This is a genomic window from Microbulbifer echini (genome assembly GCF_041447225.1).
GTDB lineage: Bacteria > Pseudomonadota > Gammaproteobacteria > Pseudomonadales > Cellvibrionaceae > Microbulbifer > Microbulbifer echini.
This window is the reverse complement of sequence record NZ_JBGMEL010000015.1, coordinates 1-109,243: the sequence shown is the minus strand read 5'-3', so window position 1 is coordinate 109,243 and position 109,243 is coordinate 1. Positions and strand designations below refer to the sequence as shown.

The following is a 109,243-nucleotide window of genomic DNA, read 5'->3' as shown; positions in this document are numbered from 1 at the left end:
CCGGAGTTATGCACAGCTCTATCCATGGTTTCTGTTGGTAACCACCGGGAAAATAAAAGTGGACAGGGAAATTGAAGATAAGCTGACGGTCGACTTGTGGGTAAGTGGAAGGTTGGCGTAAATTTAAGAGCGGTGAGTAGGTTATCAAAAGCCCCAAAAAGGGGCTTTGCCGGCGGCTGAACTCGGAGGGCTATTCCTGTTGCTCGTAGGCATTGTCTGGAACCAAGTCGTAGTGCATCTCTTTCAAGCTCAGCTCATCGAGGGGCACAAGCGCGGAAGGGAGAGAGAAGCGGCGGATTGGGTGGTTACCACAGCAATCCATTACTTCAATGTCTTCCAGAGTTTCCTGTAGGTTATGTAATAACCCCTTTAGGTATGCGGTACTGGCAGAGGTGAGAGATAGGTATTCGTGTGAGCCACCGAGTTTAACAAAACGGGCTTCACTATCGGCCTCTTCAATTCGAAGCCAGGCCTCACCGTTATCGATATCTGGCTCGCCAAGAATCATAGGGCCGAGAGGGTCTTCATGGATAGGGGTCAGTCTTGTATCTGCTGGAGAAAGCAGTGAGCCTACCCAGACCCAACCTGAAAGACTGATCCGGCTTAGTTGCCATTCACACAACCAAACCGTTTGATCCTCATCGATACGAAACTCCCGATAGTCTCGTTGGCTGAGGTAGTTGTCGAAACTGACCTGGGCGCTGGGATTATCTCTGCGAAAGCTCTGCAGTTGCTGGGTCATTTCATAGTTAACTTCCCAGTGCTTTTTGAGACGCCACTGCATGGGGTATTGCCCCCATTCGACAATATACTCCTCTCGCTCAGAGATGGTTTCTACCACGCGCCAGAAAGCACCATCAATCAGGATACAGGTTTCACCTATTTTACATCCGGGGGCGATGATACTAGATTCCGGGGAAGCGTCGGAGGCACTGACAATATGTTCAGGACGCCCTTCAATTACTTCATACCAGGGGAAACCATGCCGTAGCGGGGGAGGAAAAGCTAGTGCTGGCCGGCCGCCGAGTAAGCGGCGGAAAAGTACCGACTTCTCAATTTCCAGGTCAGAAAGTGTATAACCCTCCTGTTGAGTGATCTGGCCCCAAGTAAAAGCGGCTCGAATTAAATGTTTTTCACGGTCTGAAAAGCTCATGGGTGCAATCATGGGCAAACTAAAACGGAAACCTTACCACTGTGGGAGGGCGGGTGCTAATGCAATTCTGTGACTCTAGCTAGCCAAGGACAGGAATGTCTGAAGTTGGATACACTGTCATGCTCGACGTTATAGGTTAAGGAGAATACTGTCGTGATAGGGTTTAGGGGACTACTTTATGGTGCAGTCATGTTATGGGGCTTGTTGACTACCCCCCTGTTGATCTCGGAGGAAATAACTGACTTACAGGATTGCTACTTGGATGGTTGGGGTCAACCATTACGATGCACACGAATTCCTGTAGGTGAGGGGGATGCCGAAGTGACTCTGGCCGTGTTCGTATCACCGGCTATGAATAAAGTACAACGGGAACCTTTGTATCTCCTTGCTGGGGGGCCGGGCCAAGCGGCGAGTGACTTAGCACCATTTCTGCACAAGTTTCGAAAAATTAATCAAAACCATGCAATCGTCATGGTGGATCGTCGAGGAACTGGGCTCTCCCGCTCATTTGACTGTGGTATTGATCGGGATACACCGATGGATTTGGAGTTTATATCCAAAGCTCTTGAGAAGTGTTATTTGCAGCAGGCGAATTTTGCGAATTCATTGAGTAGCCGGCAGTCTGTTGAAGACCTGGAACGAGTGCGAAAGCACCTCAATCATCAGCGTATATCCCTCTGGGGCGGTTCTTGGGGGACTCGTACAGCACTTCTTTATCAACAATGGTATCCCAATAGTTTAAAAGCCCTGGTGTTGGATGCGGTAGCGCCAATCGATTCAAAAGTATTTTTGAGCGCGACAGCAGCCGAAGACGCATTAAAAATATTGGTGCGTGACTGCCTATCTGATGTGAGCTGTTCTAAATTTGGGAACTGGAGAACTGTACTGGATCAACTATTAAATGATTGGAATAAATCTATAGCGGTCGACTTCCCTGATCCCAATACGGGGAAGCCAATGGCGCATCCGATGTCTCGTTGGGTTTTACAAAATGCGATACGTACTGCACTTTACTCTCCAGAGGCGGCTGCACAAATACCATTTGCTATACAGCAGGCCGGTCTGGGTAATTATTATCCGCTATCGGGAATTCTAGGTTTATTTCCCGATGGCACTTCAGGAATGTCACTTGGTTTAACGCTCTCCATCGCCTGTGCAGAGGAGTTATCCCGGCTTAGCGAGGAGGAAATTGCTGCGGATATCCGGGGTACTTTTGTAGGAGATGCTTTCTTCGGGATATTCGAAAGTGGCTGCGAAGTTTGGCCGGTACCTGATAGAGCTTATGAGCAGCCTGAGTTGCGCAAGCACCCGGTACTTTTGATTTCAGGTGAAGCCGATCCGATTACTCCCCCAGCGTACGCTGAAAAACAGCTTGGGTATTTAGTGAATAAACAGCACTTGGTCGTTAGTAGCGGTGGCCATATCAATTCAATGAGAGGGTGTATACCTCGGTTGATTAAAGAGTTTCTTGAGTCGCCAGAAAAAAAACTCGAGCAGACTTGTATTACTGATATAAATAGGCCTCCTTTTACGGCGGGAATTTATGGGCCCGCAATAGAAGGACCTAAACGAAAGCACTTAGAGGAAAAAGGACTGTGATCAGGGTTGATTCTGTCTATAAGAAATTCGCGGCGAAACCTATATTGCGAAATCTTAGTTTTTCTGCGGCCGATGGCCAGGTCACGGCTTTGCTCGGGGCGAATGGGGCGGGGAAGACCACTTGCTTGCGGATTATTGCTGGTCTGCTGAAAGCGGATCGCGGAAAGGTTTTCGTTGGGGGGCTAGAGCCCAGTCAGCATCCAAAAGATGTACGGCGGCAGCTGGGTATTGTCGGCGATAGGGAGGGACTTTACGAGCGTCTCACCGTTGCAGAGTACCTATCCTTTTTTGCTAGTGCACAGGGACTGGCTGGGACGGAGCTTGAAGAGGCATTATTGGCGGTAAAGGGTGAGCTGGAATTATCGGATCTTTGGAATCGCCGCACAAAGGGGTTTTCCCAGGGGGAGCGAATGAAAGTCTCCCTGGCCCGGGCATTGGTCCACCGCCCTGCACATTTGATTCTTGATGAGCCGACACGGGGGCTGGATGTACTCGCGGCCCGCTTGTTACGCAAAACACTACTGCGCTTGCGCTCGGAAGGGAGCACAATTTTATTTTCCAGCCATATTATGGCGGAGGTTCTTGAACTATCCGATAGCGTTCTGGTGATGGCGGATGGCGCAATAGTTGGCAGCGGAACACCCGATGAGCTTATGGCACAAACCGGCTGCGGCAACCTTGAGGACAGTTTTGTGCGCCTTGCTTATGGAGACTTGAGGGAGGGGAGCCGGCATGAGTATTTTTAGGAATATGCGATCTCGGCAAATGCGGGGGCTGCTTCTTAAGGAGTTTCGAGAGGTCTGGCGTGATCGGCGGGCTTTAGGGATCACACTGGGTTTTACCCTGCTATTTCCTTTGCTGATGATTGGCAGTGGCGCTTTATCTTACAAGGTAATGTCGGAAACCTCCTTTGCCGTAGCTGTTGTCGGCGGAGAACATGCTCCTTTATTGGAGGAGCAGTTACGTGGGGGAGACTTGCGTATTGAGCCACTGCAGGGCGGGGTGCCGCAGGAACTTTTGCAGGGTAAATATGATGTGGTTTTACAAATAGGCAAAAATTTTGCGGAAGATTATCGCGACTTGCTGTCCCCTACGGTGTATTTATATGTGGATAGCGCAGACAAGTCCGGAGGGCGCGGAGCACAGCGGGTTCAAGAGCAGTTGGCGCGGCTTCAGCAAACGATCATGCAGCAGCGGTTAGCGGTTCGAGGTATTGCCGCCCAGACTTTGTCCCCCTGGCAACTTGAGGTGCGGGATGTCAGTACTCCGTCTAGTCGTGGAGTAGCCATTTTGGGGCTGATGGTTCCGGTACTATTGATCATGGGGTTAATGGTATGCAGCACTGCTCCCTCTATTGATACCTCGGCGGGGGAGCGTGAACGCATGAGCGTCGAAATTTTATTGCAGCAACCTTTAAGCGGCTGGCAGGTTGTTGTGGCAAAAGTTTTGGCGGTTACTAGTATTGCTTGGTTTGGTGCACTCCTGTCTCTCGCAGTGTTGACGATATCTTTTAGTTTGCTCCCGTTAGCGGAGATTGGAGTACGCTTTTCTGCAGGTCTCTCTGAGTTGATAGCGATGAGCATAATATTGTTGCCCCTTGCGCTCTTGGTTGCCGTATTGCAAATCTTACTGTCGTTGCGTTCCCGCTCCTTCAAGGATGCTCAGGTTCAGCTGAGTATTTTGCAGGCTCTTCCTGTCACACTGTTAGTTGGATTAAAACTGTCCAATATTGAGCTGGATGCTCCCATTTGGCAGCTGGTCCCACTGATTGGGCAGCAACAGTGGCTGAGCGCGCTCATGGCTGGGGAGCCAATTTCGACACGCCTGGCCCTGGCTGGCTCTGTGGTCACCCTTTCTTTGGTTGGGCTGTGTATATTAGTAGGTGCCCGTGCTTTACGACGTGAAAGCTTACTCGGGGCAACCTAGCTGGTGAACTAAGAGTTGTGATGGCATGAACGATTTCCGCGAAGGGTTGCTGAGCATTAATTTGCAGTCCATTGCTGGTAACTACCTGGACCTGAATAAACGTCTGAGGAGCGGTGCCAAGTGTGGCGCTGTGGTCAAAGCAGATGCTTATGGCCTCGGGATGAGTCAAGTGGTACCAGCGCTCTTTCGGCAGGGGTGCCGTGACTTCTTCGTTGCTACTCAAGCGGAAGGGGAGCGTTTGCGTAAGGAGTTGGGTGATAGTGTCCAGATCGTCATCCTCACAGGGGTCCGCGCTGGTGCAGAGTTGGAGTGCGCAAAGGCGGGGCTGATGCCCACGCTTTTTACTCTGGAGCAGCTGCGCCACTGGGTCGATATTTGTGCTCAAGCAGAAATCGAAGGCCCCTGTGCGGTAAAAATCGATTCGGGGATGACTCGCTTGGGGATGGGCCCGGAGGAATTCGACCTGCTGTTGCGTGACAGGCAGCTATTAGCCTCGGCAGATATCCGTATCCTACTGAGTCATCTAGCCTGCGCAGACGAGCCGCAGCATCCACAAAATGACATTCAGTTGCGTAGCTTTAAGGAGGCGGGTGAAAAGTTACGGGTTCTATGTCCGGAGGTGCAGCTCAGTCTTGCTAACTCATCGGGTATTTTTCTCGGAGAGGATTATCACTTTGATATTGCGCGCCCGGGTTCCGCACTCTACGGCGTTAACCCCATTCCCGGCACCCCCAATCCGATGCGTCCAACAGTGACGTTGAGCCTGCCCATTGTGCAGAAACGTCTGGTTAGTCGCAAACAGTCGGTGGGTTATGGTGCGACCCAGCAGGTGACGGCGGGGAGCTGGCTGGCGGTGGCCCGCGGTGGTTACGCCGACGGTATAATTCGCGCTCAAGGAGGCCGGGGCTGCGGTTGGGCCTGTGGGCGCCAGCTACCGATAATCGGACGTATCTCCATGGATTCCACCACGTTTGATATTTCTGCATTGTCCCACGAGGAGCGAGACTCTCTTCAGTCGATTGAGATCCTCAACAGTAACCTGACGGTGGATGCCGTGGCTGAGCACGCCGGTACAATCGGTTATGAAGTGCTGACAAGCCTGGGGCACCGCTATTTTCGTCGCTACATAAAAAGTTGATCACCTTGCAAGACACTATCGCAAAATATCCACTGGAGCCGTTGCGTCCGGTACTGGAATTATTGGCTGATGGCGAGATGCACTCTGGCGAGTCTCTCGGCGAAGCCTTGGGAGTTAGCCGCGCAGCGGTATGGAAACAAATACAGAAACTAGAACAGTACGGTCTGCAGTTGGAGTCCATCAAGGGGCGCGGATATCGTATGCCTGGTGGGCTGGATCTTCTCTGTGCGAAAAAAATTAACAGCACACTCGATGATAAGGCGGAGGCTCTATTACGCGAACTGATTCTCTTTGATGAAGTGGACTCTACAAATGCACAATTGTTGTCTCTGATGGAAGAGGGCAGTGGGCATGCCATCGCCATACTCTCCGAGCGCCAGAGTGCGGGTCGCGGGCGCCGAGGCCGCCGTTGGATCAGCCCGTATGCGTCCGGTATCAGCCTCTCTGTTGGATGGGAATTTAATGGCGGCGTTCAGTGTCTTGAAGGACTGAGCCTTGCCGTTGGGGTGGCAATTGCTCGGGCTTTGAACCGCTTCTCGGTACCGGATATACGTCTTAAATGGCCTAACGATGTGTGGTGTCGTGGTCGCAAGCTCGCGGGGGTTTTGCTGGAGCTCAAGGGTGATCTTACCGACCGTTGTGCCGTGGTGATCGGTATAGGGTTGAACAGCGGCCTGCGTGATAGTTGCGCGAGTGCGATCGACCAGCCCTGGGCTGACTTGCAGCAGGTTAAGCCTGGGATCCCCCGCAATCAATTGGCGGCGGCTCTTTTAACAGAGTTACTGCCGGTATTAGATAGCTACACAGAACTGGGCTTTGGTGCCTATCGAGATGCTTGGATGCAGCTAGATCAGTTTGCCGGACGAGAGGTCACACTACAGGCCGGTAATCAGACCTGGAAGGGAGTGGCGGCAGGGGTAAGCCGTGGAGGCGCTTTGATTTTGAATATGGATGGTGAATTACGACATTTTCACGGTGGCGAAATCTCTTTACGGGGGCAGCTTTGATTCTCGAATTGGATATAGGTAATACCCGCGGCAAGTGGCGCTTGTTGAGTAAGGGGCAGGTAAAGACCAGGGGTAGTTTTCAAACTGCTGATCTACGTGCCGGAGACCTGCCTAAAGGGTGGGATCTACTTAATCCCAAAAGAGTACGTGTAGTCAATGTGGCGGGCCCGGTCGTTGCCGATACTCTGCAGGGGCATATCCAGGCGTTGTTTTCCTTGGAGGTAGAGTTTTCGCAGGTGTTAGAGGAGTGTGCTGGTGTTGCCTGTGGTTATGAAAACCATCGTCTTCTTGGGGCCGATCGCTGGCTGGCCATGTTGGCGGCGTTTGACCGAGATCGCCGGGCGGCTCTAATTGTGGACTGTGGCAGCGCAGTAACTTTGGATTTATTGGACAATAATGGACGTCACCTGGGGGGGTATATTGTCCCAGGTATCGGCCTGATGCAGCGATCGCTGTATCTCGATACCCATGCGGCTAAAAGTGCGCAGGAAGTTGCCTTCATAGAATCCCTTGAGGCTGGCCGCAATACCGACGAAGCGATTAATCGCGGGTTGCTGCTAATGGTACTGGGGGCTATTGATCGCGCGCTGGAGGAATTGTGCGAATTCTGTGACGGGGAGCCTCTTTTGTGGCTAACCGGCGGTGATGCTCCGCTGCTGTCAGCTCTTTACCAGCAAGATCATCGTCTGGCGCCTGAACTGGTAATGGATGGGCTGGCGTTAAGTAATCCTTGATGAAATAACACACTATGCGCTGGATAGCTCTTTTTTTACTGTTGTTGAATGTTGGAATCTTTGCTTGGTTCGCTTTGGGCTCCGGCGCTCAAGAGGAGGCGGTAAGGGTTACAGAAGAAAAAGTGGGGGTGCAAAACAAGCGTATTATTCTGGTTGGCGAAGTGTCGCCACAGACGCTCCCCCCTTTGACCGACTCCCCTGCGCGGTCGCCTGTCGATCACTCCGCAGAGCAGCTCTGCACCTTATTAGGACCTTTTTCAGAAGAGCATCAGGGGGAAGCGATCGTGCAACGCCTAAAGGCTTTGCAGGCCTCGGCTGAGCTGCGCGATATCGAAATGCAAGGGCCAATGCGTTATTGGGTCTTTTTGCCGCCGTTGAACTCCCGGCGGGAAGCCTTTAACCGATTGCGTGAATTGCAGGCCCAGGGGATAGACAGCTACGTAATTCCAAAGGGAGCGCTCGCTGATGGTATCTCGTTTGGTATTTTTAGTGAGCGCAAGCGGGCCGAGACTCTGACAGATAATCTGGTGGGGCGGGGGGTTCGTGCCCAGCTCCGCGAAGAACCTCAGACACATAGAGAGCGATGGGTGGTCTTAGCCCCTGGCGCCTCAGATTATTTGGCCCCCGAATTTTGGCATCGGTTGCAGCAGGAATATCCAGAGTTGGACCGGCGTCGAAACCTCTGTGCTGAGGTGGCGGGCTGAAGGGCCGCCGGGCGATAGGTCTAGATCCTAACCAATTAATTATTTAAAGCCCGTATTCTTTGAGAGAAGTATTAGGCGACACAAAAATTCTGATTTATCTGCAAAAAGGGTGTTGCGTGTCGGGATAACATCCCATAGAATCCCGCCTCCACTGACAGGGCAGATTTATCGGTCTTGACAGTGTACGGGATAGTGCTGGCGTAGCTCAGTTGGTAGAGCAGCTGACTTGTAATCAGCCGGTCGGGGGTTCGACTCCTCTCGCCAGCTCCATTTTATCCCGGTGTTGTTCAGCATTGGTTTTTGCAGCTAAGTCTGTGAATTTTAAAGAAAAAGTGTTGACAGCGCGGCGGAAGGTGTAGAGAATGCACCCCGCATTGAGGCAGGGGTTCCCGAGTGGCCAAAGGGATCAGACTGTAAATCTGACGCGAAAGCTTCGGTGGTTCGAATCCACCCCCCTGCACCATTTTTTACACCGTAAGGTGTTGCCGGCAAAACAGGTTGTTTTGTCTGGAGGCTCCCGCAAGCGGGCATAGTTCAATGGTAGAACCTCAGCCTTCCAAGCTGATGATGCGGGTTCGATCCCCGCTGCCCGCTCCAGTTTTGGGTTTGGTTGGAAAGTCCTTCGGGTCGGCAGGCCTTGTGGTCGCCTAAGAGGCGATAATTTGCTCATGTAGCTCAGGGGTAGAGCACACCCTTGGTAAGGGTGAGGTCGGCGGTTCAAATCCGCCCATGAGCTCCATTTTTTAATAGCCGCGAGGGTGAAAGCTCTTGCGGTTGTTTGTGTCCGGGGTCGGGCTTTTCCGGGTCGGATGCGCATGTTCTGGACATAGATGATGTCATTGAGGGCTCATCTATATTAGGAGGCTGCAATGGCAAAAGAAAAGTTTGAACGTTCCAAGCCCCACGTGAACGTGGGCACCATCGGTCACGTTGACCACGGTAAAACCACTCTGACCGCTGCTCTGACCCGTGTATGTGCGGAAGTTTGGGGCGGTGACGCAGTTGCTTTCGACGGCATCGATAATGCCCCGGAAGAGCGTGAGCGCGGTATCACCATCGCTACCTCCCACGTTGAGTATGAGTCCCCGACTCGTCACTACGCGCACGTAGACTGCCCGGGACACGCCGACTACGTTAAGAATATGATCACCGGTGCTGCTCAGATGGACGGCGCTATCCTGGTATGTTCCGCAGCTGACGGCCCCATGCCGCAGACTCGTGAGCACATCCTGCTGTCTCGCCAGGTCGGTGTACCGTACATCGTGGTATTCCTGAACAAGGCGGACATGGTAGACGACGAAGAGCTGCTCGAGCTGGTAGAGATGGAAGTTCGTGAGCTTCTCGATCAGTACGAGTTCCCGGGTGACGACACTCCGATCATCGTTGGTTCTGCCCTGATGGCCCTGAACGGCGAAGATGACAACGAAATGGGTACCACCGCTGTTAAGAAGCTGGTTGAGACCCTGGACGAGTACATTCCGGAGCCTGAGCGCGCGGTAGACCTGCCGTTCCTGATGCCGATCGAAGACGTATTCTCCATCTCTGGCCGCGGTACCGTAGTAACCGGTCGTGTAGAGCGTGGCGTGATCAATACTGGCGACGAAGTTGAGATCGTTGGTATCAAGGACACCACCACTACTACCTGTACTGGTGTTGAGATGTTCCGCAAGCTGCTCGACGAAGGTCGTGCTGGTGAGAACATTGGTGCGCTGCTGCGTGGTACTAAGCGTGACGAAGTTGAGCGTGGTCAGGTTCTGGCTAAGCCGGGCTCCATCACCCCGCACACCAAGTTCGAAGCGGAAGTGTACATCCTGTCCAAGGACGAAGGTGGTCGTCACACCCCGTTCTTTAAAGGCTACCGTCCACAGTTCTACTTCCGTACCACCGATGTAACTGGTGCGTGTGAACTGCCTGAAGGTACTGAAATGGTAATGCCGGGCGACAACATTCAAATGGTTGTTACCCTGATCGCTCCGATCGCCATGGAAGACGGTCTGCGCTTCGCTATCCGCGAAGGTGGTCGTACCGTTGGTGCGGGCGTTGTTGCTAAGATCATTGAGTAATCTTTGATCTTCGTGCCGCCGGGATTCACCGGTGGTGCACCAGATGAGAGGGTGAGCTATAGCCCTCTCTATCTTCGAGGGCCAAGGCGCTCGTGATGTACAGGCCAGTAGTTCAATTGGTAGAGCACCGGTCTCCAAAACCGGGTGTTGGGGGTTCGAGTCCCTCCTGGCCTGCCATTTTAAACACTCCACTTGAAATAAGTTTAGGGGTGTCGCAAGACCCTACTTGTCAGTGGGGCTTTTGTGTTTTTGAGCACTAAGGGCTTATCTATAGTGCGCTAAGGGCTTCATATATGAATGCTAAAGCAGAAGCGAAAACCTTTCGTCTTGACGGCCTGAAGTGGCTGCTGATTGTGCTGCTGGTTGGTGGTGCTGTCGCGGGCAATTCTTATTATGCCGAATTCCCTCTGATTTACCGCGTACTGGCAGTGACTGCAATCTGCCTGGCTGCCCTGGTTGTCGCGGTGAATACTGCGAAGGGTAATGCACTCTGGCAGCTGTTGCGCGAAGCGCAAACGGAAGTCAGGCGCGTGGTTTGGCCGACTCGTCAAGAGGCCACCCAGACGACTGTGATTGTGGTGGTTTTTGTGTTGATTATGGCGCTAATTCTCTGGGCGCTGGACTCCGCTTTAGGTTGGGCGGCATCCAAACTCATCGGCTAAAGGTTGATACATGTCAAAGCATTGGTATGTGGTCCAGGCTTACTCGGGTTATGAGAAGCGTGTAGCCAGCTCTTTAAAAGAGCGTATTGAGCTACATGAAATGGATCATCTGTTTGGTGAAGTGCTGGTTCCCACCGAAGAAGTGGTGGAGATGCGAGCAGGACAAAAACGGAAAAGTGAGCGTAAATTTTTCCCCGGCTATGTTCTGGTGGAAATGGAGCTGAACGACGATACTTGGCACTTGGTAAAAGAAACTCCTCGAGTGCTGGGCTTTATTGGCGGTAAGGCAGATAGGCCGGCCCCAATTACCGACCGCGAGGCGCAGGCCATTCTGAATCGTATTGACGATTCCGTTGATAAGCCCAAGCCTAAGACATTGTTCGAACCAGGTGAAATGGTTCGGGTCATTGACGGTCCGTTTAATGATTTCAATGGCGTAGTTGAAGAAGTCAACTATGAGAAGAGTCGCCTGAGAGTGGCGGTGTTGATTTTCGGGCGTTCCACCCCTGTTGAGCTGGAGTTTGGTCAGGTAGAAAAGACCTGATTCCAGTCTGAATTTTTGCCCTCTTTCGCCGCAAGGTGGAAGGGGGTTTTCGCGTCCCCGGAAAATAGATTTTATTGGTCGGGGCGGGGAGCCAGTTCTTATAGCCGTATTGGTTAGCTGCAGCTGGCGTTACCACCCATCTAGAGGAGAGCTGTAATGGCTAAGAAAGTAGAAGCTTACATCAAGCTACAAGTTAAGGCCGGTCAGGCCAACCCGAGTCCACCCGTTGGTCCCGCATTGGGCCAGCACGGTGTGAACATCATGGAATTCTGTAAGGCGTTCAACGCCCAGACTCAGAGCCTAGAGCCTGGTCTGCCGGTGCCAGTTGTGATTTCTGTATACAGTGATCGCTCCTTCACCTTCATCATGAAGTCTCCGCCCGCCGCTGTACTGCTGCGCAAGGCCGCTAAGATCAAAAGTGGCTCTGGTCGCCCGAACACTGAGAAGGTGGGTAAGGTTACCCGCGCTCAGCTGGAAGAGATCGTAGAAATGAAGAAGGCCGATCTGACTGCATCCGATATGGACGCGGCCGTGCGCACTATCGCCGGTTCCGCACGCAGTGCTGGTATCGAAGTGGAGGGTCTCTAAGTGGCTAAGTTGAGCAAGCGTCAGCGCGCTATCGCTGAAAAAGTGGAAACTGGCAAAGCGTATGGCTTCGATGAAGCTGTGGCTCTGCTGAAAGAGTTGTCCAAGGTTAAGTTTGCCGAGACCGTAGACGCCTCTGTGAATCTGGGTATCGATCCACGTAAATCCGACCAGGCTGTTCGTGGTGCAACTACTCTGCCGCACGGCACTGGTAAAGACGTTCGCGTAGCTGTTTTCACCCAGGGTGCAAACGCTGAAGCCGCTAAAGAAGCGGGCGCTGACCTGATCGGTATGGACGAACTGGCTGCCGACGTTAAAGCCGGCAAGATGGACTTCGACGTGGTTATTGCTTCTCCCGATGCAATGCGCGTTGTGGGTCAGCTGGGTCAAATCCTCGGCCCGCGCGGCCTGATGCCGAACCCGAAGACTGGCACCGTAACTCCAGACGTTGCGACTGCGGTTAAAAATGCCAAAGCGGGTCAGGTGCGTTTCCGCGCTGACAAAGGCGGCATCATCCACGGTGGCATTGGTAAAGTTGCTTTCGATGCGAATGCACTGAAAGAAAACCTGGAAGCCCTGGTGGCAGACCTGAAGAAAGCCAAACCGGCTTCTGCGAAAGGTGTATTCCTGAAGAAAATCACCCTGAGCACCACTATGGGCCCAGGTCTGGTTATCGACCAGTCTTCACTGAATATCTAATTATGGCTGTGCAGCCCCTGAGGGCTGTGCGCCGAAATGAACTTTGGGGTCCACCCTATGCTTCGGCAGATGAGTGGGCCGTCAAAGACCGTAGGTGCCCGGTGCGTTGAGGTTTAACGTATCTGGCTTAATCCGAACTTCGGCCAGGTTGGCCAAGAAGAGGTTTGAGCCTACGCAGACGGTGTCGCCCAAACCAGTATTTTGTACTGGATTTGAGCTTTATGCACCGGAACGGATCGGACGTTTAAGTCCGGTTTTTTTCAAATCCAGGAGTGACACTATGGCTATTGGACTCGAAGACAAGAAAGCGATTGTCGCAGATGTCCAGCAAGCTGCTGAGGGTGCCTTGTCGGCGGTAGTTGCGGATTCCCGCGGCGTTACCGTAAATGACATGACCGCCCTGCGCAAAGAGGCTCGCGAGAACGGCGTTTGGTTGAAAGTCGTCCGCAATACTCTGGCGCGTCGCGCTCTGGCAGGAACCGATTACGAATGTCTGACTGACAAATTCGTAGGTCCCAGCATTCTTGCATTTTCTAACGAACACCCAGGTGCCGGTGCGCGCATCCTGAGCCAGTTCGCTAAGGGCAATGACAAGCTGGAACTGAAAGGTGCTGCCTTCGAAGGCGCGATCACCGACGTCGCACTGTTGGCAAGCCTGCCGACATACGACGAGGCGATCGCCAAGCTGATGAGCGTGTTGAAAGAAGCATCTGCTGGCAAGCTGGTCCGCACTATTGCGGCCGTTCGCGACCAAAAAGAGCAGGAAGCTGCGTAATACATTCGCATTGGCGAATCGCGGTTTCAAAACGAAATACGAGCAGTTACTGCTCAAACCAATTCAGGTAATGACTCATGTCTCTGACTAAAGAAGATATCATCAACGCTGTTGCCGAAATGTCTGTTAAGGACGTTGTTGAACTGATCGAAGCAATGGAAGAGAAGTTCGGTGTAACTGCTGCAGCAGCAGTTGTAGCCGGTCCGGCTGCTGCTGAAGCCGCAGAAGAGAAGGATTCTTTCGACGTAATCCTGACTTCCGCTGGCGACAAGAAAGTGAACGTGATCAAAGCTGTTCGCGGCCTCACTGGCCTGGGCTTGAAAGAAGCCAAGGCACTGGTTGACAGCGCTCCGAGCCCGATGAAAGAAGGCGCAACCAAAGACGAAGCTGAAGCCGCTAAGAAAGAGCTGGAAGAAGCTGGCGCAACTGTAGAACTGAAGTAATTCGGTTGTTGCGATTCCCGCTATTGGTCGCCTAAAACGACATATAGCGGTAAGGCTGGTGGACTTTTGTCCGCCGGCCTTTTTGCCGTTTGCGGTACTGAGGTTTTAGCGGTGCCGGCGGGATAAAACCGTGGCAAACCTCATTTAACCATAGCGCAGTTGCGCTGCTCGAAAGCAAGCGGAGAGGTTTCTGAACAGGACAGCCAAGCTGTGTTGTTCAGAGGCTTCTCGCCCGGAGGGGCTCCCGAATGGAGTCCCACGAAGTCTTGTCACTGATCAAGCTGGGGAATTTGAATGGCTTACTCATATACTGAGAAAAAACGTATCCGCAAGGATTTTGGCAAACTGCCTAAGGTCATGGATGTGCCCTTCCTGCTTGCGATACAGCTGGATTCATATCGCAATTTTACACAGGCCGATAAGCGCCCCGACGACCGCTTGGACGTTGGCCTGCAGGCGGCGTTTAAATCTGTATTTCCGATTGTCAGCTATTCCGGCAATGCCGCCCTGGAGTACGTGAGCTATACGCTGGGTAAGCCCGCTTTCGATGTGAAAGAATGCACCCTGCGCGGCGTCACTTACGCCTGTCCGCTGCGCGTACGTGTGCGCCTGATTATTTACGATAAAGAATCTGCGAATAAGTCCATTAAGGACATTAAAGAGCAGGAAGTGTACATGGGCGAGATTCCGCTCATGACCGATAACGGTACCTTCGTCATTAATGGTACCGAGCGTGTAATCGTTTCCCAGCTGCACCGCTCCCCAGGTGTTTTCTTCGATCACGACAAAGGCAAGACCCACTCCTCCGGTAAGCTGTTGTACGCTGCGCGCGTAATCCCCTACCGTGGTTCCTGGTTGGACTTCGAATTCGATCCAAAAGACCTGGTCTTCGTGCGAATCGATCGCCGCCGCAAGCTGCCGGCCACCATTTTGTTGCGTGCTCTGGGTTACAGCTCCCAGGAAATGCTCGAAATGTTCTTCGAGACCAGTAACTTTGAGCTGCAGGAAGACAGTGTCAGCCTGGAGCTGATCCCCTCCCGCCTGCGCGGTGATGTCGCTTCCTTCGATATCAAAGACGGGCAGGGCAAGGTGATTGTGGAAGAGGGGCGTCGTATCACCCCGCGCCACATCCGCCAGCTGGAAAAAGCCGGTGTTGAAAAACTGGAAGCGCCCCTGGAGTACCTGTTTGGTCGTATCCTGGCTCAGGATATTATCGATGAGTCCACCGGTGAGATCGCGGTTGAGTGTAATACGGAAATTACCGCTGAGGTGGTTGCTCAGTTACGTGTACTGAACGTCAAGCACTTCGAGACCCTGTACACCAACGACCTGGACCGCGGACCGTTTATTTCCGATACCCTGCGCGCCGAACCTTCCCGCACTCAGCTGGAAGCGCTGGTTGAGATCTACCGTATGATGCGCCCGGGCGAGCCGCCCACCAAAGAGTCTGCAGAATCCCTGTTTGAAAACCTGTTCTTCACCGATGAGCGCTACGATCTGTCGGCCGTTGGCCGTATGAAGTTCAACCGTCGCCTCGGCCGCGAAGATGAAAAAGGTCAGGGTACTCTGAGCAAAGAAGATATCGTCGATGTACTGAAAACATTGATCGATATCCGCAATGGCCAAGGCATGGTCGATGACATCGACCACCTGGGTAACCGTCGCGTGCGCTCTGTGGGTGAAATGGCAGAAAACCAGTTCCGTGTCGGTCTGGTGCGTGTAGAGCGCGCTGTGAAAGAGCGCCTGTCCATGGCCGAGTCTGAAGGCCTGATGCCGCAGGATCTGATTAATGCCAAGCCGGTGGCCGCCGCAGTGAAGGAATTCTTCGGTTCCTCGCAGCTGTCCCAGTTTATGGATCAGAACAACCCGCTGTCGGAAGTGACTCATAAGCGTCGTGTTTCCGCACTGGGCCCGGGCGGTCTGACCCGTGAGCGCGCCGGCTTTGAAGTCCGTGACGTACACCCGACGCATTACGGTCGTGTTTGCCCGATTGAGACGCCGGAAGGACCGAACATCGGTCTGATTAACTCGCTGGCGACCTATGCCCGTGCCAACCACTACGGCTTCCTCGAGAGCGCCTACCGCAAAGTGGTTGACGGCAAGGTTACCGACGAAATCGAGTACTTATCTGCGATTAATGAAGCCAACTATGTTATCGCCCAGGCCTCCGCGGCGGTTGACGATAACGGCAACTTTGTCGATGACCTGGTGAGCGTGCGTCACCACAATGAATTCGCTTTGAAAAATCCGGGCGAAATCCAGTATATGGATGTCTCCGCCAAGCAGGTGGTATCTGTCGCCGCGGCAATGATTCCGTTCCTCGAGCACGACGATGCCAACCGCGCATTGATGGGCTCGAACATGCAGCGTCAGGCCGTGCCGACTCTGCGCGCTGAGAAGCCGCTGGTGGGTACTGGAATGGAGCGCACTGTAGCGCGCGACTCCGGCGTCTGTGTGGTGGCCAAGCGTGGTGGTGTAATTGAGCGTGTAGATTCCAGCCGGGTAGTGGTTCGTGTAGCGGACGCTGAAGTCGAAGCCGGTGATGCCGGTGTCGATATCTACAACCTGACTAAGTACATCCGCTCAAACCAGAATACCTGTATCAACCAGCGTCCGATCGTGAGTACCGGTGACCGCGTTGCCCGTGGCGATATTCTCGCCGACGGTCCTTCTGTAGACCTGGGCGAGTTGGCGCTGGGACAGAATATGCGCATCGCATTCATGCCCTGGAACGGTTACAACTTTGAGGATTCCATCCTTATTAGTGAACGCGTTGTACAGGAAGATCGCTTCACCACTATCCACATTCAGGAACTGACCTGTATTGCCCGCGACACCAAGTTGGGCAGTGAGGAAATTACTGCGGATATCCCCAACGTCGGTGAGTCTGCGCTGAACAAGCTGGATGAGTCCGGCATTGTGTACATCGGTGCCGAAGTCGGTGCTGGCGATATCCTCGTGGGTAAAGTCACTCCGAAAGGCGAAGCCCAACTGACCCCGGAAGAGAAACTGCTGCGTGCGATCTTTGGTGAAAAGGCGTCCGACGTAAAAGACACCTCCCTGCGTGCGCCAAGTGGCACCCGCGGTACCGTGATCGACGTGCAGGTGTTCACTCGCGACGGCCTGCAGAAAGACCAGCGCTCCATCGATATCGAGAAGGCGCAGCTCGATGAGGTTCGCAAGGACCTGAATGAGGAATACCGCATTGTTGAAGGTGCGACCTTCGAGCGTCTGCAACAAGCACTGCAGGGCCAGAAGGCTGCCGGCGGTAAGGGTATTGGAAAAGGCCAGGAGCTGAACGCTGAGGTACTCGCCGCTCTGCCCCGTGAAGACTGGTTCAAGCTGCGCATGGAAGACGAGAGTCTGAATGAGCAGCTGGAGAAGGCGGAAGCGCAGCTGAAAGAGCGCCGTAAACTGCTCGACGAAGCCTTCGAAGATAAGAAGAAGAAACTGGAGTCCGGTGATGACCTGGCTCCGGGCGTACTCAAAATCGTCAAGGTATACCTGGCGATCAAGCGTCGTATCCAACCGGGTGACAAAATGGCCGGTCGCCACGGTAACAAGGGTGTGATCTCTGTGATCAAGCCGGTTGAGGATATGCCATACGACCAAAACGGCGAGCCGGTAGATATCGTTCTGAACCCGCTGGGTGTTCCCTCGCGGATGAACGTTGGTCAGGTTCTGGAAATGCACTTGGGCATGGCCGCTAAGGGCCTTGGTGTAAAAATCGACAAGATGATCAAAGATCAGCAGGAAATCGCCAAGGTACGCGGCTTCCTGGAAGAGGTGTACAACTCCACTGGTGGCCGTAAAGAAGAGCTGGATACGTTCTCTGACGAGGAAGTGATGGCTATGGCGCACAACCTGCGTCGCGGTGTACCTATGGCGACCCCGGTGTTTGATGGCGCCGATGAAAGCGAGATCAAGCATTTGCTACGCCTCGCTGACATTCCAGATTCCGGCCAGATTACTCTGCACGACGGTCGTACCGGTGATGCTTTCGAGCGTCCGGTAACCGTGGGCTACATGTACATGCTGAAACTGAACCACCTGGTGGACGACAAAATGCACGCGCGTTCTACCGGTTCCTACAGCCTCGTTACTCAGCAGCCGCTGGGTGGTAAGGCGCAGTTCGGTGGTCAGCGCTTCGGGGAGATGGAAGTATGGGCGCTGGAAGCTTACGGCGCCGCCTACACCCTGCAGGAAATGCTCACGGTTAAATCTGACGACGTGGAAGGGCGGACCAAGATGTATAAAAACATCGTCGATTCCGACCACCGTATGGAGCCCGGCATGCCGGAGTCCTTCAACGTACTGGTCAAGGAAATCCGCTCTCTCGGCATGAACTTCGAGCTCGAACACGAGTAAGACCGATTGGTGCAGAAGCCTGTTCGCAGGTGAATTGAGACAAGCGCCGACACCCCTGAAAACACTAGGGTTGTCGGCCTGCCCGGCCCGGCGTAACGGCCGGGTTGACTACCCCCTAGTGGAGGAAAGGCCTTGAAAGATTTATTAAATCTGGTGAAGTCCCAGGAGCACCTGGAAGAGTTTGATGCGATTCGTATCGGTTTGGCTTCGCCGGACATGATCCGCTCCTGGTCCTACGGCGAAGTAAAGAAGCCGGAGACCATCAACTACCGTACCTTCAAGCCTGAACGTGAAGGCTTGTTCTGCGCCAAGATTTTTGGCCCGGTAAAAGATTACGAGTGCCTGTGCGGCAAGTACAAGCGCATGAAGCACCGCGGCATTATCTGTGAGAAGTGTGGCGTTGAAGTGACCAAGGCCAAGGTGCGTCGTGAGCGCATGGGGCACATCGAGCTGGCCAGCCCGGTTGCACACATCTGGTTCCTGAAGTCCCTGCCGTCCCGTATCGGCCTGCTGCTGGATATGACCCTGCGCGATATCGAGCGCGTGCTGTACTTCGAATCTTACGTAGTGACCGAGCCGGGCATGACCACCCTGGAGCGCGGACAGCTGCTCAACGATGAGCAGTACTTCGAAGCGATGGAAGAGTTCGCTGATGAGTTCGAAGCGAAAATGGGCGCCGAGGCGATCCAGGAGCTGATGAGCGACATCGAATTGCCCGCGGAAATCCAGCGCCTGCGCGAAGAGATTCCGGCCACCAACTCCGAAACCAAGATCAAGAAACTGTCCAAGCGCCTGAAGCTGCTGGAAGCCTTCTACAAGTCCGGCAACAACCCGGAGTGGATGGTAATGAAGGCCCTGCCGGTTCTGCCGCCGGATCTGCGTCCGCTGGTACCGCTGGATGGCGGCCGCTTCGCGACCTCCGATCTGAACGACCTCTACCGTCGCGTGATCAACCGTAACAACCGTCTGAAGCGTCTGCTCGAGCTGAACGCGCCGGACATTATCGTGCGCAACGAAAAGCGCATGCTGCAGGAATCTGTGGACGCACTGCTGGATAACGGTCGCCGTGGCCGCGCCATCACCGGCTCTAATAAGCGCCCACTGAAGTCCCTGGCAGACATGATCAAAGGTAAGCAGGGTCGATTCCGTCAGAACCTGCTGGGTAAGCGTGTGGACTACTCCGGTCGTTCCGTGATCGTAGTTGGCCCGACCCTGCGTCTGCACCAGTGTGGACTGCCCAAGAAAATGGCTCTGGAGCTGTTCAAGCCGTTTATCTTCGGCAAGCTCGAGACCCGTGGCCTGGCCACTACCATCAAAGCCGCCAAGAAAATGGTTGAGCGTGAGGAAGCGGTCGTTTGGGATATCCTCGATGAGGTGATCCGCGAGCACCCGGTATTGCTTAACCGTGCGCCGACCCTTCACCGTTTGGGTATTCAGGCGTTCGAGCCGGTGCTGATTGAAGGTAAGGCGATCCAGCTGCACCCGCTGGTATGTGCGGCCTATAACGCCGACTTCGACGGTGACCAAATGGCGGTACACGTGCCGCTGACCATTGAAGCGCAGCTGGAATCCCGCGCGCTGATGATGTCCACCAACAACATCCTGTCGCCTGCTAACGGTGAGCCGATCATCGTACCGTCCCAGGACGTGGTACTGGGTCTCTACTGGATGACCCGTGAGCGTGTGAATGATAAAGGCGAGGGCATGTCCTTCTCCGATATCAAGGAAGTGAGCCGCGCTTTCTACGCCAAGCAGGTGGGTCTACAGGCGAGAATCAAGGTGCGTATCCGCGAGATGATCGTGGGCGAAGATGGTGAGAAGCACGAGACGATCTCGATTCAAGACACTACCGTCGGTCGCGCGCTGCTGTGGAATATCGTACCGGATGGCCTGCCGTTCTCGCTGGTCAACCAACCGATGAAGAAGAAGTCCATCTCCCGTGTGCTGAATGAGTGTTACCGTAAGGTGGGCCTGAAGGCGACCGTAATCTTTGCCGACCAGCTGATGTACACCGGATTCGATTTCTCCACCAAGTCCGGCTCCTCGATCGGTGTGAACGACTTTGAGATTCCCGCAGAGAAGGCGGAATTGATCGATACCGCTGAGGCTGAAGTGAAGGAAATTGAAACCCAGTTTGCTTCCGGCCTGGTAACTCAGGGTGAGAAATACAACAAGGTTATCGACGTTTGGTCCCGTACCAACGATAAGGTAACCCAGGCGATGATGGCTGGTATCAAGAAAGAGGCGGTGATCGATCGCGAGGGTAATGAGACCAAGCAGGACTCCTTTAACTCTGTCTTCATGTATGCCGACTCCGGCGCACGGGGCTCCGAAGCGCAGATTCGTCAGCTCGCCGGTATGCGTGGTCTGATGGCCCGTCCAGATGGCTCCATTATCGAGAATGCCATTACGGCAAACTTCCGTGAAGGTTTGACCGTACAGCAGTACTTCATCTCGACCCACGGTGCTCGTAAAGGTCTGGCGGATACCGCACTGAAAACCGCAAACTCCGGTTACCTGACTCGCCGTCTGGTGGACGTTGCCCAGGACGTGGTAATTACCGAAGTGGATTGTGGCACCGATGATGGCCTGACCATGGCGCCGGTGATCGAGGGTGGTGATGTTATTGAGTCACTCGGTGACCGTATTCTCGGTCGTGTGGTGGCGCGCGATGTATTGAAGCCCGGCAGCGATGAAATCGCCGTTTCCGCCGGCACCATGATTGACGAGAAGTGGGTAGAGCGCATCGAAGCCATGGGTATCGATGAAGTTCTGGTTCGCTCCCCCATCAGCTGTGAAACCGCACACGGCATTTGTGCCCAGTGTTACGGTCGTGACCTGGCCCGTGGCCACCGCGCCAACTCCGGTGAGTCTGTCGGTGTTGTCGCCGCTCAGTCCATCGGTGAGCCGGGCACCCAGCTGACCATGCGTACCTTCCACATTGGTGGTGCAGCAAGTCGTGCTTCTGCAGCCGACAGTATTCAGATCAAACAGTCCGGTACCGTACGTCTGCACAACTTGAAGACTGTGAAGACTGAGGTTGGCACTCTGGTAGCGGTATCCCGCTCCGGGGAACTGGCTATTGCCGACAGCGCTGGCCGTGAACGTGAGCGTTACAAACTACCTTACGGTGCGGTAATCAGCGTTTATGACGGTGCTGAAGTAAACGGTGGCCAGGTTGTGGCTAAGTGGGACCCACACACCCACCCGATCATTACTGAGGTGGCCGGTTGGGTGAAGCTGTCCGGCATGGAAGACGGTCTCTCTATCCGCAAGCAGACCGATGAAATTACCGGCCTGTCCTCTATCGAAGTCATTGATCCGGCTGAGCGCCCGGCCGCGGGTAAAGACCTGCGCCCGGCGGTGACTCTGGTCGATGAAAACGGTGAAGAGCTGACTCTGGCTGATAGTAATGCGCCTGCGCACTACGCACTACCTCCGCGCGCGATTCTGAGCCTGGCCGATGGCAACAAGGTGAATGTGGGTGATGTTATCGCGCGTATTCCACAGGAATCTGGCGGCACCAAGGACATCACCGGTGGTCTGCCGCGTGTTGCCGACCTGTTCGAAGCGCGTAAGCCGAAAGAGCCTTCCATCCTGGCGGAAATCTCCGGTACCGTTTCCTTCGGTAAAGAGACCAAAGGCAAGGTTCGTCTGCAGATTACTCCGCGTGACGGCAAGCCGCTGGCCAACGGTAAGGACCACTACGAGGTTCTGATTCCGAAGCATCGCCAGCTGACCGTGTTCGAAGGTGAAACGGTAGAGAAGGGTGAGGTGATCTCCGATGGCCCGTCCAACCCGCACGACATCCTGCGCCTGAAAGGTGTTGAAGAGCTCGCTCGCTACATCACCAACGAAATCCAGGAAGTTTACCGTCTCCAGGGTGTAGGTATTAACGATAAGCACATCGAGACCATCGTGCGTCAGATGCTGCGTAAGGTTGAAATCACCGAAATGGGTGACTCCGGCTTCATTAAGGGCGACCAGGTTGAATACCAGCGCGTGATCGAAGAGAACGAGCAGCTGCGTGCAGAGAACAAGCAGCCCGCCCAGTTCGAGCGCCTGCTGCTGGGTATCACCAAAGCGTCTCTGGCCACCGAATCCTTCTTATCCGCGGCCTCCTTCCAGGAGACCACCCGTGTTCTGACGGAAGCGGCGGTCACCGGCAAGGAAGATAAGTTGCGCGGTCTGAAGGAAAACGTGGTGGTAGGCCGCCTGATTCCGGCCGGTACCGGCCTTGCCTACCACGCGGAGCGCAAACGCAAGCGCAGCCTGAAACTGGAGGAGAGCTTCGGTGAAGGTCCTTCCGCAGCAGAGGTAGAAGCGGCGCTGACTGAGGCACTTAAGTCCTCTGGCGAATAAGGTATACCTCCACTTCGCCACGAGGGTGGAGTGGAGGATGCCCAGGCACTTAGGTGCCAAAATGATATTGGCGACTGTCTGTGGTGTAAGCACGTACTTCCGTCGCCGATTGACTAGGCGGGTTGTCGCTTATAGAATGCGGCCCCCCGCTTATGTGGGGTGTTTCGTCCGACCTAAGGGTTGGCGCTACACACAGACGATAGGCCCTCACTTTTAGAGGTGGGGGCATTTTATTTTTGGAGTGATTTTTAATGGCAACGATCAACCAGTTGGTTCGTAAGCCGAGAAAACGCAAAGTCGAAAAAAGCGACGTTCCCGCTCTGCAGGCTAGCCCTCAGCGTCGTGGAGTTTGCACTCGTGTGTACACCACTACACCGAAAAAGCCGAACTCCGCACTGCGCAAGGTTTGCCGTGTGCGTTTGACCAACGGTTACGAAGTAACTTCGTACATCGGTGGTGAAGGCCACAATCTGCAAGAGCACAGCGTGGTGCTGATTCGCGGCGGTCGTGTAAAAGACCTGCCGGGTGTGCGCTACCACACTGTACGCGGTGCACTGGACTGTGCCGGCGTAAACGACCGCAAGCAGGGCCGTTCTAAGTACGGTGCCAAGCGTCCTAAAGGTTAATCGCCTTTAACGATTTGCGTTTCGGTTTCCAACCGGAGTAAGGCTGAGCTCGCCGGATTGTAAGGTTTTACGGCGGCGTCTCAGAATAACCCTGAAGAGAGGCAATACCCATGCCAAGAAGACGAGTAGTCGCTAAACGCGAAGTACTACCCGACCCCAAGTTCGGGAACGTCACCCTGGCCAAGTTCATGAACCACGTCATGATCAGCGGCAAGAAATCAGTAGCAGAGCGTATCGTATACGGTGCTCTCGATACTATTTCTGAAAAAATGAACAAAGACCCGATCGAAGTATTTGAAGAGTCTTTGGAAAATATCGCGCCTATGGTGGAAGTAAAGTCCCGCCGTGTTGGTGGTGCGACTTATCAGGTGCCTGTAGAAGTGCGTCCCTCGCGCCGTACGGCTCTGGCAATGCGTTGGCTGGTAGAGTTCTCCCGTAAGCGCGGTGAGAAGTCCATGGCCCAGCGCCTAGCCAATGAAATGATTGATGCAGCCCAGAACAAGGGCGGCGCGGTCAAGAAGCGTGAAGACGTACACCGTATGGCGGAAGCCAACAAGGCGTTCTCTCACTACCGCTTCTAAGTCTGATGATTACCAACATCGGAAATTAATACCGAAAGGCAGCACGGAAATTTCCAGGCTGCCTTTTGCCGTTATATCGAGGATACAACTGTGGCACGTAAAACGCCTATCACACGTTACCGCAATATCGGTATCGTCGCCCACGTAGACGCTGGTAAAACCACCACTACGGAACGCGTACTCTTCTACACCGGCTTGTCCCACAAAATTGGTGAGGTGCACGAAGGTGCCGCCACCATGGATTGGATGGAGCAGGAGCAAGAGCGCGGTATTACCATCACTTCCGCTGCAACCACCTGTTTCTGGTCTGGTATGCAGCAGCAGTTCGATCAGCACCGTGTAAACATCATTGACACTCCGGGACACGTTGACTTCACCATTGAAGTTGAGCGTTCCCTGCGTGTACTCGACGGCGCTGTTGTTGTGCTGTGTGGCTCCTCTGGTGTTCAGCCGCAAACTGAGACCGTTTGGCGCCAGGCGAACAAATACGAAGTACCGCGCATGGTATTCGTCAACAAAATGGACCGCGCCGGAGCAGACTTCCGTAGGGTTGTAAGCCAGCTGAAAGACCGTCTGAACGCGAACGCTGTCCCTCTGCAAATGACTATCGGTGCTGAGGACGAGTTTAAAGGCGTTGTCGACCTGGTGAAGATGAAGGCCATTCTGTGGAATGAAGCCGACCAGGGCATGACGTTCGAATACGCTGACATTCCCGCTGAGATGCAGGATGAGTGTGACGAGATGCGCGAGCACCTGCTGGAGGCTGCGGCCGAAGCCAGCGAAGAGTTGATGGAGAAGTACCTGGAAGAGGGTGAGCTGACTGAAGAAGAGGTCAAGGCAGCTATTCGTCAGCTTACTTTGGCCAACGAGATCGTACCGGTCCTGGGCGGCTCTGCGTTTAAGAACAAGGGTGTACAGGCTGTTCTGGACGCTGTAATTGAATACCTGCCGGCGCCGACTGAAGTTAAGGCGATCGAAGGTACTCTGGACGACGATGAAACTGTTGAGACTCGTGAGGCTGACGACAATGCTCCGTTCGCTGCACTGGCCTTCAAAATTGCCACTGACCCCTTCGTTGGTACTCTAACTTTCTTCCGCGTTTACTCCGGCAAGCTGGAGAGCGGCACTGCGGTGTACAACTCCGTAAAAATGAAGAAAGAGCGTGTTGGTCGTATGGTGCAGATGCACTCTAACGATCGCAAAGAGATTAAAGAGGTTCTGGCGGGCGACATCGCAGCTGCGATCGGTCTGAAAGATGTAACCACTGGTGACACTCTGTGTGCCGAAAACGCCAAGATCGTTCTCGAGCGCATGGAGTTTCCTGAGCCCGTAATTCACGTTGCTGTTGAGCCCAAGTCCAAGCCGGACCAGGAAAAAATGGGTATCGCATTGGGCAAATTGGCCCAGGAAGACCCGTCTTTTCGCGTGAAGACCGACGAAGAAACTGGCCAGACCATCATTGGTGGTATGGGTGAACTACACCTGGACATCATCGTTGACCGCATGCGTCGCGAGTTCAATGTTGAAGCGAACATCGGTAAGCCTCAGGTGGCCTACCGCGAGACCATTCGCAACACCTCTGAGATCGAAGGTAAGTTCGTTCGTCAGTCTGGTGGCCGTGGTCAGTACGGTCACGTATGGGTGAAGTTCGAGCCCGCAGAAGACGAGTCTCAGGAAGGTCTGGAATTCGTTAACGAAATTGTGGGCGGTGCGGTACCGAAGGAATATATTCCGGCGGTGCAGAAAGGTATCGAAGAGCAGATGAAGAACGGTGTTCTGGCTGGCTACCCGCTGCTGGGCCTGAAGGCGACTCTGTACGACGGTTCCTTCCACGATGTGGACTCCAACGAGATGGCGTTTAAAATCGCCGGCTCCATGGCGACCAAGAAACTGTCCAGTCATGGCGGCGCAGTGCTGCTCGAGCCGATGATGAAGGTGGAAGTGGTAACGCCAGAAGAGAACATGGGTGATGTGGTTGGCGACCTCAACCGTCGCCGTGGCCTCATCCAGGGTATGGAAGATAACCCCGCGGGTAAGGTTATTAACGCGGAAGTACCTTTGGCGGAGATGTTCGGTTATGCAACCGATCTTCGCTCTGCTACCCAGGGTCGTGCTACCTACACCATGGAGTTCCTGAAGTACGCCGAAGCGCCGAAAAATGTTGCCGATGAGATCGTGGCAAAGAACAAGGCCTAATTAACTTCTGCACAAAAGGGCTCCGGACGATGTTTGGAGTCCTTTGGCAAACTTTTAGCTAGAGGACATCGAAGATGGCAAAAGAAAAATTTGAACGTTCCAAGCCCCACGTGAATGTGGGCACCATCGGTCACGTTGACCACGGTAAAACCACTCTGACCGCTGCTCTGACCCGCGTATGTGCGGAAGTTTGGGGCGGTGACGCAGTTGCTTTCGACGGCATCGATAATGCCCCGGAAGAGCGTGAGCGCGGTATCACCATCGCTACCTCCCACGTTGAGTATGAGTCCCCGACTCGTCACTACGCGCACGTAGACTGCCCGGGACACGCCGACTACGTTAAGAATATGATCACCGGTGCTGCTCAGATGGACGGCGCTATCCTGGTATGTTCCGCAGCTGACGGCCCCATGCCGCAGACTCGTGAGCACATCCTGCTGTCTCGCCAGGTCGGTGTACCGTACATCGTGGTATTCCTGAACAAGGCGGACATGGTAGACGACGAAGAGCTGCTCGAGCTGGTAGAGATGGAAGTTCGTGAGCTTCTCGATCAGTACGAGTTCCCGGGTGACGACACTCCGATCATCGTTGGTTCTGCCCTGATGGCCCTGAACGGCGAAGATGACAACGAAATGGGTACCACCGCTGTTAAGAAGCTGGTTGAGACCCTGGACGAGTACATTCCGGAGCCTGAGCGCGCGGTAGACCTGCCGTTCCTGATGCCGATCGAAGACGTATTCTCCATCTCTGGCCGCGGTACCGTAGTAACCGGTCGTGTAGAGCGTGGCGTGATCAATACTGGCGACGAAGTTGAGATCGTTGGTATCAAGGACACCACCACTACTACCTGTACTGGTGTTGAGATGTTCCGCAAGCTGCTCGACGAAGGTCGTGCTGGTGAGAACATTGGTGCGCTGCTGCGTGGTACTAAGCGTGACGAAGTTGAGCGTGGTCAGGTTCTGGCTAAGCCGGGCTCCATCACCCCGCACACCAAGTTCGAAGCGGAAGTGTACATCCTGTCCAAGGACGAAGGTGGTCGTCACACCCCGTTCTTTAAAGGCTACCGTCCACAGTTCTACTTCCGTACCACCGATGTAACTGGTGCGTGTGAACTGCCTGAAGGTACTGAAATGGTAATGCCGGGCGACAACATTCAAATGGTTGTTACCCTGATCGCTCCGATCGCCATGGAAGACGGTCTGCGCTTCGCTATCCGCGAAGGTGGTCGTACCGTTGGTGCAGGCGTTGTTGCCAAGATCATTGAGTAATAACTACTCTTGATCTGGGAAAAACCGCAGCGGACGCGCTGCGGTTTTTTTTTGCCTTCCTGTTTCCAGTTGCCGTCTTCCCGCTTCAATTTTCTCGTTGAATGATTCTTTGTGACAGTCTCGTACCCTACTAGGAGTCCTAGAGTTTGGCTCCTCGGTTGTCGATGGTAAATTTTAAGTGATCAAGTGGGGGCTTCTAGCTTGTTGGTTCGGAGAGTGGCATATCAAATCGCACCCACAGTGGGGTTTGCAGGCCGAGTGGTGGCGGGTAAGGGGCGGTGGCCTAAGCGTAAGTAGGGGAGCCTGTTCAAGGGCGCGGTGTGCGAATGATGCACACCGCTGATCAGGGCTTGCGGGCTTTACAGTTCCGGGTTGTTATATCGGGTTGTTTTAACTTGGTTGTTGCTTATGGCCAGTCTTTACTAAGGTCGGCGCTGCGGCACCCCGCAAACAGTTTGTTGAATTGTGGTCCATTCATTTCAACCAATTCTTCGTGATCACCCGCTTCAAAAAAGATGGTTTCGCAGTGGCTCAGCCCGCTATCCAGTAAGGTTGTAATGCCGTAGGCCTGCCCAATCGGGGGGAGGGCACCCAATTCACAGTCCGGGAATACTGAGCCCAATTCATTCTCTGCGACCATCGTGAGACCGTTGCGGCCGGTTTCCATATGCACCGCGCGTAAATCAAGGCTGCTGCTGGCGGGAATCACCGCCATAACGAAGCCCTCTTTATCCCGCAGAAGAATGGCTTTGGCCAGCTGGTCCTCACGCACATGAGCTGCATGCGCGCTCTCCCGGCTAGTGCGGGTATGAGGGTGTTGGATAAGGTGGTAGTCGACCGATTGGTCGTTAAGGTATTGACTCAACCTGGCGGCAATAGTCATAGCGGTGCCCTCGTTTTACCTAAGGTACTTCATTGTAGTTTGCGCAGACTGAAATTTGATCAGGCTGTACAGTTGACAGCCTCTTGCACGCCTCGTAGAATTCGCGCTCCTTTTCGCCCGCCCTCGGGGCTGCGGAAAAGGACGTTCTTTAGTTCACAAGTTGGAGTTTGATTCCATGCAGGGTCAACGTATCCGAATTCGCCTGAAGGCGTTCGACCATAAATTGATCGACGCGTCTACCCAGGAGATCGTAGAGACGGCTAAGCGCACTGGCGCGCAAGTTCGCGGTCCAATCCCGCTGCCGACTCGCAAAGAGAAGTACACCGTACTGATTTCCCCGCACGTTAATAAAGACGCTCGCGACCAGTACGAGATCCGTACTCACAAGCGTTTGCTGGACATCGTTGAACCTACCGAAAAAACCGTCGACGCGCTGATGAAGCTTGATCTGGCGGCCGGTGTTGAGGTCCAAATTAGTCTCGGCTAACACTTTTACTAACTACCGAACCCCGGGCGAAAAAGGTCTGGGTAGTGTAACGCTCTGAAACTGGGCGGCCGCAGTGGGTTAAAGCCCCGTGCACTGAGAGGTTAATAAGATGACTATAGGTATTGTCGGCCGCAAGAGCGGCATGACTCGCGTCTTCACCGAAGATGGCGTGTCCATTCCGGTAACTGTTGTTGAGGTTACTCCGAATCGCGTCACCCAGGTGAAAACTGTGGAAACCGATGGCTATACCGCTGTTCAAGTAGCAGTGGGTAACCGTAAGGCTTCCCGTGTCTCCAAGCCCGAAGCGGGCCACTTCGCCAAAGCCAATGTAGAGGCTGGCACCAATCTTTTCGAACTGCGCACTGACGGTTCTGAAGAGACTTTCGAAATCGGTTCTGAAATCACTGTAAGCAGCTTCGAAGCTGGACAAATAATCGACGTAACCGGCACTTCCAAGGGTAAAGGCTTCCAGGGCGGCATTAAGCGCTGGAACTTCAGCATGCAAGACGCAACCCACGGCAACTCCCTGTCTCACCGCGCTCCCGGTTCTATCGGTCAGTGCCAGACTCCTGGCCGCGTATGGAAAGGCAAGAAGATGGCTGGACATATGGGTGCTGAGCGTGTGACCGTGCAGAACCTGGAAGTAGTTCGTGTCGATGTCGAGCGTAACCTATTGCTGGTTAAAGGCGCTGTACCCGGTGCTCCCGGTGGCAACGTTATCGTTCGTCCGGCAGTAAAAGCCTAAGTCTGAGGGGAATTAGATATGGAACTGAATATCGCTACTCCCGAAGGCGCTAAAGGCACAGTAGCTGTCTCTGAAGTGACTTTCGGACGTGAGTTCAACCAAGATCTGGTACACCAGGCCGTCGTCGCCTATATGGCTGGCGCTCGTCAGGGTACCAAGGCGCAGAAGAATCGTTCTGATGTTTCCGGTGGCGGTAAAAAGCCCTGGCGCCAAAAAGGTACTGGGCGTGCTCGTGCCGGTACTATTCGCAGCCCGCTGTGGCGCTCCGGTGGTGTAACGTTCGCCGCCGACCCGCGCGATCACAGCGTTAAGCTGAACAAAAAGATGTACCGCGCTGCGCTGCGTTGCATCCTGTCTGAGCTGGCTCGCCAAGAGCGACTGGTCGTGGTTGAGTCCTTCGATGTGGACGCTCCCAAAACCAAGCAACTGGTTAGCAAACTGGCTCAGTTTGACCTGTCCGACGCGCTGATCGTGACTGAAGAGGTTAGTGAAAACCTCTACCTTGCCTCACGCAACTTGCACAAGATCGATGTTCGCGATGTACAGGCGATCGATCCCGTAAGCTTGATTCGCTTTGATAAGGTCGTGGTTACCGTTTCTGCGCTCAAGAAAATTGAAGAGGTGCTGGGATGAACCAAGAGCGACTCTACAAAGTATTGCTGGGCCCGGTAATTTCCGAAAAAGCTGCAGGGCTGGCCGATAGCGCCAATCAAGTGGTTTTTAAGGTATCCACCGATGCTGAAAAAGCCGAGATCAAGGCTGCGGTTGAAAAGCTGTTTAACGTTTCCGTTGAACAGGTTCGCACCGTGAACGTAAAGGGCAAAACCAAGCGCACCCGCAACGGCATGGGCCGTCGCAGCGACTGGAAAAAAGCCTACGTTCGCCTGGCTGAAGGCAGCGACATCAACTTTGAAGCTGCTGAGTAAAGGGGACTGTTACAATGGCAATTGTAAAAACAAAACCGACCTCTGCCGGCCGTCGCCACCTAGTTAAGATTGTTAACTCCGATCTACATAAAGGTGCTCCTTACGCTCCATTGCTGGAGAGTAAAAGCAAAAGCGGTGGCCGTAACAACAATGGTCGTATCACTACCCGTCATATCGGTGGTGGTCACAAGCAGCACTATCGTGTAATCGACTTCAAGCGCAACAAAGACGGTATTCCGGCTAAAGTTGAGCGCCTTGAGTACGATCCGAACCGCAGCGCGCACATCGCTTTGGTTTGTTACGCCGATGGTGAGCGTCGTTACATTATTGCACCAAAGGGCCTAAAGGCTGGTGCCACCATTCAGTCCGGCGATGCCGCACCGATTGCTGTGGGCAACACCCTGCCTCTGCGTAATGTTCCGGTAGGTTCTGTAATTCACGGGATTGAGCTGAAGCCTGGTAAAGGTGCTCAGCTGGCTCGTTCTGCTGGTGCCTCTGTGCAGCTGGTAGCTCGCGAAGGTCAGTATGCGACCATTCGTCTGCGCTCTGGTGAAATGCGCAAGGTTCTCGCTGAATGTCGTGCGACCCTGGGTGAAGTAAGCAACTCCGAGCACAGCCTGCGTAAGCTGGGTAAAGCCGGTGCTGCTCGCTGGCGTGGTGTTCGTCCTACCGTTCGCGGTGTGGCGATGAACCCGGTAGATCACCCGCACGGTGGTGGTGAAGGCCGTACCTCTGGTGGCCGTCACCCGGTTACTCCGTGGGGCGTTCCGACCAAGGGTAAGAAAACGCGCAAGAACAAGCGCACCGATAAGATGATTGTACGTCGTCGCGGCAAGTAAGCCGCGCGATGTCTGAGCAGCTAGAGAGGAATCGACAGTGCCACGCTCATTAAAGAAAGGTCCCTTCATTGATCTGCACCTGATCAAGAAGGTGGAGGCGGCGATTCAAGCCAATGATCGTCGACCGATTAAAACCTGGTCCCGCCGTTCCATGATTATGCCGGAAATGGTTGGACTTACGATTGCCGTGCACAACGGTCGTCAACACGTGCCCGTTTTGGTTAACGAAGAAATGGTTGGCCATAAACTGGGCGAGTTCGCTGCCACCCGCACTTACCGCGGCCACGCTGCGGACAAGAAAGCGAAGAAGCGCTAAGCCGAGGTTATAAAGATGGAAGTAGCAGCAAAATTACGCGGCGCACGTCTATCGGCGCAAAAGGCGCGACTGGTAGCTGATCAAGTTCGCGGCAAAGGCGTTGAAGAAGCCCTGGATATTCTTGCTTTTAGCAATAAAAAGGGTGCAGCGATCGTCAAGAAAGTACTGGAGTCGGCCATTGCCAACGCCGAGCACAACGAAGGTGCTGACGTTGACGAGCTGAAGGTGTCCACAATTTTTGTGGACGAAGGTATGACCATGAAGCGCATTAAACCGCGTGCGAAAGGTCGTGCTGATCGCATTCTTAAGCGTACTTGTCACATCACTGTGAAAGTGGCCGAGAAATAAGAGAGCAGGCGAGAAAACCATGGGACAAAAAGTACATCCTACCGGCATTCGTCTGGGTATCGTTAAAAAGCATACCTCTGTTTGGTATGCCGGCAGCGACGAGTACGCAGACAAGCTGTACACGGATCTGAAAGTTCGCGAATTTATTCGCAAAAAACTGGCCCACGCTTCCGTGAGCCGTATCGAAATCGAACGTCCGGCGAATACCGCTCGTGTGACTATTCACACTGCGCGTCCGGGTATCGTGATCGGTAAAAAAGGTGAAGACGTAGAACGTTTGCGCAAAGAAGTTGGCGCGCAAATGGGCGTACCTGTGCACATCGATATCGAAGAAGTGCGCAAGCCTGATATGGACGCGGCTCTGGTTGGCCAGAACGTTGCCCAGCAGCTGGAACGCCGTGTTATGTTCCGTCGCGCTATGAAGCGTGCCGTGCAGAACGCTATGCGTCAGGGCGCCGAAGGTATCAAGATTCAGGTAAGTGGTCGTCTCGGTGGTGCGGAAATCGCACGTACCGAATGGTATCGCGAAGGTCGTGTGCCCTTGCACACCCTGCGTGCCAACATCGACTATGCCGCTGTTGAAGCAAAGACTACCTACGGCATCATCGGTATCAAGGTGTGGATCTTTAAAGGTGAAGTTATCGGTGACGAAGTGCCCGATGAAAAGCCGGTAAAGAGCCGCAAGAAAGCTTCTAAATAAGGGGTACGCAAATGCTGCAACCAAAGCGTACAAAATTCCGCAAGGTACAGAAAGGTCGCAACCGCGGTCTTTCTCAGCGCGGCTCTAAAGTGAGCTTTGGCGAGTTTGGCCTTAAGGCCACCGGTCGCGGTCGCATTACTGCGCGCCAGATCGAAGCGGCTCGTCGCGCAATGACTCGTCACGTTAAGCGTGGCGGTAAAATCTGGATTCGTGTGTTTCCGGACAAGCCAATTACCAATAAACCCCTCGAAGTTCGAATGGGTAAAGGTAAAGGTGGCGTTGAATACTGGGTAGCTCAGATCCAGCCGGGTAAAGTCCTCTATGAAATGGAGGGTGTGACCGAAGAGCTGGCTCGTGAGGCTTTCGCACTTGCTGCGGCCAAGCTACCTGTAAAGACAACTTTCGTTAAGCGTTCGGTGATGTAATGAAGACTGCAGATCTACGCGAAAAGTCAGTTGAAGAGCTGAACCAGGAACTGCTGAACCAGCTAGAAGCTCAATTTAAGCTTCGTATGCAAAAGTCCACCGGTCAGCTGGCTCAGACTCATCTGCTGAAGCAGACTCGTCGCGACATTGCTCGCATAAAGACTGTGTTGACCGAGAAGGCAGGTAATTAATCATGGCTGAAGCAAAACTGAAGCGTACTCTGACCGGAAAGGTTGTGAGTGACAAGATGGATAAAACCATCACCGTTTTGATCGAGCGCCGTGTTAAGCACCCGATCTACGGCAAAATTGTAAACAAGTCCACAAAGCTTAAGGCTCATGATGAGAACAATGATTGCAACATCGGTGATGTTGTAACTATTGAAGAATCTCGTCCGCTGTCCAAGAGCAAATCCTGGGCTTTACAGAAAATTGTAGAGCGTGCGGCGAAGGTATAAGCCCTAGCGCATTGACTGCCGAATTGAAAGGTTTCGGAGAGAGACAATGATTCAAGCGGAATCCTACTTAGAAGTAGCTGACAACAGTGGGGCTCGCCGCGTCATGTGCATCAAGGTGCTGGGCGGCTCCCATCGTCGTTATGCCGGCGTGGGCGACATTATCAAGGTAACCGTTAAGGAAGCCATTCCCCGCGGTAAAGTGAAGAAAGGTCAGGTAATGAACGCTGTTGTGGTTCGCACCAGAAAAGGTGTGCGTCGCGCGGATGGTTCACTGATTAAATTTGACGATAACGCAGCGGTGCTGCTGAACCAGCAACTGGCGCCGGTTGGCACCCGTATTTTTGGTCCGGTAACTCGCGAACTGCGCGGTGAGAAGTTCATGAAGATCATCTCCCTCGCCCCCGAAGTTATCTAGGCCTCGAGCGGAGAAGAGTTATGCGCAAGATCAAGCGTGACGACGAAGTGATCGTTATCGCCGGTCGCGACAAGGGCAAGCGTGGTTCAGTACGTAAAGTACTGAACGACGGTCGTCTGATTGTTTCCGGCATACAGATGATCAAAAAGCACCAAAAGCCAAACCCGCAGATGGGTATTGCAGGTGGCATCGTTGAAAAAGAAGCGGCTATCCAAGCTTCTAACGTAGCCATCTTTAACCCTAACACCCAAAAAGCTGACCGGGTGGGCTTTAAAGTACTGGAAGACGGCACTAAGATTCGCGTCTTCAAATCCAGCGGCGAAGCCATCTAAGGCTCTTGACGCAAAAGCAGGTTGGTAGACATGGCAAAGCTTAAAGAGCTCTACAGTAAGGAACTCGCGCCCAAGCTTAAAGATGAGCTGGGTCTCGAGAATGTGATGGCAGTGCCGCGCATCACCAAAGTCACCATCAACATGGGTGTTGGTGAAGCGATTGGTGATAAGAAGGTACTGGAGCACGCTGTCAGCGATATGACAGCAATTTCAGGTCAAAAACCCATCGTTACTAATGCTCGCAAGTCTATTGCGGGCTTTAAGATTCGCGACGGCTGGCCGATCGGTTGTAAGGTAACTCTGCGCGGTGAGCGTATGTATGAGTTCCTGGAACGTCTGATCGACATCGCGATTCCACGTATCCGTGACTTCCGTGGCATTAGCCCGAAGCAATTCGACGGCCGTGGTAACTTCTCTATGGGTGTAACCGAGCAAATCATCTTCCCGGAAGTTGACTACGACAAAGTAGACAAGATCCGCGGTCTGGATATTTGTATTACAACCACAGCCGCAAACGACGATCAAGGTCGTGCGCTGCTGAAAGCGTTCAACTTCCCTTTTAAGGGTTAAGAGGATTCCATGGCGAAGAAATCCATGATTGCGCGTGAAAATAAGCGCGCTCGAACCGCAGCTAAGTACGCCGAGAAGCGTCAAGAGCTGAAGGCGATCATCGCCAGTGCCACTGCTTCTGAAGAAGAGCAGTGGGAGGCTCAACTCAAGCTGCAAAAAATGCCGCGCGATGCAAGCCCGGTACGTCAGCAACGTCGCTGCCGTATCACTGGTCGCCCCCACGCTGTTTACCGCAAGTTCGGCCTGTGCCGTAACAAGTTGCGCGAAGCCGCAATGCGTGGTGATGTTCCTGGCCTCGTGAAGTCCAGCTGGTAATTACCAGCTGGTTTAAGGCAGATTTGAGGAGTCTCATAAGATGAGTATGCAAGATCCGTTGGCAGATATGCTGACTCGCATCCGTAACGCCCTGGCGCGCGGAAAAGCGGAAGTCACCCTGCCTTCATCCAAACTGAAAGTGGCGGTAGCTAAAGTCCTGAAAGACGAAGGTTACGTTACTGATTTGACTGTAAGTGAAGGTGCCAAGCCGGAGCTGACCGTTGCCCTGAAATACTTCCAGGGCAAGCCGGTTATCGCCGAACTGAACCGCGTATCCCGTCCGGGACTGCGTGCTTACACTGGTAAAAAAGCTCTACCAACCGTACGCGGTGGCCTGGGTATCGCGATCGTTTCCACCTCTAACGGTGTGATGACTGATCGTGCTGCGCGTCAGGCCGGTGTCGGTGGTGAAGTGCTTTGCACCGTATTCTAAGCGGGGGTCACAATGTCTCGAGTAGCAAGTAATCCGGTAGTTCTCCCCGCAGGTGTTACCGTTGACCTGAAAGGTCAAAACATCGCTGTTAAAGGCGGTAGCGGTAACCTGGATATGGTTATTCACAGTGATGTAGAAGTAGGCCAGGCTGATAGCCAGCTGACTTTTGCCGCGCGCAATAACTCCAAGCAGGCCAGGGCACTCGCGGGTACTACCCGTGCACTGGTCAATAACATGGTGATAGGCGTAAGCGCTGGCTTCGAGAAGAAGCTGAAGTTGCTGGGTGTTGGTTATCGTGCGAAAGCCGCCGGTAAAACGGTTAACCTGACCTTGGGCTTCTCCCATCCGATCGATTATCAGTTGCCGGAAGGTGTGACTGCGGAAACGCCATCCCAGACTGAAATCGTACTCAAGAGCAGCAATAAACAGCTGCTGGGCCAAGTGGCCGCTGAGATCCGCGCGTTTCGTCCGCCGGAGCCCTACAAAGGTAAGGGTGTCCGTTATGCCGATGAGCGTGTGTATCGCAAAGAGGCCAAGAAGAAGTAAGTAGGGCATAGATATGAACGTTAAGAAAGCATCTCGCTTGCGTCGTGCACGTCGTGCCCGCGCCAAGATCAGTGAGCTGGGCGCCGTTCGCCTCACCGTGAACCGTACTCCGCGTCACATGTACGCACAGATCCTGTCTGCCGAAGGCAATGCGGTATTGGCATCCGCCTCTACCCTGGACAAGGACCTGCGCGAGAGTAAAACCGGTAACATCGACGCCGCTACCGCGGTTGGCAAATTAATCGCCGAGCGTGCCAAGGCTGCTGGTGTTGAAGTTGTTGCCTTTGATCGCAGCGGCTTTAAGTACCATGGCCGTATCAAGGCCTTGGCTGATGCCGCTCGCGAAGCCGGTCTGAAATTCTAAGGGTTGAGTTATGGCTAGAGAGAAAGACAAAAGCAACGACGAAGGCCTGCAGGAGAAGCTGGTCCAGGTCAACCGCGTTGCCAAGACTGTTAAAGGTGGTCGTATCTTCGCCTTTACCGCACTGACCGTAGTTGGCGACGGCAACGGCCGTGTCGGTTTCGGACGTGGCAAGGCGCGTGAAGTGCCTGTCGCGATTCAGAAGGCGATGGAAGCTGCACGCCGCAACATGATCCAGGTAGATCTGAATGGTGACACCATCCAGTACGCTACCAATGGTCGTCATGGTGGTTCCAAGGTTTACATGCAACCAGCCTCCCAGGGTACCGGTGTAATTGCCGGCGGCGCTATGCGCTCCGTACTGGAAATGGCTGGTGTACACAACGTATTGGCCAAGTGCTACGGCTCCACCAACCCGGTGAACGTAGTGCGCGCAACCTTTAAGGCTCTGGATCAAATGCAGAGCCCGGAAGATGTCGCTGCCAAGCGTGGTAAATCAGTCGAAGAGATTCTGGGCTAATCACAGCTCGGATTTAAGGTTATTGGTGGGTTAAGACCATGGCTAAGAAGACCATTAAAGTCACCCAGACCAAAAGCACCAACGGACGCCTGAAAAGCCATCAGGCGTGCGTTGCGGGTCTGGGCCTGCGCCGCATCGGCCACACAGTGGAAGTGGAAGATACTCCTTCCGTGCGCGGTATGATCAACAAAGTAAACTACCTGATTAAGGTTGAGGGGGAATAACATGCGTTTGAATGACCTGTCTCCCGCACAAGGCCACAAGCACAGCGCCAAGCGCGTTGGCCGTGGTATTGGTAGTGGTTTAGGTAAGACCGGTGGCCGTGGCCACAAAGGTCAAAAGTCACGCTCCGGCGGCAGTGTTCGTCCGGGCTTCGAGGGCGGTCAGATGCCTTTGCAGAAGCGTCTGCCTAAGTACGGTTTCACCGCTCGTGTTTCTCGCTTCACCGCAGAAGTACGTTTGGCAGAGCTGGCCAAGGTAGAAAGTGACGTAATCGATTTGGCAGCGCTGAAGAATGCCGATATCATCGGCGGCCATATCAAACGCGCCAAAGTGTTTCTCTCAGGTGAGCTTAGCAAAGCTGTTACCGTAAAGGGCCTGGGAATCACTAAAGGTGCAAAGGCGGCTATCGAAGCTGCTGGCGGTAAAATAGAAGACTAATCGAGGCGCCAATGGCACGACCAGGATCCGGTGGAAATCCCCTGGGCAACAGCAAGGGATTGGGCGAGCTCTGGGCTCGCCTTCGTTTTCTGTTTCTAGCGATACTTGTTTATCGACTGGGGACACATATTCCGGTGCCCGGCATTGATCCGGAAAAGCTGTCGAATCTGTTTAACCAGAACCAGGGAACGATCCTTGGTCTGTTTAACATGTTCTCAGGCGGCGCCCTGGAAAGGATGAGTATTTTGGCTCTGGGCATCATGCCCTACATCTCCGCATCCATCATTATGCAGTTGATGAGTGCGGTGACTCCCTCTCTGGAGGCTTTGAAGAAGGAAGGGGAGGCCGGAAGACGTAAGATCAACCAGTACACCCGCTATCTGACGGTATTGCTGGCCCTGATACAGGGTATTGGCATGACTTTCGGACTGGCAGGGCAAAATCTGGCTTACTCATCTGAGCCCGCGTTTGGTTTTTACTTTGTGGCGGTAACGTCACTGGTGACCGGTGCTGTATTCATGATGTGGCTTGGTGAGCAAATCACCGAGCGCGGTGTTGGCAACGGCATCTCCATGCTGATTTTTGCCGGTATCGTAGCTGGCTTGCCCGGCGCCATCGGACAGGCCTTTGAGCAGGCACGGCAGGGTGAGTTGCATATTCTTATGCTGCTTATCATCGGTGTGATTGCGTTGGCTGTGGTGTTCTTTGTAGTGGTGATGGAGCGCGGGCAGCGTCGAATTACCATCAACCACGCCAGGCGTCAGGCCGGTCGCTATTCCGCAGCTCCGGCTGCACAGGCGAGCCATCTGCCTCTGAAGGTAAATATGGCCGGTGTTATTCCGGTTATTTTTGCCAGCAGTATCCTGCTGTTTCCGGCTACGCTGGCGCAGTGGTTTGGTCAGGGTGGTGAGGGTATCGGTGCCCAGATCCTGCAGTGGATGGCCTTGCAGCTAGGTCCAGGACAGCCGCTGAACATTATTCTGTTCGCACTGCTGATAGGTTTCTTCTGTTTCTTCTACACGGCGTTGATGTTTAACCCGAATGAAGTTGCGGATAACCTGAAAAAGTCTGGTGCCTATGTACCTGGTATCCGTCCAGGTGAGCAGACAGCTCGCTATATCGATAGCGTACTGACCCGACTCACCCTGGTTGGTGCTGTGTATATCGCACTGGTATCCCTGCTACCGCAGTTCCTGGTGGTTGGGTTTAACGTTCCCTTCTATCTGGGGGGTACCTCGCTGCTGATCGTTGTAGTAGTAGTGATGGACTTTATGGCACAGGTGCAATCGCATTTGTTGTCACACCAGTACGAAGGCTTGATGAAAAAAGCGAACCTGCAAAGCTACGGTCGTCGCTAGTGCGTCACCTGCTCGCAGTTTGATTGAATTGAGGTAAGGTCATGAAAGTACGCGCTTCTGTAAAAAAGATCTGCCGTAACTGCAAAATCGTACGTCGCAAGGGTGTTCTGCGGGTAATCTGCAGCGCTGAGCCGCGTCACAAGCAGCGTCAAGGCTAATAGGGGCCAGCCCCTTACAGGATACGCCCAATGGGGGTATCCTGTAGAAGCTGGAAGAATTCGCCATCTGTTACAGCCCCGTTTCAGGTGGCAATACCTCAGAGAATTTCGATGAGGTCGGAGGTCAGTCCAAAGGGTGGACCTCCAACTAGGGGGCGTTGACTGTCGTCCACAGCCGTTTCGGGAGGCCGAAGCGGTCGTGGGCTATTGCAAATTAGTGTCTAAAAAGCTATTCTTGCGCGCCTTTTTGGTGGCGCCGTCGGTTTTTTAGTCGCTGTCAGCGCCGAAATCAAAGTAGAGTCACATACTTATTTATAGCAGTGGCTCCAATACGTGGAGTACGCCTCTATGGCACGTATTGCTGGTGTCAATGTACCAGACCACAAGCACGCCGTGATCTCCCTGACCCACATTTATGGGGTAGGTCTCACTAAGTCAAAGTCAATTTTGGCAGCGGTTGGTATCGCTGAATCCACCAAAATCCGCGACCTGTCTGAAGAGCAGATCGAAACCATCCGCGGTGAAGTTGCAAAACTCACTGTAGAGGGCGACCTGCGCCGTGAAGTATCCATGAACATCAAGCGTTTGATGGACCTGGGTTGCTATCGCGGTCTGCGTCACCGTCGCAGCTTGCCGCTGCGTGGTCAGCGCACCAAGACCAATGCTCGTACCCGTAAGGGTCCGCGCAAGCCGATTCGCAAGTAAGCCTGATTAAGGCGCGATATCGCGGTTTAACAAGCCCCTTTCCGGTGTAAAGCCGAGGGGATTTGATACAGGATTTAGGATACTGGTATGGCTAAGCCAAAAACTACTGTTCGCAAAAAGGTCAAAAAGACCGTTGTTGACGGTATTGCCCACATCCACGCATCGTTCAATAACACGATCGTGACGATCACTGATCGCCAGGGTAATACTCTCAGCTGGGCCACCGCAGGTGGATCTGGCTTCCGTGGCTCACGTAAGAGCACCCCGTTTGCAGCCCAGGTTGCCGCTGAGCGCGCAGGAACTGCAGCTCAGGACTACGGCCTGAAAAACCTTGACGTAGAAGTAAAGGGCCCCGGCCCCGGTCGCGAATCTGCTGTTCGCGCACTGAACAACTGCGGCTACAAGATCACCAACATCACCGACGTGACGCCAATCCCGCATAATGGTTGTCGTCCGCCCAAGAAACGTCGCGTGTAAGAGGGGGCTGATAAAATGGCACGTTATATTGGACCAAAATGTAAACTGTCCCGTCGTGAAGGGACTGACCTGCAGCTGAAGAGTGGTGTTCGTCCACACGACTCTAAGTGTCGCGCAGAATCCAAGCCCGGTCAGCATGGCGCTGGTCGTGGCCGTCTGTCCGACTACGGTATCCAGCTGCGCGAGAAGCAGAAAGTTCGTCGTATCTACGGCGTACTGGAAAAGCAGTTCCGCAACTACTATAAGGAAGCGGCGCGTCTGAAGGGTGCAACTGGTGAAAACCTGCTGCAACTTCTGGAAAAACGCCTGGACAATGTGGTTTACCGCATGGGTTTCGGATCAACTCGCTCTGAAGCGCGTCAGCTGGTTTCCCACAAAGCGATTCTGGTAAATGGCACTACTGTAAACATTCCTTCTTACCAAGTGAAAGAAGGTGATGTAATTGCAGTTCGTGAGAAAGCCAAGAAGCAGCTGCGTATCCAGAATTCCGTTTCCCTCGCTGCCCAGCGTGGCGATGTCGAGTGGGTAGACATAAACGCGAGCAAACTGGAAGGCACTTTCAAGCGCATTCCAGATCGTGTCGATCTGCCGGCAGAGATCAACGAAAACCTTATCGTGGAACTGTACTCCAAGTAACAATAACTCCACTTTAAGGAATGCAACTGTAAACAGGTATGGCTATGCAGACTGCTGTCAACGAGTTTTTGACACCGCGTCGTATTGACGTCACCGAGTACAATCAGAATCACGCCAAAGTGGTTCTGGAGCCCCTGGAGCGTGGCTTTGGCCACACTCTTGGCAATGCGCTGCGTCGCATCCTGCTGTCCTCCATGCCGGGCTGCGCCGTCACCGAAGTTGAAATCGACGGTGTCGAGCACGAGTACAGCGCGATTGAAGGTGTGCAGGAAGATGTTATTGAAATCCTGCTCAACCTGAAAGAAATCGCGGTTGTTATGCACGGTAAGGATCAGGCGATATTGAGTCTGAGCAAGAAGGGCGCAGGTGCAGTGACTGCTGGAGATATCCAGGTAGATCACGATATCGAGATTGTGAATCCTGAGCACGTGATCGCCAATATCACTGGTGATGTAGAACTCAACTTACGTCTCACCGTAGCGCGTGGCCGTGGTTATCAGCCGGCTGACGCTCGTCGCGACGAGGAAGAGGAAAGCCGCGCAATTGGCCGTCTGCAACTGGACGCATCTTACAGCCCGGTTCGCCGTGTTTCCTACAGCGTCGAAAGTGCGCGTGTAGAGCAGCGTACTGATCTGGATAAGCTGGTTCTGGACCTGGAGACCAATGGTACTCTGGATCCTGAAGAGGCTATTCGCCGTGCAGCCACTATTCTGCAGCAACAGCTCGCAGTATTTGTGGACCTGGAAGGTGAAAAGGATGCACAGCCGAAGGCTGAAGAGCCCGAGGTTGATCCAGTATTGCTACGCCCGGTTGACGACCTGGAGCTAACTGTACGTTCGGCTAACTGTCTGAAAGCAGAAAATATTTACTACATTGGTGATCTGATTCAGCGCACCGAAGTAGAGCTGCTGAAGACTCCGAATCTTGGTAAGAAGTCTCTGACTGAAATCAAGGACGTACTGGCTTCTCGTGGTTTGTCACTGGGTATGCGTCTGGAAAACTGGCCACCGGCCAGTCTTAAAGGCGACAGCAAATTAAGCCCCCTGTAAGCATTTGGTAGTCGCGGCGATGCCGCGACCAGTAGAAAGAACCCGAGCGGTGCCACAGCTTAGCGCGACACCGCTCCAGAACGACCTGCTGAGACAGCAACTGTGGTCGTAAGGAATTGAGTCATGCGTCATCGCTATAGTGGCCGTAAGTTCAGCCGTACCAGCGCTCACCGCAAGGCCATGTTCAAGAACATGAGCGCTTCTCTGGTAGAGCACGAACTGATTAAAACCACATTGCCAAAAGCCAAGGAGCTGCGTCGCGTCGCCGAGCCGCTGATTACCCTGGCCAAGAAAGACAGTGTTGCCAACCGTCGTCTGGCTTTCGCTCGTATCCGTGACAAGGATGCTGTGCGTAAGCTTTTTGATGAGTTGGGTCCCCGTTACGAAGCCCGCCCAGGTGGTTATATCCGTATCCTGAAGTGTGGTTTCCGCGCTGGTGATAAAGCACCTATGGCTTACGTTGAGCTGGTGGATCGTCCACAAGCTGAAGACGAAGCTGCTGAAGCATAAATTGTTTTAGCAATTGTGCTACGGAAGGCCGGTCTTAGACCGGCCTTTTTTGTATATGCGAGAGAGTTTTGTATGTCATTTGAGCAATTGTTAAGTAATTTAAATCCACAAATTGTCGCAAGCCTGCGACGAGCCATTGAGCTGGGAAAGTGGCCTAATGGGGTTGTGCTTACCACTGAGCAGCGTACTCTTTGCGCAGAGGCTGTGGCCAACTGGGAGGCTCGCAATCTGCCGAAGGAGCAGCAAGTTGGTTATGTTGCTCCGAAGACTACAAAAGAGCCCTGTGTGGGTAAAAAAGAGGATGAGCAGCCGCTGAGCTGGGTATAGCATTGCTTTCTAATTTATTTTTAGTGATCCCGGCTGGTTTACAGATATTGGCGTGAATGTCTACAGCTGGGACGTTCTTTCCATTCCTGCCCCCCGCTTTCTCTGCTTATATAGTTACCGATAGATAAATATAAAACTCTCATTTGCTCGGTAACTAATTATGAAAAAATTGATATTGCTTGCCGGCGCAGCAACTCTGGCCGTTGTCGGCATTGACCACTACGACATTGATGTACAGGCCAGCGTGGCGAAGGTGCGTCAGTTTATTACCCCTATTGCGGAAAATAGTAAGTTGGCACAGGATATCGCAGAGCGTATACCCTGGTCACAACTTGAAAATTCCGAGATGAGGGAGTTACTAGACCACCCCCGTGTAAAGGCATACCTAGATCAGGAGCAGGCAAAACAGGCATTGAAAGATTACTTCGCCAATCTTGGTAACCTGTCCAGTAAGCAGGCTTGGGATGCCATTGAGCAGGTAGAAGATGAAAACCGGGTAACTGGTTATGAGGCACTCTCTTTAAAGTTGGCATGGCTGGAAAAAAATAGCCTCAATGAGGCAGAGTTCAAGCAGCGTGCCGAAGAGCTGTTTAATATCTATCGCGAGCAGGCGCAGTCGGTAATCAGTCGCTATGATCCGCATACCGAAGTACCGGGTTTCTCCACTTATAAGGACCTTGAAAGATCCATAGTGGAAGAGGTGCAGCAGATGACCGCTTTTCCGGATGGTATGAGCAAGCATGAGTACCTACGCAAACGTCTGCAAGAAGCACGTGAAACGGTTTACGGTACTTAAATAAATAGCAGTGCTGTTACAAACCAAGTAGCAGCACTGCTTCCTGACTGGCCCTATTTACATGAACAGGCCTATCAGGTCGTAGAACCAATTGCTGTTGTTCTCAAAGTCAGAGACTTCGTCTGTCTCATAGGCGCGAACCATACTGCCGCCATTGTGGTTCACGATATTATTTAGGAAATCCTTCAACTCCAATCCATGTTCGGCAATCTCTCCATAGTGGAGGTCAATAATTGTCGTACAGTGGCTCTCATTCAGGTTGCGAAACATGGGGAAGTAATAACCCCAGTTACTGGTCTGATTCAGCAGTGGAATTAGATTTTCATGGGTATCTTTCTGCCAGCGTTGACGCAATTTACTCAAGCGGGAATCAGCGTTGGGGTCGTTATAGATATCCTCGTAGAAGCGCTCATAGGAATAGGAAGAGAAATTCCCATCCGCGAGGAAATGGGTGATGCCGAGGCGATCAGAAGGGAACTTATTAGATAGTGCCGCGTAAATTGAAGCAAGCTCATTACTGTCAAACCCTGGTGTGAAGGCTTTTATCGCATTGATAGGGTTCTCTTCATTGGGGTCCCCACCTTTTGTGTAAGTGGTCCAGGAATGCAGCACTTCGTTGTGTAACGGCAGCGATGGATACTCGCTAGTATTGTTACTGTCTAGGGGCGCCTGATAAAGTGGGCCAGAATCGTCTATCAAATACCCGTGATCGACATTCATGTCTTCACGAAGCTTTGTGTAATTTAACAGAGCACCAACGCTTCCTGCACTACATCCAGCAGCAAGCATTTGCTTGGGCTTCTGTAAATTATTTTTCACCCACGAAGTAACAGCTTGCACATTGCGTAAGCCATTGTGGTGCCAGATTAAGTCTGGACTCTGACCGCTGCTATCCTCATAGATTTCCGTCTTATCACCAACATAAATATCACCGGTGCAATAGGGAACGTACACCATATTCCATTCACCAGTCTTGAATTGGTTATATGGGTGGTGCGTATAGATAAGTGGAGATACACCCGCTGTAGTGAGGTTATCAAAATTGGTGAAATCCAAAAGATGCACGTTACTCAGGTAGTCATCAGGGATACCATTGGGGTTGCGTGCACCGCGTATGCCTGCCTGGCCAGAGCAGCTCTCGTAATCCCAGCAGGCGCCGCCGCCTTCAAAATAAAAAATGGTATTACTGGTATCAGGCACTCGATAAACAAAGAACTTATAAGGGGAGCCGTTACCACACATAGCGCCACTATTGGCAGGAACATCAATTTTTTGCCAGGTATTGAAATCGCCGGGATCGAAATCATCATTAAAGTTCGGGTCATCCATTGTCAGTGGATACATTCCTTGCGCCTGTTCGGAAGTTACAGGCGCATTGGCGTTGGGCGGGTCAAATAAGTGTTTTAAGGTTGTCCAAAAGTTGTAATCTCCCGGTTCGGCTTGGGCATAGGAGGTAATAAGAAGTGAGCTGGCGATTATAGCTGTTATAAAACCACGGAGAATTTTTATCATTATTAATCCCCTTCAGGTAATTGGTATTTTCTCTCTGGACCAGGCCGTTTTGCAGGCATCGGGGGGTGGTGAATTACAGCCCCGTTATCCGTAAGCCAAGTAGGACACTCGTCCAAATCGCTGTTTTGGTAAAACCCAAAGAGGTTAGTTAATAATGATCTTTCGGTCTAGCTGGAGTTGATAGAAAACTGGCTGGTCAGTCGGGACCGTCCAGTCCAAACCAAATTGGCGAAAATTATTTCTTTAATATTCAAATTATTTTATGAATCGTTGTGTTGTATGAGAAAGGGCGATATTTCTGCGGTGTTTAAGTTTTATTGAGGCTTTCGGCTGACAGAGTTGCTGCCAGAAATGTATTGGTTTCAGAGGGTGAGTGGAGTCTCGTATGTCATCGGAAACTGCTTTTGTAGTTTTTCGAGGAAATACTGTTTTTCTCTCAGGATCTGTCTCGCATCTTCCTGGCTGACTAATAGGAAATTAATTTTATCCTCTGCCTTGAGTTGGCCCAGTCTGTGAATGTCCGATCGAATTACATGTGCGATTCGAGGGTAGCCACCAATGGTTTGTCCCTCTATAAATGAAATTATAGGTTCGCCATCGTTTGGAATTTGGATGCTGCCAGGCTGGAGGCCAGAAGAAATCATGTGTTTTGAAGTCCCACCGAGAGTACCAGAGCTCGGGGTTATCGATGGGAAAAGGCGAATACCCATACGATTACTTTGAGCGGAAATTTGGAAGGTAGACTTGTAGAAATTTTCCACGGTACTTGGGCAAAACCAGTTTTTTTCTGGGCCATCAACGACCCTTAATAGTGGGCGTGCTTGGTAATTCAGGTGAAACTCTTGGTTGAGCTGTGCAGGTTCTGCTATTCGAATAGCCTTGAAAGAAATTTTATCATTGTTTGCGATGGCGCTATTCCCGTGCCCTCCAAATCCGCTAATGAGATGAGTTGCATTACTATTTAAAATTGTTGGAACGCAGATTTTTGCCGAAAAACCAATATAGGCACGAGCACCGTTGATCAATTTTTCGAAATCCAGTATGTCGCCACGTTTTATTTGGAGAACTTTGAAGTTGTCGACGGGTTTATTATTTAAGGAAACTTGGAATCGCGCCCCGGTGATGGCTATGGATATATCATCATCGAATTCAATTCTGGGGCCAATCAGGGTGATTTCCAGCACGGGATTATTTAGTGGGTTGCCCAATAGCAGGTTGGCTATTTTCATAGATAGGAAATCGGCGGCACCTCCTTGGGGAATCCCATAATGCATTAAGCCTGGACGCCCTGTATCTTGGACGCTGGTTTGTAAGCCGGCTCGGATAAAGTGGATACTCATAAAGACGAATCTATGGCGCTTCTACATTGTTCTCGATACGCAATGGCCTCAAATTCCAACTTGTCGATAGAATAGAATTTTATGATATCGAGAGGCTCTGCAATAAAGGGGGAGTTGCTGCTGGGCCGGAATAGCCTGACAGGTGTTTGCCCTATAATCTGCCAGCCACCTGCTGTGGCTTGTGGGTAAATTCCTGTTTGGCTACCACCGATACCAACGGCTCCCACGGGAATTCGTAGTCGAGGCTTTTTCTTGCGGGGGCAGTGCAGCCTGGGGTCCAGCCCACCCAGGTACAGGAAACCCGGTGAAAAACCCAGCATATGCACTAGGTAGCAAGTGGCTGTATGAAGCAGGACTATTTGCTTGGGAGTTAGGCCTGTATGTGTGCTTAACGTATGTATATCCGGGGCAAAGCCCTCTTCATAGCAAACGGGAATTTGAATAATGCGTGAGTCTCTGTCTAACTTTGCGGGGATTTTAAGGTACTTCTGGGTTAATACTCGCAGCTCTTGTGAAAGCGACTCGCTTTCGTGAGTTAGTGGATCAAAACTAATAGTCAGGCATTGGTAGGCGGGGATAAGATCGATAAGGTCGTCGGGGCCCTGTTCCTGGATATATTGTCGTAGCCCAATAATATAGCGACTAAGTTCTTCACTAGGCTCAGCGGAGAAGCGTATATCTAACGCACAATCCCCATTTGCAGTAATGTTAAAGTCGGGCTTCTGCAGGTGGGGTTTGTGCAGGGACAGCGTCACGAGTGTATGCTCAATCCGTGTAGTTGCAGGTAACTAGCTAGTCTCTGCGCAATATTGACTGCTTCTGGATTGTCACCATGCAAGCAAATAGTGTCGACTGAAAACTGAAGGGGAGTACCATGATAGCTTGTGAATCTGCTCCCTCTCGCTAGTGCGACTGCCCGCTCCAGGCAGCTATCTATATCGTGCAGAACGGAGTCCGGCAGGGAACGCGGAACAAGTTGCCCCGTGTTCAAATATTGTCGGTCTATAAAGCCTTCCCGATAAAATAAACGATTTTTCTCGGTGGCGATAGCTTCCATTGCGCCATTGGCAAGTCCGATAATTTTCAGTAAAGGATATTCCCTGGAGAGTAAGGTAATTATCCCCTCCGCCAAATACCGGTTCGTTTCGGCATCGTTATATAAAGCGCCGTGAAGTTTGATATGGTCCAGTTTTGTGTCGAATTTACGTGCAATCTCATGTAGCTGGTTTACTTGCCAGAAGAGGGAGTCTAGTAATTCCATTTGTGAAATAGGTAGGGATTTACGGCCGAAATTGTCCCGATCAGGATAGCTGGGGTGAGCGCCAATCTTTAAATTGTTGAGTAGTGCATTTTCGATAGATCTGGCCATGATTTCGGGAGAGCCTGCATGACCACCGCAAGCTATATTGCAGCGGGATATAAACGGCATGATTCGGGCGTCCTTGTGACAGCTGTGTAAATCATCACCTTCACCCAGATCGCAGTTGATATCAATTTTCACTGTAGCATCCTGCTTATATTTAAGTCGGTTTTATTTCTGAGAAATTACCTGCTGTGTAACTGTTGATTGCTGGGGCAGTGGTCCACTTCCGTAGATATTTTTTTTGAGTTTGATTCATAGCAATTTCCCAGTGGGGAACAGAAACAGGCAGAAATTGAAAGACTCCATCTCTCTCTGTCGAGCTTTTTCCATAGTTCAGAAGTTGCAGTGCCACGGCTTAAGGAATAGAAAGGATACTCTGATTGTGCGGGAACAATAACTTCATTTATTTCCGCTGAAATTTCGAAGCCGTCATCAAGGGGCGGGTGATGAGTGGCAAGCCTTTTATTAAATGTGTCCAGCATTGTTTTATATTCTTCTCGGCAGCAGGCTCTTAGAAAATCATGGGTGCTAGAGTAATCTGTATTTTTGTAGTTGAAGTTAACGGATTTTAGAATTGCAGGTCCGGACCCAGCGTTGTGGAAATTAAAGGTGATTTTGTTTTGATTGCTCTCTTCGTCATAGTTGCCATGGCTAAACTGAATGACTGGCATCGTCATTACTTTGACCTGCTGGTTGGCAGCCCTAGCTTGTAAATAAGTGGCATAAAACGAAGCCAGAGAAATCATAATGGCGCTTATAGCGATAACTAAATTTAAACGGTCGCGATTAAAAAACCTCATATCTTGTCGAACCTATCCAGTAATTTTTCTCAAACAAACCGATAAGAAAGGATGCCGGCTTTTAAGTCGACCTCCTTTCTTGTTCAACTAATTAAGCATCGCTTTTAAAAAGCGCCCGGTATGGGATACATCCATATCTGAGACGTCCTCAGGTGTACCCGCTGCAATAATTTGCCCGCCACCAGAACCGCCTTCAGGACCTAGGTCCACGATCCAGTCTGCGGTTTTTATCACGTCTAAATTGTGCTCGATAACAACAATCGTATTCCCGTGATCGCGCAGGCGGTGCAGAACGTCCAGTAATAATTGAATATCGGCAAAGTGCAAACCGGTTGTGGGTTCGTCGAGGATATATAAGGTTTGCCCGGTATCGCGTTTGGATAGCTCACGGGAGAGTTTCACCCGTTGTGCTTCGCCGCCCGAGAGAGTAGTGGCCGCTTGGCCCAGTTTGATATACGAGAGTCCCACATCTATTAATGTTTGCAGTTTCTTGGCAATCGTGGGGACTGGATCGAAAAATTCCCTGGCATCTTCGACTGTCATATCCAGTACTTCATGGATATTCTTGCCTTTGTAGTGCACCTCTAAGGTCTCGCGGTTATAACGCTTTCCATGGCAGGTATCACAGGGCACATAGATATCCGGTAGGAAGTGCATTTCAACCTTGATCACGCCGTCGCCCTGGCAGGCTTCACAGCGGCCGCCCTTGACGTTAAAGCTGAAACGCCCCGGTTTATAGCCGCGGGAGCGGGCTTCCTGGGTGCCGGCAAAGAGGTCGCGAATTGGCGTAAAAATACCGGTGTAAGTGGCAGGGTTGGATCGGGGCGTGCGCCCGATAGGGCTCTGGTCTATATCTACACATTTATCAAAGTGCTCCATTCCATGCACAGCTTCGTAGGGTGAGGCCTTTAGGGTGGTGGCTTTGTTCAGTGCTGTAGCTGCAAGTGGGTAGAGTGTGGTGTTGATGAGGGTGGACTTGCCGGAGCCGGAAACGCCAGTTACACAGGTGAAGAGACCAACTGGAATTTCCAAGTCTACGTTTTGCAAGTTATTGCCACTGGCCCCTTCGAGTCGCAGCATATAGTCGGGGTTGGCAATATAGCGCTCTTCCGGTATGGCAATTTTCTTTTTGCCAGAGAGGTACTGGCCGGTGAGGGATTTTTTGCACTTGACGATTTTATCCGCGGTACCTGCGGCGACAACTTCACCGCCGTGTACCCCGGCACCGGGGCCGATATCGACAATATAATCGGCGCTGCGAATGGCGTCTTCGTCATGTTCCACCACGATTACAGTGTTGCCGATATCACGCAAGTGGGTGAGGGTATTCAGTAGGCGCTCATTATCACGTTGGTGCAGGCCAATAGAAGGTTCATCGAGGATATACATGACCCCCACTAGGCCAGCGCCGATCTGACTGGCTAGGCGGATACGCTGTGCCTCCCCCCCGGAAAGCGTTTCGGCGCTGCGATTTAGGGTCAGGTAGTTGAGGCCCACATCCACCAGAAAGCGGAAGCGGTCACGCAGCTCCTTAAGAATTTTATCGGCGATTTCTTTCTGCGCGCCTTTAAAGGTCAGTTCGTGATCGAAATAATTGAAGGCGTCGCCCACCGGCAGCTCGGTGATTTGTGCGAGGGTGCGGTTATCCACAAATACATGGCGGGCTTCGCGGCGCAGGCGAGTGCCTTGGCATTCGGGGCACTTTTGTGAGCTCAGGTATTTGGCCAGCTCTTCGCGCACAGATTGGGACTCGGTATCCCGGTAGCGGCGTTGGAAGTTGGGGATAATGCCTTCGAAAGTATGTTGTCGCACAGTGACATCGCCGCGGTCGTTGACGTAACTGAAGTCAATTTCTTCATCGCCGCTGCCTTCCAGGATCACTTTGCGGTGTCCTTTGCGCAGCTTTTTCCACGGCTTGTCGAGGTCGAACCCGTAGTGTTCGGCGAGGGAGTCAAGCATATGGTAGTAGTAGATATTGCGACGATCCCAACCGCGAATGGCGCCCTCAGAGATACTGCTCTCCGGGTCGAGAATCACCTTGTCCTCATCGAAGAACTGCTTTACCCCCAGTCCGTCACAGCTGGGGCAGGCACCAGCGGGATTGTTGAAAGAGAATAGGCGCGGTTCCAGCTCGTCCAGCGAATAGTCACAGACCGGGCAGGCGTGGCGGGCGGAGAAGAGTCGCTCTTCCTGATCGCCATCCATAAAGCTGATAGCGGCGATACCGTCCGTGAGATTCAGGGCAGTTTCGAAGGACTCTGCCAAGCGGAGCTGTAAGTCCTCGCGCACTTTGAAGCGATCAACGACCACCTCCACAGAGTGTTTGCGGCGTTTGTCCAGCTTGGGGGTGTCGTCCAGATCGCAGATAACCCCATCAATACGTGCACGCACAAAGCCATCGCGACGCAGTTGTTCGAACACATGCTGGTGTTCACCTTTGCGGTCTCGAACCACCGGTGCCAGCAGCATCAGTTTGGAGCCCTCCGGTAGGGCCAGTACCTGATCCACCATCTGGCTTACGGTCTGGGCTTGCAGCGGCTCATCGTGCTCTGGACAACGGGGCTCGCCGACGCGGGCGAACAGCAGTCTGAGGTAGTCGTATATCTCGGTAATAGTGCCCACTGTGGAGCGTGGATTGTGAGAGGTGGATTTCTGTTCGATAGAGATCGCCGGCGACAGCCCCTCTACGGTATCCACATCCGGCTTTTCCATCATCGACAGAAACTGGCGGGCATAGGTGGAGAGGGATTCCACATAGCGGCGTTGGCCCTCGGCATAGAGGGTATCAAAGGCCAGGGAAGATTTTCCGGAACCAGACAGTCCGGTAATCACGATCAACTTGTCGCGCGGGATGTCTAGATCGATATTTTTCAAGTTGTGGGTGCGGGCACCCCTTACATAAATCGTGTCCACGCTCTACCTATATTGCTGTTAATACTGGGCCGGGTCTCGGACTTGCTCCGCGCGGGGCGATCACAACTGCGGTGCCGGAAAAACAGGCAAGTATAAACTCGCGACCCAATGTGCCAAAATCGCCTACCGCAAAAAACCAACCGATGAACAGATAATACCGATGATTCCTGTAATTCTTTGCGGTGGCACAGGTTCGCGCCTGTGGCCACTGTCCCGTGAAGCCTACCCAAAGCAGTTTTTGCCGCTGACTGGTGATGAAACCATGCTGCAAGCCACCGCAAGGCGGCTAGAGGGAGTGACACAGCTACAGGCTCCGATTTTAGTGTGCAATGAGGAGCATCGCTTTGCCGCCGCGGAGCAGCTGCGCGAAATCGGTCACGGGGCTCAATCCATCCTGCTGGAACCCTGCGCGCGCAATACGGCACCGGCTATCGCTCTGGCTGCTCTGGCGGCACTGGAATCTGGTGAAGATCCACTTTTGCTGGTGCTGCCGGCCGATCATACGGTGGCAGATGTTGCGGCTTTTCAGCAGGCGGTAAAGCCTGCTCGAACTTTGGCGGAGCAGGGGCATTTGGTGACCTTCGGTATTGTGCCGACGCGGGCCGAGATCGGCTACGGCTATATTCGCCGTGGTGAGGCGCTATCCGCTGATGCCTGGAAAGTAGCGGAGTTTGTTGAGAAGCCGGATGCCAACACTGCGGAGTCCTATCTGGCTCGCGGTGAGTATTCCTGGAATAGCGGCATGTTTCTGTTCCGAGCTTCCCGCTATCTGGAAGAGTTGGGGCAACATCGCGAAGATATTCTCAGTGCCTGCCGAAATGCCTATGAGCGATCGGCGCGGGACCTGGATTTTACCCGGGTGGATAAAACGGCTTTTGCCGCCTGTGCGGATGAGTCGGTGGATTATGCCGTAATGGAACCTACGGAGTCGGCCGCAGTGGTCTCTATGGATGCGGGCTGGAGCGATGTGGGCTCCTGGTTGGGGCTCTGGGAGCTGGCCGAGCGGGATGCCGATAACAACCTGCTACAGGGGGATGTGCTGCTGGAAGACAGTAATGACTGCCTGGTGCGCGCGGAGAGTCGCTTGGTCAGCTTGTTGGGGGTGCGGGATCTGGTGGTGGTGGACACCGACGATGCCCTGCTGATCGCCGATAAGCAGCGGGTGCAGGAGGTAAAGAAACTGGTGGGTAGTCTCAAACGCTCCGGCCGCACCGAGGCCCAGAGGCACCGCAAGGTGTACAGGCCCTGGGGTTACTACGATTCTATTGACGCCGGGCCGCGCTTTCAGGTCAAGCGTATCGTGGTCAAGCCGGGGCAGCAGCTTTCACTGCAGATGCATCATCATCGCGCCGAGCACTGGATAGTGGTGAGTGGCACCGCAAGGGTCACTCGTGGTGATGAGGAGCTTCTGCTTACAGAAAATCAGTCCACGTATATCCCCCTGGGTGTGGCGCACCGCTTGGAGAACCCGGGGACTATCCCGCTGGAGCTTATCGAGGTGCAGTCTGGGAGTTATCTGGGGGAAGACGATATCGTTCGCTTTGATGACGACTATGGCCGCGGCTAGGCGCCGTCGGCGAAAGTTGTGCAGCTTCTGCTACAGCCCGGCGCTCACTCACTGTACAATGCGCGCCCAATTTGACGCTGTTCCGGGAGCTGCATGAATTCCATCGAGCGCCGAGCCCTGGGTGGCCTGGCTTCCCTTTATGTCTTTCGTATGCTCGGCCTGTTTATGGTGCTGCCGGTGCTCACAGTTTATGGTGAGGATTATCGCGACAGCACACCGATGCTGCTGGGGCTGGCGATGGGTGCCTACGGTCTGAGTCAGGCCCTGTTACAAATCCCACTTGGACTTTTGTCCGATCGCTGGGGACGCAAACCTGTTATCTATACCGGTCTGGCACTATTTGCTCTCGGCAGTATCGTCGCTGCGCAGACCGATTCTGTGTACGGCCTGATTGTCGGGCGAATTCTGCAGGGGTGTGGCGCGATTGCTGCGGCAGTGATGGCTCTGGTGGCAGACCTTACTCGGGATGAGAAGCGCGGCATCGCTATGGCGGTGATCGGGGCTTCCATCGGCGTGGCCTTTATGCTGGCGGTCATACTGGGCCCGGCACTTGCGGGTATCGGCGGTCTGCCAGCGATCTTCTGGCTGACGGCGGCGCTGGCTCTGCTGGGTATGCTATTAGTTTGGCGGGTGGTACCGACCCCTCAGGTGGCAAAGCGCCCGGCGGTATTTAGGGGAGGTTTCCGCAAGGTGCTCCGCAGCGGCCTTACCTGGCGCTTGGTTACCGGGGCCTTCTTTTCCCACTTGTTGTTAACGGCGTTGTTTGTGGCCTTGCCACTGGTGCTGATTAATCGTTTGGACTGGCCGGCGGATGAACATTGGAAGCTGTATGGCCCACTGATGCTGGGTACTTTTATCGTAATGTTGCCACTGATGCGCATGGCAGAGCGTGCGGGTAGGGTATCGCTCGCTTTGAATCTCGCGTGCGTAGCCCTGGTAGCGGGCAGTGCAGCGTTGCTGCCGGTGAATGGATCTGTAGCAGTAGTGCTGCTGCTAGGTGTTTTCTTCACAGGCTTTAATTTACTGGAAGCACTGTTGCCCGCACAGCTGACTCGCAAGGCGCCAGAGGATGCGCGCGGTGTGGCCTCGGGTTTGTACGCCACTTTGCAGTTTTTTGGCACCTTTGTCGGCGGCAGCCTGGCTGGATACCTGTATGGAATCGGTGGCGCTAGCGCGGTGGCGGGGCTCGGTTTTGCGGTGCTGATGATTTGGATGTTGCTCTGGTGGGTCCTGCGTGAACGCGCACCGGGCGCTCGAGAGGGTAGTGCTTACTAACAGCCGATGTCTGTTGTATGCTGCTGTACAAAAATACACCGGTCGCTGCTATGGCGGCCGCGCATTCGCACATTTTGGGTGCGAGTAAAACTATATCGTAATTAACTTTTGAATGATTATTGCTCCGGGGAGACCCGGGTCGAGGAGAGGAGAGGGCCATGGCCAGGGGTATCAACAAAGTAATTCTAATTGGCAATCTGGGTAATGATCCGGAAACCAAATATATGCCTAGTGGCGGTGCGGTAACCAATGTCAGTCTGGCCACCAGTGAGAGCTGGAAAGACAAGCAGACCGGCCAGCAGCAGGAACGTACCGAATGGCACCGTGTAGTGTTTTTCAATCGCCTGGCCGAGATTGCCGGTGAATACTTGCGCAAGGGCTCTAAAGTCTACATTGAGGGCTCGTTGCGAACACGTAAATGGCAAGACAAAACCTCTGGCCAGGACCGCTTCACGACGGAAATCGTAGCCAGTGAGATGCAGATGCTCGACGGTCGCGGTGAACAGGGCGCTGGATTTGGCCAGGGTATGGGCGGGGCTGCAATGGGCGCCGCTGGTATGGGTGGTCAGATGGGGCAGTCTGGAGGTCAGGGCGGTTACGAGCAGCAGGGCGGTTTCCAACAAGGTGGATATCCACAGGGGGGCCAGGGGCGTCAGGCACCGAATCCCCCGCAGCAACCAGCCCAGCAGCCGAATCAGGCCTCTGCCGGTGGTTTCGATAACAGCTTTGACGACGATATTCCGTTCTAAAACAGGCGAGTCCTGTGTCAGATCTACATACCGGGTATAAGCCCGATCGGGTTGCGCTCATTCGCGCCGGAAATGAGATTGACGGCGCACTGCAGAAACGTCTGCAGCGCGCCGGTTTTCGCATGCAACAATTTGGCCCAAATGAGCTCGACCAGCTGCGTTCGGCCTCTATCGTTATCAATGCTTCGGCCTGTGCCGATGATCAGGGGATGCCGGAGTCTCTACAGGTAGCCAAGTTGCTGGCTGAGGGAAGTTACCAGCAGATTATTCACCTCTCCTCCTATGCCGTCTTTGCCGGCGGCGAACCGAGAAGATATGACGAAGATGAGGTGGCGGCACCGGAGACACGCAGTGGCCGGCAGTGGTTGGCCTGCGAGGAGGCCCTGGCTGGCTTTGAAAACCTGACTGTTTTGCGTTTTGGTTGGATGGTGGATAGCAACCGCGACGCCCTGCTGGGGCGGGTGTTACGCGGCTTCGTGGCGGGCGAGCCGGTCGCTCTGGACGGGCTCAATAAAGGCAACCCGGTTACCGCCCTGGACATGGCGCGTGTCACTGTGGCGGTGGCGCAGCAGTTGGCCAGCGGTGCTGGGGGACGGGGAGTTTATCACTACGGTAGCTCGGACAGCTGCACCGCCGTGGAATTTGCTCTGGAAGTCGTGGAGCGAGCGCAATCTTTGTACGATGAAGGCCGGTTTGCACAGTTTAGCGCTCTAGAGACTGGGCCGGATCAGCGGGACCGCGGGGTAGTATTAGCCTGTGGCAAGTTGCGTGATGTTTTTGGTATCCAGCAGCATAGCTGGCGCCAGGGGCTTACCCGTCAAGTCGAGCTCTGGCTGGAACGTCTGGATGCGGAGAGGCAGGAATAGTCTTCTTTGTACCTAAATAAAAAGGGCGCCAGATTGGCGCCCTTTTTATTTGTATCACACCTGCGTGTTTTAAATCTTGTCAAATATCAGGCAGGCATTGGTTCCACCGAATCCAAAGCTGTTGGACATGGCGCGTTTAATTTCGCACTCACGGAGCTCCGTAACCAGGTCCATTCCCTCGGCCGCTGGATCGCGGTTATCCACATTGGCAGAGGCGGCAATAAAGTTATTTTGTAGCATCAGTAGGCTGTAGATGGCCTCCTGTACACCGGCGGCTCCCAGGGAGTGCCCAGTTAGGGATTTGGTGGAGGCAAATGCAGGCACCTTGCCGGCAAAGACCTCGCGCATAGCTTTCAGTTCGGCGATATCGCCAACCGGGGTCGAGGTGCCGTGGGTATTGATATAGTCCACGCCGCCCTGGAGTCCCTTGCCATCCATGCCCGCCAGGGCCTGTTGCATACAGCGTACCGCGCCCTCTCCGCTGGGGGCGACCATATCGTATCCATCGGATGTTGCGCCGTAACCGGTAAGCTCGGCGTAGATGGTTGCCCCACGGGCTAGGGCGTGATCCATCTCCTCCAGCACCAGGCAGCCACCGCCACCGGCGATGACAAACCCATCGCGATCGGCATCGTAAGGGCGTGAGGCCTTGCTGGGCTCATCATTGTATTTACTGGAAAGTGCGCCCATCGCATCAAATAGGTGGGTCAGGCTCCAGGCCAGTTCTTCACCGCCGCCGGCAAAGATGACATCCTGTTTACCCATCTGGATTAACTCGGCCCCATGGCCGATACAGTGGGCACTAGTGGCACAGGCGGAAGAAATACTGTAGTTCACGCCTTTGATTTTAAAGGGGGTGGCGAGGCAGGCGGAAACCGTGCTGTTCATCACCTGCGGGACCCGATAGGCGCCGACGCGGCGAACACCTTTTTCTTTGAGGGTATGCGCGGCATCAATAATTTGTTGGGTCGAGGTGCCGCCGGACCCCATCACAATGCCGGTGCGGGGATTGGAGATATCGCTCTCCTCCATACCGGACATTTCGATCGCTTCGCGCATGGCGATATAGGCGTAGGCGGCGGCGTCGCCCATAAAGCGCAGTTGCTTGCGATCGATATGTTCTTTGAAGTCGATATCCACCGGGCCTGCGATCTGGCTGCGTAGGCCTAGCTCCCTGTACTCTTCCTGAAAGCGGATGCCACTGTGACCTGTTCTCAAGGAATCGGTGACGGCTTTTGTGTTGGTTCCGATACAGGATGTGATACCCATTCCGGTAATGACTACCCGACGCATAGTGATCTCCAGCATGACTTGTTGGCAGAGGCCTTTTTGGTTTCTACCAGTATTGGTTTCATAAGGTTAGAAATTATCGGTACGGGTAAACAAGCCTACGCGAAGTTCCTTAGCGGTGTAAATTTCGCGCCCGTCCACAGATACTGTGCCGTCGCCGATCCCCATGACGAGTCTGCGCTCGACAACACGGCTCAGCTGGATGTGGTAGGTCACTTTTTTACTGGTGGGCAGTATTTGACCGGTAAATTTTACCTCGCCACAGCCGAGCGCGCGGCCGTGGCCGGGGTTACCCTTCCAGGCCAGAAAGTAGCCTAGCAGCTGCCACATGGCATCGAGCCCCAGGCAGCCGGGCATTACCGGGTCGCCGGGAAAGTGGCAATCGAAAAACCAGAGGTCGGGCTGGATATCCAGTTCTGCGATCACCTCTCCCTTATCAAAAGCGCCACCCTCTTTCGAGATATGGGTGATGCGATCCAGCATCAGCATATTGGGGGCGGGTAGTTGGGCATTACCCGGACCAAACATCTCACCAGTGGAGCAGGTCAGTAGCTCCTCTCTGTTGTAGCTACTTTTTTGAACAAAATTACTCATCTTTTCCCCGGTTTTGGGTGGTTACGCAACTCATGTTGAGCGTTTTTGTAAGAGCGGGCATTCTAAGGGCTGTGTGTCGCTTGTCCAGTCAGGCAAAATTATTTTTGTGACTGTCGTAGTAATTACCTTCACAACATCTTATATGATCAATTGTGTCGAGCGCTGACACTCTGGACGAATTTGACGTCATCCTTTGTAAGTGAGCCTCTTTTTTAGCTATGTTAGATTCCCGCCGAGCGCGGGGGAGCGCTTGTTTCGAAATTATGGGGGGCGTAATGCTCAAGAAATGTTTATTCCCGGTTGCTGGATACGGCACCCGTTTCCTGCCAGCGACTAAGGCGATGCCGAAAGAAATGTTGCCGTTGGTGAACAAACCGCTGGTGCAATATGGCGTGGAAGAGGCCATTGAGGCGGGCCTGAGCGAAATAGGCTTCGTTACCGGCCGCGGCAAGCGTGCCATCGAGGATCACTTCGACACCAACTACGAGCTCGAACACCAGATTGCCGGGACCGGCAAAGAGCGTTATCTGGATTCCGTTCGGCAAGTGATCGACAGCGCCAGTTTTTCCTATACCCGCCAGGGTGAGATGCGCGGCCTGGGCGATGCCATATTGCAGGGGCGCCGTCTGGTGGGGGATGAGCCATTTGCTGTGGTGTTGGCGGACGACCTGTGCCTGAATGAAGACCTGGGTGTGCTTGGGCAGATGGTGCAGCTGTACAAGCAGTTTCGCTGTAGCATTGTTGCCGTTGAAGAGGTGCCCATGGATCAAATCCACAAATTTGGGGTGATTGCTGGCAATGAAATCAAACCGGGCCTCTATCAAGTAACTGACATGGTGGAAAAACCGGCTGCGGAAGATGCGCCGAGCAACAAGGCGATTATTGGTCGTTACATTCTTACCCCGGATATCTTTGATCTTATTCGCGATACTCCACCGGGAAAAAACGGGGAAGTGCAAATTACCGATGCGTTGCTGACTCAGGCGCGGCAGGGCTGTGTCCTGGCCTATGCCTTTAAAGGACGACGCTTCGATTGTGGATCGGTGGAGGGGTTTATTGAGGCCACCAACCACGTCTATGAAAATGTGTATCTGCCAGAACAGGCGGCCCAGGAGAAAAAATAAGTGTCAGAACTGACCTGCTTTAAAGCCTATGATCTACGGGGCCGTGTGCCCGATGAGCTGAATACCGATGTGGCTTATCGGGTGGGGCGCGCCTTCGCGCAATTCCTGGGAGCGCAGCGTGTGGTGGTTGGCCATGATATTCGCCTGACTAGCGGTGAGCTGACGGATGCCCTCGTGAACGGCTTGCGCGATGCGGGTGCAGATGTATTTCATATTGGTGAATGCGGCACTGAAGAGGTGTACTTTGCCAATTTCCATGGGGATTTTGATGGCGGTATCTGTGTGACTGCCAGCCACAACCCAATGGATTACAACGGCATGAAATTCGTTCGCGCCGGTAGTAGCCCGATTAGCGGTGATACCGGCCTGCTAGATATTAAACGTCTGGCGGAAGAGAACCGCTTTGCTCCAGTAGCAGAGCGCGGTAGCTTGCAGCGCTACGAGCACAGAGCTGCTTTTGTTCAGCATCTGCTTGGCTACATCAATAACAAATCCTTAAAGCCCTTAAAGCTGGTAGTGAATGCGGGCAATGGCGGTGCCGGTGCCCTTGTCGATGTCCTTGCCCCCCATCTGCCGTTTGAATTCGTGCGGGTGCATCACGAGCCTGATGGTAATTTCCCCAACGGAATTCCCAATCCACTCCTGCCGGAAAACCGCACCCCAACGACAGAGGCGGTACGGGAGAGTGGCGCCGATTTTGGTATTGCCTGGGATGGCGATTTCGATCGCTGCTTCTTTTTCGATGAAAATGGCGATTTTATCGAAGGCTACTATGTTGTCGGCCTGCTTGCTGAGGCCTTCCTGCTGAAGAATCCAGGCGCCAAGGTGGTCCACGACCCGCGGCTGCTGTGGAATACAGAGGATATTGTGCGTGCGGCGGGGGGCGAGCCGGTGCAAAGTAAGACCGGTCATGCCTTCATTAAGGAGCGTATGCGCAAAGAGGACGCCATTTACGGTGGCGAAATGAGTGCGCATCACTACTTCCGTGATTTTGCCTACTGCGATAGCGGTATGATTCCCTGGTTATTGGTTGCCGAATTAGTTAGCCGCAGCGGGAAGCCCCTGTCTCAGCTGGTGGGAGAGCGTATGGCCGCTTTTCCTTGTTCAGGCGAGATCAACTCCAAAGTACAGGATGCGGCGGCGCTGTTGAAAGCCGCGGAAGAAAAATATGCTGGGGATGCGCTGAGCGTCGAGCATGTGGATGGCTTGAGTGTGGCCTATGCAGACTGGCGCTTTAATTTACGTATGTCCAATACTGAGCCCGTAGTACGCCTCAATGTGGAGTCCCGCGGGGACGAAGCCTTGATGCGCGAGAAGACGGAAGAGTTGTTAGGGCTAATCCGCTCATAAGCCACAGCCGGTCTCACAGCAGCTTTTGAGCGGTCGATGCCTCGAAATAAAAAGCCCCGCCTGGCGGGGCCTTTTATTGAGGGTTTGGCTCAGTTTAAACCTGTGGCGTCGACCGGGATCAATTAGACACTTCTCTCGATAGCAAAGCTGGCCAGCTGTTGTAAGGCTGTTTTCTGCTCGCCTTCCGGCAGAAACTGCAACTGGGCCTTGGCCTCATCCACAGCCGTCCGGGCGCGTTCCATGGTGTAATCCAGTGCTCCGCAAGCCTCAATGGCCTCGACAATTTCCGCCAGTTTTTCGGCGTTGCGTTGTTCGATCGCTTCTCTCACCAGGGTCGCCTGGGCATTACTACCATTGGCCATGGTATAGATCAGGGGTAGGGTAGGTTTGCCCTCCGCCAGGTCATCACCGACGTTCTTGCCTAGTTCTTCCGAGTTGCCGCGGTAATCCAAGGCATCATCTACCAACTGGAATGCCAGCCCCAGATGGCGGCCATAGAGTTTCAATGCGGTTTGTTCCTTCTCGCAGCAGTCGGCTAAAACGGCGGCGGTTTCGCAGGCGGCCTCAAACAGGGCACCGGTCTTTTTGTGGATAACGGTGAAGTAGTTATCCTCGCTTACCGCAGGGTCGCCGGCATTGACGAGCTGTTGCACCTCGCCCTCGGCAATCGTATTGGTGGTATCGGACAGCAGTGCCATGATCCGCATATCCTGTAGGGCAACCATCATCTGGAAGGCGCGGGAATAGAGGAAATCCCCGACCAGTACGCTGGGTGCATTGCCCCATTTGGCATTGGCGGTGAGGCGGCCGCGGCGCATATCGGATGTATCCACCACGTCATCGTGAAGCAAAGTGGCCGTGTGGATAAACTCAATGATGGTGGCCAGATCTAGGTGTTGATCGCCCTGGTAACCGCAGGCGCGGGCGCACAGTAGCACCAGTAGTGGGCGCAGGCGCTTGCCCCCAGCTTCAACCAGGTAGTGGCCTATATTTTCCACCAGGGGCACGTCCGAGTGCAGTTGGTCGAGAATACGCTGGTTGACCGCGGCAAAATCTTCGGCGGCGACCCGGTGAAAAGGCAGCATGTGAGAGTTCCTTATACGACTAGACAGGCGCCCCCGAGGGGTCGGGCGGCGGAGGGCTGCTATTGTATCAACCCGGCGAATTGATTAGAATCTGCGCCCCGTCGATTGCGGGCTCCGTGGCTTTACAGTCAGCGGCGCCACCGGCGAATAGATGTTTAACAACACGGCGCAAGCTCCCAAAATGCGGAATGGTGACTAAATAGTCCGGCCGCTGCTTCGTGTCGTCCATACCGGAGCATAGAAATATGTACGCTGTTTTTGAGAGCGGTGGCAAGCAACACCGTGTAGAAGAGGGCGAAGTACTTCGCCTGGAAAAGCTGGAAGTAGCTACTGGCGAAACCATCGATTTCGATAAAGTGCTGATGGTCGTTGATGGCGACAAAATTAACATCGGCGCTCCCGTTGTAGACGGCGCTAAAATATCTGCTGAAGTGGTTAGCCACGGCCGCGGCGAGAAGGTGAGAATCATCAAGTTCCGTCGTCGTAAGCACTCCATGAAGCGCCAGGGCCACCGTCAGTGGTACACCGAAGTTAAAATCACTGGCATCAAGGCATAAGAGAGGAGTAACGACTCATGGCACATAAGAAAGCTGGCGGTAGTACGCGAAATGGTCGCGATTCCGAGAGTAAACGCCTGGGCGTTAAGCGCTTTGGCGGCCAGTCTGTAGCAGCAGGCAACATCATCGTTCGTCAGCGTGGCACTAAGTTCCACGCCGGTGTTAACGTTGGTATGGGCAAAGATCACACCCTGTTCGCCACGGCGGACGGCGTTGTGAAGTTCGAAGTGAAGGGCCCCAACAACCGCAAGTTCGTTTCTATCGAAACTGCTTAAGCGGTCATTAGCCCAAGCTTCATAAAAAGCCCCGCTATTGCGGGGCTTTTTTGTTGGAAAAGTCGCGGTTTTATGGCGGCGTGGAGTTGGGATGACAGGTGCCTGCGAGGGGCGGCTTGTCGGCTGGTATGATGATAAGGGTACGCGAGTTTGCGTACCGGTTGAGACAACCGCTGTGGCGGTGGAGTAATTATGAAGTTTGTCGATGAGGCGCCCATCTCTGTGCAGGCAGGTAAGGGCGGTAACGGCTGCCTGAGCTTTCGCCGGGAAAAGTTTGTTGAGAGGGGCGGCCCAGATGGTGGCGATGGCGGCGATGGCGGTTCTGTTTACTTGGAAGCCGATGATGCCCTGAATACCCTGGTGGATTACCGCTACCAGCCCCGCTATGCAGCCGAGAGTGGTCAGGCTGGACGCGGGCGAAATTGTACTGGGGCAAAAGGGGAGGACCTGGTGTTGAAAGTGCCGGTGGGCACGACGGTAATCGATGCGGATACCGGTGAGTCTGTCGGTGATATGACGGAGGCTGGAGAGCGCCTGCTAGTGGCTCAGGGTGGTTTCCACGGGCTGGGTAATACCCGCTTTAAGTCCAGTACCAATCGGGCTCCGCGTCAGACTACCCATGGCACTGAGGGAGATCTGCGCAACCTGAAGCTGGAGCTGAAGGTGCTTGCGGATGTCGGTATGCTGGGGTTGCCCAATGCGGGTAAATCCACCTTTATAAGAGCGGTATCCGCGGCCAAGCCTAAGGTGGCCAACTACCCCTTCACAACTTTGGTGCCCAATCTGGGAGTGGTGCAGGTGCAGAGGCATCGCAGTTTTGTGGTCGCCGATATTCCTGGGTTGATTGAAGGGGCTGCCGAGGGCGCCGGCTTAGGTATTCGTTTTCTCAAGCACTTGACCCGTTGTCGAGTTCTTTTGCACCTGGTAGATCTGGCGCCTTTCGATGGCTCAGACCCGGTGGAAAATGCCCGCGCCATCGAGCGCGAACTGGCTACCTTTAGCGATACTCTGGCCGGGCGTGAGCGCTGGTTGGTGCTGAACAAAACTGACCTGGTGCCCGCTGCAGAGCTGGAAGAGCGCTGCCGGTCTGTTGTGGATGCGCTGGACTGGAAGGGGCCGGTATTTCGTGTGGCGGCGATTCGCGGCGAGGGCACCGATGTACTCAGTGGCCGCTTGATGGATTACTTGGAAGAGCGCCAGCAGCGGGAAGCACGGGACCCCGAGCTCGCCGAGGCGGAGCTGGAGGCGCAGCGCCAGATGCAGCGCGAGGCCCGCGAGCGGATTGAGGGATTGCGCGAAAGTCATCGAGCCAAGCGCAAGGCCGCTAAAGGACTTGTGGATGATGATGAAGATTGGGACGATGACGACCACGATGTCGATATCGAGTACCGTTCCTGAGTCACTAGTCACTTCCCTGCCGGCGGCATACCTGTGCCGCCGCGCTGAATTTTAGTCGGCTCCCAGGGCTTTATCGGCAATAAATAATGATTTGACCAGGTCCCAAGGGGCCAATGTCCAGGGGGGAGTATGGGCTCCATATCGGTGTCCCGCGAAGGGCTGGCGAAAGGTCGGCGCTGGGTAGTTAAGATTGGCAGTGCTTTGCTCACTGATAATGGTCGCGGTGTTAACGGTGCGGCCATATCTGGTTGGGTCGAACAGATTGCCGAACTGCGCCAGCGTGGCATAGAGGTGGTATTGGTTTCCTCTGGCGCTGTCGCTGCGGGTATGGATCGTCTGGGGTGGAGTCGCAGACCGGAGTCTATTCACCAGCTGCAGGCCGCCGCCGCTGTGGGGCAGAGCCACCTGGTGCAGGTCTATGAGCAGGCCTTCGGTCGATTTGATATTCGCAGTGCGCAGATCCTACTTGACCACGACGATCTCTCCAATCGAACTCGCTATCTCAATGCGCGCAGTACATTGCGGACCCTGCTCTCCCTGGGTGCCATACCGATCGTTAACGAAAACGATACGGTCGTCACTGATGAGATTCGCTTTGGGGATAACGACACCCTGGCGGCATTGGTGGCCAATCTTGTGGGGGCGGACGCTCTACTTATTTTAACCGATGCCGATGGGCTCTTTAGTGAGGACCCCTGCGATAACCCCGATGCGGAGCTGATCTCCGAAGCTTCCGCTTTGGACCCTAAATTACTGGAGGTGGCGGGGGATTCCCGTAGTGGGCTCGGGCGGGGCGGTATGATCACCAAAGTACGCGCAGCGCAACTGGCGGCGCGCTCCGGAGCCTGTACCCTGATTGCCGGTGGCGCTAGGGAGAGGGTAATAACGCGAGTGTGGCGGGGGGAGCCTCTTGGCACTTTGCTGCTACCCGAGGCGGACCCTCTCGCAGCACGCAAGCGCTGGTTAGCTGGGCAGTTGCAGGTGCGTGGTAGCCTTATTCTTGACGATGGCGCGGAGCTGGCTCTGCGTGATGGAGGTAAAAGTCTGTTATCGGTAGGGGTGAGGGCGGTGGATGGGCGTTTTCGCCGGGGAGACTTAGTTTCTTGTCGCAATGGCGCGGGGCGGGAGATCGCCCGTGGTCTGGTGAACTATGACAGTAGTGAAAGCGCAAGGATTCTCGGTCAGTCATCGGAGCGCTTTATTGATTTGCTTGGTTACCGCGATGATGATGAGTTGATCCACCGGGATAACCTCATCTTGCTCTAGAGTTCATGTCCATATCGCAGACACAAAAAAAGCCCCGCACGGCGGGGCTTTTTTGTGTCTGCTGCCTAAGAGATTAGGCGGCCAGAGCTTTAACCTGAGCGTTCAGGCGGCTCTTATGACGAGCGGCTTTATTCTTGTGAATAATGCCTTTGTCTGCCATGCGGTCGATAACGGGTACCGCTTCTGCGTATGCAGTTTTTGCTTTTTCAGCATCGCCTGCATCGATGGCCGCAACTACCTTCTTGATGTAGGTGCGCACCATGGAGCGCAGACTGGCGTTATGCATGCGGCGCTTGTCGTTCTGGCGCGCGCGTTTCTTCGCTTGAGGTGAGTTGGCCACCGGTTGCTCCTGTCTGGAATCTGTAAATCTGTAACTAACAGGCCCTGGGGCCCGATCGGGACGCGACATTATCCGCACAGCTGGTTGTTTGTCAACCATCTGCGGGGATGCCCAGTGCTTTGGGCCTCAAACTGAGAGGGTGGTTACTGGATTGGTAGCTGCAAAGTGAACTCTACACCGCTGTTATCTGCGCGGTTGCAGGCCTTCAGGCGACCCCTGTGGAAATCCGCGATCAGCTTGGCAATATGTAGGCCCAGGCCAAGGTGTCCGGCGTTATCGCCGTCCTTGCGTACAGAAACGAGCGAGTCGAACAGTTTGTGGGCGTAGTTGCTCGGCAGAAGCGGGCCCTCGTTACTCACGCTGATCAGGTAGTCACCGCCCTCGATACGGGCTGTAAGGCGAATTTCGCTGTCCTCCGGGGCGAAGCTGCAGGCGTTGTCCACCAGTTTATCTAAAAGTTGTGCCAGTAGTTCCGGAGCCCCGAGGCAGGGGAGCTCGCCGTCGGGCTTGTCCAATCGGAAGCGGTGGTGGGGGTGTGCATCGCTGTAGCACTGAACCATGACATCGAGGAGGTCGGCGAGGTCAAAGGATTCGCGCTCGGCCTGGTGAATACTGGCTTCGAGATTGCTGGCTGCGGCGAGGCTATTAAGAATTCCGGACAGGCGTGCACCGCCGTCCATGGCGCGCTCCGTATAACGGCGGGTGGCTTCATCCAGCTCACAGGCAGAGAGGTTGTCTAGGGAGGAGCGCATCACCGCGAGAGGGGTCCGCAGTTCGTGGGACAACTTGCTGGCGAGGGTGCGCAGGTACTGGTGGTACTGATCCAGCTCCCCCAGCAGGCTGGCAAAGGCGCGGTTGAGGGCGCCCAGCTCATCTGCGGCGGTGGATTGGGGAAAGTTACCGCGCAGTTTGCCGCTGCTGTCTACGGCATTGCGTGCGGCGCGATGCAGTTTGCGAATGCGCCACGATAGCCAGCTGGCATAGCCGAGCAAGAGCAGCAGCGCAGTTGCCGCTGCCGCGCAGCTGATTAGCCACAACCGATGTGCGGCGCCTTCAGTGACCGATTGCATAGCTTCTGCGGATTGAAGAACCAGCACCCGGCCCAGCAGCGGCCTTTCGATAACTTCGTCGGCGCGTGTGATTACTGGCACACTGACCGCGCCGATACGGGACAGGAATGGCCCGCTAAACCACTGCCCTGCGCGATCGCGGCCAATATCACTGGTGAGGGGTAGCGCATTTTTGGGTAATTCTGTTAATGCCTCCCTAGAGAGAAGTTTACGGTAGACCCAGCTGCGCAGCCACGGTCGGGGCTCGTCTTCGGCCGGGGGGATTATCTGCGGTTGACCAGTGCTGGCGAGCAGGAAGCCCTCGCTGTCCACGACCACCAGGCGCAGGCCGGGTTGGGCGAAATGGTCGAGTTCCGCTTGGAGGTCCTTTAGGGGGGCTACCAGGCGCCCAGGCTGTCCATCGGCCGGGAGGGTGCCGGCACTGTGTACTGGTGGGGTGCCTGCGCTGCTGGTGCGGTCCTGGACGCGAATGGAAAGGGCACCGTTGGTCAGTGCGTAGGGGAGGACGAGTTCCAGCTGATAGCCCTCGTGGGAGGTGGTCCAGCGCCCTCGCAGGCGCAGTTCGCGCTGGTAACGCCCTTCACGGGGGTTGTGCCACAGCGCGTCGGCGGGCCCCTGGCTCGCCACTGGCAGCAGGTAATTGCGTCCGCTGGTAAAGATTTCAACCGTATCGCCACCCGCGAGCAGTTTAGTGCGAGGGTCCCGGTAGGCGGGCGTCTTATCGCGCACGGTTAGCAGCAGATATACCTGGTCTGTAAACTGGCCGAGTGTGACCTGGGCCTGGGGCGTGAGTTGCTCATTGAGAAGTTCCCGGGGTTTCAACGCCCATGGGCGCCAATCATCCCCGTAGCCATCCACCACCGGGGAGTGGGGGAGAGGGTTTAGGTACAGCTGGCTTCCCGGTGGACGAGAGTGGCGCATAGGGTCTGGGGCGATCAGCTGGGGCGCGCTGGCGAGGCGTGCGGCAATAGCGGCTGCGGTGGCTTCCAATGCTTGCAGTTGTCCCTGGGCAAGCGCTGCATCTACCTGGCGCAGGTATTGGCAACCGGCCCAGGGCAGGGCCAGAGCGACAAGGCTCACCAGCAGAAGTTGGCGGCGAAGTTTCATGAAGGTGTTCTCAAAATACGGTAAGACAACCGCAGTGCTGAGGAAAAATCACAGTTGCCAGCGGTAACCCATACCGTAGGCCGTACCGATGGCATTGAATTCGCTATCCAGGGATTGGAACTTGCGGCGGATGCGTTTGACGTGGGAAGTAATAGTGTTGTCGTCCAAAACTACCCGCGCGGCCTCCATCAGCTGAGTGCGAGACTTGACGTGTCCGGGTCTTTTGGCCAGGGCGTGAACGATCCAAAATTCAGTCACAGTCAGGTCTACGGACTTTCCGTCCCAATGGCAGTGCAGTCTGGAGATATCCAGCTCCAGCTTGCCCTGGGCGAGGCACTCACCGGCGTCGTCCTGGTTGCGCAGTACGCTAACCCGGCGCAGCAGGGCATTGATACGCGCCTGCATGTGGGGCAGGGAGATATCCTTGGTGAGGTAGTCGTCGGCGCCGAGACGCAGACCGGAAATAATGTCCAGCTCGGAATCCCTCGCGGTGAGGAACAGGATTGGCAGGCTGGGGGCCATGGCACGCAATTCCCTGCACAATTCAAAACCACCCTCGATTTCACTGCCGAGACCGACGTCGATAACCGCGAGGTCAGGTAGGCGCTGGCGAAAGCCTTCCATCGCCTCAATCCTTGCACTGTAGAGGTCGACCCGATAGCCGCTGCGGCGCAATGCATCGCGATAATTCTCGGCGATCGCGCGCTCGTCTTCGACAATGGCAATGGTGGCACTCATGGCTGATTCCGGCTGCTTCCTTTGGTGGCGGAGAATCATGCACGAAATGGTAGTGTATTGGCAAAAAGGCGGGCACAGATGGCCCGCAAGCACAACAGGGTTTCTTTACCGGGGGAGAGTGGGTGTCGGATCGGTAATCCGCACATAGGCACATCAGCGATTTGAAGTCGCCTTGCGCCAGCCGAGAGGATTTGCAGTCCTCCCGGCCATTTTCTCGTGTTTAAAAGTGCCCGGCCATGGATTCCGGCAGGGAGAAGCGAATATTCACCCGGCGCTCCATCGCGTAGGCGTCAACATCTCCGCGGGGGGCCTGGGAGAAAGTGGAGCCCATTGCGCGGCGGCTGATGCGGGAGCTGTCGATCCCCAGGGATACCAGCGCCTGTTCGACACTCAATGCACGTTGGTCTGAAAGTACATTGTTGTAACCATCGCTGCCGCGCGGATCGGCGTGTCCTTCCAGGTGGATTTGCAGGTGTGGATGGCGCTTCAGGAAGTCCGCCATGGCGTCTAGCTGCTGCAGCTGGGTCGTTTGAAGTTCATCTTCTCCGGTGGTGAACAGCATCTGAAATTGCAGTGAATCCAGAGCCACTTGGCTGGCATCGTTCGCGGACAGCTGAGCCGCATCAAGTTGCTGTGCCAGGTTGCTGAGCTCTGCACGGCTCTCTGTCAGTTGTGTTGCCAGCATATCTGCCTCTTCTGCTTGCTTGACCTGCTCGCCGAGCCAGGCTCCACCGAGTGCGCCGGCGATAAACCCGACCGGACCACCCACAGCGGCACCGGCGATGGCGGCTGTGGTAAAGACCGTGGCCTGCTTGGCCTGGGTCAGATTTGATTCGTTGATCTCATTCGCCTGAGTACCAGAGGCGATCAGAGAAGTCAGGGCTGCAACCATCAATGCTTTTTTCATTGCTACTCTCCTTGGAGGCTTTGTTTTGCTCGTCGGGGCCGATGTGTTCGGCCCGTTTGAGTGTTATTTAAAGGCTCCAAGGCGGCACTGGTATGGCGCAGTGATGGCAAACTTCCGCGCAATTGTGGCGAAATGTGGCAACCGGTCGGGCGCCTGTTAAGTCAGGCGGCGGTAGTGCCGGTCGCGGGGTGACACTACACGGACACGGACTCGCTGGGGGCGGGGGCCGCGCATTATCGCGATGTAGAGCACGATCGCCAGTACCAGGGCAATAATCAAAGCGTTAATGGTCATCCTGTCATCTCCCCGCGCCACCGACTCCGTGGGACGCGTAACTAGCTCACAGCTAGTATAGGCTCGCGGACTCCAGGTCGTAGGGGGGGCTGCTACTCGCCTCTCCATGGTTTCTGCGGAATTGCGGTAGACTTGCCGGCCAGCAGGTCTCGACCAAATCCAGGAGTCATAGCGTTGTCCCAGTCACCCCCTACCCAAGAACAACCCGCCGAGAAATCCGGTGCGCCCAGACTCTTGCGCGGCAGCTCGGTGGTGGGGGCTGCGACCATGTTGTCACGGGTGGCCGGCTTGGTCCGGGATATGGCTCTGGCCCGTTTTGCCGGGGCTGGAGACGCCGCCGATGCCTTTTTTGTCGCTTTCAAAATCCCCAATTTTTTCCGCCGCTTATTTGCCGAGGGCGCTTTCGCTCAGGCGTTTGTGCCAGTTCTGGCGGAATACCGCCAAAAGGGCGGTATTGCCGCAGCGCGGCAATTGAACGACCGGGTAGCGGGTGCACTCGGCGGTGTCCTGTTACTGGTGACACTGTTTGGCGTAGTGTGCGCCCCGCTGGTGACGGGCATTTTTGCGTTTGGCTGGTGGTGGGACGGCAGTGAGCGGGAGAAGTTCGATCTTGCCGCGGGTATGTTACAAATTACCTTCCCCTACTTGATGTTGATCTCCCTGGCGGGGTTTACCGGAGCGATCCTCAACAGTTTTGATCGCTTTGCCATACCGGCGCTGACCCCAATCATGTTGAATCTGGTATTGATCGGGGCGGCAACTGTAGGTACAGCTTGGTTTGACCCTGAGATACTGGCCCTGGCCTGGGGGGTGCTTGTAGCCGGTGTAATGCAATTGCTGTTCCAGCTGCCTTTTCTCGCCCGCGAGGGCCTGCTGCCAAAGCCCAAATGGGACTGGAGCGACCCTGGTGTGCGCAAGATACTGCGACTGATGGCGCCGGCGATTTTTGGGGTATCCGTTACCCAGATCAGCCTGGTACTGGATACACTGCTGGCTTCATTTCTGCCCAGTGGCAGCGTCTCCTGGCTGTATTTTTCCGATCGTCTGACCGAGTTACCCCTGGGGGTCTTTGGGGTGGCGGTGGCCACGGTAATATTGCCGAGTCTGTCCCGCCAGCACAGCGATGGCGACCCGCGCCGCTTCCGTCACACCCTCGATTGGGCGCTGCGCAGCGTTACACTTGTCTCTCTGCCGGCGTCGGTGGCCCTAGTTGTGTTGGCGGAGCCTCTGCTGACCACACTCTTCCAGTACGGACAGATGCAGCCGCGGGACATGCAGATGGCCGCCTGGTCCCTGCGGGCCTACGCCCTGGGGTTGTTGGCTTTTATGCTGATCAAGGTACTCGCACCGGGCTATTTCGCGCGTCAGGATACTTATACGCCGGTGAGATTCGGGCTGATTGCGATTTCCGCCAAAATGGTATTGAGTCTGCTCTTTGTGATCCCCCTGAATTACTACCTGCAGCTCGGCCATATGGGATTGGCACTGGCGACTGCCTGTCAGGCGGCGATCAATGCCTGGTTGCTGTACAAGGGGTTGCGTCGGGATGATGTGTTCGTGCCCGAGGCGGGCTGGGGACGCTACCTGCTGCGGCTGGCGGTAGCCAATTTAGCCATGATGGGCGTATTGGTGGGGGTTCTCCATTTTTGGGGTGACTGGGCTATTTGGAGCTGGTTTGAACGCGCCTGGCGTATGGGGGTGTTGGTGGTGGCAGGGGGCCTGACTTACCTCTCGGTCTTATTTGTAATGGGACTGCGACCGCGCCACTTCCGCGCGACTAGTTAATGTTGAATAGGCCTCGGATTGGCGTTTCTCGATTGCAGGCAGTAGCCTCTGTTCGCTCTGTGGGAATCCGCTATACTGTGCGGCTCGATTTTATGAGGATGGGAAGATCGTTTTGGCCCAGGAACGCGAACTAATTCGCGGGTTGCATAACCTGCGCCCCCGCCACCGGGGATGCGTGGCGACGATCGGCTCGTTCGATGGTGTCCACCTCGGTCACCAGGCGATTATTGCTCAGTTACAACAGTGCGCGTTGGAGCAGAGCCTGCCCTCGGTGGCCATTATTTTTGAGCCCCAGCCCCACGAATTTTTTTCTGCCGAGAAAGCACCCGCACGGCTGATGCGTTTCAAAGAAAAGGTAATGGCCCTTTTTAACGCGGGTGTGGAGCGGGTTTTGTGTCTGCAGTTTAACGAGACCCTGCGCGGCCTCAGTGCCGAGGCTTTTATCCAAAGGATACTGCTCGATGGCCTGGGGATCCGCCACCTGGTGGTGGGCGATGATTTTCGCTTTGGCTGTGATCGCAGTGGAGATTTCGGCCTCCTTCGGGAGATCGGCGCTCAGAGTGGCTTTACCGTGGAAGATACGGCGACTCTTCAAGTGGGCGGTGCCAGGGTGAGCAGTACCCGTATCCGCGAGGCACTGCAGAGCGGTGACTTTGATTTGGCCGAAGCACTATTGGGCCGCCCCTACCAAATTACGGGCAGGGTTGCGCCGGGACGCGCCCTTGGCCGTCAACTGGGCGCACCCACCGCCAATGTGCGCCTGCACCGCTACCGTTCTCCGCTGGTGGGTGTTTATACGGTGCGCACCACCGCCACCGATGGTACTGAGCTCGCGAAGGGGCGCCGGGAATTGGACGGCGTGGCCAATGTGGGATTCCGCCCAACCGTGGAAGGCGAGGGTGCGCGGCCCCTTTTGGAGGTCAACCTGTTTGATTTTGATGGCAACTTGTATGGGCGCGAGCTCGCCGTGGAGTTTTGCCATCAATTGCGCAACGAGGAGAAGTTCGCCTCGCTGGATATTCTTAAGGCCCGCATCGCTGAGGATATCGATAATGCCCGGCGGTGGTTTGTGCAAAACCCCCGGCCACACCAATAGACTGAGACGACCTAATTTATTTTTCTACTAGAGCTGAAGTAGACATCCAATGACTGATTATAAAGCGACCCTGAATCTGCCTGAGACCGACTTCCCCATGCGTGGTAATTTGCCACAGCGTGAGCCGGCAATTCTAAAAAAATGGCAGGACAATAAGCTCTACGAAAAAATTCGCGAGGCGCGCGCTGGGCGCGAGCAATTTATCCTGCACGACGGCCCTCCCTATGCGAATGGCGATATTCACATTGGTCACTCAGTTAATAAAATTCTCAAAGACATCATTATCAAGTCGAAAACCCTGAGCGGTTTCGATGCCCCCTATGTGCCCGGTTGGGATTGCCACGGTCTACCTATTGAACACCGAGTAGAGAAAAAAATCGGCAAAGCCGGCACTAAGGTGGACCACAAAACCTTCCGCCAGAAGTGTCGGGAATATGCCGCTAAGCAGGTGGAAGGGCAGAAGAAAGACTTTGTCCGCCTGGGGGTTTTTGGTGAGTGGGATAATCCCTATCGCACTATGGATTATCAGTTCGAGGGTGACATTATTCGCGCCCTCGGCAGTGTAGTGAAAAACGGCCACCTGGCGCGCGGGTTCAAGCCGGTGTACTGGAGTGTGGTGGGCGGCTCCGCCCTGGCGGAAGCGGAAGTGGAATACCAGGACAAGGTGTCCTACTCCATCGACGTCTGCTACCCAGCGAGTGAAGAGGCGGACCTGGCGATTGCAGATGCGGCCGGTGGGCACGCCGGTGAGGGTCCGCTGTCGGTTGTGATCTGGACCACAACGCCCTGGACCCTGCCTTCGAGCCAGGCGGTTTCAGTCAATGCTGATCTGGAATATGTGGTTGTGCAGGCGGGCAATCGCCGCCTTCTGGTCGCGGAGGCGCTCAAGGAGGCAGTATTGGCGCGTGCGGGTTTTGCTGGGGAAGTAGTGGGCCGTATTCGCGGCGTCGCCCTGGAACATTTAAAGGTGCATCATCCTTTCTACGACAAGATGCTGCCCATTGTCCTCGGCGATCATGTTACCACCGATGCCGGTACCGGTTGTGTCCATACTGCGCCCGACCACGGCCCCGACGACTTCCAAGTTGGCAAGCGTTACGGTATCGAAACCCTCAACTACATTGATAACAACGGTGTTTATCGCGACAGCGTGCCGCTGTTTGCCGGCGAACACGTGTACAAAGTGGACGACAAGATTGTCGCGCTGCTTGAGGAGCGCGGCGTACTGCTACACAAGGGCAAGCTGGAGCACAGCTACCCCCACTGCTGGCGGACCAAGACGCCATTGATCTACCGCGCGACTCCGCAGTGGTTTATCAGCATGCAACAAAATGACCTGCTGGAGCAGGCGCAGAAAGCCGCCGATAACGTGTTGTGGATTCCCGGCTGGGGCAAGGCCCGTATCGACTCGATGCTCAATGGCAGCCCGGACTGGTGTATCTCCCGCCAGCGTACTTGGGGCGTGCCCATCGCTCTATTTATGCATAAGGAAACCCACGAACTGCACCCAGATACACCGGCGCTGATGGATAAAGTGGCCGCCATGGTCGACGAGAAAGGTATCGACGTCTGGTTTGACCTGGACGCCCGCGAACTACTCGGGGATGAGGCCGAACAGTATGAAAAAGTTACCGATACCCTCGATGTCTGGTTCGATTCCGGTGTGACTCATTACGCCGTACTGGAGCGCCGCAAAGGGTTGCGCTTCCCCGCAGATTTATATTTGGAGGGTTCCGACCAGCACCGCGGCTGGTTCCAGTCCTCCCTAAAAACCTCCATCGCCATCAATCATTGCGCGCCCTATAAGCAGGTACTAACCCACGGTTTCACCGTGGATGCCCAGGGCCGTAAGATGTCAAAGTCCATCGGTAATACCGTGGCGCCCCTGGACGTGATTAACAAGCTGGGCGCGGATGTGCTGCGCCTGTGGGTGTCAGCCACCGATTTTAGCGGTGAAATGGCGGTCTCCGATGAGATCCTCAAGCGCACCGCGGATTCCTATCGCCGCTTGCGCAATACGGCACGCTTCTTCTTGTCCAATCTGGCCGGTTTTGATCCTGAGCAAGACCTCTTGCCAGAGAATGAATTACTGGCGCTGGATCGTTGGGCGCTGGATAAGGCGGCGCGTTTGCAAGACGAGATTCTGGCCGCCTACGACAGCTATCAATTTCACCAGATTTACCAGAAGCTGCATAACTTCTGCGTAGTGGAAATGGGTGGCTTCTATCTGGACATCATCAAAGACCGCCAGTACACCACCAAGGATGACAGCGTCGCGCGCCGCTCGGCGCAGAGTGCGCTCTACCATATTGTGCAGGCGTTTGTGCGCTGGATAGCGCCGATCCTGAGCTTTACGGCCGAGGAACTGTGGCAATTTATTCCGGGTAACAATGCCGATAGTGTTTTTATTGCCGAGTGGTATCCACTGCCCAGGCTACCCGTAGAATCCGTCAAGGGTGCTGAGTATTGGGCCGTGATTGCTGAGGTGAAAACCGCAGTGAACAAGGTTCTGGAGGAACAGCGCGCAGCCGGTGTGATCGGTGGATCCCTGCAGGCGGCGGTAACCCTTTACGCCAATGATGATCTGCGTGAGAAATTACTGGAGTTGGAGAATGAGTTGCGTTTTGTACTGATTTGCTCTTCGACCTCTGTACAACCTTTAAGTGATGCGGCTGGTGCCGAAAGTACCGAGTTGGAAGGATTAAAAATTGGTGTGAGCAAGGTGGATCATCCCAAGTGCGCCCGCTGTTGGCACTACCGCGCCGATGTGGGAGAAAACAATGATTACCCGGATATTTGCGGCCGCTGCGTCGAGAATGTGACCGGTGCAGGCGAGGTGAGGCACTATGCCTAAGTCCAACCTGTTACTCGGCCACCCCTGGCGCTGGTACTGGCTCGCTCTAGTGGTTGTGGGCCTGGATGTCGCCACTAAAGTGTGGGCCGTGGACGAGTTTATGCGTGGCCCGGCGATGCAAATTATTCCGGGGTTTCTCCAGTTCACCTATGCGGAAAATTACGGCGCCGCTTTTAGCTTTCTGGCCGATGCCGGTGGCTGGCAGCGTTGGTTTTTCGGTGTGATCGCCCTGGGCTTTAGTATTGTCGTCACCATTTGGTTGTGGCGTTTGCCGTCGTTGAAGCGTTGGGAGCCTTGTGCTCTGGCCCTGATCCTGGGTGGTGCCCTCGGCAACCTGTGGGATCGTATCCTGCTGGGCTATGTACGGGATTTTATTTCCGTGTACTACGGTAGCTGGCACTTCCCAGTATTTAATGTGGCGGACATGGGTATCAGTATCGGCGCGGCCATGCTGGTTATAGAGTTGCTTTTTTTTGCGGAAAAAGACGGCGACAAGACAAAAAATAACGCGGAAGTTTAACGAATTATGAGTAATGGCGTTATCGGCGAGCACAGTCGCGTAACCTTGCACTTCAGCCTGAAGATGGATGATGGTACCGAAGTGGACTCCACCTTCAAAGGTGATCCCGCCTCGTTTAGTGTGGGTGATGGCAGTCTTTTACCGGGTTTTGAGAAAGCCCTGTTTGGCCTCAAGGCTGGCGACGAGGCGGAAATTGAAATTCCCCCTGAACTGGGTTTTGGCCAGCGCAATCCTTCTAATATGCAGAAAGTTCGCCGCGACAGCTTCTCTCCGGATATTGAATTGGAGCCGGGCTTGGTCGTGTCCTTCGACAATGGCGGCGGTGAGCTGCCCGGAGTGATCCGCGAGATTGAGGATGACCAAGTGACTGTCGACTTTAATCACCCTCTGGCGGGTCAGACACTGAGCTTCCACGTAAAAATTATCGCGGTGGATTCGATTCAATAGAATCGGCGTTTTCACACATTGAGCAGATAACCGAGAGAGTGTTGAAGTAAAGATGCAAATCCGACTGGCTAATCCCCGCGGCTTCTGTGCCGGTGTCGATCGCGCGATCGATATCGTCAACCGCGCCCTGGATGTCTTTGGCGCACCGATCTATGTGCGCCACGAGGTGGTGCACAATAAGTTTGTGGTGGAGAGCCTGCGCGAACGCGGCGCTGTGTTCGTGGATGAGCTGGAGGAGGTGCCCGATGACGTTATCGTTATTTTCAGTGCACACGGCGTTTCCAAGGCCGTACAGCGGCAAGCAGAAGATCGCCATCTGCGTGTGTTTGACGCCACCTGTCCTCTGGTTACCAAGGTGCATATCGAGGTTAGCAAGTTCAGCAGTGATGGCGCCGAGTGCATATTGATTGGCCACGCCGGGCACCCGGAGGTGGAGGGTACTATGGGCCAGTATGACGGCTCCGTCGGCGGCGCTATCTATTTGGTCGAGGACGAAGACGATGTGGCCAAGCTGCAGGTGAAAGACGTGAACAATCTCGCCTATGTCACCCAGACCACGCTTTCGATGGACGACACCGCGCGTGTGATCGACGCGCTGCGCCAGCGCTTCCCCAATATCCGCGGTCCACGCAAGGACGATATTTGCTACGCCACCCAAAACCGCCAGGATGCAGTTCGCCAGCTCGCCCTGGAGAGTGACTTGGTACTGGTGGTGGGCAGCCCCAACAGCTCCAACTCCAACCGTCTACGCGAATTGGCCGAGCGCTGTGGCGCCGATGCCAAATTGATCGACGGTGCCGCCGATATCGATGCCGGCTGGCTCACCGGTAAAAGCTCCATCGGCATCACCGCCGGCGCCTCGGCACCGGAAGTGCTGGTACAGGAAGTGATTACCAAGCTGCAACAGCTCGGTGCCAGCTTGCCGAAGGAGATGGATGGGCGAGAGGAAAATATCCGTTTTTCTCTGCCTAAGGAGTTGCGCTAAGGCGCCGCTCCTTCTTGTTACTGTTTTTTGATCTCAACCCTCTCCCTCACTTTCTCTTTAGTTTTACTCCCGCCCATCGCCTCTGTGTAACCGCTTGTCAGTAGTGGCCTCAAACATCGACATCTTCACTTTTAATGGCGTCATTAACTGGTATATATACGATATATATAGAAATGTAAGTTAAAGCGAAGACCTGATTAACCGGTGCGCGTCTTTTAGTCGGAGTACCTTAGAATCGACACCAAACTTCAAAGCATGTCAAATACAAGACAGTTTAATTGTACGTTGCATTGATATATGGGTATGGGTTTAGGGCCTGACAGTTTTATAGTTTTCTAAATTTTGAGTAAAGCGGTATGAATAAGCTTGGACGTACTAACGGGTTTACTTTAATTGAGTTGATGGTGGTAATCACTGTGCTGGGGATTGTAACTGCGCTAGCAGTTCCATCTTTTAGCACATTAATAGAAAACAATCGTATGTCAACTATGACTAATGATTTGAATAGTACTTTACAGTTTGCGCGATCTGAAGCCGTGCGCCGTAAAGGAGACGTTCGAGTGAGCGCCGTCGATGGTGATATTGGTAAGGGGCTCCGAGTATGGATTGATGATGGTAGCGGAGATTTTGGCGATGACGATATTGAACTGCGTGTTTTGAGTGTCAACCTTGGTGGTCTTGATCTGTCAGTAACAGTGGACGATGCCTCAAAATCAAATATCGACTTTTCTTTTAATGCTCGGGGGGAGAGAAGCCTGGATGGAACCTTGGTGTTAGGGCTATGTGATAGTCGACAGGGGGATTATGGGCGTAAGTTGGAGTTACTGGCCTCTGGGGCTCTTAGGTTAACAAAAAACATTACCTGCAATAGTGGTGGAGGAATACCTAGTGTTTGATCAGCGTGGAGCAACCCTAATAGAAATTTTAGTTTCTATTCTGGTTTTGGCAATTGGATTACTAGGTTTGGCGGCCACACAAATGATGAGCCTGAAGAATGGTAATGGTTCGCACCATCGCTATATGGCAGCGCTTGCCGCACAGGAAATTATTGAGCGAATGAGAGCCAATCCAGTTGGTTTTAAGTCAGGAGACTATGATGGTAATCATGGATTGAGTGTAGATCTTGCTGGAGAAGACGATGATATTTCCGGGGGAGCGCCGTCCACAGATAATAATAGTTTAACTCCAGATTGCAGTAGCAAATGTACACCTTCAGAGCTATCAGACCTTGATATTTATGAGTGGGAAAACTTACTTTCAAGTAATTTTCCTTCCGCTACAGGGAGTATCAAGAGTGATGCTGGAGAGGTTAAAGTCACGATTACTTGGAAAGAACAGCATACTGGGAAGAGTTATGGTGGTAGTTCTGGAAATCTGGATGACGCTACCTTTGAGATGAGCGTGGAGTTATAGATTATGATTTATTTATCTTTACAGCGCGGCCTTTCATTAATTGAGTTGATGATTGGTATTCTATTAAGTTCTCTTTTGTTACTTGGTGTGCTGCAGATATTTCAAAGTAATAGTGACACCTTGAAGATGCAGAATGGATTCGCCAGGGTGCAGGAGAGCGGGCGTTTTGCGGTAGATATGTTTGGTAGAGAAGTTCGACAAGCCGGTTTTTGGGGCTGTGCAGAAAAGGATGATATAGGAAAGCTGCTAAAAACTGATGATGAATTTCTTAAGAATATAGGTTCTAACGGTATTCTTGGGGTGGAGAGTGCCTCCAGCACAAAAAAAGTCGGGGAAAAGGAAGTGGCACTTGGTACCGATGTGCTCATTCTCAGTGGCGCAGAAGATGCCTGTGGAGGCAAAGGGAAAATGCTGAATGGCGTGAGTGATAGTGATGTAATTGTGACAGAAAATTGTCCCATTGAAGCTGGTGATATTGTGCTGGTGTCGAATTGTCTGTCTGGGAGCGCCTTTACGGTAACCGGGATTACTGTTGATGGAACGTCTAAAAATAAAAAACTGAAGTATGAAAAAGGTCAAATTGCTGAAGGCTGGATTGAGAATGAAAGTGACACTTTTGGTCTGGATAAAAAATATGGTGCGGATTCAAAAATATTGACGCCCTACCAAAGAACGTTTTTTATTTCCGAAGGGGCGCCGGGTAGTAAATCTTTATTCGTCCAGGAGCATGAAGGTAAGCTTCAGGAGCTTGTTCCTGGAGTGGAAGACATGCAGGTAACTTATGGTTTGGATACTACAGACAGTGGAATAGTTGATAAATGGCAAACAGCTGGCGCTGATGACGCTATGGCTAAGGTGGTTGCAGTAAAAATAGAGCTCGTAATCTCGAGTGATAGTGATTCTGGTGCAAATAGCCAAACTATCACGCGCTTGGATGGCACATCCTATGAGCCGGATGCAGATGGTAAATTGAGAAAGTTATATGTAGCCACTATTAAGGTGCGCAATAGGGGGAGTATGTAATGAGATGTTTGAAAAAGGAGCAGGGTGCCGTATTGATGGTTAGCCTGATTATTCTTTTGGTTTTAACTCTCATAGGTATTTCAGGTGCCCGTAGTGTTTTGATGAGTGAACGTATGACCTCTGCTTCGAGGGACGCTAAGGTTGCTTTGGAAGTGGCAGAATCTGTGGCCAGGCTTGGGGAAAAAAAAATAGAAAGCTTGGTTAAAATCAGTGATTTTGGTTCGGCAAATTGGCAGCATAATGAAGGGGAGGGACCTGAGGATATTTTTTCTGAGGACACCTGGAAAGATACTAATTCAACTTCTGAGCAAGTCTCCATGCTGGATCCTGCAGGCAATAAAATATCTGGGCGTATGTATATCGAACGTTTTGGGTTGGCGGCAGGTGAATCTAATGTTGATGACGTGGATTTGAGTTCAGGGAGTACTGGGGGGGATGATACTACGGTCTACGTGTTTAAAATTGTGAGTCGTGGTGTCAGTGTTAGTGGTACGGAGAGAATTGTTGTGACTCTGTATGGTAAGGAATTCTAAGGGGTGGTGTTATGAAGTTAAAAAAACAATATAAGCAAACAGTAATTTTGCGTCCATTGAGCATCGCTTTGTTATTACTGATATCCTCTGAAAATTCTGCTGCGCCAGGTAATTTATCGGATGTGCCGCTCTATTCTCGCGGCTCAGCTGAGCCGAATATTATGTTTTTATTAGATTCTTCTGGATCTATGCAAAAGATAATTTACCCACCCTCTGAATATGATACGGATGCTATTGATAAGCCCAGTTGCTCTTCTCCGCTATCAGATCAAGGGCTTGATGTACGCTTTGCTGTAAGTACTAGTAATGGATCGGTTATATTTTCTGTGGATGGTGGTTCTTCATGGAAAACATGGAATGCAACATCAAATTGCTTTGACGACAAAGAGAAGTACAGAGCTAGGCTTTATGCTAATACTAATGCGAGTAACGGTGCTTATTTTTACACCAATGATAGCAATAATTATGAAGCCGAAGTTATGGGAGACTTTCTTAATTGGTATTTTTCAGAAGAGACAAGTTTGGGATCCTATGTGGCAGATAAATTTCTGGATGAGGATGGAAGCCCGAAAAGGTCAAAAGTGGATATTCGCAGAACGGATGTAATGAAGTCTGCAGCAAAAGATTTAGTTTCTCAGCTTGAAGATGTTCGCATTGGATTGATGCAGTTTAATGGAAATGATGGCGGAAGAATGTTGCAAGGTTTAACTAGCCTTACGAGTGATAACCGTTCATCTATTCTTAATGTGATCGATGAAGTTGGTGCGGAGGGGAATACTCCTCTAGCCGAATCATTTGCTGGTGTTGGCCGTTATTTTATTACTGGATATGAAGGTCAGCAACTTAATTATAAAGATAGTAATGGGGATAGTGAGCAGGATTCGGGTTCGAAAATTTTTGCTGGTTACTCAAGTGGTAGTAAAGAATCTACCATTCTGGATTGGGGAAAGGTAAGTAAACCAGATGCCACTGCTTCTGGTGGCGCCATTCAATATTATTGCCAGAAGAGTTTTATGGTAGCTTTAACTGATGGCGCACCCACTAAGGATAATAGTGTAAGCAATATTTTATATAACTTCGATACAGGTAGTTGTAGTTTAAATCCTGGCGGCTGTACTAATGATAAAATGGATGATGTGATAAAGGCGTTATATGATATTGATTTGCGCCCAGATCTTAAAAACCCAGATAATACCCCGGCCATTAATAATATAACTAGCTACTTGATTGGTTTTGCAAATCAGGGACTGTCTAATTCTAAAGTAATGAAAAATGCTGCTCACCTAGGAGGGGGTGGTGTCTACTCTGCAGATAATGCGTCACAGCTACAGCTAACTTTTAATAAAATTTTTAAAGAAGTTCAGGCTGTTACCGGTAGTTCAAGTTCGGTTGCTTTTAACTCAACCGTGTTGGACAGTGGCTCGGCAATTTTCGCGGCTGAGTTTCATAGTGGAAAATGGAACGGAAATTTATCAGCCTGGTCGTTAGACTCTTCAGGAAAACTTGCCCCCTCTCCTACCTGGCAGGCAGCTTCAATTCTTGATGGTGTTGCAGATGTTGATACCAGAGTAATGCTTACTTATAAGGATAATAAGGGAGTCCCTTTTACTGCTGCGGAGGTGGGAACAACGGATTCTGATCATACCAAGGATCTTACATTTTATAGTTATATCACAAATGCCGTAGATGATGGGAGAGTATCGGATCGAATTGATTTTTTACGTGGCGATCGCTCTAATGAGGGCAATGAGGAAGGTGAGTTTCGGGAGCGTGAAAGTCGCTTAGGGGATATAGTGAATTCCACACCGGCTTACGTGGGTGCACCGAATGCCGGCTGGGCTGATGCGTCTTTCTCCGAAAGTGAATCTTATGCCGCATTTCAGGTTGAAAAGAAAAATCGAACTCCAGTAGTCTATGTCGGTGCTAATGATGGATTTCTGCATGGCTTTAATGCCGCTATAGACGTAGCGAACTCATCCAATGCGGGAGGGGAGTTGATAGCCTATTCACCATCTATCCTGCTTAGTGAAGTCTACGACGAGGGATTGCATCCTCTAAGCTCTCAATACTACGATCATAAATTTTATGTTGATGGTACGCCAACGGTTTCTGATGCTTATATTGATGAAAGTTGGAAAACCGTTTTGGTAGGTGGGTTAAACGCAGGAGGAAAGGGTTATTACGCTCTGAATATTACAGACCCTGAAACCTTTAGTGAAGAAAATGCCGAAAGCATTGTGATGTGGGAATTCTCAGATAAAGACAATGAAAATCAGGGCTATAGTTTTAGTCGACCACAAATAGGACGTATGGCTAATAATGAATGGGCAGCGATTTTTGGTAATGGTTATAACAGTAAGACTGGTGACGCGGGTATATTTATTGTTTATCTAGATGGTTCCGATGCTTCAACCAGTAAGTATACTTATTTGTCAACGGGGAAAGGAAGTGCTTCCAATCAGAATGGTATGTCTACCCCAGCAATCATTGACTCTGATTTGGATGGTATTATTGATAGGATCTATGCAGGGGATCTCCAGGGTAATATGTGGGCTTTTGATGTCTCTAATACTAATTCGAGCATGTGGTCGGTAGAAAAGAATAGTACAACAGGTTTCGCTGAACCTTTATTTACTGCTGCCGGGGAGGCAATAACTGCGCCACCCTTGGTTGTTCGAAATATAAAAGATAATGAATCTCCAGGCTTGTTGGTTTCTTTCGGTACTGGTCAGTATCTGGTTGATACAGATACGGCGGATACAGATGAGGGTGGTTTTTATGCGGTGTCGGATAATGGAACCTATGGTTTAGTAAAAGAAAATCTTGAAAAGCGATCATTAGTCACGGAAACGCTTTCAGATGGCTCCCTTCGTCGCAAAATTGATGATAAGTCTGTCGAGGTAGATTGGACCACCAAGTTCGGTTGGTATATTCCACTACAGGAAGGCGATAATGTTAATGGAGGAGAGCGAGTCATTACTCGGCCATCCGTTCAGGGCTATGTTCTTTTCTTCAATACAATGATTCCCAGTGGGCAGGTGTGTTCAGCAGGTGGTAGTGGTTGGTTGATGTCTGTTGATATCTGGAGTGGAGTAGCTCCAGAGAAAGAAGTTTTTGATGGCGACGGCAGCGGCACAATTGATAGTGACGACTATGGTTATGTAGGAGAGTATATGGCCAGTAGTAGTCCCAATGAGTCCGGGTTTATAGATAATTCCAAAACTGGTAATAAGAGCCAATTAACAGGAAACAGTGCCGGAGGAGTTGATCAGCGAGAAGTGAAAACTTATGGTGGGGGCCGAATTGGACGCTTATCCTGGGAAGAAATAACGCCCTTTTAACTTTGTTAGATTCTATTTCTGCCCAGCTTCGCTGGGCAGTTGCCTATAAAATTTTTTGTACCTTGAATATATGAAAAAACAAATCGGTTTTACTCTTATTGAATTGATGATTGCTGTCGCAATTGTCGGTATCCTAGCCGGAATCGCCTGGCCTGCTTATCAAGAAAATGTGCGGACTGCCAGCAGGGCAGATGCACAAGGGGCCCTGATGGGGCTTGCCCAGGCAATGGAGAAACATTTTACTGAATATGGCACCTATGAAGGTGCGGCATCAGGAGGGGGAGATACCGGTATACCAGATATTTTCCCTTCATCTTCTCCGCTGGATGGGGGAGTAAAAAAATATAACCTTAGGATTACCGCTGCAACTCAGGCTACCTATACTCTTAGAGCTACGCCTATTAATAGTCAGATCGGAAATGGCATAGTGGAGCTTCGCTCAAGTGGGGCTCGTGGGTGGGATCGCGATAATGATAGTAGCATCGATGACCCGAAAGATATGTGCTGGAATAAAAGTTGTTGATTAGCTGGATTGGTGTTTTGGGCAAACTAGATCTTCCCCACTTCCATTTTCTACAATTCCATTGCCATTTTTGTCTTTTGCATAATAGGGGCGTCCAATAGCATTAAGAATTATTATCCAGCCATATTTTGCCTCGCCTGTCGCGGGGCAATAGGAAAAATTGCCACTTTGGGATGGAGTTTTCCCATCTGGCTTAAATGTAATAGAGCCCTTATTGTTAAATGCCATCCACCTAAGAGAGGCATTACTCTTTAAGCTTTCTAGTTTTCGCTCAATTCTTTCACCAGAATCTAACTCACCATCTTTATCCATATCTGCGAATAATAGGGCACCTCTAGACCAGTTGTCGGCACAAACGTCATTCTGCCCTTGCGGGCACAAAGTGTAATGAAGGTTTTCATTATACGCTTTAGTACGCATCAACATTAGCAGTCCAAACAATTCTTGTTGCTTCACTTTACTTTGATAACGCTTTATAAAATCAATAAAAGAGGGGAGCGCTAGTGTGATAACAAGCGCCAGTATAGTGATGCTGATCAGTAACTCTATGAGGGTAAATCCCGTTACTCTCTTCACGGTGCAAACTCCTCGGTTGTGAGTTTGCACTAGCATACTGCTACCCTTCTAAAAGCCAATCACGGGCGATTACGGTACGATCGTTTTATTAGGTCTCCAGCCCCAATTTTTTCAATCGGTAACGCAGAGAACGAAAGCTAATCCCCAGTTTTTGAGCCGCAGCGGTGCGGTTCCAGCGGGTTTTGGTGAGGGCGCTTTCTATTGCCTCTTTTTCGATATCCTGTAGAAACGCATCCAGGGAGTTGTACTGGCTGGGATCAAAGCGGTTGGTATCTTCTAGCTGGTTTTGTGATAAGGGATCCGTTATTGCCGTGGTGGCTAAAGCCTGTCTATCCTGCTGTTGTTCATCTCTTTCCAGCAAAAGGTCTTCACAACAAATTTCCTGTTGATCGCACAGAGTGAAAGCGCGCTCCAGGATATTTTCTAGTTGACGCACATTACCGGGGAAAGGATAGTTTTGCAGAGCTGCCTGGGCATCTGTGGATATTTTGGGTGGTGTGACGCCTGAGTTATTAGCTATGCGTTGCATAATCGCATTGATCAGCAGGGGGATGTCTTCGCTGCGCTCGCGCAGGGGCGGCGTTGAGATTTCGATGACATTGATGCGGTAGTAGAGGTCGCTGCGAAAGCGGCCTTCATGGACTTCCTTGGCCAGATCTTTGTGCGTTGCACTAAGAATACGCACATCAATGGGTATCTCCTGGCTTGCGCCGATAGGCCGAATTCGTTTTTCTTGTATGGCACGTAAGAGTTTTACCTGCATATCGAGAGGCAGGTCGGCCACTTCGTCGAGAAACAGGGTGCCGCCCTGGGCACTTTGTAGTAAGCCGGCTTGATCTTTGTGTGCGCCGGTAAAACTGCCTTTTTTGTGCCCGAAAAATTCACTTTCCATGAGCTCTGCGGGGATGGCGCCACAATTGATGGGCACAAAAGGTTTATCTGCACGAGCCCCCTGGCTGTGGATAGCGCGAGCGGCCAGCTCCTTGCCGGAACCCGATTCACCACTGATATAGACCGGGGCATCACTGCGTGCGACCTTGCGGATTTGTTCGCGCAGCTTGTGCATATTATGTGCTTCGCCCAAAAGCAGCTGCTCAGAGTTTTTTCTCTGTTGGGGATCGCGGTCACGGTTTAGGCGCAGGGCTAGCTGGGCGAGGTTGCGCAGCCGCTCCAGGTCTACGGGCTTGCTAACAAAATCGAAGGCGCCGAGTTTCAAGGCTTTAATGGCGGTATCCATATTGCCGTGGGCGGTGATTACCGCGACGGGTAGATCCCGGTGGATACCGCTACCGATATGCTCCACCAACTGCAGACCATCGCCATCGGGGAGGCGTAAGTCTGTGAGGCAGAAATCATAGCGATTTTCTGTGAGCAGGCGCTTCGCCTCTGCGAGGTTGGCGGCGGTGTGGCAGTCCACATCCATGCGCTGCAGAGTGAGAGTGATTAGTTTGCAGATATCTGGTTCGTCGTCGACAACCAGGGCCAGAGGTAGCATCAATTCTCTGTCTTTTCTTGTTGTTGAGATTATGGGCAAGAGTGCCGTTTTTGATTATGTCAGAAATTCTTTACGAATAATCCACTACATTTTGGGAAAAATTCCTGAGCAGAATCAAGTCACACCGTTTTAGTGCGCGAATTCAACCCGGAAGCAGCTCCTGTCGTCGTCGCTGCGACAGTGGTAGATGTTCGCTTTGTTGGTTTCACAGAGCTCACGGGCAATATATAAGCCGAGGCCACTGCCCTTATTACCGGTGGTAAAGAAGGGTTCAAAAACCTTATTGCGATTCTTCTGTGGAACCCCTGGGCCTTGGTCTTTCACATCCAGTTGGATACAGCCTCGCACTGGATTGTAGTACACACTGATTTCGGCCTGTCGCTTACCGGTGGCGGTCTGTGAGTGATGTAAAGCGTTGTCAGTGAGGTTAGTCACAACCTGAGCCATTTGTGCGGCGTCAAACTTGGCACTAACAGGTTGTTTCGGTAAGTCGAGTTCAACACGGTCCGACTGGTCGGAGCCGGCGTTGTAGTCCTGGATCAGCTGCTGCAGCCAGCCACTCAAGTCGTGTTCCTGGGGATTTCCCGCTTGGCGGCGGGATAGCTGCATTACGTTTTCAATAATCTGGTTTACCCGCTGGCTCTGCCTACAGATGATATCGGTAAGATGATGATCCTCTTCTTGCAGTTGAGAAGACTCGGATAATAGCTGTGCGGCGTGGCTGATGGCGGATAGTGGGTTGCGGATTTCATGGGCGATTGATGCCGTGAGATGCCCGAGAGAGGCGAGCTTTAATTTCTGTGCGGCCTCGGCCAGCGTGCGATTATCTTCCACAAACACCAGGGTACTACTACCGCTTTCATGCTCAAGCTTGGCAAAGTTGAGGTGCAGCTCGCTACCATTTTCTGCTTGCAGAAGGGGAGTACCTGGCCCCCCATTGTTGCGCCATTGGCGAATCGATCGGCGTAAGTCACTCCCGGCTTTGCTATCGGTGTGTAGCTGCTCCCCCAGAAGTCGTCGGGCTGCCTGATTGATCAGCTCCGGTTGACTACTAGGGCCCACTACTAATACCCCGGTACCCATACGTTCGATAATTTGTTGAGCTAACCGCTGAAGGTGTGCCGCCTGTCGGCTCTGCTGGTCAGCGCGCAAATTGGCGCTGCGGATGCGAGCTGATAGGTATTGCAATGCACTCACTGTGGCAAACAGCAATAGGCCCAGGCCACCGGCGGCGACAATGTCTTGGGAAGTCCCCTGACCCGAAATCAAGTTGTACAACTGCAGGCCGATTACTCCGATACTGGCCAGGGCCGCGAAGAAGGCACTCATACGTCGGTCTAAGAGTATGGAGCCGATAGAGCAGTTAATGAGTAATAGGTAGCCGAGCCCGGAATTCAGACCGCCACTGGATTCAATTAACAGGAGAAAAACTAAAATATCGCAGGCCAGGATAATACCGATCTGACCCGTGCCCACTTGGTAGGCCTGCTGGCGTAAGAAAATAAGCCAGCCAAAATTAAGGATGGAATACACCACAATCGTGTATAGAAATAATGCGGGGGCGTAATCTCCCAGGGCACCGGCGCCGATATCCGAATAGAAAACGCCCAATAACACCAAGGCGATAGACAGTCGATAAATTGCGCAGATTCGCAATAGTTCGTGGTGCTGGAAAGAGGGGTGGGTATTGATATCGTTGGGGCTACTCAAGGTGGATTCCCGGTTTGTTGTTGTGGCGGGCCGCTGCCGATAGTATCCGCACAGGTTACAATGGCGGCCTGTCTTGTCCGAGGTTTAACAATGTCTACTTTGCAGCTAGTACTGGCACAAATCAATTCTCTCGTGGGAGATATTCCGGGGAATACCGCCACTGTTATTGAGCTGGCTAACCGAGCTCATCGCGAGCTGGGTGCCGATCTGGTCCTGTTCCCCGAGTTGACTTTGTGCGGCTACTCTCCGGAGGATTTGCTACTGCGTCCAAGCATGCAGACCCGTATTGAAGCGGCGTTGGAGGCGCTAAAAGCAGTTCAGTTGCCCTGCGCAATTCTGGTCGGATATCCTCGCCAGCGTGATGGTAAGTTGTTCAATATGGCGGGCCTGATTGTCGGTGGCGAGTTGGTTGCTGAGTACGCGAAGCAGAAACTGCCGAACTATCAGGTCTTCGATGAGAAGCGCTATTTCACCAAAGGGACACAACCCTGCGTAGTGGAGATCAAGGGCATTCCCGTCGGGGTCAGTATTTGTGAGGATATCTGGCACCCAGAACCCCTGCAGGCGGCCGTTGAAGCCGGGGCCAAATTGATACTGAATATCAATGCCTCTCCCTTCCACCGGGGTAAGGCCGAACAGCGCCAAGCGTTATTGCTACGGCAGGCACGTGCCGTGCAAACACCCATTGTGTATGTGAACTGGTGTGGTGGTCAGGATGAGTTGGTTTTCGATGGCGGTTCCATGGCGGTGGATGCCCAGGGACAGGTGTGTGCCAGGGCGGAGGAATTTGCGGAGCAGCTGCTACCGGTATCGGTTTCCCGACAGAGTGGCGGAGTAACCCTTTTGCCAGGCGAGGTGGCGCCTCCCCTGGAAGACCTTGCTGCGGTTTACCAGGCGCTGGTATTGGGAGTACGGGACTACGTCAATAAGAATGGTTTTAACGGCGTTGTACTCGGGCTTTCCGGAGGGATTGATTCGGCGTTGACCCTGGCGATTGCGGTAGATGCCCTGGGTAAGGATCGGGTGGAGGCGGTGATGATGCCTTTCCGCTACACCTCGGATCTGAGTAAGAATGATGCCGCCGATCAGGCTCAACGCCTTGGGGTTGAATATCGGGAAATTGGTATCGAGCCGGTTTTTGATGCCTTTATGGGGGCGCTGGCAGAGGAGTTTGCCGGCAGGGACAGGGATACGACTGAGGAAAACCTACAGGCGCGCTCTCGCGGTGTCCTACTGATGGCGATTTCTAACAAGAAGGGCGCCATGGTACTGACCACCGGTAACAAGAGCGAAATGGCGGTGGGCTACGCTACTTTATACGGCGATATGGTGGGCGGCTTTAATGCGTTGAAGGATGTCCCCAAGGTGCTGGTGTTTGAGTTGGCTCGCTACCGCAATACGGTATCGGCTGTGATACCTGAGACCGTGATTACTCGGCCACCCAGTGCTGAGCTGGCGCCGGACCAAGCAGATACCGATAGCTTGCCACCCTACGAAGTTTTAGACGGGATTCTGCACCTCTACGTTGACTGGGACTACAGTGCGGAGCAGATTATCAGTCGGGGCTTTGAACGTAGTGTGGTGGAGCGGATTGTGCGCCTGGTGTCGCGCAATGAGTATAAGCGCCGCCAGGCCGCTGTTGGTGTGCGGATATCCGAGCGGGGTTTCGGGCGGGATCGGCGCTATCCGATTACTAATGGCTGGAAGGCCGGCGAATAGGTTCGTGCACAATGTAAAACGGCGCCTTTGGCGCCGTTTTACATTAAAGGTAGGAAATTACATCAGCTCCGGGGGGAGAGGAGCTTCACCGCGATTGTACTCGGGGTTGTATAGCTCGCGGCTGTCGAAGCCCTTTGGATCTGACTTCTCAAAGAGGCCAAGGGTTACTCGGTGCACCATACTGCGACCGCTAGCCCCTTTGAAAAAGGCGTAGTTGAAAGTGCCATCTTTTTTGAAGGCCGGGTGATTTGGGTAGTTATTGCGCAATACATCTAGTGCATTGGACTCCAATTCCGGCATTTCCATCAGGTGATAGCCCTGTACCATAACAGCGAGGGCATCTGGTACGGCCGGGGTTTGCTGGAAGTTTTCCACAACGTAGCGACCGCGGTTCGCTGCAGCGAGGTAGGCGCCGCGTTTAAAATAGTAGTTGGCGACGTGGATTTCGTAGCGGGCTAGCAGGTTGCGCAAGTGAATCATGCGTTTCTGGGCATCCGCAGCGTAGCGGCTCTCCGGATAGCGGGCCATCAGCTGGGAAAAGTAGGCAAAGGATTCGCGTGCCGAGCCCGGATCACGATTGGTCAGGTCGGTGGGCATAAAGCGCTCAAACAGGCCCGCGCCCTCAGTGAAAGAGGAGAGCCCTTTCATGTAATAGGCGTAATCGACGTTGCGATGTTGCGGGTGCAGGCGGATAAAACGGTCTGCGGCAGCAATGGCAGCATCGTTTTCGTAATTGCGATAATAGGCGTAGATCAGCTCCAATTGGGCCTGTTCGGCGTAGTTGCCGAAGGGGAAGTTGTCTTCCAGGGCCCGCAGGTTCTTGATCGCCAGGTCCCACTGGCTGGTGCGCAACTGCCGCTGTGCAGCTTCGTAAAAGGCCTGTTCAGTGCGGTTGCCGGTGGGCAGCCCCTCTTCTGAATCGTCGGTGTTGGCGCAGGCAACCAATATTGCGGACACCAAGGCCAGCAACAGCATTTTCCAGGCTTGCATAGCCCCTCGCTCTATCATTCTCACACTCTACCTTATTAAACTATCCACCAAGATTAATCTGGCGCTCCAGACATTTAACCACAGTCCCGGAGCTGCCCAAAGTATTTGCAATTGTTTAATGAATGACCACCTAAAACTCGATATTGAAGTTCCGGCCAATATGGCTGGTCGAAGATTAGACCAAGCAGCGGCCGAATTAATTCCCGATTATTCCCGTGCACGCCTGCAATCCTGGATCAAGGGCGGCCAGCTCACCTTAAACGGCGCTACCGCTAAGCCCAAGGATAAGCTATTTGGCGGTGAGCAGCTCAGTCTTCGCGCGGAGCTGGAGGTTCAGGGGAGCTGGATTGCTCAACCTCTGGACCTGGAAATCCTCTATGAGGATGAAAGCCTCATAGTGGTCAACAAGCCCGCTGGCTTGGTGGTCCACCCGGCTGCAGGCAATCCGGATGGCACCCTGTTAAACGGCCTGCTCCACCACTGCCCATCCCAGGAGAAAATTCCTCGCGCGGGTATTGTTCACCGCCTCGACAAGGATACCAGTGGCTTGATGGTGGTAGCTAAGACCCTGCCGGCACAAGTGCATCTCGTGGACCAGCTGAAACAGAGAACGGTCAGTCGACAGTACGATGCCCTGGTTCAAGGCTATATCACCAAGGCCGGACGCGTCGAGGCCCCTATTGGCCGGCATCGACAGAACCGCCTGAAAATGGCGGTGTTGGATTTTGGCGGCAAAGAAGCCATAACCCATTACCAGGTTCGGCAGCGTTATCGGGCCCAGACATTACTGCGCTGTAAGCTTGAAACCGGGCGCACACACCAGATACGCGTGCATATGGCCCACATTCGTCATCCTCTGGTGGGTGACCCTCTGTATGGGGGACGAGCGAAATTGCCCGCTGAGGCCACGGGGGAGCTTATCCAGGCCCTGCAGAGCTTCCCTCGCCAAGCGCTACATGCGGCTGAACTGGCCCTTATTCACCCGTCTAGTGGGGAAAAAATGCACTGGTGTGCTCCCATGCCAGCGGATATGCTGGCGCTGCTCGATCTTCTCGACAGGGATCAAGTCGAGTGATCACCGGTGGACAAAGAGCCACTTGAAGCGGCGCGGGTGTCCTGACACCCGCGCCGCAACACCTATGCAAAGCAGAAAACGCATGTCCATTGACCATTACCTGACCCCCTCTTGGCCTGCACCAGCCCGGGTGCATGCGGCAACGACCCTGCGCAGTGGCGGCGCCAGTTCCGGGCCTTTTAGTCAGTTTAATCTTGGCGCTCATGTCGGTGATGAGGAGTCAAGGGTCCAGGCCAACCGGCGACAACTGTTGGAGGAGCAGAAGCTGCCAGCAGAACCCCAGTGGCTGGAGCAGATACACAGCGACAGGGTTATCGAGGCCCAAAGCGATGGGCTGGTCCGCACAGCCGATGCCAGCTTCAGCAGCGATAGCGGGGTTGTGTGTGCGGTTCTTACCGCAGACTGCCTACCGGTGCTTCTTTGCAATAAGGCGGGGACCAAGGTGGCGGCGGCGCATGGGGGATGGCGGGGTTTGGCCGGAGGCATCCTGCGCAACACCATTGCCGAACTGGATTGCGAGCCGCAGGAACTGCTGGTTTGGCTCGGGCCTGCGATTGGCCCTGAGGCTTTTGAGACGGGGGTCGATGTTTTGGAGGTCTTCTTTGAAAATGCTCTGAGTGGCGCGCACACTGAGGCGATAGCCCAGTGTTTTCGTCCCCACAGTGAGAAACCTTTGCACTTTCTCGCCGATATCTACGCCCTGGCTCGGGCCGAGTTAGCCGAGCTCGGTGTGGAGAATATTTATGGCGGTGAGCACTGTACATTCAGCGAAAACGAGCGCTTTTTTTCCTATCGTAGGGAAAAAACCACCGGTCGTATGGCTTCACTGATTTGGTTGGCCGGTAATGAGCAAATAAGCGCCGCTGAGTGACGATTGCTGTCAATCGTTAAATCGCACTGCACTTACTATTTTGTATAGGCCATTTGTGTAATGGGATTAGGTGCGGCCCGCAGTTGGGGCTCTCTCCGCATAATTCAAGATGAGCAGGGTATTAAAGAATACCTTGATAGCGAATAGTTTCGCACGCCAGGGAATTTTGTCGGAAATTCCCACCAATTGATTTAAATCATTGAAAACCTTCCCCTCGCCCCTATTTTAATGGTCATCACTACACTGAAGGCGTGGCGCCCACAGGTTGCTATCGACGCAGTGCTACACAATATCCCCGAGTAGGAGAGGTTGCATTCATGCGTATAGACCGAATGACAAACCCGCTGCAGGCAGCTTTTGCCGATGCGCAATCACTGGCCGTTGGCAAAGACCACAATCAAATATACCCAGAACATTTGTTACTGGCGCTACTCAACCAGAACAATGGCAGCGTCCCCGCATTTTTATCCCAGGCGGGTTTTAACCTAAATGGTTTGCGCAATGATCTGGCTAAGCGACTGGATAATCTGCCCACCATCAGCTCCCCCACCGGCGATGTGGGAATGTCACAGGAGCTGATGCGCTTGATGAATCTCACCGATAAAAAAGCGCAAAAAAATGGTGATAGCTTTATCTCCAGTGAGACCGTCTTGCTTGCGGCGTTTGATTCCGCGGCGGGTGAAATTTCCAAAATACTCAACGCCAATGGCGATCTGAAACAATTAGAGGCGGCAATACAAAAAGTGCGCGGCGACGAAAAAGTTGACGATCCCAATGCGGAAGAGGCGCGCCAAGCACTGGATAAGTACACGCTGGATCTCACTGAACGTGCGATAGCCGGCAAGCTCGATCCGGTGATAGGCCGCGATGATGAAATTCGCCGTACCATCCAGGTGCTTCAGCGTCGCACCAAAAATAATCCGGTGCTGATCGGGGAACCCGGCGTAGGCAAAACAGCGATTGTCGAGGGGCTCGCCCAGCGAATCGTCAATGGCGAAGTGCCTGAAGGTCTTAAGGATAAACGCCTGCTCTCCCTAGATCTGGGGGCCCTGTTGGCGGGAGCCAAATTCCGTGGTGAGTTTGAAGAGCGCCTGAAAGCGGTGCTCAATGAACTGTCCAAGCAGGAAGGCCGGATCATTCTCTTTATTGATGAGCTGCACACCATGGTGGGCGCCGGTAAAGCGGAAGGTGCCATGGATGCCGGCAACATGCTCAAGCCAGCATTGGCGCGCGGTGAGCTGCACTGTGTCGGTGCCACTACTCTGGATGAATATCGCAAGTACATCGAAAAAGACGCGGCCCTGGAGCGTCGCTTCCAAAAAGTATTGGTGGATGAGCCCACAGAGGAAGATACCATTGCGATCTTGCGTGGATTGAAGGAGCGCTACGAGGTCCATCACGGTGTAGATATCACCGACTCGGCAATTATTGCCGCCACTAAATTGTCCCAGCGCTATATCACCGATCGCCAGCTACCCGATAAGGCCATCGACTTGATCGATGAAGCCGCCAGTCGTATCCGCATGGAAATAGATTCCAAGCCTGAGTCCATGGATAAGTTAGAGCGCCGTCTTATCCAGCTAAAAATTGAGCGGGAGGCGGTAAAAAAAGATAAGGGTGATGAGGCCACACAGAAACGATTGGCCAAGTTGGAGGAGGAAATTCACCTGCTGGAAAAAGAATATTCCGACCTCGAAGAAGTGTGGAAAGCGGAGAAATCCCAGCTCGCCGGCAGTCACGACTTAAAGGAAAAGCTGGAGCAGGCCAAACTGGATATGGAATCGGCGCGCCGTGCCGGTGACCTTACGCGCATGTCGGAGTTGCAGTACGGCGTGATTCCCCAGCTGGAACAACAGCTAAAATCTGCTGCCACTGCAGATGTCGGTGAAGAGCCGCGCCTACTGCGCAACCGTGTCACCGATGAAGAAGTGGCCGAAGTCGTTTCCCGATGGACCGGCATTCCCGTTTCCAAAATGCTGGAAGGTGAGCGGGAAAAACTGTTGCGTATGGAGGACGAGTTACACAGGCGTGTGATCGGGCAGGGTGAAGCTGTGGAAGCTGTAGCCAATGCTGTGCGTCGCTCACGCGCGGGTCTCGCCGATCCAAATCGCCCAAATGGTTCCTTCCTTTTCCTTGGGCCCACCGGGGTCGGTAAGACGGAACTGTGCAAGGCGTTGGCGCAATTTCTCTTTGACACCGAAGATGCCATGGTGCGCATCGATATGTCGGAATTTATGGAGAAACACTCGGTGGCCCGTCTGATTGGTGCCCCTCCCGGCTATGTGGGATACGAGGAGGGCGGTTACCTGACCGAAGCCGTGCGACGCAAGCCGTACTCGGTAGTCCTGCTCGATGAGGTGGAGAAGGCGCATCCGGATGTTTTCAATATTCTCCTACAAGTGCTCGACGACGGTCGTCTGACCGATGGCCAGGGGCGCACTGTGGACTTCCGCAATACCGTTGTGGTGATGACGTCGAACCTGGGCTCGGACCTGATCCAGAAGTTTGCCAGTGCCACGAATGGCGATGACCTGGATGCCGAAATTCGTTACCGCCAGATGAAAAATGCGGTAATGGAGGTCGTTGGCACCCACTTCCGTCCAGAGTTTATCAACCGTATTGATGAGGTGGTGGTGTTCCATCCGCTGGACAAGGCGGAAGTGCGTTCTATTGCAGAAATTCAATTGCGCCAGTTGTGTCGTCGCCTCAGCGAACGCGATCTGAAGCTAGAGGTCTCCGAGGCTCTGCTGGATAAGCTCGCAGAGGTGGGTTTTGACCCGGTGTACGGCGCGCGCCCCCTTAAACGCGCTATCCAGATCTGGCTGGAAAATCCGCTGGCGCAAGATGTACTCGCTGGAAAATTTACCCCCGGAACTACCATCCATGCAGATGTGGAAGGTGATCGGGCGGTATTCCGCTGAGCGATTGCTACAGTGTTGGAGTGTTACTGAAATAGATGAATTCCATCTATTTCAGTATCGGCCGCGACACATCCTTGCTCGCGTTAACCTATCTATTAATTTGCCGAATTAATACTTTCAGTGCCAGCAAGAACTGGCGCTGTATATCCCCAGCCGAAAAGTGGCATCCCTTTATCTTCTTCGTTTTCCTGTTGGCGATGACTGAGTGCAATGGCGCGAGCGTTTAGCGGTAGATACCGTATTTTCTTCATAAACTGAACTCTGTAGATTGCTAAGTGCGAACACCGTACTGGGCAAATTTTCTAGCTTGTCGATTTACGGCATTTTCGTGAGTGATTGGGGGTAAATGATCAGTAAACGCATGATGCTAATGCTGCTTGGTTGCCTGATGCTTTTTGGCGGTATATTTGCGTATAAATTTATTGGCAGTTACATGGTGAATCAATTCCTCGATACCATGACCCTACCGGCACCCACAGTGACCTCGGCGAAAGCGGAGCAGCAAAATTGGCGAGAGGATTTAAGTGGGGTTGGCACTGTTCGTGCGGTGAACGGTGTTGAAGTCACCACTGAGGCCGAGGGGGTTGTGAGTGCCATCCATTTTAAATCTGGGCAGTACATACACAAAGGCGACCTTCTCGTGGAAATATTTGCCGAGCCAGAGAAGGCCCAGCTACAGGTTCTCGATGCGGAGCTGCGTTTGGCCAGGCGCAATTATGTGCGAATTAAAACCTTAACCGAGCGCGGAGTAACCACCGAAGCGGATCTGGACACTGCGCGCAGTACTTTGGATCAGGTCGTGGCCAATATCGAAGTACAGCGTGCCAGGGTAGATCAGCGCAGAGTTGTAGCACCATTTAGCGGTGTACTGGGTATTCGTCGCATAGACCTGGGGCAGAATGTCAGTCCTGGGGAGGCGGTGGTTTCCCTGCAGCAGCTGGATCCTATATTTGTCGATTTTTCTCTTCCCGAACAGAAATACGCCATGGTGAAGGCGGGAATGTCGGTCAGCCTGACAACGGATGCTTTTCCCGAAAACATTTATCGCGGAAAAATCACTGCGGTGGACCCAAGGGTAGATAATTCCAGCCGCAATTTTCTTATACAGGCCACATTGAATAATCCAAAGAAACACTTGCGCCCAGGCATGTTTGCCCAGGTTTCGATACAGATTGAAGCGAGCCGCCGTGTATTGGTGGTGCCCCGTACGGCTCTGGTATTTGCACCTTATGGCGTGTCGGTTTTTGTATTGGAAAAGAATGAGAAAGGTAACACCATCACAGCGAATAAGCGCTTTGTGAAAACTGGGGAAGAGCGCGGTGATCTGGTGGAAATTGTACAGGGATTATTACTGGGTGATGAGGTGGCGAGTAGCGGTCTGCTTAAATTGCGCAATGGCGAGCCGGCCATTATCAACAATGAAAACAAGCCGCCGGAGAATCCATCCCCAAACCCTGGGAATAGCTAACTTCCGCAGGGGGGCGTGGTGAACTTCACAGAGATTTTTATTCGCAAGCCGGTATTGGCTTCTGTGGTTAGCCTTTTTATTTTTTTACTAGGCCTGCGTTCAATCACTGAGTTAAATATTCGCCAGTATCCAGAATTGGAAAATGCGGTCATCACTGTGACCACGGTCTATGTAGGTGCCGATTCCGATCTGGTACAGGGTTTTATTACCACGCCCCTGGAACAGGAAATTGCTACGGCTGATGGTATCGATTATATGGTGTCGACCAGCGTGCAGGGGCTTTCCACGATTAATGCCTATGTACGATTTGACTTCGATCCTAATGAGGTGCTCACCCAGGTCGTGGCCAAGGTTAATAAGTTGCGCAGCGACTTGCCTGAGGAATCTGAAGACTCCAGTGTGGAAATGCAGCAGGGCGAGACCACGGCTGCCATGTACCTGTCGTTTTCCTCGGGCATCCTCGCCAATAACCAGATCACCGATTACCTGGTTCGGGTAGTACAGCCCAAACTGGCCACCGTAGCAGGTGTGCAGCGCGCGCGCCTGCTGGGAGATAGCACTTTTGCTATGCGCGCCTGGCTTAAACCTAAGGAAATGGCTGCGCTGGAGGTAACCCCGGAGGATGTGGCCAACGCTCTGCGCGATAATAATGTTTTATCCGCGGTAGGGGCCACCAAGGGCTCGAGAGTGGCGATGGAAATACGTGCAGATACGGACATTTCCCGTCAGGTGGACTTTCGCAATCTGGTGGTGCGCGCCAGCGGCGATCAATTGGTACGCCTCAGGGATGTAGCCGAAATTGAGCTGGGTGCAGAAAATTACGATAGCTCGGTCACCTTTAATGGGCAATCAGCGACGTTTATCGCGATCGAAGTGGCGCCAAATGCAAATTCCCTGGATGTCATTAAGCGTGTTCGGCAAAAGCTGCAGAGTGAAATTTTTCCGCAGCTGCCCGAAGGGATGCAGGGGGAAATCCCCTATGACAGCACTGAATATATCCAGGATTCTATTGCAGAAGTCGTGCGCACAATTATCGAAGCGGTAATCATCGTAATTGTGGTGATCTATCTGTTTTTGGGGTCCCTGCGCAGTGTTCTGATTCCCGCTGTGGCACTTCCCCTGTCCTTGGTGGGTGCAATGTTCCTGATGTTATTGATGGGTTTCTCTATCAATTTACTCACTCTACTCAGCATGGTTTTGGCCATCGGCATAGTGGTGGATGATGCGATCATTGTCTTGGAGAATGTACATCGCCATATCGAAGAGGGGCTCGCTCCCCGCGAAGCGGCTATCGTGGGGGCACGAGAACTGGCCTGGCCAGTAGTGGCCATGACCACTACTTTAATCGCTGTTTATATTCCCATAGGTTTTCTCGGAGGTCTTACCGGCACTTTATTTATCGAATTTGCTTTTTCCCTCGCCGGCGCTGTATTGCTGTCTGGTGTGGTGGCGTTGACCTTGTCTCCGATGATGGCGGCGAGAATTCTAAAACCACGGGATAGCGGGGGAACGCGCTTGGAGGTCTGGTTGGAGCGGCGTTTTGCGGGTTTACAAAAAGGTTTTGAAAAACGTCTGCACAATTCGCTGGAAGAGCGAGAAGTAATTTTATTATTTGGTTTGATTGTCCTGGTAAGTTGCTATTTCCTCTTCATCACCTCACCGCAGGAATTGGAACCGATAGAGGATCGAGGCCTGATACTGACCATTTCCACAGCGGATGCCTACGCCACCCTGGATTATGTCGAACAGTACAGCGGGCAGCTGGTGGACATTGCCGATTTGTACACGGAGGTTGAAAATATTTTTCTGCTCAATGGTGCAGGGACTTTTAGTAGCGGTATCAATAATGCCACCGCGGGTTTTGTGCTGGGGCCTTGGGAAAAACGCGATCGGGATACTGCACAAATGCAGGCGTTGATCAGCAAGGATGTACGCAATATTGCCGGGCTGAAAGTGGCGGTGGTGGTGCCGCCGAGTTTGCCCACTGCCGGCGGGCAACTCCCGGTTGAATTTGTGATTGGGGCAACTGAGCCGATGGAGAACCTCTCGGCAGTTGCCAGTGAAATTATGGCGAAGGCATTACAGAGCCGAAAATTTATTTTTTTGGATTCTGACCTGAAAATTGATAAGCCAAAAATCGTTATTGAAATTGACCGGGAGAAGGCGGCTACGATGGGGGTGGATATGGCGGACCTAGGGCGTGACCTGGGCGCTATGTTATCCGGCGCCTATATTAATCGTTTTTCCCTGGATAACCGCAGTTACAAGGTAATACCACAGGTCGAGCGGATTGACCGCCTGACCTCCGAGCAACTGGCGCAATACTATATTCGCGCAGTTAACGGTGACCTTGTCCCTGTAGCGACTCTGGTGAGGCTGCGTGAAACCGTGGAACCTCAGCAATTGAAACGTTTCCAGCAGCTCAATGCCGTAACGATTTCCGGGGTGCCGCGTCCCGGTATCACCTTAGGGGAGGCACTGGCGGTGCTGGAGACCGCGGCTGAGGAAATACTGCCTGCGGAGTACTCGGTGGACTACTCCGGTCAATCCCGCCAGTTCAAAACTGAGGGCTCTGAATTAGTGGTAACTTTTTTCTTTGCCTTAATCGTGATTTACCTGGTGCTCGCCGCCCAGTTTGAATCTTGGCGCGACCCGCTCATCATGCTGGTCACCGTGCCCATGAGTGTCTGTGGGGCCATGATATTTGTCAGCCTGGGGTTGACCACGCTGAATATTTACACGCAGGTGGGATTGGTGACTTTGATTGGTGTTATTTCCAAGCATGGAATTTTGATCGTGGAATTCGCTAATAAATTACAGCTGGGTGGGTTGGATAAGCGTGCAGCTATCGAAGAGGCTACCTCAATTCGACTGCGCCCCGTACTGATGACCACGGCATCACTAGTGCTGGCGATGGTACCGCTGCTGATTGCTTCGGGCCCTGGAGGCGGGGCCCGTTTTGCTATGGGCCTGGTTGTGGCCTCGGGTATGAGCATAGGAACACTGTTTACGTTATTTGTCGTACCGGCTATGTACTTATATTTGGGGCGCGACTACCAGGCAGTAATAAAAGCGCGAGGGAGATAACGCAGTTCGTTTGGGGGGATGTTTGGCGTCGCTGTTTCAGACGTCGAGGATACCCCTTGTGGTATTGCTTCGGCGGAACTCACTGGGAGTTACTCCCTCGTGCTTTTTAAAGAATCGGGTGAACACGGCCCGTTCAGCAAAGTGCAGTTTTACCGCAATGCTCTCGACGGATTCACTGGAAGACAGAAGTAGCCGTTTCGTTAGGGCTAGGGTGACGCTATCTTTTAGCTCCTGAAAAGTGACCCCCTGCTCTTTTAATCTTCTTTGCAGGGTGCGTCCACTGGTGCGGAAGTGGGCGGCGGCCTGCTTGATGGTGACTTCTTCGCTGAGTATGTGCTTCTCCAGCCACGAGCGCAGGCTGGCGGCCAAATTGTAGCTCGACAAAGTGTTGTGCAGAACGGTTTTGAGAATATTGCGGCTCTGACTACGCAGCAATTTATGGTAGCTGGGGATAGGGAAGTCTAGGGTTTGTGGGCCCAAGATTATAGCGTTGGCATTGCTGTTGAACTCTATTGGACACTGGAATATCCGAGCGTAAATAGAGTCATCTTTAGGTTGGGGGCTACGTAACTTTACACTGCGTACCTCGGTAAATTGGGGATTCAGAGTGCGCAGTAATTCTGCGATACGGGCCATCAACATCTCGGCCAGGAAATGGTTTACCTGTTCACTAAATAATTCCAATCTCCAGTGCAAATTTAGAGTTTCAAACTCTTCTTCCTGCTTAGTTTCGAACCTCAGTAGCGGTGCTAGCGTTTGAGACAAAACAATTTCCGCAGGCCTCAGGATTTCCCGTGGGCGTCGCAGAGAAGGTTGTGCCTCAATAATGGTTTCCTCGAGCCACAAAATAATGGGGAAACGACTAAAGCTGAGCCCCGGTGAAGAAACGGGGGAGAGCGCCACCAGGTTTTCTATAAGGGCATTGAATTCGCTATAACTGAGCCGCTCGCTTTCGCGGGGATTCCAGCTAAACGTAAAAGGCAGGCGCTCAATCAATATCCCGATGGGGATACCGAGGCGCGCAGCAGCAGTTACAAAATAAGGTGCAAAAATTTTAGGCACGCCGGCGTGGCCGGACATATTTTTATTCTGGTCTCTCATGACTCTTTGCCGTCCGGGTGGCGTTGGCTGGATCATAGCAAAGGCGCTTTAAACAACGAAAAGAAAAATGTGAAATATGACGATGCGGTCGCCTCATGTGGCGTACTGGATCATCCTCTGGCGCGTTAAATCCTATTGCGATGCCAGTCTCACCGGATAACGTGCAGAGGTCTGCAGCGTGTTGCGAAACGGATACCTTGAGACTCTGCGGTCAGTAAATTTCCACTTATAAAATTATAAAGGTTGATAACCATGACTCTGTCTAAGCGACTGGGCGCAGGCCTGTCTGTTTTTTTTGCTGCGATGGTAGGTGCTTCTTCAGCGGTAGCGGAGAACTGCTATATCTTGGTCCATGGACACGGCGTTGAGGGGCACACAACCAGTACAGATAATGATGGGAGTTTAGTGCAGCCGGCACTGGATTACTGGAGTGAAACCTATTTTGATGAATATAAAAACAGTAGCTTTATTGATCAGCTGCTAACTAGTGGCGGAAACTATGGCGTGGTGGGGTACAACTCTACCGATGAGGGTGAACTTCCCTATTGGCACGACCAAACTTCGGGAGAAATTGCCCGGCAAATTCTTCAGATCCGCAGTGGGGCTGGGGATAGATTCGAACACGACAAGCAGTGTTCTGCAGAGGATACTTTTTGGATTATTTCCCACAGTCAAGGTGCTGCGCAGATGATGTATATCGCGGGTAACGCGGTTGAAGGATCACCGTACTACAACCGCGCTTACGATCAGTTCGATACCGATACAGAAATGCAGGAAGTTAAGAAGTGCTCGACCACTTGGTATGGCAGCAAAAGCTGTAAAACGGTTACCCAGGAAGTGCAGGTTGCCAGCCTGAGCGATGTGAATGCGGTTACCGTCGATTTCGATAGTGCAATTAGTGGTGTGGCTGCAATTTTTACCACCGGCGGTGCGATCACAGGTACCGAGGGTGTCGACCGGATTTGTAACGGCACTTGGTATGACGAGGTAATCAACGATCTATTCTTTGGTCGAGAGTGTGCCGCCGTGCGCTATATGCAGACGAACGATATTTATACCGTACGCAATTATGTGGGCACTAACTTGGCTGCACCGGTCTATACCATCGGTGGCTATGCGGGTTTCCCAGGTGCGGAAAGTGTTTCCTCAGCACTGCTAAATGGCGAAGATGACGGTTATATCAATCTCGCCTCCCAGATGAACTGTTCCGGCTCCGGCAAGCGCAATCTCTGGTCCAATCTAAAGCAATACGATACTTTTATGGGCATTGCCTACGGCAGCGCAACGTTCTCCTGCGATAACGACAACAAGGGTACGGCTCGCTCTTATAACTTGGCCAGCATCTATACCGACCACGATGCCCAGCGCAATGGCGGTATTATGTCCCCGGATTACGATGGCATACCCGATGGCCTGGACTGCGGTGTGGGTAAAAATAGTGCCGGCCGCATCGCCGCCTGTACCGAGTAGTTTTTAACGGGAGAGAGTTCATGCCTGCCAACAACAAGCGTCGATTAACCATCTTTGCAAGTATCGTCTTTATCACCGCTGCCGTGGTTTATTGGAGCACTGGTGAAGGTGGGGAAGTATCCTCGGCGGTTGTTGCCAAGGCTGAGGCGGGAGGGCTAGCCGCCCGCCAGCCCCAGCGGGCAGAACCCCGACAGGTCGATCCTGTGCAGGAGGTTTCGATCGAGGATGAATCTGTGCAGGTTTGGCAGGAGATCCAAGCTAAGCCGGTCAAGACCGAACTGCACCAATCCCTGCTCTCCGATTTGGCGAAATTTCACCGTTATCCACCGGGTAATCGCTCCATTAAGAGTGTCTCACAAGATCCGATTTCCCAGACCCACGCCCCGGATCAGCGCACGACCTACAGTGACAATGGCGATACGCTGACCCTTTGGACGGATCAGAAATTCTATCGGTATGGGGATGCCGTGCGGATCTATGCCTATCAAACAGACAGCAACGGGGTCAAGGTGCCGGCGGAGCTCACTGCCCTGATGGTGCTGGACGATCAACATGTGGTGGGCTCTTTGACCTTTGAGGATAGCAATGGAGACCGGGTTTACGAAGCGGAAATGGAGGCGGGGATTTACCAGGGAGAGTCACTGCCAACGGGTATCTACAAAATCATTGTAGATACCGATATCGATGGTCTGCGTGATGCCGCTGCGTTCACCTTGTCGGAAGACACCGGCAGCTACACCGGTAATTTGCGTGATTCCGTCACTAGTGAGGGCGATTTACTGGTGGAGGCCGAGGTAGAGGTGCTGCAGCAGGGGCGTTTTTACTTCCGCGGTTCCCTCTACAATGATGAGCAGACACCGATCGGTAGTGCCCAATATCAGGTTGAGCTTTCTCCAGGGCGCCACTGGATTCCCTTAGAGTTTTACGGATTGATGATCCGTGATGCTGAACAGGATGGTCCCTACCTGGTAAAACAGCTCAGCATAGCCAGAGTGACTGTTCCGAGAGCCGACAGGCTGTTTGAGCCGGGTTATTACACCGAGCGTTACAGCCTGGAGCTGTTCAACGATAAGCCCTATAAAGAGCTGTAATGGCAGGGACGTCAGCAGTTATCGCGGATACTTTTTTTCTCATCTGCGATACGCTGCTGGCGCTCGTCCTCGCCCAGCATGCGGTGATTCCCCTGCTCGTCAATTTCGCGCACTCGAGCGTGAGTTGTCAGAGATTTCAGATTTTTCTGCGAGGATTCACAGCGTTGCGCACGGGCTTGAGCTTGTGCACGCGCAATTTCTTCCTCCATTTTTGAAGAGCCTTGGGGTTCTTGTTTATTGGTATTTTGCGGCTCTGGAGAGTGCTTGCTAGCTTCCTGCTTAGCCTGCTCCTCGGTCAGCGCGGCTTGCTGCTCCGACTCCCACTGTTTAAAGCGCTCCGATTTGGGCTTCTTGATGACTTCAACTTCAGCGCTATTGGGCGGTTGTTCACCAAAGTGCACGACGCCGTCTTCATCCACCCACTTGTAGATACCGTTGGCTTGTGTGGCCAGTGCCAGGCCAGAGAATAGCATTGCGAGTGCGATGCGCATTGATTTACCCCTCATCGTTTTAGCTTTCCTTACCCGGCGTATTGTACCGGCATCCTTGGACTTTCCTGTAACTCTCTTAACACTTTTATTCATGTCTATTGACAGTCCAGGTTGTATTGGCAAAATCGACTGCTTCCTCGACGAGTAGTCGTCTCCGCACACCCGCGGCCAGGACGCTAGCTCAGGCGGATCATCCTTCCGCCGCATTTCCGTCGAGAGGCTCTCCCTACCCCTGGAGGCCTGCTAGCCTGCAATTCGGACACTGCGGTGTCGGGTTTGGGCTGGGTGTTTTATTGCAAGCGATGATTTCATCCTAAAAATCGGCATGTAAACACGCAACAGGCTGATATCTGTCACCATTTTCCTTTACAATTGGCGTTCAGCATTCTTGTTGTTCGTTCGGTTAGCGCTTCTTCGGTGATGGCTATCCTACCAACTAGGCAAATTGAGGAGACTCAAGTGGAATTACTTTCCGGCGGCGATATGTTGGTTCGCGCGCTGCAGGATGAAGGGGTAGATCTGATTTTTGGCTACCCAGGCGGTTCGGCACTGCATATCTATGATGCCATCTTCAGGCAGAAGTCCATCAAGCATGTACTGGTACGTCACGAGCAGGGGGCGACCCATGCGGCAGACGGTTATGCCCGTTCCACGGGCAAGGCGGGGGTAGTACTGGTGACCTCCGGCCCAGGGGCTACCAACGCGATTACTGGAATTGCCACAGCTTATATGGACTCGATTCCTATGGTGGTGATCTCGGGCCAGGTGCCCAGGGACAAAATCGGCGAGGATGCTTTTCAGGAAACCGATATGGTGGGTTGTTCACGCCCGATCGTGAAACACAGTTTCCTGGTAAAGAATGCTGAAGAAATTCCCGCGGTGGTTAAGAAGGCCTTCTATATCGCTAATACCGGCCGCCCAGGGCCGGTGGTTATTGATGTGCCCAAGGATGTGACCAATCCCGCAGAGCGGTACCCCTACCATTACCCCGAAAAACTGCGCATGCGCTCCTATACCCCGGCGGGTAAGGGACACAGTGGTCAGATACGCAAAGCGGTTGCACTGCTGCTATCGGCGCGACGACCGGTGATTTACGCCGGCGGCGGCGTCGTACAGGGGGAAGGCTCCGAACTGCTCACGACGCTGGCGCGCCACCTTAACTACCCAGTGACCAATACCCTGATGGGCCTCGGTGCGTTTCCCGGTAGTGATAAGCGCTTCCTCGGGATGCTCGGGATGCACGGCACATTTGAAGCCAACACTGCGATGCATCATGCCGATGTGATTTTGGCGGTGGGGGCGCGTTTCGATGACCGTGTTACGAATACCCCGAACAAATTCTGTCCCGGCGCCAAGATTATTCACATCGATGTTGACCCGGCGTCCATCTCCAAGACGATTGTTGCCGACATACCCATCGTGGGCACCGTCCAGTCGGTGTTGGCAGACATGCTGGAAGCGTTTAAATCCAGTGAGCAGCAGCCAGATCAGTCGGCGATTGTTGACTGGTGGCGGCAGATAGAGGACTGGCGGGAGCGCCACGGCCTCTATACCGCTCCGCGCTATAGAACCGATGGCGCATTAATTATGCCTCAGGAAGTGATTCGTGCGGTTTACGATATTACAGAGGGGGATGCTTACGTCACCTCGGATGTTGGGCAGCATCAGATGTTTGCCGCCCAGTATTACCACTTTGATAAGCCGCGTCGCTGGATCAACTCCGGTGGCCTCGGCACCATGGGCTTTGGCTTACCCGCTGCCCTGGGGGTGAAAATTGCCCACCCCGATAAGGAAGTCGTATGTGTAACCGGGGAGGGCAGCATTCAGATGTGTATACAGGAGTTGTCTACCGCTACCCAATACCATCTACCAGTCAAAATCCTATGCCTTAACAACCAGGCCCTCGGCATGGTGAAGCAGTGGCAGGAGATGCAATACGAAGGGCGCCTATCCAATAGTGTTTACGAAGAATCCCTGCCGGATTTTGTCAAGCTCGCTGAGGCCTACGGACACCTGGGTGTGAAAATTGAACGACGCGAGGATTTACATGCAAAGTTGCAGGAGGCTTTCGCGCAAAAGGATCGCACGGTATTTATCGATGTTTATGTCGACCCCTCTGAGCATGTGTATCCGATGCAGGTCATGCCGAGCGGCTCCATGCGCGATATGTGGCTGAGTAAAACGGAACGGACATAGGGGCTAGGGCGATGCGTAGAATTATTTCGGTTCTGATGGAGAATGAGCCGGGTGCTTTGTCCCGTGTTGTTGGGTTGTTTTCCCAGCGCGGTTACAACATTGAGAGCTTAACTGTCGCGCCTACCGAGGATGCCACTTTGTCGCGGCTAACCCTGGTGACCATTGGTGATGACCACAAAATTGAGCAGATCACTAAAAATCTGAACAAACTCATCGATGTAGTAAAGCTGGTCGACCTCACTGAGGGTTCTCATATTGAACGGGAGCTACTGTTGGTAAAGGTGCGTGCAAACGGCGCCCAGCGCGATGAAGTAAAGCGCAGCGTGGATATTTTTCGCGGGCAGATTGTGGATGTCACTAGCAGTATGTACACGGTGCAAGTTGCAGGTACCGGTGAAAAGCTCGATGCGTTTTTGCAGGCATTAGGAGAGCACACCATCATGGAAGTCGTGCGCTCAGGGGTCTCGGGAATTGCCCGTGGTGAAAAAATATTAAGTGTGTAGATAGCAGGAAACAGGAATTTAGCAATGCAAGTTTATTACGATAAAGATTGTGACCTCTCTTTAATTCGCGGAAAAAATGTTGCCATTATTGGTTATGGTTCTCAGGGACACGCTCACGCCAATAATCTCAAAGACTCGGGTGTGGCTAATGTAGTTGTTGGCCTGAGAAGAGGGTCAAGCTCCTGGAGTAAGGCCGAAAGTGCTGGCCTGCGTGTTGCCGAGGTGGAAAGCGCAGTCAAGGATGCGGATGTGGTTATGATCCTGGCTCCAGATGAGTACCAGGCGAATATATATCGGGAGCAGGTGGCTCCAAATTTAAAATCCGGATCGGCACTCGCTTTCGCTCACGGCTTTAATATCCACTTTGAATTAATTGAGCCGCCGGCCGATGTGGATGTCATTATGATCGCGCCTAAAGGCCCCGGCCATACGGTGCGCTCTACCTATCTAGAGGGTGGCGGCGTGCCAACCCTGATTGCGATTTACCAGGATGCCTCGGGTAAGGCGAAGGATCTCGCCCTTTCTTACGCCAGCGCAAATGGCGGCGGCCGCTCGGGCATTATTGAAACCAACTTCCGCGAAGAGACTGAAACCGACCTGTTTGGCGAGCAGGCGGTACTGTGTGGTGGTGTGTCTGCGCTGGTAACTGCGGGCTTTGAAACACTCGTTGAGGCCGGCTATGCGCCAGAGATGGCTTATTTTGAGTGCCTGCACGAACTTAAGCTGATTGTCGATCTTATGTACCAGGGGGGTATTGCCGACATGCGCTATTCTATTTCCAATACCGCAGAGTACGGCGACTATGTTACCGGGCCGCGAGTCGTTACCGAAGATACCAAGGCTGAAATGAAGCGTGTGCTCAAAGATATTCAGACCGGTAAATTTGCCAAGGACTTTATGCTGGAGTCTCTCGCCGGGCAACCGCGTTTGAAAGCGGAGCGTCGTATCGGGGCGGAACATGAAATTGAACAGGTGGGCGCCAAGCTGCGGGCGATGATGCCCTGGATCAAGGCCAATAAAATTATTGACCGGACCGAAGGCAACGGTTGATCCTTTTTATAAGAAAAACGGCGGGGCTTCCCGCCGTTTTTTTTTGCCCTGTGCGCACATTGGGCAATGGCGTACACTCGCTGGCTGCAAAATGTATTAACGGAGAGTCTATGAGCGTTCAAGGGGATAAGAAGCAGCCCGCGGACCCAGCAAGTGAGTCGAATGAGGAAATTCGTTTACCGATCGACGAGCATATTGAGGAAGAGGTTGCGGAAAACGGCAAGAGAGTACGTGCTCGTGGAGTTTATCTTCTGCCCAACCTGATTACGACGGGTGCTCTCTTTAGTGGCTTCTATGCCATCGTAGCCGGAATGAGTGGCAACTTTGAGGCGGCGGCTATCGCGATATTTGTAGCCATGGTGCTGGATGGTCTGGATGGGCGAGTGGCGCGCTTGACTGATACTCAAAGCGCCTTTGGTGTGCAGTATGACTCCCTCTCGGACATGGTGTCCTTTGGTCTTGCCCCTGCCTTAGTGGCATTTAGTTGGGGTTTGGGCACCTTGGGAAAATTTGGTTGGGCGATCGCATTTTTATATGCGGCCTGTGCCGCCCTGCGCCTGGCCCGTTTCAATACTCAGGTCGATACAGTCGATAAGGGCGTATTTATCGGTCTCGCCAGCCCGACTGCGGCGGCAATAGTCGCCAGTATGGTTTGGGCGGGGCACGATTTGGAGGTCGGTGCAGGTTTGGCAACAATCGCTGCGCTGGTAACTGGAGCGGCTGGGCTCCTGATGGTCTCCAATTTCCATTACACCAGCTTCAAGCGACTGGATTTCAAGGGTAGGGTGCCCTTTGTAATGATGCTTGCAGTTATCCTTATCTTCAGCCTCGTGACTATAGACCCCGCTGGAGTGTTGCTCACGTTGGCCGTACTCTACACACTATCGGGCCCGGCGATGTGGCTATGGGGGCGAGTACATCCGAAACCAGCCAATCAGCCTGGGAAAGCCGATAGTGATAAAGCGAAGGATAAAGAGCTGCACTAATTTAAAAGGATTCCTTTTGGGGTCTGTGTTGCATGACCTTACTTTATAGGTAAGTGGGGATGCGAGCTAACACGGAATTGTGATCGTCGGAAGGTCGGATGCGGCCTTAATATTCCCCTCAAAATAAGAGGGCTGTGCGACAGCTGAAAAAAGTCTTGCACAGAAGCACAGTAATCCGTATAGTTCGCCTCCTCGCTGCTCAGGCAGTAGCGGGAAGGCAGCTCCAAGTGATTGATTTTCTTAAGAAAATTACTTCAAAAAAGAGCTTGCCAAGCACCGAGAGGCCGCTATAATGCACGCCACTCAAGCAAGGACGGAAACGGCCTTGCAGGGATCCGGAAAGCTCTTTGGGCCACACGGATCGCCGAGAAAAAAGCTGAAAAAAACACTTGATTCAGCGACCAGGATGTGTAAAA

107 protein-coding genes and 5 tRNA genes are annotated in these 109,243 nt (G+C 53.2%); 89 read left to right on the top strand and 23 right to left on the bottom strand.

The window, feature by feature from the left end:
* Positions 1-190: 190 nt before the first annotated feature.
* Entirely contained in the window at positions 191-1,153 is a 963-nt protein-coding gene (locus ACCI51_RS15140; RefSeq protein ID WP_371844317.1) for a hypothetical protein, read from the bottom strand.
* A 321-nt stretch (positions 1,154-1,474) separates the two neighbouring features.
* Between ACCI51_RS15140 and ACCI51_RS15135 the strand changes: the two genes are divergently transcribed.
* The 25 genes from ACCI51_RS15135 to tuf (ACCI51_RS15015) all read left to right on the top strand — a co-directional run bounded on the left by ACCI51_RS15135 (position 1,475) and on the right by tuf (ACCI51_RS15015) (position 27,433).
* The gene (locus ACCI51_RS15135; RefSeq protein ID WP_371844315.1) at positions 1,475-2,752 is read left to right on the top strand and encodes an alpha/beta fold hydrolase; all 1,278 of its coding nucleotides are present in this window, start codon (positions 1,475-1,477) and stop codon (positions 2,750-2,752) included.
* Positions 2,749-3,498 carry an ABC transporter ATP-binding protein gene (locus tag ACCI51_RS15130; protein WP_299584063.1) on the top strand — a complete coding sequence of 250 codons (750 nt, stop codon included), beginning with the start codon at positions 2,749-2,751 and terminating at the stop codon, positions 3,496-3,498. Before ACCI51_RS15135 ends, ACCI51_RS15130 begins: the two co-directional genes overlap by 4 nt.
* The gene (locus ACCI51_RS15125; protein WP_371844314.1) at positions 3,485-4,678 is read left to right on the top strand and encodes an ABC transporter permease; all 1,194 of its coding nucleotides are present in this window, start codon (positions 3,485-3,487) and stop codon (positions 4,676-4,678) included. The genes ACCI51_RS15130 and ACCI51_RS15125 overlap by 14 nt, the downstream gene beginning before the upstream one ends.
* Before the next feature lie 25 nt (positions 4,679-4,703).
* The gene (gene alr / locus ACCI51_RS15120) at positions 4,704-5,816 is read left to right on the top strand and encodes an alanine racemase (protein WP_371844313.1); all 1,113 of its coding nucleotides are present in this window, start codon (positions 4,704-4,706) and stop codon (positions 5,814-5,816) included.
* Positions 5,817-5,821: 5 nt separating this feature from the next.
* Positions 5,822-6,823 (top strand): bifunctional biotin--[acetyl-CoA-carboxylase] ligase/biotin operon repressor BirA, encoded by a 1,002-nt coding sequence (gene birA, locus ACCI51_RS15115; RefSeq protein ID WP_371844312.1) that lies wholly within the window; start codon positions 5,822-5,824, stop codon positions 6,821-6,823.
* Positions 6,820-7,557, top strand: a complete 738-nt coding sequence (locus ACCI51_RS15110; RefSeq protein ID WP_299584075.1) for a type III pantothenate kinase — start codon at positions 6,820-6,822, stop codon at positions 7,555-7,557. The genes birA and ACCI51_RS15110 overlap by 4 nt, the downstream gene beginning before the upstream one ends.
* Positions 7,558-7,571: 14 nt before the next feature.
* Complete coding sequence (locus ACCI51_RS15105; protein ID WP_371844310.1) at positions 7,572-8,261, top strand: SPOR domain-containing protein; 690 nt, start codon at positions 7,572-7,574, stop codon at positions 8,259-8,261.
* Between the two features lie 194 nt (positions 8,262-8,455).
* Positions 8,456-8,531 (top strand) — tRNA-Thr (locus ACCI51_RS15100).
* A 109-nt stretch (positions 8,532-8,640) separates the two neighbouring features.
* Positions 8,641-8,724 (top strand) — tRNA-Tyr (locus ACCI51_RS15095).
* Positions 8,725-8,784: 60 nt separating this feature from the next.
* Positions 8,785-8,858, top strand: a tRNA-Gly gene (locus ACCI51_RS15090).
* A gap of 67 nt (positions 8,859-8,925) precedes the next feature.
* Positions 8,926-9,000, top strand: a tRNA-Thr gene (locus tag ACCI51_RS15085).
* A gap of 130 nt (positions 9,001-9,130) precedes the next feature.
* Entirely contained in the window at positions 9,131-10,324 is a 1,194-nt protein-coding gene (tuf, locus tag ACCI51_RS15080) for an elongation factor Tu (RefSeq protein ID WP_299584081.1), read from the top strand.
* A gap of 101 nt (positions 10,325-10,425) precedes the next feature.
* A tRNA-Trp gene (locus ACCI51_RS15075) sits at positions 10,426-10,501 on the top strand.
* A 116-nt stretch (positions 10,502-10,617) separates the two neighbouring features.
* Complete coding sequence (gene secE, locus ACCI51_RS15070; RefSeq protein ID WP_152451114.1) at positions 10,618-10,986, top strand: preprotein translocase subunit SecE; 369 nt, start codon at positions 10,618-10,620, stop codon at positions 10,984-10,986.
* A gap of 10 nt (positions 10,987-10,996) precedes the next feature.
* Positions 10,997-11,530: a transcription termination/antitermination protein NusG gene (gene nusG / locus ACCI51_RS15065; RefSeq protein WP_299584084.1), complete on the top strand. Its 534-nt coding sequence runs from the start codon at positions 10,997-10,999 to the stop codon at positions 11,528-11,530.
* 156 nt (positions 11,531-11,686) lie between these two features.
* Positions 11,687-12,118, top strand: a complete 432-nt coding sequence (gene rplK / locus ACCI51_RS15060) for a 50S ribosomal protein L11 (RefSeq protein WP_143729454.1) — start codon at positions 11,687-11,689, stop codon at positions 12,116-12,118.
* Positions 12,119-12,814 (top strand): 50S ribosomal protein L1, encoded by a 696-nt coding sequence (gene rplA / locus ACCI51_RS15055; RefSeq protein ID WP_299584087.1) that lies wholly within the window; start codon positions 12,119-12,121, stop codon positions 12,812-12,814. It begins immediately after the preceding gene.
* Positions 12,815-13,094: 280 nt separating this feature from the next.
* Positions 13,095-13,589 (top strand): 50S ribosomal protein L10, encoded by a 495-nt coding sequence (gene rplJ / locus ACCI51_RS15050; protein WP_299584090.1) that lies wholly within the window; start codon positions 13,095-13,097, stop codon positions 13,587-13,589.
* Between the two features lie 77 nt (positions 13,590-13,666).
* The gene (gene rplL, locus ACCI51_RS15045; RefSeq protein ID WP_299584093.1) at positions 13,667-14,032 is read left to right on the top strand and encodes a 50S ribosomal protein L7/L12; all 366 of its coding nucleotides are present in this window, start codon (positions 13,667-13,669) and stop codon (positions 14,030-14,032) included.
* Positions 14,033-14,326: 294 nt separating this feature from the next.
* On the top strand, positions 14,327-18,400 hold the full coding sequence (gene rpoB, locus ACCI51_RS15040) for a DNA-directed RNA polymerase subunit beta (protein WP_299584096.1): 4,074 nt from the start codon (positions 14,327-14,329) through the stop codon (positions 18,398-18,400).
* A 132-nt stretch (positions 18,401-18,532) separates the two neighbouring features.
* Positions 18,533-22,762 carry a DNA-directed RNA polymerase subunit beta' gene (gene rpoC, locus ACCI51_RS15035; protein WP_299584099.1) on the top strand — a complete coding sequence of 1,410 codons (4,230 nt, stop codon included), beginning with the start codon at positions 18,533-18,535 and terminating at the stop codon, positions 22,760-22,762.
* 251 nt (positions 22,763-23,013) lie between these two features.
* Entirely contained in the window at positions 23,014-23,388 is a 375-nt protein-coding gene (rpsL, locus tag ACCI51_RS15030) for a 30S ribosomal protein S12 (protein ID WP_067150990.1), read from the top strand.
* Between the two features lie 110 nt (positions 23,389-23,498).
* A complete protein-coding gene (gene rpsG / locus ACCI51_RS15025) occupies positions 23,499-23,969 on the top strand; it encodes a 30S ribosomal protein S7 (RefSeq protein ID WP_299584102.1) in 471 nt (156 codons plus the stop codon).
* Between the two features lie 90 nt (positions 23,970-24,059).
* Entirely contained in the window at positions 24,060-26,165 is a 2,106-nt protein-coding gene (fusA, locus tag ACCI51_RS15020; RefSeq protein WP_299584105.1) for an elongation factor G, read from the top strand.
* A gap of 74 nt (positions 26,166-26,239) precedes the next feature.
* A complete protein-coding gene (gene tuf, locus ACCI51_RS15015) occupies positions 26,240-27,433 on the top strand; it encodes an elongation factor Tu (RefSeq protein WP_299584081.1) in 1,194 nt (397 codons plus the stop codon).
* Positions 27,434-27,839: 406 nt separating this feature from the next.
* On the opposite strand, the gene ACCI51_RS15010 is transcribed toward tuf (ACCI51_RS15015), so the two are convergent.
* Positions 27,840-28,316 (bottom strand): aminoacyl-tRNA deacylase, encoded by a 477-nt coding sequence (locus ACCI51_RS15010; protein WP_299584108.1) that lies wholly within the window; start codon positions 28,314-28,316, stop codon positions 27,840-27,842.
* A 175-nt stretch (positions 28,317-28,491) separates the two neighbouring features.
* On the opposite strand from ACCI51_RS15010, the gene rpsJ reads away from it, so the two are divergent.
* The 30 genes from rpsJ (at position 28,492) to ACCI51_RS14860 (ending at position 43,727) form a co-directional block, all read left to right on the top strand.
* Positions 28,492-28,803, top strand: coding sequence for a 30S ribosomal protein S10 (gene rpsJ, locus ACCI51_RS15005; RefSeq protein WP_010133849.1), 312 nt, complete (start codon positions 28,492-28,494; stop codon positions 28,801-28,803).
* A 109-nt stretch (positions 28,804-28,912) separates the two neighbouring features.
* Positions 28,913-29,548, top strand: a complete 636-nt coding sequence (gene rplC / locus ACCI51_RS15000) for a 50S ribosomal protein L3 (RefSeq protein WP_299584111.1) — start codon at positions 28,913-28,915, stop codon at positions 29,546-29,548.
* 18 nt (positions 29,549-29,566) lie between these two features.
* Positions 29,567-30,181, top strand: coding sequence for a 50S ribosomal protein L4 (gene rplD, locus ACCI51_RS14995; protein ID WP_371844308.1), 615 nt, complete (start codon positions 29,567-29,569; stop codon positions 30,179-30,181).
* Positions 30,178-30,474 (top strand): 50S ribosomal protein L23, encoded by a 297-nt coding sequence (gene rplW, locus ACCI51_RS14990; RefSeq protein WP_299584113.1) that lies wholly within the window; start codon positions 30,178-30,180, stop codon positions 30,472-30,474. The genes rplD and rplW overlap by 4 nt, the downstream gene beginning before the upstream one ends.
* 14 nt (positions 30,475-30,488) lie before the next feature.
* On the top strand, positions 30,489-31,313 hold the full coding sequence (gene rplB / locus ACCI51_RS14985; RefSeq protein ID WP_299584115.1) for a 50S ribosomal protein L2: 825 nt from the start codon (positions 30,489-30,491) through the stop codon (positions 31,311-31,313).
* A gap of 37 nt (positions 31,314-31,350) precedes the next feature.
* Positions 31,351-31,629: a 30S ribosomal protein S19 gene (gene rpsS / locus ACCI51_RS14980; RefSeq protein ID WP_299584118.1), complete on the top strand. Its 279-nt coding sequence runs from the start codon at positions 31,351-31,353 to the stop codon at positions 31,627-31,629.
* Positions 31,630-31,644: 15 nt separating this feature from the next.
* Positions 31,645-31,977, top strand: coding sequence for a 50S ribosomal protein L22 (rplV, locus tag ACCI51_RS14975; RefSeq protein ID WP_020411389.1), 333 nt, complete (start codon positions 31,645-31,647; stop codon positions 31,975-31,977).
* A 19-nt stretch (positions 31,978-31,996) separates the two neighbouring features.
* The gene (gene rpsC / locus ACCI51_RS14970; protein WP_299584121.1) at positions 31,997-32,677 is read left to right on the top strand and encodes a 30S ribosomal protein S3; all 681 of its coding nucleotides are present in this window, start codon (positions 31,997-31,999) and stop codon (positions 32,675-32,677) included.
* Positions 32,678-32,688: 11 nt separating this feature from the next.
* The gene (rplP, locus tag ACCI51_RS14965) at positions 32,689-33,102 is read left to right on the top strand and encodes a 50S ribosomal protein L16 (RefSeq protein ID WP_299584124.1); all 414 of its coding nucleotides are present in this window, start codon (positions 32,689-32,691) and stop codon (positions 33,100-33,102) included.
* Positions 33,102-33,293 (top strand): 50S ribosomal protein L29, encoded by a 192-nt coding sequence (gene rpmC / locus ACCI51_RS14960; protein WP_020411392.1) that lies wholly within the window; start codon positions 33,102-33,104, stop codon positions 33,291-33,293. The genes rplP and rpmC overlap by 1 nt, the downstream gene beginning before the upstream one ends.
* A gap of 2 nt (positions 33,294-33,295) precedes the next feature.
* A complete protein-coding gene (gene rpsQ, locus ACCI51_RS14955; protein ID WP_299584127.1) occupies positions 33,296-33,559 on the top strand; it encodes a 30S ribosomal protein S17 in 264 nt (87 codons plus the stop codon).
* Positions 33,560-33,605: 46 nt separating this feature from the next.
* A complete protein-coding gene (gene rplN, locus ACCI51_RS14950) occupies positions 33,606-33,974 on the top strand; it encodes a 50S ribosomal protein L14 (RefSeq protein ID WP_143729420.1) in 369 nt (122 codons plus the stop codon).
* Between the two features lie 20 nt (positions 33,975-33,994).
* A complete protein-coding gene (gene rplX, locus ACCI51_RS14945) occupies positions 33,995-34,306 on the top strand; it encodes a 50S ribosomal protein L24 (RefSeq protein ID WP_108731661.1) in 312 nt (103 codons plus the stop codon).
* A 30-nt stretch (positions 34,307-34,336) separates the two neighbouring features.
* The gene (rplE, locus tag ACCI51_RS14940; RefSeq protein WP_299584130.1) at positions 34,337-34,876 is read left to right on the top strand and encodes a 50S ribosomal protein L5; all 540 of its coding nucleotides are present in this window, start codon (positions 34,337-34,339) and stop codon (positions 34,874-34,876) included.
* A gap of 9 nt (positions 34,877-34,885) precedes the next feature.
* Positions 34,886-35,191: a 30S ribosomal protein S14 gene (gene rpsN, locus ACCI51_RS14935; protein WP_152451155.1), complete on the top strand. Its 306-nt coding sequence runs from the start codon at positions 34,886-34,888 to the stop codon at positions 35,189-35,191.
* A 40-nt stretch (positions 35,192-35,231) separates the two neighbouring features.
* Complete coding sequence (gene rpsH, locus ACCI51_RS14930) at positions 35,232-35,624, top strand: 30S ribosomal protein S8 (RefSeq protein ID WP_299584133.1); 393 nt, start codon at positions 35,232-35,234, stop codon at positions 35,622-35,624.
* Between the two features lie 12 nt (positions 35,625-35,636).
* Complete coding sequence (gene rplF, locus ACCI51_RS14925) at positions 35,637-36,170, top strand: 50S ribosomal protein L6 (RefSeq protein ID WP_299584136.1); 534 nt, start codon at positions 35,637-35,639, stop codon at positions 36,168-36,170.
* 13 nt (positions 36,171-36,183) lie between these two features.
* Positions 36,184-36,534, top strand: coding sequence for a 50S ribosomal protein L18 (gene rplR / locus ACCI51_RS14920; protein WP_299584140.1), 351 nt, complete (start codon positions 36,184-36,186; stop codon positions 36,532-36,534).
* A gap of 10 nt (positions 36,535-36,544) precedes the next feature.
* Complete coding sequence (rpsE, locus tag ACCI51_RS14915) at positions 36,545-37,051, top strand: 30S ribosomal protein S5 (protein ID WP_073277521.1); 507 nt, start codon at positions 36,545-36,547, stop codon at positions 37,049-37,051.
* 38 nt (positions 37,052-37,089) lie between these two features.
* Positions 37,090-37,275: a 50S ribosomal protein L30 gene (rpmD, locus tag ACCI51_RS14910; RefSeq protein WP_299584143.1), complete on the top strand. Its 186-nt coding sequence runs from the start codon at positions 37,090-37,092 to the stop codon at positions 37,273-37,275.
* A 1-nt stretch (position 37,276) separates the two neighbouring features.
* Positions 37,277-37,711, top strand: a complete 435-nt coding sequence (gene rplO / locus ACCI51_RS14905) for a 50S ribosomal protein L15 (RefSeq protein WP_299584146.1) — start codon at positions 37,277-37,279, stop codon at positions 37,709-37,711.
* A gap of 11 nt (positions 37,712-37,722) precedes the next feature.
* Positions 37,723-39,069 (top strand): preprotein translocase subunit SecY, encoded by a 1,347-nt coding sequence (gene secY, locus ACCI51_RS14900; protein ID WP_143729412.1) that lies wholly within the window; start codon positions 37,723-37,725, stop codon positions 39,067-39,069.
* A gap of 41 nt (positions 39,070-39,110) precedes the next feature.
* Positions 39,111-39,227, top strand: coding sequence for a 50S ribosomal protein L36 (gene rpmJ, locus ACCI51_RS14895; RefSeq protein ID WP_010133825.1), 117 nt, complete (start codon positions 39,111-39,113; stop codon positions 39,225-39,227).
* Positions 39,228-39,575: 348 nt separating this feature from the next.
* Positions 39,576-39,932: a 30S ribosomal protein S13 gene (gene rpsM / locus ACCI51_RS14890; protein WP_020411405.1), complete on the top strand. Its 357-nt coding sequence runs from the start codon at positions 39,576-39,578 to the stop codon at positions 39,930-39,932.
* Between the two features lie 87 nt (positions 39,933-40,019).
* On the top strand, positions 40,020-40,409 hold the full coding sequence (gene rpsK / locus ACCI51_RS14885; RefSeq protein WP_143729411.1) for a 30S ribosomal protein S11: 390 nt from the start codon (positions 40,020-40,022) through the stop codon (positions 40,407-40,409).
* Between the two features lie 15 nt (positions 40,410-40,424).
* A complete protein-coding gene (gene rpsD, locus ACCI51_RS14880) occupies positions 40,425-41,045 on the top strand; it encodes a 30S ribosomal protein S4 (RefSeq protein WP_299584149.1) in 621 nt (206 codons plus the stop codon).
* A gap of 44 nt (positions 41,046-41,089) precedes the next feature.
* Positions 41,090-42,094, top strand: a complete 1,005-nt coding sequence (locus ACCI51_RS14875; RefSeq protein WP_299584152.1) for a DNA-directed RNA polymerase subunit alpha — start codon at positions 41,090-41,092, stop codon at positions 42,092-42,094.
* A gap of 123 nt (positions 42,095-42,217) precedes the next feature.
* Positions 42,218-42,604 carry a 50S ribosomal protein L17 gene (gene rplQ / locus ACCI51_RS14870; protein ID WP_299584155.1) on the top strand — a complete coding sequence of 129 codons (387 nt, stop codon included), beginning with the start codon at positions 42,218-42,220 and terminating at the stop codon, positions 42,602-42,604.
* 72 nt (positions 42,605-42,676) lie between these two features.
* Positions 42,677-42,931 carry a YeaC family protein gene (locus ACCI51_RS14865; RefSeq protein ID WP_299584157.1) on the top strand — a complete coding sequence of 85 codons (255 nt, stop codon included), beginning with the start codon at positions 42,677-42,679 and terminating at the stop codon, positions 42,929-42,931.
* Positions 42,932-43,091: 160 nt separating this feature from the next.
* Positions 43,092-43,727 (top strand): hypothetical protein, encoded by a 636-nt coding sequence (locus tag ACCI51_RS14860; protein ID WP_371844304.1) that lies wholly within the window; start codon positions 43,092-43,094, stop codon positions 43,725-43,727.
* 57 nt (positions 43,728-43,784) lie between these two features.
* On the opposite strand, the gene ACCI51_RS14855 is transcribed toward ACCI51_RS14860, so the two are convergent.
* From ACCI51_RS14855 to uvrA, 6 genes are all read right to left on the bottom strand, one after another.
* Positions 43,785-45,239: a pectin acetylesterase-family hydrolase gene (locus ACCI51_RS14855; RefSeq protein ID WP_371844302.1), complete on the bottom strand. Its 1,455-nt coding sequence runs from the start codon at positions 45,237-45,239 to the stop codon at positions 43,785-43,787.
* Between the two features lie 362 nt (positions 45,240-45,601).
* Positions 45,602-46,579, bottom strand: a complete 978-nt coding sequence (locus ACCI51_RS14850) for a 5-oxoprolinase subunit C family protein (protein WP_371844301.1) — start codon at positions 46,577-46,579, stop codon at positions 45,602-45,604.
* On the bottom strand, positions 46,576-47,334 hold the full coding sequence (gene pxpB / locus ACCI51_RS14845; protein ID WP_371844299.1) for a 5-oxoprolinase subunit PxpB: 759 nt from the start codon (positions 47,332-47,334) through the stop codon (positions 46,576-46,578). The genes ACCI51_RS14850 and pxpB overlap by 4 nt, the downstream gene beginning before the upstream one ends.
* Complete coding sequence (pxpA, locus tag ACCI51_RS14840) at positions 47,331-48,080, bottom strand: 5-oxoprolinase subunit PxpA (protein ID WP_299584172.1); 750 nt, start codon at positions 48,078-48,080, stop codon at positions 47,331-47,333. Before pxpA ends, pxpB begins: the two co-directional genes overlap by 4 nt.
* 44 nt (positions 48,081-48,124) lie before the next feature.
* Positions 48,125-48,742: a hypothetical protein gene (locus tag ACCI51_RS14835; RefSeq protein WP_299584175.1), complete on the bottom strand. Its 618-nt coding sequence runs from the start codon at positions 48,740-48,742 to the stop codon at positions 48,125-48,127.
* 87 nt (positions 48,743-48,829) lie between these two features.
* Positions 48,830-51,655 carry an excinuclease ABC subunit UvrA gene (uvrA, locus tag ACCI51_RS14830; RefSeq protein ID WP_299584178.1) on the bottom strand — a complete coding sequence of 942 codons (2,826 nt, stop codon included), beginning with the start codon at positions 51,653-51,655 and terminating at the stop codon, positions 48,830-48,832.
* Positions 51,656-51,815: 160 nt separating this feature from the next.
* Here uvrA and ACCI51_RS14825 point away from each other — a divergent pair, with 160 nt between their 5' ends.
* The 4 genes from ACCI51_RS14825 to ACCI51_RS14810 all read left to right on the top strand — a co-directional run bounded on the left by ACCI51_RS14825 (position 51,816) and on the right by ACCI51_RS14810 (position 56,112).
* A complete protein-coding gene (locus tag ACCI51_RS14825) occupies positions 51,816-53,222 on the top strand; it encodes a mannose-1-phosphate guanylyltransferase/mannose-6-phosphate isomerase (protein WP_371844297.1) in 1,407 nt (468 codons plus the stop codon).
* A gap of 93 nt (positions 53,223-53,315) precedes the next feature.
* A complete protein-coding gene (locus ACCI51_RS14820) occupies positions 53,316-54,497 on the top strand; it encodes an MFS transporter (RefSeq protein WP_299584183.1) in 1,182 nt (393 codons plus the stop codon).
* Positions 54,498-54,655: 158 nt separating this feature from the next.
* Positions 54,656-55,246 (top strand): single-stranded DNA-binding protein, encoded by a 591-nt coding sequence (gene ssb / locus ACCI51_RS14815; protein ID WP_299584186.1) that lies wholly within the window; start codon positions 54,656-54,658, stop codon positions 55,244-55,246.
* 14 nt (positions 55,247-55,260) lie between these two features.
* Entirely contained in the window at positions 55,261-56,112 is an 852-nt protein-coding gene (locus ACCI51_RS14810) for a sugar nucleotide-binding protein (protein WP_299584190.1), read from the top strand.
* 69 nt (positions 56,113-56,181) lie between these two features.
* On the opposite strand, the gene fabB is transcribed toward ACCI51_RS14810, so the two are convergent.
* Together fabB and fabA are read right to left on the bottom strand one after the other, a co-directional pair.
* Complete coding sequence (gene fabB, locus ACCI51_RS14805) at positions 56,182-57,405, bottom strand: beta-ketoacyl-ACP synthase I (protein ID WP_299584193.1); 1,224 nt, start codon at positions 57,403-57,405, stop codon at positions 56,182-56,184.
* A gap of 66 nt (positions 57,406-57,471) precedes the next feature.
* Entirely contained in the window at positions 57,472-57,996 is a 525-nt protein-coding gene (gene fabA / locus ACCI51_RS14800) for a 3-hydroxyacyl-[acyl-carrier-protein] dehydratase FabA (protein WP_299584196.1), read from the bottom strand.
* Between the two features lie 275 nt (positions 57,997-58,271).
* On the opposite strand from fabA, the gene galU reads away from it, so the two are divergent.
* Positions 58,272-59,120 (top strand): UTP--glucose-1-phosphate uridylyltransferase GalU, encoded by an 849-nt coding sequence (galU, locus tag ACCI51_RS14795; RefSeq protein ID WP_299584199.1) that lies wholly within the window; start codon positions 58,272-58,274, stop codon positions 59,118-59,120.
* The gene (locus tag ACCI51_RS14790) at positions 59,121-60,470 is read left to right on the top strand and encodes a phosphohexomutase domain-containing protein (protein ID WP_299584202.1); all 1,350 of its coding nucleotides are present in this window, start codon (positions 59,121-59,123) and stop codon (positions 60,468-60,470) included. It begins immediately after the preceding gene.
* Positions 60,471-60,592: 122 nt separating this feature from the next.
* On the opposite strand, the gene ispB is transcribed toward ACCI51_RS14790, so the two are convergent.
* Complete coding sequence (gene ispB / locus ACCI51_RS14785) at positions 60,593-61,555, bottom strand: octaprenyl diphosphate synthase (protein WP_299584205.1); 963 nt, start codon at positions 61,553-61,555, stop codon at positions 60,593-60,595.
* 245 nt (positions 61,556-61,800) lie between these two features.
* Here ispB and rplU point away from each other — a divergent pair, with 245 nt between their 5' ends.
* From rplU to proB, 4 genes are all read left to right on the top strand, one after another.
* Entirely contained in the window at positions 61,801-62,112 is a 312-nt protein-coding gene (gene rplU / locus ACCI51_RS14780) for a 50S ribosomal protein L21 (protein WP_299584208.1), read from the top strand.
* 17 nt (positions 62,113-62,129) lie between these two features.
* Entirely contained in the window at positions 62,130-62,387 is a 258-nt protein-coding gene (gene rpmA, locus ACCI51_RS14775) for a 50S ribosomal protein L27 (RefSeq protein WP_073277572.1), read from the top strand.
* 192 nt (positions 62,388-62,579) lie between these two features.
* Positions 62,580-63,785 carry an Obg family GTPase CgtA gene (gene cgtA / locus ACCI51_RS14770; protein WP_371844294.1) on the top strand — a complete coding sequence of 402 codons (1,206 nt, stop codon included), beginning with the start codon at positions 62,580-62,582 and terminating at the stop codon, positions 63,783-63,785.
* Between the two features lie 129 nt (positions 63,786-63,914).
* The gene (gene proB / locus ACCI51_RS14765; protein WP_371844293.1) at positions 63,915-65,051 is read left to right on the top strand and encodes a glutamate 5-kinase; all 1,137 of its coding nucleotides are present in this window, start codon (positions 63,915-63,917) and stop codon (positions 65,049-65,051) included.
* A 73-nt stretch (positions 65,052-65,124) separates the two neighbouring features.
* Here the strand turns inward: proB and rpsT are convergent, their stop codons facing one another.
* The 5 genes from rpsT to ACCI51_RS14740 all read right to left on the bottom strand — a co-directional run bounded on the left by rpsT (position 65,125) and on the right by ACCI51_RS14740 (position 69,507).
* The gene (gene rpsT / locus ACCI51_RS14760; RefSeq protein ID WP_020411431.1) at positions 65,125-65,391 is read right to left on the bottom strand and encodes a 30S ribosomal protein S20; all 267 of its coding nucleotides are present in this window, start codon (positions 65,389-65,391) and stop codon (positions 65,125-65,127) included.
* Between the two features lie 143 nt (positions 65,392-65,534).
* Entirely contained in the window at positions 65,535-67,568 is a 2,034-nt protein-coding gene (locus tag ACCI51_RS14755) for an ATP-binding protein (RefSeq protein WP_371844291.1), read from the bottom strand.
* 48 nt (positions 67,569-67,616) lie between these two features.
* Positions 67,617-68,306, bottom strand: coding sequence for a proteobacterial dedicated sortase system response regulator (gene pdsR / locus ACCI51_RS14750; protein WP_299584219.1), 690 nt, complete (start codon positions 68,304-68,306; stop codon positions 67,617-67,619).
* A gap of 220 nt (positions 68,307-68,526) precedes the next feature.
* Positions 68,527-69,213: an OmpA family protein gene (locus ACCI51_RS14745; RefSeq protein ID WP_371844289.1), complete on the bottom strand. Its 687-nt coding sequence runs from the start codon at positions 69,211-69,213 to the stop codon at positions 68,527-68,529.
* A gap of 156 nt (positions 69,214-69,369) precedes the next feature.
* Positions 69,370-69,507: a hypothetical protein gene (locus ACCI51_RS14740; RefSeq protein ID WP_299584225.1), complete on the bottom strand. Its 138-nt coding sequence runs from the start codon at positions 69,505-69,507 to the stop codon at positions 69,370-69,372.
* Positions 69,508-69,681: 174 nt separating this feature from the next.
* Here ACCI51_RS14740 and murJ point away from each other — a divergent pair, with 174 nt between their 5' ends.
* The 12 genes from murJ (at position 69,682) to ACCI51_RS14680 (ending at position 84,027) form a co-directional block, all read left to right on the top strand.
* On the top strand, positions 69,682-71,292 hold the full coding sequence (gene murJ / locus ACCI51_RS14735) for a murein biosynthesis integral membrane protein MurJ (RefSeq protein WP_371844288.1): 1,611 nt from the start codon (positions 69,682-69,684) through the stop codon (positions 71,290-71,292).
* A 112-nt stretch (positions 71,293-71,404) separates the two neighbouring features.
* Positions 71,405-72,388 carry a bifunctional riboflavin kinase/FAD synthetase gene (gene ribF, locus ACCI51_RS14730; RefSeq protein ID WP_371844286.1) on the top strand — a complete coding sequence of 328 codons (984 nt, stop codon included), beginning with the start codon at positions 71,405-71,407 and terminating at the stop codon, positions 72,386-72,388.
* 49 nt (positions 72,389-72,437) lie between these two features.
* A complete protein-coding gene (gene ileS / locus ACCI51_RS14725) occupies positions 72,438-75,242 on the top strand; it encodes an isoleucine--tRNA ligase (RefSeq protein WP_371844285.1) in 2,805 nt (934 codons plus the stop codon).
* A complete protein-coding gene (lspA, locus tag ACCI51_RS14720) occupies positions 75,235-75,762 on the top strand; it encodes a signal peptidase II (RefSeq protein ID WP_371844284.1) in 528 nt (175 codons plus the stop codon). The genes ileS and lspA overlap by 8 nt, the downstream gene beginning before the upstream one ends.
* Before the next feature lie 6 nt (positions 75,763-75,768).
* Positions 75,769-76,209 (top strand): FKBP-type peptidyl-prolyl cis-trans isomerase, encoded by a 441-nt coding sequence (locus ACCI51_RS14715; RefSeq protein ID WP_299584238.1) that lies wholly within the window; start codon positions 75,769-75,771, stop codon positions 76,207-76,209.
* 52 nt (positions 76,210-76,261) lie between these two features.
* Positions 76,262-77,194: a 4-hydroxy-3-methylbut-2-enyl diphosphate reductase gene (gene ispH / locus ACCI51_RS14710; RefSeq protein ID WP_371844283.1), complete on the top strand. Its 933-nt coding sequence runs from the start codon at positions 76,262-76,264 to the stop codon at positions 77,192-77,194.
* A gap of 356 nt (positions 77,195-77,550) precedes the next feature.
* A complete protein-coding gene (locus ACCI51_RS14705; protein WP_299584244.1) occupies positions 77,551-78,090 on the top strand; it encodes a GspH/FimT family pseudopilin in 540 nt (179 codons plus the stop codon).
* Positions 78,083-78,607, top strand: a complete 525-nt coding sequence (gene pilV / locus ACCI51_RS14700; RefSeq protein ID WP_299584246.1) for a type IV pilus modification protein PilV — start codon at positions 78,083-78,085, stop codon at positions 78,605-78,607. The genes ACCI51_RS14705 and pilV overlap by 8 nt, the downstream gene beginning before the upstream one ends.
* 3 nt (positions 78,608-78,610) lie before the next feature.
* The gene (locus tag ACCI51_RS14695) at positions 78,611-79,630 is read left to right on the top strand and encodes a PilW family protein (RefSeq protein ID WP_371844282.1); all 1,020 of its coding nucleotides are present in this window, start codon (positions 78,611-78,613) and stop codon (positions 79,628-79,630) included.
* Positions 79,631-79,638: 8 nt separating this feature from the next.
* On the top strand, positions 79,639-80,163 hold the full coding sequence (locus tag ACCI51_RS14690; protein WP_371844281.1) for a pilus assembly PilX family protein: 525 nt from the start codon (positions 79,639-79,641) through the stop codon (positions 80,161-80,163).
* A gap of 11 nt (positions 80,164-80,174) precedes the next feature.
* On the top strand, positions 80,175-83,504 hold the full coding sequence (locus ACCI51_RS14685; protein ID WP_371844279.1) for a pilus assembly protein: 3,330 nt from the start codon (positions 80,175-80,177) through the stop codon (positions 83,502-83,504).
* A gap of 70 nt (positions 83,505-83,574) precedes the next feature.
* Entirely contained in the window at positions 83,575-84,027 is a 453-nt protein-coding gene (locus ACCI51_RS14680) for a type IV pilin protein (RefSeq protein WP_371844278.1), read from the top strand.
* On the opposite strand, the gene ACCI51_RS14675 is transcribed toward ACCI51_RS14680, so the two are convergent.
* From ACCI51_RS14675 to ACCI51_RS14665, 3 genes are all read right to left on the bottom strand, one after another.
* Positions 84,028-84,603: a GspH/FimT family pseudopilin gene (locus tag ACCI51_RS14675; RefSeq protein WP_371844277.1), complete on the bottom strand. Its 576-nt coding sequence runs from the start codon at positions 84,601-84,603 to the stop codon at positions 84,028-84,030.
* An 88-nt stretch (positions 84,604-84,691) separates the two neighbouring features.
* Positions 84,692-86,098: a sigma-54-dependent transcriptional regulator gene (locus ACCI51_RS14670; RefSeq protein ID WP_371844318.1), complete on the bottom strand. Its 1,407-nt coding sequence runs from the start codon at positions 86,096-86,098 to the stop codon at positions 84,692-84,694.
* Between the two features lie 129 nt (positions 86,099-86,227).
* The gene (locus ACCI51_RS14665) at positions 86,228-87,808 is read right to left on the bottom strand and encodes an ATP-binding protein (protein ID WP_371844276.1); all 1,581 of its coding nucleotides are present in this window, start codon (positions 87,806-87,808) and stop codon (positions 86,228-86,230) included.
* A 90-nt stretch (positions 87,809-87,898) separates the two neighbouring features.
* Between ACCI51_RS14665 and ACCI51_RS14660 the strand changes: the two genes are divergently transcribed.
* Positions 87,899-89,527 carry an NAD+ synthase gene (locus tag ACCI51_RS14660; protein WP_299584266.1) on the top strand — a complete coding sequence of 543 codons (1,629 nt, stop codon included), beginning with the start codon at positions 87,899-87,901 and terminating at the stop codon, positions 89,525-89,527.
* A 57-nt stretch (positions 89,528-89,584) separates the two neighbouring features.
* Here the strand turns inward: ACCI51_RS14660 and ACCI51_RS14655 are convergent, their stop codons facing one another.
* Positions 89,585-90,517 (bottom strand): outer membrane protein assembly factor BamD, encoded by a 933-nt coding sequence (locus tag ACCI51_RS14655; RefSeq protein ID WP_299584269.1) that lies wholly within the window; start codon positions 90,515-90,517, stop codon positions 89,585-89,587.
* A gap of 118 nt (positions 90,518-90,635) precedes the next feature.
* Between ACCI51_RS14655 and rluD the strand changes: the two genes are divergently transcribed.
* From rluD to clpB, 3 genes are all read left to right on the top strand, one after another.
* Positions 90,636-91,592, top strand: coding sequence for a 23S rRNA pseudouridine(1911/1915/1917) synthase RluD (gene rluD / locus ACCI51_RS14650; protein WP_371844275.1), 957 nt, complete (start codon positions 90,636-90,638; stop codon positions 91,590-91,592).
* Between the two features lie 82 nt (positions 91,593-91,674).
* Entirely contained in the window at positions 91,675-92,463 is a 789-nt protein-coding gene (pgeF, locus tag ACCI51_RS14645; protein WP_371844273.1) for a peptidoglycan editing factor PgeF, read from the top strand.
* Between the two features lie 317 nt (positions 92,464-92,780).
* A complete protein-coding gene (clpB, locus tag ACCI51_RS14640; RefSeq protein ID WP_299584279.1) occupies positions 92,781-95,384 on the top strand; it encodes an ATP-dependent chaperone ClpB in 2,604 nt (867 codons plus the stop codon).
* Positions 95,385-95,479: 95 nt separating this feature from the next.
* On the opposite strand, the gene ACCI51_RS14635 is transcribed toward clpB, so the two are convergent.
* Positions 95,480-95,635 carry a hypothetical protein gene (locus ACCI51_RS14635; RefSeq protein WP_371844271.1) on the bottom strand — a complete coding sequence of 52 codons (156 nt, stop codon included), beginning with the start codon at positions 95,633-95,635 and terminating at the stop codon, positions 95,480-95,482.
* A 95-nt stretch (positions 95,636-95,730) separates the two neighbouring features.
* Here ACCI51_RS14635 and ACCI51_RS14630 point away from each other — a divergent pair, with 95 nt between their 5' ends.
* Positions 95,731-96,852 (top strand): efflux RND transporter periplasmic adaptor subunit, encoded by a 1,122-nt coding sequence (locus ACCI51_RS14630; RefSeq protein WP_299584282.1) that lies wholly within the window; start codon positions 95,731-95,733, stop codon positions 96,850-96,852.
* Positions 96,853-96,870: 18 nt separating this feature from the next.
* Complete coding sequence (locus ACCI51_RS14625; RefSeq protein ID WP_371844269.1) at positions 96,871-99,939, top strand: efflux RND transporter permease subunit; 3,069 nt, start codon at positions 96,871-96,873, stop codon at positions 99,937-99,939.
* A gap of 36 nt (positions 99,940-99,975) precedes the next feature.
* Here ACCI51_RS14625 and ACCI51_RS14620 read toward each other — a convergent pair whose 3' ends face one another.
* Complete coding sequence (locus ACCI51_RS14620; RefSeq protein ID WP_371844268.1) at positions 99,976-101,040, bottom strand: helix-turn-helix domain-containing protein; 1,065 nt, start codon at positions 101,038-101,040, stop codon at positions 99,976-99,978.
* Between the two features lie 252 nt (positions 101,041-101,292).
* Between ACCI51_RS14620 and ACCI51_RS14615 the strand changes: the two genes are divergently transcribed.
* Complete coding sequence (locus tag ACCI51_RS14615) at positions 101,293-102,510, top strand: hypothetical protein (RefSeq protein WP_299584290.1); 1,218 nt, start codon at positions 101,293-101,295, stop codon at positions 102,508-102,510.
* 20 nt (positions 102,511-102,530) lie between these two features.
* Entirely contained in the window at positions 102,531-103,601 is a 1,071-nt protein-coding gene (locus ACCI51_RS14610) for a hypothetical protein (RefSeq protein ID WP_299584293.1), read from the top strand.
* An 11-nt stretch (positions 103,602-103,612) separates the two neighbouring features.
* Here the strand turns inward: ACCI51_RS14610 and ACCI51_RS14605 are convergent, their stop codons facing one another.
* The gene (locus ACCI51_RS14605; protein ID WP_371844267.1) at positions 103,613-104,092 is read right to left on the bottom strand and encodes a DUF4124 domain-containing protein; all 480 of its coding nucleotides are present in this window, start codon (positions 104,090-104,092) and stop codon (positions 103,613-103,615) included.
* 459 nt (positions 104,093-104,551) lie between these two features.
* Between ACCI51_RS14605 and ACCI51_RS14600 the strand changes: the two genes are divergently transcribed.
* From ACCI51_RS14600 to pssA, 4 genes are all read left to right on the top strand, one after another.
* Positions 104,552-106,288: an acetolactate synthase 3 large subunit gene (locus ACCI51_RS14600; protein ID WP_371844266.1), complete on the top strand. Its 1,737-nt coding sequence runs from the start codon at positions 104,552-104,554 to the stop codon at positions 106,286-106,288.
* 11 nt (positions 106,289-106,299) lie between these two features.
* A complete protein-coding gene (ilvN, locus tag ACCI51_RS14595) occupies positions 106,300-106,791 on the top strand; it encodes an acetolactate synthase small subunit (protein ID WP_299584301.1) in 492 nt (163 codons plus the stop codon).
* A gap of 24 nt (positions 106,792-106,815) precedes the next feature.
* Entirely contained in the window at positions 106,816-107,841 is a 1,026-nt protein-coding gene (ilvC, locus tag ACCI51_RS14590; RefSeq protein ID WP_371844265.1) for a ketol-acid reductoisomerase, read from the top strand.
* A 110-nt stretch (positions 107,842-107,951) separates the two neighbouring features.
* The gene (pssA, locus tag ACCI51_RS14585) at positions 107,952-108,827 is read left to right on the top strand and encodes a CDP-diacylglycerol--serine O-phosphatidyltransferase (protein ID WP_299584307.1); all 876 of its coding nucleotides are present in this window, start codon (positions 107,952-107,954) and stop codon (positions 108,825-108,827) included.
* Positions 108,828-109,243: the final 416 nt, after the last annotated feature.

Excerpts from the sequence above, each read along its gene's own strand:
- ACCI51_RS15140 (WP_371844317.1), bottom strand. The coding sequence starts at position 1,153 with ATGAGCTTTTCAGACCGTGAAAAACATTTAATTCGAGCCGCTTTTACT.
- ACCI51_RS15125 (WP_371844314.1), top strand. The coding sequence starts at position 3,485 with ATGAGTATTTTTAGGAATATGCGATCTCGGCAAATGCGGGGGCTGCTT.
- alr (WP_371844313.1), top strand. The coding sequence starts at position 4,704 with ATGAACGATTTCCGCGAAGGGTTGCTGAGCATTAATTTGCAGTCCATT.
- ACCI51_RS15105 (WP_371844310.1), top strand. The coding sequence starts at position 7,572 with ATGCGCTGGATAGCTCTTTTTTTACTGTTGTTGAATGTTGGAATCTTT.
- tuf (WP_299584081.1), top strand. The coding sequence starts at position 9,131 with ATGGCAAAAGAAAAGTTTGAACGTTCCAAGCCCCACGTGAACGTGGGC.
- secE (WP_152451114.1), top strand. The coding sequence starts at position 10,618 with ATGAATGCTAAAGCAGAAGCGAAAACCTTTCGTCTTGACGGCCTGAAG.
- nusG (WP_299584084.1), top strand. The coding sequence starts at position 10,997 with ATGTCAAAGCATTGGTATGTGGTCCAGGCTTACTCGGGTTATGAGAAG.
- rplK (WP_143729454.1), top strand. The coding sequence starts at position 11,687 with ATGGCTAAGAAAGTAGAAGCTTACATCAAGCTACAAGTTAAGGCCGGT.
- rplJ (WP_299584090.1), top strand. The coding sequence starts at position 13,095 with ATGGCTATTGGACTCGAAGACAAGAAAGCGATTGTCGCAGATGTCCAG.
- rplL (WP_299584093.1), top strand. The coding sequence starts at position 13,667 with ATGTCTCTGACTAAAGAAGATATCATCAACGCTGTTGCCGAAATGTCT.
- rpoB (WP_299584096.1), top strand. The coding sequence starts at position 14,327 with ATGGCTTACTCATATACTGAGAAAAAACGTATCCGCAAGGATTTTGGC.
- rpsL (WP_067150990.1), top strand. The coding sequence starts at position 23,014 with ATGGCAACGATCAACCAGTTGGTTCGTAAGCCGAGAAAACGCAAAGTC.
- rpsG (WP_299584102.1), top strand. The coding sequence starts at position 23,499 with ATGCCAAGAAGACGAGTAGTCGCTAAACGCGAAGTACTACCCGACCCC.
- tuf (WP_299584081.1), top strand. The coding sequence starts at position 26,240 with ATGGCAAAAGAAAAATTTGAACGTTCCAAGCCCCACGTGAATGTGGGC.
- ACCI51_RS15010 (WP_299584108.1), bottom strand. The coding sequence starts at position 28,316 with ATGACTATTGCCGCCAGGTTGAGTCAATACCTTAACGACCAATCGGTC.
- rpsJ (WP_010133849.1), top strand. The coding sequence starts at position 28,492 with ATGCAGGGTCAACGTATCCGAATTCGCCTGAAGGCGTTCGACCATAAA.
- rplC (WP_299584111.1), top strand. The coding sequence starts at position 28,913 with ATGACTATAGGTATTGTCGGCCGCAAGAGCGGCATGACTCGCGTCTTC.
- rplD (WP_371844308.1), top strand. The coding sequence starts at position 29,567 with ATGGAACTGAATATCGCTACTCCCGAAGGCGCTAAAGGCACAGTAGCT.
- rplW (WP_299584113.1), top strand. The coding sequence starts at position 30,178 with ATGAACCAAGAGCGACTCTACAAAGTATTGCTGGGCCCGGTAATTTCC.
- rplB (WP_299584115.1), top strand. The coding sequence starts at position 30,489 with ATGGCAATTGTAAAAACAAAACCGACCTCTGCCGGCCGTCGCCACCTA.
- rplV (WP_020411389.1), top strand. The coding sequence starts at position 31,645 with ATGGAAGTAGCAGCAAAATTACGCGGCGCACGTCTATCGGCGCAAAAG.
- rpsC (WP_299584121.1), top strand. The coding sequence starts at position 31,997 with ATGGGACAAAAAGTACATCCTACCGGCATTCGTCTGGGTATCGTTAAA.
- rplP (WP_299584124.1), top strand. The coding sequence starts at position 32,689 with ATGCTGCAACCAAAGCGTACAAAATTCCGCAAGGTACAGAAAGGTCGC.
- rpmC (WP_020411392.1), top strand. The coding sequence starts at position 33,102 with ATGAAGACTGCAGATCTACGCGAAAAGTCAGTTGAAGAGCTGAACCAG.
- rpsQ (WP_299584127.1), top strand. The coding sequence starts at position 33,296 with ATGGCTGAAGCAAAACTGAAGCGTACTCTGACCGGAAAGGTTGTGAGT.
- rplN (WP_143729420.1), top strand. The coding sequence starts at position 33,606 with ATGATTCAAGCGGAATCCTACTTAGAAGTAGCTGACAACAGTGGGGCT.
- rplX (WP_108731661.1), top strand. The coding sequence starts at position 33,995 with ATGCGCAAGATCAAGCGTGACGACGAAGTGATCGTTATCGCCGGTCGC.
- rplE (WP_299584130.1), top strand. The coding sequence starts at position 34,337 with ATGGCAAAGCTTAAAGAGCTCTACAGTAAGGAACTCGCGCCCAAGCTT.
- rpsN (WP_152451155.1), top strand. The coding sequence starts at position 34,886 with ATGGCGAAGAAATCCATGATTGCGCGTGAAAATAAGCGCGCTCGAACC.
- rpsH (WP_299584133.1), top strand. The coding sequence starts at position 35,232 with ATGAGTATGCAAGATCCGTTGGCAGATATGCTGACTCGCATCCGTAAC.
- rplF (WP_299584136.1), top strand. The coding sequence starts at position 35,637 with ATGTCTCGAGTAGCAAGTAATCCGGTAGTTCTCCCCGCAGGTGTTACC.
- rplR (WP_299584140.1), top strand. The coding sequence starts at position 36,184 with ATGAACGTTAAGAAAGCATCTCGCTTGCGTCGTGCACGTCGTGCCCGC.
- rpsE (WP_073277521.1), top strand. The coding sequence starts at position 36,545 with ATGGCTAGAGAGAAAGACAAAAGCAACGACGAAGGCCTGCAGGAGAAG.
- rpmD (WP_299584143.1), top strand. The coding sequence starts at position 37,090 with ATGGCTAAGAAGACCATTAAAGTCACCCAGACCAAAAGCACCAACGGA.
- rplO (WP_299584146.1), top strand. The coding sequence starts at position 37,277 with ATGCGTTTGAATGACCTGTCTCCCGCACAAGGCCACAAGCACAGCGCC.
- secY (WP_143729412.1), top strand. The coding sequence starts at position 37,723 with ATGGCACGACCAGGATCCGGTGGAAATCCCCTGGGCAACAGCAAGGGA.
- rpmJ (WP_010133825.1), top strand. The coding sequence starts at position 39,111 with ATGAAAGTACGCGCTTCTGTAAAAAAGATCTGCCGTAACTGCAAAATC.
- rpsM (WP_020411405.1), top strand. The coding sequence starts at position 39,576 with ATGGCACGTATTGCTGGTGTCAATGTACCAGACCACAAGCACGCCGTG.
- rpsK (WP_143729411.1), top strand. The coding sequence starts at position 40,020 with ATGGCTAAGCCAAAAACTACTGTTCGCAAAAAGGTCAAAAAGACCGTT.
- rpsD (WP_299584149.1), top strand. The coding sequence starts at position 40,425 with ATGGCACGTTATATTGGACCAAAATGTAAACTGTCCCGTCGTGAAGGG.
- ACCI51_RS14875 (WP_299584152.1), top strand. The coding sequence starts at position 41,090 with ATGCAGACTGCTGTCAACGAGTTTTTGACACCGCGTCGTATTGACGTC.
- rplQ (WP_299584155.1), top strand. The coding sequence starts at position 42,218 with ATGCGTCATCGCTATAGTGGCCGTAAGTTCAGCCGTACCAGCGCTCAC.
- ACCI51_RS14865 (WP_299584157.1), top strand. The coding sequence starts at position 42,677 with ATGTCATTTGAGCAATTGTTAAGTAATTTAAATCCACAAATTGTCGCA.
- ACCI51_RS14860 (WP_371844304.1), top strand. The coding sequence starts at position 43,092 with ATGAAAAAATTGATATTGCTTGCCGGCGCAGCAACTCTGGCCGTTGTC.
- ACCI51_RS14855 (WP_371844302.1), bottom strand. The coding sequence starts at position 45,239 with ATGATAAAAATTCTCCGTGGTTTTATAACAGCTATAATCGCCAGCTCA.
- ACCI51_RS14850 (WP_371844301.1), bottom strand. The coding sequence starts at position 46,579 with ATGAGTATCCACTTTATCCGAGCCGGCTTACAAACCAGCGTCCAAGAT.
- ACCI51_RS14835 (WP_299584175.1), bottom strand. The coding sequence starts at position 48,742 with ATGAGGTTTTTTAATCGCGACCGTTTAAATTTAGTTATCGCTATAAGC.
- ACCI51_RS14825 (WP_371844297.1), top strand. The coding sequence starts at position 51,816 with ATGATTCCTGTAATTCTTTGCGGTGGCACAGGTTCGCGCCTGTGGCCA.
- ACCI51_RS14820 (WP_299584183.1), top strand. The coding sequence starts at position 53,316 with ATGAATTCCATCGAGCGCCGAGCCCTGGGTGGCCTGGCTTCCCTTTAT.
- ssb (WP_299584186.1), top strand. The coding sequence starts at position 54,656 with ATGGCCAGGGGTATCAACAAAGTAATTCTAATTGGCAATCTGGGTAAT.
- fabB (WP_299584193.1), bottom strand. The coding sequence starts at position 57,405 with ATGCGTCGGGTAGTCATTACCGGAATGGGTATCACATCCTGTATCGGA.
- fabA (WP_299584196.1), bottom strand. The coding sequence starts at position 57,996 with ATGAGTAATTTTGTTCAAAAAAGTAGCTACAACAGAGAGGAGCTACTG.
- galU (WP_299584199.1), top strand. The coding sequence starts at position 58,272 with ATGCTCAAGAAATGTTTATTCCCGGTTGCTGGATACGGCACCCGTTTC.
- ispB (WP_299584205.1), bottom strand. The coding sequence starts at position 61,555 with ATGCTGCCTTTTCACCGGGTCGCCGCCGAAGATTTTGCCGCGGTCAAC.
- rplU (WP_299584208.1), top strand. The coding sequence starts at position 61,801 with ATGTACGCTGTTTTTGAGAGCGGTGGCAAGCAACACCGTGTAGAAGAG.
- rpmA (WP_073277572.1), top strand. The coding sequence starts at position 62,130 with ATGGCACATAAGAAAGCTGGCGGTAGTACGCGAAATGGTCGCGATTCC.
- cgtA (WP_371844294.1), top strand. The coding sequence starts at position 62,580 with ATGAAGTTTGTCGATGAGGCGCCCATCTCTGTGCAGGCAGGTAAGGGC.
- proB (WP_371844293.1), top strand. The coding sequence starts at position 63,915 with ATGGGCTCCATATCGGTGTCCCGCGAAGGGCTGGCGAAAGGTCGGCGC.
- ACCI51_RS14755 (WP_371844291.1), bottom strand. The coding sequence starts at position 67,568 with ATGAAACTTCGCCGCCAACTTCTGCTGGTGAGCCTTGTCGCTCTGGCC.
- pdsR (WP_299584219.1), bottom strand. The coding sequence starts at position 68,306 with ATGAGTGCCACCATTGCCATTGTCGAAGACGAGCGCGCGATCGCCGAG.
- ACCI51_RS14745 (WP_371844289.1), bottom strand. The coding sequence starts at position 69,213 with ATGAAAAAAGCATTGATGGTTGCAGCCCTGACTTCTCTGATCGCCTCT.
- ACCI51_RS14740 (WP_299584225.1), bottom strand. The coding sequence starts at position 69,507 with ATGACCATTAACGCTTTGATTATTGCCCTGGTACTGGCGATCGTGCTC.
- ileS (WP_371844285.1), top strand. The coding sequence starts at position 72,438 with ATGACTGATTATAAAGCGACCCTGAATCTGCCTGAGACCGACTTCCCC.
- lspA (WP_371844284.1), top strand. The coding sequence starts at position 75,235 with ATGCCTAAGTCCAACCTGTTACTCGGCCACCCCTGGCGCTGGTACTGG.
- ACCI51_RS14715 (WP_299584238.1), top strand. The coding sequence starts at position 75,769 with ATGAGTAATGGCGTTATCGGCGAGCACAGTCGCGTAACCTTGCACTTC.
- ispH (WP_371844283.1), top strand. The coding sequence starts at position 76,262 with ATGCAAATCCGACTGGCTAATCCCCGCGGCTTCTGTGCCGGTGTCGAT.
- ACCI51_RS14705 (WP_299584244.1), top strand. The coding sequence starts at position 77,551 with ATGAATAAGCTTGGACGTACTAACGGGTTTACTTTAATTGAGTTGATG.
- ACCI51_RS14695 (WP_371844282.1), top strand. The coding sequence starts at position 78,611 with ATGATTTATTTATCTTTACAGCGCGGCCTTTCATTAATTGAGTTGATG.
- ACCI51_RS14685 (WP_371844279.1), top strand. The coding sequence starts at position 80,175 with ATGAAGTTAAAAAAACAATATAAGCAAACAGTAATTTTGCGTCCATTG.
- ACCI51_RS14680 (WP_371844278.1), top strand. The coding sequence starts at position 83,575 with ATGAAAAAACAAATCGGTTTTACTCTTATTGAATTGATGATTGCTGTC.
- ACCI51_RS14670 (WP_371844318.1), bottom strand. The coding sequence starts at position 86,098 with ATGCTACCTCTGGCCCTGGTTGTCGACGACGAACCAGATATCTGCAAA.
- ACCI51_RS14660 (WP_299584266.1), top strand. The coding sequence starts at position 87,899 with ATGTCTACTTTGCAGCTAGTACTGGCACAAATCAATTCTCTCGTGGGA.
- ACCI51_RS14655 (WP_299584269.1), bottom strand. The coding sequence starts at position 90,517 with ATGCAAGCCTGGAAAATGCTGTTGCTGGCCTTGGTGTCCGCAATATTG.
- rluD (WP_371844275.1), top strand. The coding sequence starts at position 90,636 with ATGAATGACCACCTAAAACTCGATATTGAAGTTCCGGCCAATATGGCT.
- pgeF (WP_371844273.1), top strand. The coding sequence starts at position 91,675 with ATGTCCATTGACCATTACCTGACCCCCTCTTGGCCTGCACCAGCCCGG.
- clpB (WP_299584279.1), top strand. The coding sequence starts at position 92,781 with ATGCGTATAGACCGAATGACAAACCCGCTGCAGGCAGCTTTTGCCGAT.
- ACCI51_RS14635 (WP_371844271.1), bottom strand. The coding sequence starts at position 95,635 with ATGAAGAAAATACGGTATCTACCGCTAAACGCTCGCGCCATTGCACTC.
- ACCI51_RS14630 (WP_299584282.1), top strand. The coding sequence starts at position 95,731 with ATGATCAGTAAACGCATGATGCTAATGCTGCTTGGTTGCCTGATGCTT.
- ACCI51_RS14620 (WP_371844268.1), bottom strand. The coding sequence starts at position 101,040 with ATGAGAGACCAGAATAAAAATATGTCCGGCCACGCCGGCGTGCCTAAA.
- ACCI51_RS14615 (WP_299584290.1), top strand. The coding sequence starts at position 101,293 with ATGACTCTGTCTAAGCGACTGGGCGCAGGCCTGTCTGTTTTTTTTGCT.
- ACCI51_RS14610 (WP_299584293.1), top strand. The coding sequence starts at position 102,531 with ATGCCTGCCAACAACAAGCGTCGATTAACCATCTTTGCAAGTATCGTC.
- ACCI51_RS14605 (WP_371844267.1), bottom strand. The coding sequence starts at position 104,092 with ATGCGCATCGCACTCGCAATGCTATTCTCTGGCCTGGCACTGGCCACA.
- ilvN (WP_299584301.1), top strand. The coding sequence starts at position 106,300 with ATGCGTAGAATTATTTCGGTTCTGATGGAGAATGAGCCGGGTGCTTTG.
- ilvC (WP_371844265.1), top strand. The coding sequence starts at position 106,816 with ATGCAAGTTTATTACGATAAAGATTGTGACCTCTCTTTAATTCGCGGA.
- pssA (WP_299584307.1), top strand. The coding sequence starts at position 107,952 with ATGAGCGTTCAAGGGGATAAGAAGCAGCCCGCGGACCCAGCAAGTGAG.